Here is a 115,343-nt window from a genome sequence, read left to right on the forward strand (position 1 = left end):
GGCCTAACTCCCAATGAATCAGAACGGTTATATTGGGAAAACTCTAAAACCGTGGCCAATTTTAGTTGACCACTACAGGTATACGAGCAGCCTTCTTTATTAGGTTAGAGATTTGCTCTTGAGTTATAGCTAAGGCTTTAATAAGTTGCTCAATCAAGATTCGACACTGGTGGCAGCTATATTGTTTGTCGGTTCTAGTGACAAAGGCGCCGTGCGTAAGCATTCGTATTGTGTGCCTTACACATTTGCAAGGCGTTATGTGCTTTCTAGAAAAGTCTCAAAATAGAGTACAATTAGCGTTTTGACACAGCGGAAATCATCATGGCCAAAACTGTTCAGCAGCAAATCGGAAACATTGCTCTAGTCGTTGAAAATTACGACGATGCTATCGAATTCTATACTCAAAAACTTCAATTCACTCTGGTTGAAGATACCAACCTAGGTGGTGGTAAACGCTGGGTTCAAGTTTCTCCTCCAAACTCCAATGGTACAAACCTACTTTTAGCTCAAGCGAGTACACCGGAGCAAACGCATGCAGTAGGAAATCAAACAGGTGGTCGTGTTTTCCTGTTTCTGCAAACTAATGATTTTTGGCGTGACTACGAGTTGATGAAGAAAAATGGTGTTGTATTTAATGAAGAGCCTCGTGTGGAAGAATACGGGACAGTGGTGGTGTTCCAAGATCTCTATGGTAATAAGTGGGACTTACTGCAACTGAACTGAGAAACTACACAGCACCTGCATAACATAGTGTTCATGAGGAGTTTCCAACAAGCTTTTAAGGCTCTGAGATATTAGTGCTAATTCAAAGGTTCTCAGAAGTCACTGTATTTCTAAATCACTTTTGTGCAAACAATAACTAGCCATCATTCCTTCTCGATGTATCAACAAATGTTACGGCGGCACACCAAAAACAAAGGCGAACCAATCGGTTCGCCTTTGTTTATTTAGATTCTACAAAAATTAATCTTCGTAGTTATCGATGCTTGGGCATGAACAGATTAGGTTACGGTCACCGTATACGTTATCTACGCGATTTACCGTTGGCCAGTACTTCCAAGATTTGGTCGCTTTAGACGGGAAGCAGCCAATCTCGCGAGAGTAAGGGCGGTCCCAATCTTCAGCTGAAAGATCAACTTGTGTGTGTGGCGCGTTAACAAGTGGGTTGTTATCCAGTGGCCATTCACCGTTTTTCACTTTCTCCATTTCTTCGCGGATAGCGATCATCGCATCACAGAAGCGGTCTAGCTCTTCTAGATCTTCCGATTCCGTTGGCTCAACCATTAGCGTGCCCGCTACAGGGAACGACATAGTTGGTGCGTGGAAACCGTAGTCCATTAGACGCTTCGCGATGTCTTCTTCGCTGATACCTGTTTCTTCTTTCAGCGGACGAATGTCGATAATACATTCGTGCGCTACGCGGCCATTTTTGCCACGGTAAAGAACAGGGTAGTGTTGGCGAAGTGTTTCCATCACGTAGTTTGCGTTCAGAATTGCTACTTTTGTAGCATCTGTTAGGCCAGCTTCGCCCATCATTGCGATGTAAGCCCAAGAGATAGGCAGGATAGAAGCGCTACCCATATCTGCTGCTGATACTGCGAAATCTGCGCCTTCTACACCGTCTTCAATATGCCCTGGTAAGAAAGGAGCTAGGTGAGATTTCACACCGATAGGACCCATACCCGGACCGCCACCACCGTGCGGGATGCAGAAGGTTTTGTGTAGGTTTAGGTGAGAAACGTCTGAACCGATGAAGCCTGGTGATGTTAGACCAACCTGCGCGTTCATGTTAGCGCCGTCTAGGTAAACCTGACCACCAGCGGCATGAACCATTTCACACACTTCTTTCACTTTCTCTTCGTAAACGCCGTGCGTAGAAGGGTAAGTGATCATAATGCTTGATAGGTTGTCTTTGTGTTTCTCGATTTTCGCTGCTAGGTCGTCGATGTCGATGTTGCCTTCTTCATCACACTTAACCACAACCACTTTCATTGACACCATAGATGCTGTCGCAGGGTTAGTACCGTGCGCAGAGCTTGGGATCAAACATACGTTGCGGTGACCTTCGCCACGGCTTTCGTGGTAGCGCTGAATCGCGATAAGGCCTGCGTACTCACCCGATGCACCAGAGTTTGGTTGTAGTGAGAATGCGTCATAGCCAGTGATTTCACATAGCTTTTCTTTAAGGTCTTTTGCGAGTGCTGCGTAACCAGCTGCTTGTTCTGCTGGTGCGAACGGGTGGATCGAACCAAACTCAGGCCAAGTAACTGGGATCATCTCTGCTGCTGCGTTCAGCTTCATCGTACAGCTGCCCAGTGGGATCATGCCGTGCGTGAGTGAGAAGTCTTTGTTCTCTAGCTGTTTTAGGTAACGCATCATCTGTGTTTCGCTGTGGTGCGTGTTAAACACAGGGTGTGTTAGATATTCTGTTGTGCGGCGCAATGCTTCTGGAATGGCTGCAAACTCGTTGCCTGCGATTTCAGTTGATAGTGCTGCGACTTCTTCTTTCACACCGAATACTGCGAATAGGGCTTCTACATCTGCCACGGTTGTGGTTTCGTCGAAGCTCACACCTAGCTGAGTACCCAACTTACGTAGGTTGATGTCTGCGGCTAGTGCTTTCGCGTATAGGTCTTCAGTTTGTGCACCTGTGTTGATAGTGATGGTGTCGAAGAAGCTGTTGTGAGCAAGCTCGAAGCCGCCTTTAGTTAGGCCAGCGGCTAGGATGGCTGTCATGTGGTGCGTACGACGAGCAATCGTGCGTAGACCTTCTGCGCCGTGGTAAACCGCGTAGAAAGACGCCATGTTCGCTAGCAGTGCTTGAGCAGTACAGATGTTTGATGTCGCTTTTTCACGACGGATGTGCTGTTCACGCGTTTGCATTGCCATGCGCAGTGCTTGGTTGCCGTTAGTATCGATAGAAACACCGATAACACGACCTGGCATAGTACGCTTGTGCTTGTCACGTGTTGCCATGAAGGCAGCGTGTGGACCGCCGTAACCCATCGGCACGCCAAAACGTTGTGCTGAACCGATTGCTACGTCTGCGCCCATTTCACCAGCAGGTTTAAGTAGGGTAGAAGCAAGAAGGTCCGTTGCTACAGTCACTAGTGTTTTGTTTGCTTGCGCTTTAGCGATGATGTCCGTTAGGTCACGAACTTCACCTGTTGTACTTGGGTATTGAACTAGTGCGCCGAACACGTCTTGCTCTGGTAGTGATTCTAAAGAACCAACCAAGACTTCAAAGCCGATGAATTTCGCACGAGTTTTTACCACTTCGATGGTTTGTGGGTGAACGTCGTCAGCAACGAAGAATACGTTGCTCTTGCTTTTACCCGCACGCTTACAAAGTGTCATCGCTTCTGCTGCTGCCGTTGCTTCATCGAGCAATGACGCGTTCGCGATTTCCATACCAGTAAGATCCATCACCATTTGTTGGTAGTTTAGAAGTGCTTCTAAACGACCTTGTGAGATTTCTGGTTGGTAAGGGGTGTAAGCAGTGTACCAGCCCGGGTTTTCCATCACGTTGCGTAGAATCACGTTCGGCGTGAAGGTGTTGTAGTAACCCTGACCAATGAATGTACGTTTAACTTGGTTCTGATCGGCGAACTTACGCATGGCTGCCAGCATGTCTGCTTCGCTTTTCGCTTCTGCCAAGCTCATTGGTTGCTCTAGGCGAATTTGTGCTGGTACGGTTTCGTCGATAAGCGAATCTAGGCTAACTGCGTTGATCGCTTCCAACATTTTCTGTTGGTCAGATTTGTTTGGTCCATTGTGGCGAGCAACGAACTCGTTTTGTGTGCTGAGGCTTTGAAGTAATTCAGTCATTGTCCTTTACCTACTCCTTGGTTCGGGTAACGGATTTGCGTTACTGATAAATTAAATTATACGTCCGAATCTAGAAAAAAAGCTGTTCTCTAAACAGGCTAGGGAACAGCTTTCGTCACATCCTAATTACTCTTCTTCGATAGAGTTTAGGTATTCGTCTGCGTCTTTCAGGTTATCTAGTTCAGATACATCAGACATCTTCACTTTTACGATCCAGCCACCTTCGTACGGCTCTTCGTTAATTAGCTCTGGGCTGTCTTCTAGTTCTTCATTGATTTCTACGATTTCACCAGTGATTGGTGCGTAGATGTCTGACGCTGCTTTTACAGATTCAACGAGAGAGAAGCTTTCACCTGCTTCAACTTCGTCTTCTACGTCTGGTAGGTCAACGAATACCACGTCACCTAGCATTTCTTGTGCATGCTCAGAAATACCAATTGTTACTGTGCCGTCACCGTTGTCACGTACCCACTCGTGGCTATCTGCAAACTTCAGTGTTTTGTCCATTGCTTAATCTCCGAATAACTTGTCAGGAATTATTATGATTTTAAAAAAATCGTTTACTGGTATAGAGGAAAGCGACTGCAAAGTTCTTTTACTTCTTTGCGAACGCGTTTTTCAACTTCTGCGTCACCTTCAGGGTTGTTCACTAAACCGTCCAGTACGTCACCAATCCAATTACCGATGAGTTTGAATTCTTCAGCGCCAAAGCCGCGGCTTGTACCCGCAGGCGTTCCTAAACGGATGCCCGATGTAATCATAGGCTTCTCTGTATCGAATGGGATGCCATTTTTGTTACATGTGATCCCAGCACGCTCTAGAGCTTCTTCTGCTTTATTGCCTTTCAACCCTTTCGGACGAAGGTCAACCAGCATTAGGTGCGTGTCTGTGCCACCAGTTACGATGTCGCAACCGCGAGTTTGCAATACTTCCGCTAGGACTTTTGCGTTATTGATCACCGAATCAATATAAGTTTTAAATTCAGGGCCAAGCGCTTCACCAAATGCGACCGCTTTGGCTGCGATAACGTGCATCAGTGGGCCACCTTGTAGGCCAGGGAATACGGCTGAGTTGATTTTCTTAATGATGTCTTCGTGGTTAGTAAGAATCATACCGCCGCGAGGGCCACGCAATGTTTTGTGTGTTGTAGTCGTAACAACGTGTGCGTGTGGCAGTGGGCTAGGGTGCGCGCCTGTTGCGATAAGACCGGCGATGTGTGCCATGTCGACCATAAGAATTGCATTTACTTCGTCTGCGATTTCACGGAATTTTGCAAAGTCGATAGTACGTGGAATAGCGCTACCACCTGCGATGATCATTTTAGGTTGGTGCTCAAGTGCTAGCTCACGAACATCTTCGTAGTTGATTTCCAGTGTTTCGCGATCAACACCGTATTGAACTGCATTAAACCATTTACCAGAAAGTGCAGGGCGTGCACCGTGCGTCAGGTGACCACCTGCGTCTAAAGACATACCAAGAATGGTGTCACCAGGTTGAAGCAGTGCTAGTTTTACTGCGCCGTTTGCTTGTGCGCCTGAGTGTGGTTGAACGTTTGCGTATTCACAATTGAAAAGTTTTTTTGCGCGTTCGATAGCAATGGCTTCCACTGTATCTACGTGCTCACAACCACCATAGTAACGACGACCTGGGTAGCCTTCAGCGTATTTGTTTGTTAGGCATGTGCCTTGAGCTTGCATTACCGCTTTAGAAACAATGTTCTCAGAAGCGATAAGTTCGATTTGTTCGTTTTGGCGAGCGGATTCCGCTTGAATTCCAGCAAAGACAGCATCATCTGTCGCAGAGAGGTTGGTAGAGAAAAAGTTTTCCAAGCTGTGGTTAGGGTAACTCTTATTCATGGTAGTTGACCTTCCAAATCTGAAAATGAACCCGCAATAGATGAGTTATGATTTGCGGTTATGGTTCATTTGTCCTCAAAAACAGCTGAACTGCGTAGCAGAACAGAGTGAACATCCGGCCCTAAATTTGGGCAAAAACTCCGTTGGATTGCGTGTTTCCTTTACCAATCTCTTACGGAAATATGCATCTCTACATCTAACAAGTTGGTAACATAGCGCCTGTGACGGGAACAATCAACCAAAAATTTCCTATAGGAAACAAGATTTCAAAATTTGTTAACAAGAGCACGGTTTAATTCACTTGGTGGACTTCTATCCACTATGTGCTTCATGCACAATGCGAGTAAGACAAAAAATATGGATATCTATAGAGGGATTTATGGCAGAAAGTATTTACGATGAATACCCATCGATGACGTTGGCAAAAGAGCAACATGACCAAAATATCGAGCCGTTAAAACTGGGCCAGCGTATTAAGGATATCCGCTCGAAACTCGGTATCACATTAGAAGAGGCCAGTCAGCGAACCGGGCTTGCTCGATCTACACTGAGCAAAATAGAAAATGAGCAGATCTCCCCGACGTTTCAAGCGATGCAAAAATTGGCACTAGGCTTACAAATTGACATGCCACAACTCTTTGAACCACCTAGAAAAAAGGTAGCGACAGGGCGCAGGGATGTTACCAAGAAGAATGAAGGTAAACCACACCCAACACAAACTTATGAACATGAACTGCTCGCTACTCAACTTTCCAATAAGAAAATGATGCCGTTTAAGAGCCAAATTCGAGCTCGTAGTTTTGATGAATATAAAGACTGGGTTCGTCATGACGGCGAAGAATTTTTACTTATCTTATCTGGTGAGGTCATGTTCTATTCTGAGTTTTACGAACCTGTTGTTTTAAGCGAGGGAGACAGCGTTTATTACGATGCAAATATGGGACATATGTTGACCAGTGTTAGCGAGGAAGATGCGCTCATTTTGTGGGTGACAGCCAAATAGTGATAAATACTTGTAAATTTCCTATAGTGAAAGCAAACGATTGCTGTTGGTGGTCGTTATGATGAAAAAGCGCTTTTTTGATGAGAACTTGCTCATTAAAGCGCTTTTTTTGTACGATTTGTTGTGATTAAAATGTTAAGAGTCACACTTTTGCAAGTCGATCTACGTCTTGTTCGTGCAAAATAGAATGAGCCATGTTTATTATTGGAAACACATCGAATGCCGATAGCATTCTCGGGTCTATCTAAATGGAGACGAAAATGACTCAAGAACTACTGAAAACACCACTACACGCACTTCACGTTGAAGTTGGTGCCAAAATGGTCCCGTTCGCGGGTTACGATATGCCTGTTCAGTATCCTCTAGGCGTAAAGAAGGAACACTTACATACTCGTGATGCGGCAGGTCTGTTTGATGTTTCTCACATGGGACAGCTTCGCCTAATTGGTGACGGTGCAGCTGCGTTCCTAGAAACATTAGTCCCAGTGGATATTGTGGATCTTGAGTCTGGTAAACAGCGTTACGCTTTTTTCACTAATGAAGAGGGCGGCATCATGGACGACTTGATGGTGGCTAACCTAGGCGATCATCTGTTTGTGGTTGTGAACGCAGCATGTAAAGCGCAAGATATCGCACACCTACAAGCGCATTTACCATCTGGTGTTGAGCTAGAAATTATCGAAGACCGAGCTCTACTTGCAATCCAAGGCCCTAAAGCGGCGGCTGTATTGGTGCGTTTTGCACCAGAAGTTTCTGAAATGCTGTTCATGGATATTCGTAAAGTCGATATTTTAGGCGCCGAGTGCATTGTTTCTCGTAGTGGTTATACAGGCGAAGACGGTTACGAAATCTCGGTTCCTGCTGACAAAGCGGAAGAGCTAGCACGTAAACTGACTGCGGAAAATGAAGTTGAATGGATTGGCCTTGGTGCTCGTGATTCACTTCGTCTTGAGTGTGGCCTTTGTCTATACGGTCATGACCTAGACACAACAACAACACCCGTTGAAGCGAGCTTGCTATGGGGTATCCAAAAAGTTCGTCGTATTGGTGGTGAACGTGAAGGTGGTTTCCCTGGCGCAGACATTATTCTTAAGCAGATTGAGACTAAAGATGTGGCGCGTAAGCGTGTGGGTCTAGTAGGTCAAACCAAAGCGCCAGTGCGTGAAGGTGTTGAACTGTTTGATGCTGACGGCGTTAAAATTGGCGTTGTAACCAGCGGTACGGCGGGTCCGAATGCAGGTAAGCCAGTCTCAATGGGTTATGTTCGTGCGGATTTGGCGGCGATTGGTACTGAAGTGTTCGCTGAAGTGCGTGGTAAAATGCTACCAATGACAGTTGAAAAAATGCCGTTCGTACCACAACGTTACTACCGTGGTTAAAACGAATTGAAACAAAAATGCCGAGCTTTGTAGCTCGGCATTTTTTATGTCTTCTTTTCGCTTGTTTACTTTTAGTTTACTGCTTCATCAATAGTACAGCACATATCAATAACGATATCTTCAAGCTTTTCCGGATGAATCATCTCTTCTTTTGGGATCCCAAATTGAGAGGCCATAATGGTATTAAACAATTCCCAATGCTTGATCAGCAGTTTTTCGCGATTATCTGCAATATCCGGCCATGTTTCTTGCATCATTGGCGCGAGACTGACAGCACCATGTGCGAAGATCAACATTTGCCACTTTGATTCCCACTGATCAAATTGTGCATTAGGGTTTTCGCTGTTGTACTGCTCGAAAATTCCGGTAAATATTGCAGCGAACTCATCTTTTGACTTTAAGAAATACTGCAGCAGAGCACCGTCATCGCCTTGTCGAATGGCATCGGCGATCATCTGTACTGGATGAGGATTGACGAGAGCAAATGCTAGCATGCGAACCATAAACAGATAAATTTTTCTATTCGAAGGTGTGTTCTCCGGCATTTCATTGATGAGTTCAGCCATATAGCACTGCATGAACTCGTCCATTGCATCGCTAACCGCTTGCCAGATTTTCTCTTTGCTGCCGAAGTGGTGACGGATCAAACTATGTGAAACACCAGCCTTTTCACTGATATTGCGCAGCGAGACACGCTCGTAACCAAGTTCACAAAACATATCTGCTGCCACTTTAAGGATCAGACACTTAGTTTGTTCTGCTGCTTCAGCACTTCTACGCCCCTGCTTTCTTTCATTCATAGTTCGAATTTTCCCGAATATTAATCACGCGCTTACTTTTACCAGAAACCGAACGCTTTGACTAATTAATTTGCTATCCACCTGGAAAATATGTTGATCAATTTCAAATTCTGCTTATACTGCACGGCTGTGTAATATATAAAACCTACGGAGAAAGCGGGTGCGAAAACAATATTTAAAGCGCACTTTAGTTGGCGCAGTGGTGACATTAAGTCTTTCTGGGATGCTAACTGGGTGTAATAAAGCCATTTCTGAGCCGTCTGAACCTTTAATCAAACCTGTAAAATTACTGGCGGTGAAAGACCTAGAACTTGAAGACTCGCACGCCTTTTTAGCGCGTATTGATGCAACACATCGCGCGCAGCTTTCTTTTCAGGTTGGTGGAGAGGTAGATGAATTACGTGTACGCATGGGTCAAAAGGTCCAAAAAGGTGAAGTGCTCGCAACGTTAGACCCTAAAGATCTTCAGCTTGCGTTAGATGCCGCTCAAGCGCAGTACGCGTTAGCGAAAACACAATGGGACCGCGCGAAAAACCTTTACGGAAAAAAACTCATTAGTACTGATGAGTACGATCAGAAAGAAACTCAATATAAAGCGGCATTGGCGAACTACGAACAAGCTAAAACCGATTTGAGCTATACCAAAATTCATGCACCGTTTGATGGCATTGTGTCATATACCTATGTCAACCCGTTTCAGGTAGTAGCAGAGAAGCAGGAGATCTTGAATCTCATTGATAACACGACGTTGGATGTGTCGTTCACCTTGCCAGTAAGTTATGCGGAATCTGTATCACTTGAGTCACTGCAAAACTCCGATATGTGGGTGACGATGGATAGCGAGCCAAGAAAACGTATTCCTGGGCAATTTAAAGAAATTTCGACGCAGCCAAACATCGATACCAATAGTTATGAGGCGATCGTGACCATCACTCGACCAGAAGATCGCAATTTGCTGACAGGTATGACAGGGCAGGTACACATTGCTAAACAACATGTATCGGACGCGATGACGTTACCTCAGTCTGCTTGGGTCAACAAAAATGGGACGCAAGGTGAAGTTTGGGTAATGGACAGAAGCACGCAGCAGGTCAATAAAGTCACTGTGTCACTTGACGCAGCAGGTGGTGTGAAAGCCGGGCTTGATAACAATGATTACGTTGTTATTGCTGGTGTTGAGAGACTGGTTGAAGGACAAGTGGTGAAAGCTTGGGTTCGTGAGGGAGGCATTTAATGAAACGTTCTCTACTTACGATCTCTGCGATTGCACTTGCAGTTTTAACAGGGTGCAAAAATGAAAACCAAGCTATCGTCGAGCAGCCACTTTTTGTGTCGACTATCTCGGTGGATGCACCAGTACAAAGTCAACATCGCGCGTTCAAAGGCATAGTAGTGCCTGCAGAGCAAACGCCAATGGCATTTCGCCGCGCTGGGGAAGTTCAGCACGTATTGGTTAAAGCGGGTGACGTTGTGAAGCAGGGGCAAATGATCGCAAAGCTAGATGATAGCAAAGAGAAGCAAGCCGTGAATGACGCAGAAGCACAATACACACTCGCAATTCGTCAGCTTAAACGCGGTGAAGACTTGCATGCACGTCAAATGATTTCAAAAGCGGAACTTGATGAGCTAACCGCCAATAAAGAGCTAGCTGAGGCTACTTTCTATAACGCGACCAATCAATTGAATTACACCCGTTTATTCGCCCCGTTCGCCGGTAAAGTATCTGATGTTTTCAAAGAACGTTTTGAGCGTGTGGCAATTGGTGAACCCGTGTTAAACCTATACCAAAACGATTTGGTTTACGTGCGTATTGAGCTTTCCGACAATGTTTTAGCGATGGTAGACCCAAACTCAGACAGCATGAGCTACAAGCCTAGAGCAACCTTCTCCGGCATCGATGGCAGATTTGCTTTGGACTATTTAGAGCACACAAGTGAACCCAACGCTGAAACTCAAACCTACGAAATGTACTTGACGATGCCACAGCCAAAAACAGAGATATTGCCGGGAACCAGCGTAAGCGTTTTGGTCGATATGGTGAAGGCGGGCATTACCTCTATTGATGGTTACAGTGTTCCTGTCACGGCGCTTCAAGCAGGCAGTGAAGGGAATGAGTTCTTTGTGTGGAAAAAAGAAGGTGACATTGTCACACGAGTGCCTGTCATGATTTCTCAAGTGAATGGCAATGGAGCCATTGTGTCGTCAGGTGTTAGCCAGGGCGATATTCTGATTAATTCAAATCTGCGTAAATTACGCGAAGGTAAACATGTGGATGTTGTGGAGAATAACCAATAATGAACATTGCTGAGTATTCAATAAAAAACAAAGTCATCAGCTGGTTGTTCATTATTATCCTTGCTGTTGGTGGTTTAACGTCATTTTTGGAGCTTGGACGATTAGAAGACCCGGCATTTACGATCAAAGATGCCATGATCATCTCAACATACCCTGGCGCGACGTCAAAAGAAGTTGAAGAAGAGCTGACGTATCCTCTAGAAAAAGAGATTCGAAAACTCCCTTATATCGACAAAATTACCTCTACGTCTTCTAATGGTATGTCTCAAATAACGGTGAGCATGGAAATGGACTATGGTCCTGATGAACTGCCGCAAATTTGGGATGAAATGCGCCGTAAAATTAATGATTTACGACCATCATTGCCTCAAGGTGTTCAGTCTTTACAGATCATTGATGATTTCGGTGACGTTTATGGCGTGATGTTAATGCTCACTGGTGACGATTACGACTATGTAGAGCTGAAACGTTATGCGGATTACCTGACCCGTGAAATCGAGCTTGTTGATGGTGTTGGTAAGGTAGACATCACGGGCGATCAGCAAGAAATGCTATTCGTTGAGATCTCACTTGATCGCCTTGCTGCACTGAACTTAGACATGAATGTGGTTTCGAGCTTGTTGAACCAGCAAAACAATGTGGTTTCAGCAGGGGAAGTGATGGTCAATGGCGAAAGCCTTGTTATTCGCCCAAGCGGCACCTTAAACACTGTAGAAGCACTAGAAAATCTGATCATTCATGGCCGTGACACAGGAAATCTAATTCGTCTAAAAGACGTAGCAACGATTTCTCGCGGTATTCAAGAGAAGCCAGGCAACGTCGTACTCTTTAACGGTCAAAAAGCGATTAATATCGGTATCTCGTTTGCATCGGGTGTGAACGTGGTTGAGGTTGGTGAACGTTTGGATGCGGAGCTCGCGAGCCTTGAGTCTATCAAGCCTGCTGGCATCGATATGAACTACTTTTACAACCAAGCCAATGAGGTGGATGAATCTGTTAAAGCGTTTGTAATTAGTCTAGCGGAGGCAGTGGCGATCGTAATCATTGTGTTGCTGTTTACTATGGGTTTACGCAGTGGTGTCATCATTGGAGTTGTGTTGTTATTGACGGTATTTGGTACCTTCATTTTGATGAATTACAACAACATCGAACTGCATCGTATTTCTCTTGGCGCGTTAATTATTGCCTTAGGTATGCTGGTTGATAACGCGATTGTTGTCGTGGAAGGCATATTGGTTGGCCTAAAGAAAGGGCGTACCAAAGTTCAAGCGGCTGTCGATATTGTAAAGCAAACACAATGGCCTTTGCTGGGCGCGACTGTTATTGCAATTACGGCTTTTGCACCTATCGGCTTGTCGCAAGATGCGACAGGTGAGTTCATGGGCTCTCTATTCTGGGTGCTGTGTTTCTCACTATTTTTAAGCTGGATTACCGCTATTACACTGACGCCTTTCCTTGCCGATCTTTTGTTGAAAGAGGAAAACAAAGAGCAAGGTACTAGCGAAGATGATCCTTATAAAGGCTGGTTGTTTGTCGTATTTGGGGCATCGCTGAAATTTGCATTGCGATTCCGCTGGCTTACCGTTGCTGGCATGGTGGCGCTATTAGTGGGTGCTGTCGTGGCATTTGGTAATGTAAAACAGCAGTTCTTCCCACCATCGAATACGCCGATGTTCTACGTGGATATGTGGATGCCAGAAGGTACTGACATCCGTGAAACGATCAAAAAAGCTGAAGAGGTCGAAAGCTACATTCGTCAGCAAGATGATATTGACTTTGTTTCTGCTTCGATTGGGCAGGGCCTACAGCGTTTTGCTTTAACCTATCAACCAGAAAAAAGTTACGAAGCGTACGCTCAGTTCCAAGTTCGCGCGACTGATCGTGAGAAAATGTTTGGTTTACTGCATAAGTTAGATGAGAATCTGGCGAAAACATTTGATGCGCCTACGTTCCAGTTTAAATTGATGGAATTTGGTCCATCACCAGCGTCTAAGATCGAAGCGCGTATTACTGGCCCTGATCCACAAGTTTTACGTGACTTGGCGGTGCAAGTTGAAGACATCCTTCATACCGATCCTGGTGCCCGAAACATTCGTCACGATTGGCGAGAGCGCACCAAGGAACTTGTACCCGTTTTCAATGAGTCTAAAGCTCGTCGCTTAGGTATTTCGAAAGAAGATCTTTCAAGCACACTGCAAATGGCGTTTGGTGGTAGCACCTTAGGTTACTTGCGTGATGGTACACATACGTTGCCAATTATGACACGCCTTCCTGAAGAAGAACGCGTAGATTTTGAATCACTACAAAACGTGACCATTTGGAGTCCTTCGTTGCAAACGTATATTCCGGTTGATCAAGTGATTGATGGCGTTCAACTGGATTGGAGTGAGCCGCTAATTCAGCGTCGTGACCGTAAGCGTACGTTAACCGTTCTCGCGGACCATGATGTGTTGAGTGACGACACGGCAGCAAGCTTATTTGCTCGTGTACAGCCTAAAGTGATGGCATTGCATGTTCCAGAAGGGTACGAAATCACATGGGGTGGTGAGTACGAATCATCCAAAGATGCACAAGAAGGCCTATTCGGTTCATTGCCGATGGGTTACTTGTTGATGTTCATCATTACTATTTTACTGTTTAACTCAATCAAAAAGCCGTTGGTCATTTGGTTCACCGTTCCGTTAGCGATCATTGGCGTTGCTTTTGGTTTGCTTACCACGAACATGCCGTTCAGTTTTACAGCATTCCTTGGTTTGTTAAGCCTAAGTGGCATGATTTTGAAAAACGGTATTGTGTTGCTTGACCAAATTAACCTTGAGTTGGAGTCAGGTAAAGATCCTTACCTCGCGATTGTCGATAGTGCGATAAGCCGCGTTCGTCCGGTAAGTATGGCTGCGCTAACGACTATCTTGGGGATGATTCCACTGGTCTTCGATGCCTTCTTTGGCTCGATGGCAATAACGATTATGGCAGGTCTTGGTTTTGCTACTGTACTGACACTGATAGTGGTGCCAGTGATGTTTGCAATTCTATTTAGGGTAAAACCGACCACTGCATAGGGACTCCTGGCTATTTGCCAGCTTCCTGCCTAGCCCTGAAGGTTTTCTTCGGGGCTTTTTTGATCTTACTAATATATACCAAACCATTCATTTGCTTGATTTTAATGATTTTCTTACGATTACAATGCAAATCATGCGTATACTGATGTAACGACACATCAAAGATTGAGATTACATGAATAAGCGCATATTAAACGGACTCTTCTTCGTTGGTTCTTTCACCTTGGTTGGCTGCACCGCGACGGATAGCATGCCGACAGAAACCAAACAACCTGCCCCTAAAGTCAACAGTGTTAGTGCTGAAGTCATTTCCAGTTGGATTGATAGTAAGGTTTTAGCCCCTGAAGGGCTGTCGCTCGAGCAAGACAATCTACGTTATCTATCGGGTAGCGCCGACCTAAACAGCGACGGCAAGGCAGAACACATAGTGTTGCTTCAAGATCGCTATTTCTGTGGTAGTGGTGGCTGCTCTGCATATATGTTTGATAATGAGGGAAACGTTATTAATCGAATGTCGGTAACTCGCACGCCTATTGTACTAGCCGACAGTTACAGTAATGGTTGGCAGGACTTTATCGTTTGGAGTAATGGCTCATATCGACTCATGAGTTACAACGGTGAGTCTTATCCAAGTAACCCGTCACTAGAGCCAAAGGTGGATCGAGACGCTAACCAGCAGGCGGCAATCGCAAATGTAATGGCGACAGAGCTTTATCAGCAAAACGGCTATGACATTCTGCCCGCAGAGTCAAAAACCTTGTGGACGCCAGCTAACGTTTACCACTTTACCTTCAAGCACTACGGTGATCCGCATAGCGCTTATCAAGCAACGGTGGATATGAGCAGTGGGGAAGTAGACATTGTAGCCGTTCCGGCTGCGGAATAAAAAACACCTCCCTTAACCGGAATTAAAGGGAGGTGCTAAATGCCAAATTCGAGGGTGGCATTGTTAACCGGAGTCGCTCTAATTAAGCTGCGACTTCTTGCTTCGCTTCTGCTTTGCTTTTTAAGAATGCGTAAGTAAAGCCAGTTACCGCTGTACCCGCTGCAATAGCCACTAAATACATTAATACTGGTGAAATTGCGTTAGGAATTAGCAGCACGAATAGACCGCCGTGTGGTGCCATTAATTTCGCACCGAATAGCATCGATAGGGCACCAGTAAGCGCGCCACCTGCCATACAAGATGGAATCACGCGCATTGGATCTTTCGCAGCAAATGGAATTGCGCCTTCAGAGATGAAACACAGACCCAAGACAAATGATGCTTTACCAGCCTCACGTTCATTTTGTTCAAATTTGTTCTTCGCAATGAAGGTCGCTAAACCCATACCTAGCGCAGGAACCATACCTGCGGCCATGATTGCCGCCATTGGTGCGTAAGTTTGTGAAGCCAAAAGGCCAACACCAAATGCGTAAGCGGCTTTGTTTACCGGGCCTCCTAGGTCGAAACACATCATTGCGCCAAGGATAATACCCAGTAGTACTGCACTGTCAGATCCCATGTTGTTTAGGAAGTCAGTCAGGCCGTTCATGATGCCTGAAACTGGGCCGCCTACGATGTAGATCATGACAAGTCCGGTGAACAATGTTGCCACAAATGGAATGATCAGAATCGGTTTAAGCGCCTCCATCGATTGTGGCAGTTTCACCTTATCTGCGAGGAGTTTCGCTGCGTAACCGGCAATGAAGCCAGCTGCGATACCACCTAGGAAACCAGCACCCGTTGAACTTGCTAGCATACCACCAACAAGACCAGGAGCCAGACCAGGACGGTCTGCGATTGAAAACGCAATATAGCCAGCAAGTACAGGAATCATCAATGCGAATGCAGAGCCACCACCAATGTTCATCAAGGCTGCTGCTAGTGTGCCTTCTTCTTTAAATGCTTCAATACCGAACACGAAAGATAGAGCGATGATCAAACCACCTGCAACGACGACAGGAAGCATGTGCGAAACACCGGTCATCAGGTGCTTGTAAGCGCCTTTTTTCTCTTCGGTGGTAGCTGAAGAGCTAGCTGAACCAGAATGCTGATACACAGTGGCTTGCTCGAATGCTTTGTCCATCTCTTCGGCTGTTTTTTTCAGAGCTGGACCTGTTTTCGTGCGGTACATCTTTTTGCCGTTAAAGCGATCAAGTGGCACTTCAATATCCGCAGCAATGATCACCAGATCGGCGTCTGCAATTTCTTGCTCAGTCAGTTGGTTTTTAGCGCCAACTGAACCACGAGTTTCCACCTTGATTTGATGGCCACGACGCTTGCCTTCTTCTTCTAAAGCTTCTGCCGCCATAAAGGTATGCGCAACGCCAGTAGGGCATGCCGTGATTGCAATAATCTTCTTTGATGCTGATGTTGTATCTGTAGTGATAGGGGCTGCAAGTGTGGTTGCTTTTTCAAGTAAAGTGGCGTTTTCAACCGCTTGCTGGAGAAACGCAGTTGCGTCTTTTGCTACTTCGCTAATTTCCGCTTGGTAAACCTTTTTTCCTACAAAACGAGAAGTGTCGACGTTAGTATTTGCCGCAATGACAATGACTTCGGCTTGTTCAACGTCAGCTTCCGTCAATAGTGTTGGTTCAACCACACTTGATTGACATTCTATTTTGGCATTCCAGTTTAATTTTGCGGCGGCTTGTTCTAGTAATCCTGCCGCAAGGATGCTATTTGCTACACCGCTCGGACAGGCAGTAATAATGGCAATATTCATACGATAACCTTCTGTTCCTTAGTTTTGTTCTAAGTTTGTAATAGGGTAAAGCGCGCTAACTTCAGTTTGTCGCTTGATATTTTCCAGTTCTTCCTGACTGGTTAGCCCTACGCCAACTTGACTAACTGCCAAAGCAGAAAGTGCCGTAGCGAAGCGCAATAAATCGTTTTTAGGCATCAGTTGCATGTGGCCCCAACACAAGCCAGCGACCAGCGTATCGCCTGCGCCAACGGTGCTCACGACATTCATTCGAGGCGGTTTTGCACTAAGCCATTCGCCTTGGTTGAGCCACATAACACCGTCAGGTCCCATAGAAACCACGATGTTTTCTATGCCTTTGTCGCTCAGTGTTTGCGCAGCAGCTTGGCATTGTTCTGGCGTTGAAAGGTGCTCGCCGACAAAGTCACTTAGCTCTTCGTCGTTTGGTTTGATCAACCAAGGATGAGCGTCGATGCCTGCGCGTAGTGCTGCTTTGCTGCTATCGAACAACACTTTCTTGCCTTGCTGATGCAGCTTCTCAATCCATGCTGCGCATTGCTCTGCAGTAACACCGACCGGTAGGCTGCCTGCCAATACAAAGTAATCATGCGTCTCCGCTAGACGAAATAGTGTCTCCTCAAAGCGAGTAATTTCGTTGGTCGTTACTTGAACGCCAGGGAAGTTGATATCACTGACGTTGCCATTGGCCTCAACCAGCTTAACGTTGATACGAGTGGCACCCTCTACTTCCACAAATTCATTCTTAACGTTGATGTCATTGAAAAGCTGATGGAATAGCTCAGGGTTATCTTTACCGAGAAAGCCGGTAACCGTGACGTCTGCGCCTAAATCGCTCAATACTTTTGCTACGTTGACACCTTTACCAGCAGCGTGGAGATTGCTTTGCTGTACTAAGCTCACGGAACCAACGTTTAGTTCATTTACTGAACCTGTTAAATCCAATGCTGGGTTGAGCGTAATAGTGACAACCTTATTTGTTTTGTTTGTCATATCGGATCCTTAACCTTCACCAAGGCCAGAAGCGATTGCATTTCCGATAGACTCCAAGGCTTGCGGCGCATCAGGGCCTTCTGCTGTAAATTGAAGTTGGTGACCGTGCTTAACGCCCAGCGCGATGACTTTCATTAGGCTCTTCGCGTTTACTGCTTTTCCATCTCCGTCTAGGTTGGAAACACGTATAGTGGATTCAAACTTTTTCGCTTCTGCGACTAACATTGCCCCCGGACGAGCATGTAGGCCGTGAGAGTTTTTGATTTTAAATACAGCGGTATTGCCTTCTTCTGAAGATGCAGCTGTGACTTCTTCACCTTTGAACAAAGCAAGAATCTGTTCTACTGATGCATCTAAAAGCTTGCCGTGTTCATTGTTAAACACAATATTAGAAAGCGTTTTTAGGATAGGTTGGTGAGCATTGTTACATGCTGCGAACGCGAAAAGTGCACGCACTTTTTGACCTTCATATTCGCAGTCGTTTGCCGTCGAGACAAATGACACACCTGTGCGAGTGACATGTTTGTCACTGCCAATTAACCACAGGCCATTACCTAAGTGAGTTGGTTGTTTGGTAACGAGATCGGCAACGAATTCGTTATCAGCACATCCCGTATTTTTCAACAGACCACCTGCAACAGCACTAATCTGTAGCATGTCACTCGCAGGGAACATCAGTTGAATTAAAGAAGCGTCAAAGTCTGCTTCAAGCTGAACATCACCGTGCAGTAGGGCGATGATTTCGTCTTCATTTTTTGCATTACGCAGACGCTCTTCTACGCCATCTGCGCCTAGCACTTTGGTGAGCTGTTTAAGAATGCCAAGGTGTTCATCAGATTTAGCTGCGATACCGATAGCGACGAACACAGTATTGCCATCACCCCAGTCGACACCTTGTGGGAAGTGATGCACAGCAACACCCGTTGTTTTCACCATTGCACGAGTGTCGGTTGTACCGTGCGGGATGGCGATACCGTTCCCCAAAAACGTAGAGTTTTGGTTTTCACGGTTTAGCATGCCTTCAACGTAACCGCGTTCAACTAGGCCTTTATCAGTAAGGCTATGAGCAATACTCTTTATTGCTTCAAACTTATCTGTCGCTGATTGCGAGAGGGTAATGTCGTTCTTATTTAGCTTAAGCATGGTGCTTCTCCAGCCTTAAGGTATCAATTTAAAAATGTATTCTGTGTGAGAAGTTGAACGCCGCTTCTTCTGAGCGCTTATCACTCCTCAAACCTTTTATCTTTCAAGCTAAATCGATTCAGCTTGTTGGTAAATTTTTTAAAAGACTCAGAAAAACTGTTTTAAAAACTGACGTTAACAAACGAGCCTTTGCCGCTGTCCTATAGCCTAGCTCACAAATTGGTTTGTTGCGTGTTCGGGTGATTTACGTCAATTTTTAAGTTTTGCTGAATCCTTTCAGCTTTTATACTGAATCGGTTCAGCTTATAATTCAACTTATCGAAAGATCGTTGATGTATTAATATGATCGCGCGCACAGAATAAGGTTTAGAATATGACACTGGATGAAATAGCCAAATTAGCGGGTGTTTCTAAGACAACTGCAAGCTATGTGATTAACGGAAAAGCGCAGAAATACCGCATCAGCGAGAAGACTCAGAAAAAGGTGATGGCCGTTGTAGATGAGTACAATTATAAGCCAGATCATGCGGCGTCTTCCTTGCGGGCAGGTAATTCACGCTCATTTGGGCTTATCATCCCAGACTTAGAGAACACCAGTTATGCGCGTCTTGCAAAGCTGATAGAGCAGAACTCTCGGAAAGCGGGGTACCAAATTTTGATTGGCTGCTCTGATGATGATCCTGATACAGAGCAAAAGGTGGCGGAAGCATTAGTCAGTCGTCGCATTGATGCGTTGTTTGTGGCAAGTGGTATGCCCACTGCAAACGAGTATTACCTTAAGTTGCAAAATTCTGGTACGCCAGTTATCGCGCTAGACCGTCCAATGGATGATGAGCACTTTTGTTGTGTCATCAGCGAAGATTTTGATGCCGCACTTGAACTCACTCAGTCAGTACTGTCAGAGGATATTAAGTCCATTGGCTTAATCGGTGCATTGCAAGATCTTCAAGTCTCAAAAGAGCGTGAGCTCGGTTTTCTATCTGCTTCTCAACAAGGTGGCAAAACGGCAACAGTGGGTTATGGACAACACTTCTCCCGGGAAGAAGGCAAGAAAGTCTTAGAGAGATGGTTAATAGAGAACGCATTGCCAGATGCCATTGTTACAACGTCATACACACTGTTAGAAGGTGTGTTGGATGTAATGCTAGAAAAACCAGAACTGATGGGAAAGGTGCGTTTAGCGACATTTGGTGATAATCGACTGCTGGACTTCTTGCCTGTGAAAATCAACTCTTTGCCTCAACAGTTTGAGTTGATCGCGGACAGCGCAATGGAGTTAGCACTCAACGCTTCCGCCAAGCGTTACAAGCCTGGCGTAGAACTTATCCCGCGTAAAATTGTGAAACGTCACTAAGTAACTAAATAGGTTGCTCAAAGCTTTACTTCAGCCGTCAGCGCCACAAATGCGTGGTCGCTGGCGTTTTTATCTCTGTCATAAATCGGGTTGATCAGATGTTGGTTAGACACCTGATAGTCAACAACCTCGGCAACCGATATATCTGATAAGGTGTCAAACTCTTGTGAGAGCAAGATATAGTCGAGTACATTCCCAGTGGAAAAATGATAGTGCGTGGCTGGGCGTTCATCCTTCAGGGTGTCACTTTGCAATAACCAACCATCTTTGAGTTGTAATTCAGTGACGCAGTCACCAGTGTTGGATACCAATGAGCTGTTAACGCTGATAGGAGTGATAGGTTGATTCATATCGCCCATTAACACTGTCGGCATTGGTTCTTTTCGATACCTCTTTTGCATCGCGTCTCTTAACATCGCTGCTTCCCAGCCTCTTTGCTGGGTGGATAACCAGCGCCCAATAATCGTGCTAGACGTTTCTGGTTGTTCTGAGTCGGCTGGGCGTTGAGATTTCAGGTGCGTTACGTAAACGGCGATATGACCAAGTACAGGATGTATTACTTGGGCATAGATAGGTTTGCGACTGAACTCTGGAACAACACTTACTCCAAAAGGCTCAAGCGTTGCTAAGTCAAACTCTACCGCTTGTACTTTTTCTATTGGAAACCGAGATGCGATTGCCACAACAGGGCTTGAGTAAATGTACTCATCCTCAACATGTGGGGTGTCAACGGTCGCAAAGTAGGGGTAGCCGATGGTTGAAAAAAATGTCTGGGTCTTCTCGATACTGAACACTTCTTGTAAACCAATCACGTCGCCTTCCAGTTTTTCAACTTGACGTTGCGTCCACGAAAGTTTGTCTCGCCATTGCTCTAACGAGTATATGTTCTCGAAATCATAGTAGGCGTTAGGCGGTGCGACAAAATTAAACAAGTTCGCAGTGACAAAGGTAATTCTACTTGGTTGAGACAAAGTATTCGCTCTTTTCAACAATAACTTAGAGAGTATATACCTTCAGGTTGCGTAATTGCAGCTTCGTTTGAGCTACGCATCGGTATACAAGCTAACGAGCGACAAGTTAAATGGGTTAAGAGGTGCTCAAATGCCAAGGCGAATCGGTGATTGAACATCGCCAGAGGTTTCTATTTTTAAGCATTGCGTTTAAACTTCAGGGCATCAAATAGTAAGAGTAAGTAACATGACCCAAGATTACGACCACGAAGAGTATTTAGAAGGCGAAGAGATTGAGATCGAAGCGATTGGCATCGATGTTGATGCGCATCCAATCGAACTGTACAAGCTTTTTAAAATCGCAAACTTGGTCAGCGGTGGCGGCGAAGCAAAACATATCATCGAGGAAGGCTACGTCGCGGTGAATGGTGAACTAGAAACACGTAAGCGCCGCAAGATGTATGATGGTGACTTTTTCGAGTTTAACCAGGAATATTATGTTGTGGTTTGCGATGCGCCAGTAACCGAACCTGAAACGGCAGAGCAAAAAGCAGAAAAGAAAGCGAAAAAAGAAGCGCAGTCTTCTCGTAAAGATAAGTCTCGTCAAAGTAAGTCACCTAAAGCCTCTGGGCCTAAATCAACAGGCCGCAAAGCGGCACATAAAGAGCGTAAAGCGCAGAAAGAAGCGTTGTCTCAGTCTGCTAAGAAAGGCAAAAAAGAAGACAAACCACAAGCCACTCGTGATCCGAAGAGCGGTCGTAATTCTATTGATTTTTTCTAGGGAAATGAACGCTTAACTAAATAAGTGACATCTGAGTAAAACTAAAAAGCGCCGAGCATATTATATCGGCGCTTTTTTGGTTTCACTGTGCTGTAAGTGGGCAGTGTTAATGCACTGTCGTCTCGATGTTTAGGCTATCTGTCCAGTGATGAATGGCGCAAGGCTTTCCTAAGTAAAAGCCTTGGTAATAATCCAAATTAAGTTGATACATAGCTTGTAGCTGCACGTCTTCTTCAACCCCTTCTATAATGACTTTTGCTCCCATATGATCCGCTAGATCAACGGCGCTATGTATGGAAAAGGTTTCTCCGGCGCAGTAGTCTAGCAAATAGGAACGATCGATTTTGATGATGTCAGGGCAGAGCTGCTGAACACGTGCGATATCAGAATGTTGGGCGCCAAAATCATCGATAGCAAAGATAAAACCATTCGCTTTCATTAACTGTACGGCTTTGATTAATAAATCCGTATTTCCGCATGACTCTTCGACTACTTCAAAAACTACGTCTGATGGGCTCATACCAAGTTCGGAAAGGCGTTTGTAAAGCAGGCCGTTATCTTTAAAGCCCATGTCTTTGGTTAGCGTGAGTAGCGTTTGAGGCATGACGTTAAGAAACAGTTTGATCGGTGTCCCTGCGAAATAGCGTGCAAAATTTCGAATGTGCATTGCTCTGGATAAAAACTCTACACATAAGCGAAAGTAGGGATCAAGAGCATTATTGGCCAGAAACACGTCAGGACGAATTAGGGAACCATCAATGCCACGAATACGCAGTAAGGCTTCCATACCAATAATACGTTGGCGTCTATCAAAAATTGGCTGATAAACACTGTGAAAAGTGAATTGATTGAGAACTACGTAATATTCACCAAGATTATCTTGTTTTATGTATCGCTCGTAGTCGGATTGATTCTTTAACTCCATGAAAAACGCCGAAAATTTAGCATCTTGCCAATGTAACAGGGTGCAATTCTGATTTGAAGAATCAAATGTGCCTAATTACATATGCGGTTGAGTTAATTTGAAATGGCTTCCGATTTTGCTTCAATATGGCGGAAAATAAGTGACAGACCAAAACAGATTAAGAAGTAAGCAAGGCCGACAATCAACCAGATTTCAAATATATACCCTGATGAATTTGCCATCTCTGTCCCAACAAACGTCATTTCTTGTATCGAAATCAGTGAAACAATAGAGGTGTCTTTCACCAAAGAGATTGTTTGACCGGCAAGTGCAGGTGTTATTGATTTAAGCACCTGTGGCGCGATAACAAATCGGTATTTCACCCATCGAGACAAGCCCAATGAGTCAGCCGCTTCCCACTGACCTTGGTCGATACTTTGTAAACCACCGCGCACAACTTCTGCAATGTAGGCAGAAGAGAGTAAGCCGACGCATAATACGCCAGAGGCAAGGTTTTCCCAAAGGTTTGAAGGCCCAAACAGAAAGCGCTGTAGTGCATTTGGTTCGCCGTTGTAGTTTCGTAGAAGATCTTCCAAACCGAGTAACGGGATCAATTGGTTAGAAATGAAAAAGTAGAAAATAAAAACAAACACCAACGGAGGGATGTTTCTCACTAACTGGATAAACGCATTGGCAGGTGTGCGCAACCAAACGGAACGAGAGAAGCGTGCTAAGCCTAACAAAGTGCCAAACACTAATGCGAAGCTGATGCCCCAAATACTGAGCCTTAACGTCGAAATCAAACCTTGGAAGAAGTAGGGCAAACCACCATCTGCTCTAGGCGTGAAAAGTAATTCAAGCGCCTCTTTCCACTGCCACAAATAATGCACACCAACAGCGGACCGATGGTACAGCCAAACACCACTGATACCGCACATAACAAGTAGTACCCAGTCTAGTGTGTTTAATTGCGGTAAAAGGTAGCCTGTGCTGGATTTCGCGGGTGCTGTGCGAGTGGTAGTGTGTTCGCCCAAAAATTTGACTCCGATAAGTTATGGAAAAGTAAAATGGATGATTGGAGAGTATAGGCTCGCGGCGTCCACGAGCCATTTAGATTACTGGCCTTGCGCGACTTGATCTTGCCAATCTAATGTCGAGAACCAGTATTCATAACGTTGTTTTAACCATCCATCTTGGGTTCTTGTTTCAATCCATTTATTGAAAAAGGCCTTTTTATCTTCTTCCCCCAAGCGAACTGCAAAGGCTTCGTTACCTTGTGATAGTCGCTCAGAGAATGGAAGGAATAGTTTGTCGCTGTGTTTCACTGTCTCATGTTCTGGTTTTGGGCTAGAAGCAATGACCGCGTGGGCGTTACCATTCAGCACCTCTTGGAACGCTTGCGCGTCGTCATCAAATTGCAGGATCTTCGCTTTCGGGAAGGTTTCTCTGGCTACTTGAACGGTGAATGCGCCGCGACGAGCCGCAATTTTTACGCGTCGTGAGTCAAAATCCGAAAATTCGCTAAAACCAGAGGCGAGTTCTTTGTTTGCTGCTACTTGAACGCCTGAGTGCGAGTAGGGCTCAGTAAACAAGACGCTTCTGGAACGCTCAGGCGTAACCGACATGCCACCGATGATCACGTCGAACTTTTTCGCCAGTAGTGCGGGAATAATGCCATCCCACGCAGTCGGTACGAATTCCACTTTCAAACCTGAATCTTCTGCTAAGCGTTTGGCAACATCGATTTCAAAACCGATTAACTCGCCTTGCTTGTTACGCATTGCCCAAGGTACAAATGTTGACATACCAACGCGCAAAGTGCCTCGTTCTTTGATTTGATCTACATTGGGTGTGGCGACATCTTCTTTCGCGATTGTAGGCATAGCTATGGCTAGCCCTAATAATGCAGTAATGGTCGCTTTGAATAACTTCATGTTATCTCCTTATAATTTGCGCCAACTGGCTCCGAGTTTGTGTTCTAGCCATGCAGACAAGCCAGAAAGTGACAGAGTGAGAGCAAGATAAATTGCTGCCACGGTAAACCAAATTTCGAACGGCATCGCCGTCTCTGAGACGATGTTGCGTGCCTGTGTCGTTAGATCAAAAATCGCCATCACGCTTACAATGGAAGAGTTTTTGATCAAAGAAACCACTTCATTGGTTAATGGCGGTAATGTGCGCTGTAAAACCTGAGGCAAAATCACGTCTTTGTAGGTGTAAAACGGTGATAGTCCGAGAGTTTGTGCTGCTTCGAATTGCCCTTTAGGAATACTGTTTAAACCTGCACGGAATATTTCCGCGGTGTAGGCACCTTGGAAAAGGGATAATGCCAAAACGGCGGTGCTGAATCGGTCCAAACCAATCACGGGGCCAAACACGAAGTAGAGTAAATAGATTTGCACCAACAACGGCGTGTTACGTATTACTTCGACATAAGTGGTACCAATAACATTGCCGACTTTCGAATCGCTAAGCCTTAGTAACGCGGTGACCAACCCCAACACTAAGGTAAAAAATAGACTAATAGCAGAGGTGTTAAGCGTGACCAATAGCCCATCAATAAGTTCTGCCGGCCACCATTCGCCATCTTCATAAAAAGCGATGTAATCAGGTACGCGCTCCCATTGCCATTGATAGCCCATAGCGTCGGCACCAGAGTCCAACACCCACACAATCGCTATGAAGAGGAGCGTCATTTGCAGTAAAGCTTGAAGGACAGGTTTGATTACGCGAACTATCATCAGTAACTTAAAATTTGGTTCAAAAATGCTTGGGTGCGTGGATGCTGTGGTGTCTCAAATAAGGCGACTGGAGAGTTCATTTCCAAGATTTGGCCTTCATCCATAAATACCACGCGGTTCGCTACTTTTTTGGCAAATCCCATTTCATGCGTGACGCAAATCATCGTCATTCCGCTTTGAGCCAGCTCAACCATGACATCCAACACTTCGTTGATCATTTCCGGATCAAGCGCTGAAGTTGGCTCGTCAAACAGGAGTAAATCCGGTTCCATACACAAGGAGCGGGCAATCGCGACGCGTTGCTGCTGACCGCCAGAAAGCTGGATAGGATACTTACTCGCTTGCTCTTCAATATTGACTCGCTTTAGGTAATGTTTTGCGCGTTTTTCAGCTTCTTGTTTTGATAATTTGAGTGTGCGAATCGGCGCTAAGGTGAGGTTTTCCAGTACAGTCAAGTGAGGAAAAAGGTGAAAGTGTTGGAACACCATGCCGATTTTACCGGGCTTGAGAGATTTTGCGTGAGAAGGCTGGTCGAACACATGAAGCTGGCCTTCTTGAATCGATTCAAGATGGTTGATGCAACGAATGAGCGTTGATTTTCCGGAACCTGAAGGGCCACACACCACGACGATCTCGCCAGAATGCACGGAGAAGTTGATGTCTTTTAGAGCGTGGTAATCGCCATACCACTTATTTACGTCGCTAAACTCAACGACGGGAGTATTCTCTTTCAAAGGGGCACGCTATAACGGAAAAATATCCTTTTACAATAGCAAGTTGTGCGCGTAATTTCATTAAGAATAAGCTAATGTTTAGGCGATGATTTTAAGACTCTATTCAGATCGCTTACAAGATACATCCATGTTTCTTTAATGTTGGTGCAGTCTAGAGTCTAGAGTATGACTAACTCAGTTCAACGAGATACGGATAACGAACAACAATCGCAACAACAGACATAACCATTAGTGTCTGTGCAGAATAGTAGGTCACCATGACAACTTGTCGTGAAAATATTGACCGTCCTCCAAAGCGTTCGAAAGCCAATACGATGCCAGAGATAATAAAGATAAAGCTTCCGAGCACTGCAAAAGAGGAGGATTGTGTTTTCCCACTCAAATAATACTCGATCGAAGCCCAGCACATAGTCATCAGTACCAATATATAACTAGCAACTGGCCGTTTTTCTTTACCGAGATCCGGTCGGAACAACCAGTAGACGCATATACCGAGTCCGAACAAGGCAATTGGGAGCCAAGGTGTAAAATGCCACGCTGACATGATGGCAAAACCATAACTATAGGAGAGATGGGCAGAGCAAAAGAGCACTAATCCTGTAATGAACTTGTCTCTAGGGAGCATTAATAACACGTCACCAAGCAACGAGAGCGATAAGCCAATCAAAATCCAATGCGCATATGGCATTGGGTAAGCCGGGGACTGAATTAAAATACCAAGCATACAGAGCACTGGTAATGGTTTAGAAACGTAAAAGAGCCATTTAGAGCCTTTACGGATACTGATGATATGTATGAATGCTAATACGACAACAACTAGCCACATAAAGTGTTTTCTCGAACAGACAAAATTATGTAGTACATCACTACAACAAATCAAAACTTAATTAACGAGTTAACTCGTTCTTTGATCTCAATTATTTTTATTTGTGTAAAGCTGGACAGTTGTCTCTTTACTAACCAACACGGCCGATTTTTTGTCTGGAGGGAATCGTTGTTTTTAGAAGCCTCCTCGTTTTGAACGTGATGTGGCTTACAAAATAGCATAAAAAAACGGTATTGTGACTGTTAAGTCACAATACCGTTAAACCCTAGGAAGGGCAGTGAAGAATTGTTGCAGTTATGAGACAGCTAACTCTAAGATTTCTCGGCTACGTTCAAGTGTGATCGCCTGGTTTTCACCTAAAACAGTCATGCCGTGTTTGTTTAGTTGATCAATGATGGCATCGATAGCTTGTTCACGGCTCTCACCATAGTTTTCGAGCTTAGTTGCGACATCAAGTTGATGATAAAACGCTTCGATAGCTTCGATTGTGCGCTCTGCTAAATCCTCACCTGCTTCAAGAGCAAATACGTTGCGACCCATTTGTTCTAACTTAGGGCGCTTAAACTGCATTTGGTTACGAAGTAACGATGGTTGGACAATTGCAAGAGAACGCGCATGATCAACGCCCCATAGAGCGGTTAATTCATGGCCGATCATATGTGTCGCCCAGTCTTGTGGAACGCCACTACCAATTAACCCATTCAATGCTTGGTTAGCAGACCACATTAAGTTTGCGCGCCACATATCGTCGTCTCGTTCCGCAAACTGTTCTCCGAGTGTTTTTAAAGTTTTCAGCAGTGTTTCTGCGTAACCATCTTGAACCATTGCACCGGTAGGAAGCGTCAAGTATTGCTCACATACGTGCACCCATGCGTCAACAATGCCGTTGATAAGCTGGCGTTCTGGCAGTGTTTTCATTACATCTGGGTCTAACACGGCAAATTTTGGCTGCACTGCTGGAGACATGAACGGAAGTTTGTCTTGAGTTTCTTTTTTAGTGATAACTGCGCCCATGTTTGACTCTGAGCCTGTTGCTGGCAATGTCAAAATTGCAGCTAGAGGCGTCGCTTCAGTGACTTGGTGCTTACCAATCATGATATCCCAACCATCACCATCATACATTGATGCTGCTGCTACGTATTTGGAGCCATCGATGACTGAACCACCACCTACCGCTAAAATAAAGTCAACGCCATGCTCTTTTACCATTGCGACTGCTTTATCGAGTGTTTCTTTGGTTGGGTTTGGTTCAACACCTGAAAACTCTAGCCATTCATGTCCCTCAAGAGCTTCTGCTACTTGGTCGTACACGCCATTTTTTTTGATGGAGCCACCACCGTATACCACTAAAACTTTTTGGTCGGATGGGATAGCTTCTTTGATTGCTGCGATTTGTTTTTGACCAAAGAAAATCTTGGTTGGGTTTACATAAGAAAAGTTCATTATTAGCCCTCTTGCTTCCAGTGAAGGAGATTGAATACATGCATATTAGTCCTGATTAACGATGGTTAACAGGTCGATTTCTGCAAATAATTTGCCTATTTCTACAAAATTGATGCTCTTGAGCTAGAAAGTTAAAGTCGAGAGGAAGTATAGTGCTCGAAACGATAATAGAGACCAAACTCGTTGGTCATTGATGGAGCGCTCTAATGCACACTCTCGCAGATATCATGCAGCAATATGTTGAAAAGCAGGGGCTGCATGACCTAGAAGGTATGAAGAAAACAGCGATAGATGGCGTATGGTTTTATCGCAGTAGCAAAGGGAATCATCGCCAGCCGTTTGTCTATCAGTCCGGCATCATCGTCTTGGGTCAAGGGCATAAGAACATTCATATTGGTGATACACCAGTGCAATATGGGCCCGATGATTACCTTGTTGTCGGGGTTCCCATGCCACTAGAGTGCGAAGCGTTTGCGACAAACAATGAGCCTTTACTTGGCATTTCGATAGATATTTCGCCAACGCTTCTTCATAAACTCGTTAAAAAATTAGAGGCTGAGAAATTCAGTAATAAGTGTCTGGATGCTACCCGCTGCGGCCTTAAGTCGGTACGTATGAATGAAGGTATGTTGGATGCGTGCAAGCGGTTAATGAAAGCAATGTGTGACGAGCTTGATGTTATCATGCTTGGCGAGCTGCTTCTTGAGGAAATTGTGTATCGTACTTTGGTGAGCAAAGAGGGGTATGTTTTATTTGACCTAGCACATCAAGAAGGTTCTTACGCGAGGGTCGCTAAAGCACTAAATCGCGTGCATCAAGCGTATCACGAACAGTTGAACGTACAAGCATTGGCTGAAGAAGCCAACATGAGTGTGTCTGCTTTCCATCAAGCATTTCGCAATGTCACGCTTGAATCTCCGCTGCAATATATTAAGAAAGTTCGACTTAACAAAGCGCGCGAATTGATCAAGTTAGAGGGGCGACGTGTTAATGATGCAGCGAGAATGGTTGGGTACACGAGCCCATCACAGTTTAGTCGCGAGTACAAGCGGCATTTTAATGAAACGCCAAGGTCAACAAAGGCTTAGTGATCTTTATTTCAAAATGGCGACTTTTTTTACCTTTTTTATTAATTTGCGAGTGACATATTTATTTAAGTTATAAAATTAGTTACTGGTGCCAAATAATAGGTACGTTGTTGCAATCATTTAGTGGATTGTTGCGAGGCGGTGTGGAAAACTCGTAAATAGATAGTGTGAAATCACCAACTTGTACTTAAGTTATTTTACGTCGAAATAAAAGTATAGATGCGCTTCGTTTAGCGCATTTAGTATTGTTTTAACAATAACTTAAGGAAGAGCGATTATGCACCTTAAAAACGGCAACGCAGTGAAAAACGTGTTCACACTAAGCACACTCACCGCTTCTTGTCTTATGGCCTTCAATAGCTACGCAGCAGTTGACTGTGCCCCTCTAGAAACTTGGCAATCATCAAAAGTTTATAACGGTGGCGACCAAGTTCAGCATGAAGGTAATGCTTATAAAGCGCGTTACTGGACGCAAAACAATAATCCAGCGCAATCTGGTGAGTGGGGCGAGTGGGAAACACTTGGCGCTTGTGATGGCACTGGACCGGTTGATCCACCTCAGAATGAAGTCCCGACGGTTACTCTGACATCGCCTTCTGCGTCGGCTTCTGTGACTGCGGGTGATGTTGTTAACCTAGCTGCAGATGCGGCAGATACTGATGGGACTGTTAGCAAAGTAGAGTTCTTTGTTGATGGTGTATTAGTTGGTCAGGCAACGTCTGCGCCGTATGCTGCATCGTGGACAGCAACTGAAGGACAGCACGAGTTCTCTACCAAGGCCTATGACGATGCAGGTGCCGTTAGTACGGCAAGTGTTGTGACGTTAACTGTGGCATCAGCGCAACCTGGTAATGAAGCGCCGACAGTGGATGTCGTGCTTTCTGCGAACTCTATTGACCTGGGTGGTTCCGTAACACTGACTGCAAATGCTACGGATGCGGATGGTACCGTTGCTAAAGTTGATTTTTATGTTGCAGGTGTGCTTGCTGGCACTGCTACAACAGCGCCATACACGCTGGATGTAACCCCTTCACAAGCTGGCTCATTAAGTGTTTATGCGAAAGCAACCGATGATGCTGGAGCAACAGCAGATTCTGCACTTGCAACGTTAACGGTAAACGGCGGCGCAGTGACATCTAATTGTCGTCCTGATGGTCTTTATCAAACAACGGGTGTAGATGTTCCTTACTGTTCTATTTATGACGAAGAAGGCCGTGAGAAAATGGGGGCTGATCACCCACGTCGTGTAATCGGCTACTTCACCAGTTGGCGAGCAGGTGACGACCCACAATCGACTTACCTTGTTAAAGACATTCCTTGGGAACAACTTACTCACATTAACTACGCGTTTGTGAGCATTGGTTCTGACGGCAAAGTAAACGTTGGCGACGTTAATGATCCTAACAACCCTGCTACAGGTAAAACTTGGCCAGGCGTTGAGGTAGATCCTGCTCTTGGTTTTAAAGGTCATTTTGGTGCACTAGCAACTTACAAGCAAAAACATGATGTTAAAACGCTAATCTCGATTGGTGGTTGGGCTGAAACGGGCGGTCACTTCGATACGAACGGCGATCGTGTAGCTGATGGTGGCTTCTACACCATGACGACGAATGCGGACGGTTCTATTAATCATGCTGGTATTGAGAAATTCGCAACTTCAGCCGTTGAAATGATGCGTCAGTACAAGTTCGATGGCCTGGATATCGACTATGAATACCCGACGTCAATGGCTGGTGCTGGTAACCCTTACGACAAAGACTTCATGGAACCACGTCGTCAGTATTTATGGGCGTCTTACCAAGAGCTGATGAAAGTATTGCGTGAGAAACTTGATGTGGCATCCGCGCAAGATGGTATTCATTATATGCTGACTATCGCAGCACCATCTTCAGGTTACTTGCTACGTGGGATGGAAACCTTCGATGTAACTAAGTACCTAGACTACGTAAACATCATGTCTTACGACTTGCATGGGGCTTGGAATGATCACGTTGGTCATAACGCGGCTTTATTCGATACAGGTAAAGACTCTGAGCTAGCGCAGTGGAACGTATACGGCACTGCTGCATACGGTGGTATCGGTTACTTGAACACAGACTGGGCTTACCATTACTTCCGTGGTTCTATGCCAGCAGGTCGTATCAACATTGGTGTTCCTTACTACACCCGTGGTTGGCAAGGTGTTACTGGTGGCGAAAATGGCCTTTGGGGCCGAGCGGCACTACCAAACCAAGCAGAGTGCCAACCGGGCACAGGTGAAGGTGAGAAGAACAACTGTGGTCACGGTGCTATTGGTATCGACAACATGTGGCATGATACCGACCCTAAAGGAAACGAAATGGGCGCTGGTTCTAACCCAATGTGGCATGCTAAGAACCTAGAAAACGGTATTTGGGGCTCTTACGCAGCTGCTTACGGTCTCGACCCTGTCAACGATCCTTCAGATAAGTTTGTTGGTACTTATACCCGTCATTACGATAGCGTTGCTGTGGCACCTTGGTTGTGGAACGCAGAGAAGAGCGTATTCCTATCTACGGAAGATAAAGCTTCTATCGAGGTGAAAGCCGATTACGTTATCGATAAAGAGATCGGCGGTATCATGTTCTGGGAACTAGCCGGTGATTACAACTGTTACGTACTGGATGCAAATGGTAATCGTACGGCAGTAGATGCAACTGAACAAGCTTGTGCGGCGGGTAATGGTGAATACCACATGGGTAACACTATGACCAAAGCTATCTACGACAAGTTTAAGTCTGCGACGCCTTACGGCAACAAAGTAGCGACTGGCCCAACACCAACTGAAGCAGTAGACATTACTGTTAGTGTTGGCGGCTTCAAAGTTGGCGACCAAAACTACCCAATTAACCCGAAAATCACGTTTACGAACAACACTGGTCAAGCGATCCCTGGCGGTACTGAATTCCAATTCGATATCCCAGTATCTGCACCGGACAACGCGAAAGACCAATCAGGTGGTGGTTTGAAAGTGATTGCTTCTGGACATACTCGAGCAAACAACATTGGTGGCTTAGATGGCGTAATGCACCGTGTGTCGTTCTCTCTACCAGCATGGAAAGACTTGCCAGCGGGCGGCACTTACGAGCTTGATATGGTTTACTACCTACCAATCTCTGGTCCGGCTAACTACTCAGTGATTTCTGGTGGTAAAGAGTTTGCGTTTAAGTTTGAACAGCCAGATCTACCAATTGGTGACCTAAATGCGGGCACGGGTGGTGGTACCACTGAACCAGGTACGTGTGATACGACAGGTTTAGTGACATACCCAGCTCTGCCACAAACGGATTGGGCAGGTAATCCAAGCCACGCTAACCAAGGTGATAAGATCATCCACAACGGTGTGGTTTACCAAGCGAACTGGTGGACAGCGGCTGAACCGGGTACAGATGGTAGCTGGTCAACGGTATGTAACATCTAATTATTATGGATTATTTGTTATAGCCTAATGTTTACAGGCACTTAAACAAAAGCGCACGATGACTATCGTGCGCTTTTTTGTTGTGATAGTTTGTCGTTTAATCGAATTGGTAACTTTCGGGTATGACGACAATACCTTTGTCTGAGATTTTAAATCGCTTCGCATCTTCAAGTTTGTTGATGCCAATTTGAGTATGTGGCGGAATACGAACATGTTTATCAACTATGCAGTTGACCAACTGACTTCCTTCACCAACTTCTACGTCATCAAAAATGATGGAATCGACTACCGTTGCACTATCTTGAATGCGTACATTAGAGGAAATAATGGAGTGCTGTACCGAGCCTCCGGAATTGATGACACCGGTAGCAATGATGGAGTTAATAAAAATGCCTTCATTACCCGTGGCCGACGATACAGTACGAGCTGGTGGAAACTGCGGCTCGTAAGTACGAATCGCCCAATTAGACTGATAAAGGTTCATTGGCGGCACAGGTTCTAGTAGATCCATATTCGCTTCATAGAAGGAATCAATGGTACCCACGTCGCGCCAATAGCAATCTTTATCGACGCGCCCTTTACTTCCACAGAATTGATAAGCGTAAACGGATTCGGTATCAATTAGCTTAGGTATGATGTCTTTTCCGAAGTCATGGCTTGATGAATTGAGTTTTGAGTCGTCTTCGAGTGCTTCTTTTAAAACATCCATATCAAAGATATAGATTCCCATGGAAACGAGGCTTCTGGTTTTGCTTCCTGGAAGGGTAGGTGGGCATTCTGGTTTTTCTATAAATGAAGTAACTAGCCCGTTTTCTGCGGTGCCCATTACACCGAATGCTGAAGCATCCTCTACGGGAACATCCATACAGGCAACGGTGAGCTTAGCACCTTTCTCTTTATGCTCTTCAAGCATTGCGGCGTAGTCCATTCGATAGATATGATCGCCGGATAACACAACCACATACTTTGCATCATTTCGCGATAGCAACCACATGTTGTGATAAATCGCATCGGCGGTTCCTTCATACCATGCACCACCTTTGCGCATTTGTGGTGGAACAGCAGTAATGTACTCGCCTAGCTCTGGATTGAATATCGACCAGCCGTCTCGTAAGTGTTTTTGAAGTGAATGAGATTTATATTGGGTTAAAACAAGGATCTTGCGTAAACCCGAATGTAAACAATTGGTTAGTGTGAAATCTATAATTCTATATTTTCCGCCAAAAGGTACGGCTGGCTTGGTTCTGTCATCGGTGAGTGGGCTGAGTCTAGACCCCATCCCTCCTGCTAAAATTACGGCGAGTGCGTCTTCCATAGTATTCCCTTTCCCTTTTCTGACATGCATCAAAACGGTGCTAACCTGAAGGAGGTGGTATGCAACGCAGAGGTTTTGAAAAGCATGTGCTAATGTGCTTATTAGTGAATAAGTCTACTACAAGAATCGAGCCATAGAATATCTCCTTAAAAATCAAGGAGGTTAAAATTTCACTGTAAGACAACTGCACCATATTAGTGAAGCGCTAAATAGCCCGTGCATCAAATTGGCGCAAAATTGTAGAAAGGAGAAGTCAACAAGTATGGATTTACAATGTAAAGTGGCGACAAAACAAGAAGATAAATAGGTTTTTCTAGCTTAATAACTATGGCTAAACAAGGCTTAGGGTTAGCGTCTTAACTCTAAAGGTCTAAAACAGGCGCGTTGATGTAAGGCAGGAGAGCTTTGTATCAACAATTCAAGAGTAGAAGGCCTGAGACAACTCTTTTCACAGTTGTTGAGAGTGAGTGGATAGGTAAGTAGACCACTCACTCAATGAATATGCTCACTTCACTGATAGCGATACGTTATCACTGCACTAAGAGAGACCGACGATATTTCCTTCATCATCAAGATCTAAGTTCATAAATGCGGGTTTATCAGGTAAGCCTGGCATCGTCATCACGGTACCAGATAATGCATAAACGAATCCTGCGCCCGCACACAAGCGCAGCTCGCGGATTGGGACGGTAAAACCAGTTGGTGCGCCTTTGACTGCGGAGTCTGTGGTTATCGATAGTGGTGTCTTCGCGATGCAAACCGCTAAGTTGTTAAAGCCTAATTGCTCAAAATGTTTGAGCTGTTCAGTCGCGATAGGAGTCATTTCTATATTGGTTGCTCCATAGCCCGCTTCACATACTGCCATGAGCTTTTCGAGTAATGATTGCTCTTTGTTGTATAACGGACAAAACTCTACAGGCGTGGTACACGCATCAATAACATGTTGAGCTAGTTCCGTTGCGCCTTGTCCGCCTTGCGAAAAAGCGGTGCTGATGGCTACTTTAACTTCGGGATTAAATTGGTGAATCAGCTCTTCAAGAGCTTTAAGCTCTTTCACACAATCTTGTGGAAACTGGTTAATGGCAACGACAGCAGGTAAACTGTATTTATGAACGTTATTTATGTGCCATTTTAAATTTTCAAACCCAGCCTCCAATGCTGCTTGGTCCGGATTAAAAATGGAATCTGGAATAGCCATACCTGGGCGTAAATCGTAGTGTCCAGAATTCGCTTTGAGGCCGCGTAATGTTGCTACGATCACTACACAGTCCGGGGCTTTGTTGGCGGCAGCAGCTTTAATGTTACACGCTTTCTCAAATCCCATATCCGAACCAAAACCGGCTTCAGTTACCGTGTAACCTGACAGTTTTAGCGCAATATCGTCCGCGATAATGGATGAATTTCCATGGGCGATGTTTGCAAATGGACCTGCATGGATCAACGTAGGAACACCTTCTAGAGTTTGCATCAGTGTTGGTGCAATCGCCTCTTTTAGTGTTACTGCCATTGCTCCTGCAACTTGTAGATCTTCCGTAGTGACGGGGTTTCCGTTCAAATCGTACGCTACGACAATTTTCCCAATACGTTGACGTAAATCTTTTAAATCTTTGGCTAGTGCAATGATAGCCATCAACTCGGAAGCCGCTGAAATATCGAACCCTTCGTCACGCTCGAAACCATTGATGGTTTTTCCTGCATCATTGAGGCCAATTTTGACTTTACGTAGTGCACGATCATTATGGTCCATCACTCGTTTCCAAGTAATACTTGCCGTGTCGATTTTAAGTGCTCTTAACCCGGTGCGTGATTCAAAGGCATCATAACCCTCGCGTTGCTCATGGAACAAGCGAGCGTCAAGAGCGGCTGAAGCAAGGTTGTGCGCCGCTGTCACTGCGTGAATGTCACCAGTAAGGTGTAAGTTTAACTCTTCCATTGGAGCTACTTGAGAATAACCACCGCCCGCTGCGCCACCTTTAATACCGAAGACGGGTCCCATCGAAGGTTGCCTTATACATGCAATAACAGATTGATTAAGCTTTGCTAAACCTTGCGCCAGTCCTATCGTCGTAACGGTTTTTCCTTCGCCAAGAGGAGTCGGCGTGATCGCAGTGACGAGTACAAGTTTACCGTCATCATTTGCTTTGAGTCGTTCCAAACATTTTGGGTGGACTTTGGCTTTGTGCTTCCCGTGAGTGTCATACTCTTCGGGCAATAGTCCTACTTTTTCCGCGATAACATCAATAGAAGAAAGTGGTGTGTTTCGGCAAATTTCGATATCTGACTGCATGGAGAATCCCCAAAGTGGCACAGGTAGCGTTGAAAAACTACCTGAGTTATAACGAGTATTATTGTGAGGCAAAGGTCTGCTTGGTGATGGTACTGTTTCGGTTAGGCTTGTAAAGAGTTTACTGCTTCGTATTGTGCGACATACTAACGAAATCTACTCGTTATAGTGCTAGATAAAAACAAAAAGGCCACCAAATGGTGACCTTGATATATTTTTAGCTTTAAAGTTGTCGTTTTAACGATCCCAATAAGTCTCTTCTAAGCTATCTTCTCGTTCAGGAAGCGCTCGCGATAGGCGAGGAGAGTGCTGCGTCAACACTTCATAGCTTACTCGGTTTGCGTATTTACAAATCTGAGAAAGTGAGGAGTAGGTTAAGCATCGTACTTCGTGCTTTTCTGAGTTAGGCACTTCTTTTTGGTGAAAAGAGTTTGCTGCCATGTCATGCAGTAAGGCTGAAAGGGCTGCATCACCTGCACCGTTAGTGTTCTTAATCTCTAGTGGTCCACCAAGGTAAGGGCCGATGTGAGAGTAGACCTTCATTGGGTTTTGACAGTCTTCTTTACGCATCGCACGACTAAACTCGTACTGGTTAAAGGCTTCGAGGGAGCTTTCAAGGATGTCGTGTGTGGTTTCTCGTTTTACTTTCTCGTCGGTGTAACCAGCCATGTACAGACCATTTGGTCCTGCTGTACAAAGTACGAGATCAACCCACTCAAGTGCTTTATCAGCAGCAGCTAGCGGCTCTGTTTCACCTGTTAGCGCCGCACCTTCTTCTTCATTCATAGCGACAACAGAAATGTTTTCGCGAATGTATTCTTGCCACCACTGTGCGTTACCTTCGATAACGTACTTTGTCCCTAGCGTAAGTACAACAGGGACATCGTGCTTCTTAGCAAAGTCGATCGCTCTTTGTACCGCTTTAGGCATTGGATCTTCTTCTTTACCACGCATTAGGTAAGAAGAAACAACCAGGGCTGATGCTTTCTCAAAGATCTCTTCAGGAATGCTTTCCGGAAGTAGTTGATTCATATGACCTTCGTTGATAGCAAATGTACGCTCACCGTCTTGAGAAATTAGGGTGTAGCAGCGACCAATAGGGCCATCTACCGTTTGTAAATGGTTAAGGTTCATGCGTGAAGACGTACGGCAAAGGTAGCGGTAAGCAAAAGAACCGACTTGAATGTTCTTAGACATCACACCGAGCAAAACGGATTTGCTATCGGCTAAAACCGAGTAGTTGTGAAGAGTATTGCCAATCGTGTCACCTGGGTATTGGTGTGTGATCAGGCCTTGCTCAACCAGTTCTTCGTAAAGTGCATCTGCTTTGCTTTCTTCAAGAACGAGCGAATGTCCTTTACTCAGGTTGTATTTCTCTAAAAACGCGTCATCTACACGTGCTTCGATATCTACAATGGTTTGACCGACACCAACAATAGTTGGGCGATATAGCTTAGGTGCCTGTCGGATTTGGTTTACTAATGGATCTCGAGCGTGAGTTGGGAAGTAGTGTTTAGATTTACGCTGACCAGGAAACTTCATGCTTGTTCTTGAGTGAGAAAAAAAAGAGGCGGGATTGTATCACAAAAAAATGAAAATCGTGGTGATTTATTACAAAGAAGTCTGCTCGCTGAAAAAATCAGCGAGCTGAGTAAATAGCAACCAAAGCAGCTGCAATTTATGGCGCTTGTCGTATTGCAATGGGTTGTTTTTTAAACTTGTTGCTCAGCAGCGCCCGGAAAGAGCCTGCTCCGCGCTAACTAAATTTACCCGCGTTACTTTTTCACTTCAGTTGGCTCAACGTAAGCCTTGGTACCCCAAAGTGGGACTGTCGAAAGGCTATGCTTAAAACTACCATCGGTCTCTTTTGTTGTATAAGACAAGTAGAGTAAGGTTTGGTTATCGGCATCATAAATACGGCGAACCTTCATTGTTTTGAAGAAAATGCTTTTTGACTTCTTAAATACAATTTCACCGGACTTACTCTTATCTATTTTTGCAATCATTTCCGGTGTGATTTCGCCAGTCTGACGACATGATATTGAGCTATCACTTGGATCTGCTAAGCTGAAATCCGCTTCGATAGAGGCGATGTGACATGTGACACCTGTTACCACCTCGTCTTTCAACTCACCGACTTTGATGTCTTTCAAAGTAAACCAACCGAGCCCCACGTCAGCAACATCGTTATCTGAACAACCAACTAGAGTAGTAGCAAGCAATGCACTTAACAGCATCTTTTTCATTATTTTTGTCCTTAACTAGGAAAGATATTGATGAAATCTATCAGAGGTTTGCACCTAAAACAAAATTTAGCCACGGAAAGGTCTATGTGCGCTAGGTTTGTTGCGGGCTTCATGCTAATGTACTGCTCTAAACGAAGGTATCAAGATGAATGAACAACAGTTAGCCAGTATCGAGCGTAAAAATACATGGCTGTATGATCTGGTCGAAGTTGAATTTCCGACACCAGAGAGTTTGAAAGGGCGCGATGTCTATTTCAAAACGCTAGAAAAAGCAACGTATCAAGTAGTCGACAAAGACACACTACTGGAAAGTGACTCTGAATTTAACCCCGACGATATTTTTCTGGTCGATTTTCATCGACTGACCATTATGTTCTCTATCTTGCAATCTCAGCGCTGGGAACAGCAGTATGATAAAGATATGATCATTGAATATCTGACACAGATTATCCTCACGCCAGATTTTGAATTATATGTTGGTTTTAAATCAGGAGTCCCAATTGGTGCTGCTATTGTTAGCCATCTCGAAGGAAATACACTCATCTCTGATGTTGCTGTTTCTGAATCAAAATACAAAAGCTCGTTTGTGGCTGATCTGGCTAAAAGACTAAGCACCGAGCAAAAACTGTTAGACTCAGTGGTTATCGAAGACTAACTTACACATCAATGTGCATAAAAAGTAAAGCAAGATGACGTTGGGTGATCTTGCTTAGAAAAACTGTAATTGCTCCCTTCTATTTCCATGAAATGCCAAGCTCGTCGTTTCAACAATCCCAAACTCAAATAAGATTAATCCAAACATTCTTAAAATCAGCTTGGGCTTAAGCCTTTAAGACGTCTGGAGATGGCTATGGCAATTACCAATATTAAGTGCGTGATATTTGACTGTGATGGTACGTTGGTCGACAGCGAAAGACTGTGTTGCCAAGCGCTCGTCAATGTATTTAACCAGCATGGGGCTGAGTTAACGATGGAAGAGTGCGTTTCTCACTTTAAAGGAGGAAAGCTCGCTGACATCCTTTTAGATACTAAAGAATTGAAAGATATCAAAGTTCCAATTGATGTTTTAGAGCCGCAATACCGAGAAGAAGTCCAGTCCCTTTTTGTGCGTCACTTACAGCCGATGGATGGCGCAAAACGATTAATTCAGTTTTTAGATTCGCATAATATCGAATATTGTGTGGCGTCTAATGGACCTAAAGATAAAATTGAATACGCTTTGGAGTTAACCGGTTTACTCGATGCTTTCCGAGGCAAAGTGTTCTCAGCATTCGATGCGAATAGTTGGAAGCCTGAGCCCGATTTAATCATGTACAGTGCTATGAGCATGGGCTTTTTACCAAGTGACTGTCTTTATATTGATGACACGCCTAAAGGAGTTGAGGCGGGATTAAACGCCGGTATCAAAACGGTACAGTTATTTAATGGTGAAGCTATCAATCGTGTTGATGACGAGCGTGTAATTCGCATCCATCATTTAGATGAATTAAAAGAGCAGCTGTGTGGCTGCTCTGTTTGACCTACTAATGGCAAACCGGACTTAAGCTGTGGATGTGCTTAAGTTTAGACTGTAGGTAAGGCGTTTGATGTAGACATTGGATAGATGAGAAGTTTTTTGTATGAAATCCGCAAGCAGCGCATGTGAATTTCTCGCCATCCGATGAAATGAGATATTCATCTCCTTGGCAGAGTGGGCAATTCAGGTTCTCTATGTCTTTTGTGTCTTTGTAATTATTCATATTGTTTTCCAGCAGCAAATTGGAATTGGCAAGATCAAGCATAGCGGAACGCTTTGTTTAAGAACATTATTTCATCCGGTACAGCGAGAACTTGAGATTCACTTCAAATATCCACTTGGATGTCGTAGAAAATATCGAAGGTAATAGTTGAACACGGTTTAAAGAAAAGGGCTCCTTAAGGAGCCCTTGTTGATCATAAGTTCCACAACGTTATGCGGTGCGGTAGCGTTGTAATATCTCACCAAGAGAAACGGAGGCTTGCGTGAGATTAGCGACGCCAGCGGTAGATTGCTCCGCCACTTCTCTGATTGTGCTTGATTGACTACGAATTTCTGAAAGTTCCGATGCAATATCGTTAGCAACTGCGCTTTGTTCTTCAGCAGATGTGGAAATCTGAATGCTCATGTCCATTAATGAGCGTGCTGACTCGGCAATAGAGGTAACATCATGGCCGATTTCATCAATAAGCTGGCTGCTGGTTTGAGCTTGCTGAACGGTTCGGTTGGTGATTGAAGCAATGTTCTGGCTCTCAATTTGAAGCTTCTCAATCATGGCTTGGATCTCTACTGTTGCCTGTTGAGTTCTGCTTGCTAATGTACGTACTTCATCGGCAACCACTGCAAATCCACGACCTTGTTCACCAGCACGGGCTGCTTCGATTGCTGCGTTTAGTGCCAACAGATTAGTTTGTTCTGAAATGGCGTTAATCGTTGTGATTACGTCATTAATCTGCGTCGTATTCTCGTTTAAATTGGTTACTGACGTAGAGGCTTGTTCAATATAGCTAGATAACGTCTCTATCTCGCCAATCACGTTTTGTACACGGCTTCTGCTTAGTTCGATCTTCTGGGCATCTTGGTCTGACTGCGTCGTTGCTTGTTGAGAAATACTTGATACCTCCTTTGCAGAGGCTGTCATTTCTTCCATTGCCGTCGCGACTGAATCAAGCGTTTGATATTGATGAGATATCTGGGTTTCACTCAACTGCATATCTTTTTCGAATGCAGAAGATGTCTCGCTCAACATCGTTGCATTATTTTTAACACTATTAACCAGTTCACTTAAGGTATCCATAGACTTGTCTAGCGCACAGCCGATGGTACCGAATTCATCTCGACCTGGATGAAAACCAAGACGAGAGGTTAAGTCACCGTCACCAATTTTTTCGGTTGTTGTATATAAAACCCACAGAGCTCCTCCGATAAACGTTGCCACCCAGTAAGAGAATAGGGCAAAAGGAATAACCCATAAGAAGCTAAGTAATAGTGACGATAGAGCTGATGATTTTAACGATTCGTATTGTGTGGACACATTTTGAGTCAGCTTAATCACTTCTCCAGAATGCAACTTGGCATAAGCGGTCACAGACCCATCGACAAAAGAACTCTCGCTTACGCGGTTCGATTTCGATACGCCGTCAATTTCTGTAGCGCGGTTTGATTGAGCATCAACGATACCAGAAAGCTTCGCTTCGCTCGCCGAGATGGCTTGCTGCTCAAATTGTTGTATTTCATTGAAGTAGCGGCTTCCAGCCACTGAAGTGAGGGCTACTAAAAATAGTAGGAATATAACCCACATTTTGTCGTTGATAGACATCTTGATAAACAGCCTGTCTATCGTTCTAAACTCAACTTCTCTCATTTAAAGCTCCATTAGAGATAAAAGATATTGACCAAATCTATTGCTATATCGAAACAAAATATGCGAAGTTAATCAGCAAAATATGTAACGAATACTAAATTTAGTTTAAGAAATGAGATCTAAGGACGCCTATAACAGTATGTTATATCTTTAAATTGACATGAATGTTGATAAAAGAGTCATTTCTCTAAAGTGTTAAGTGGATATGAAACCTAATTGCAATCGTTTACTTTTGATTATGCTCATAGGTTTTTAAATCTTTACTTCTCGCTGTCATGAATGTGTCATATAAAGACTATAAAAAGGAGTTGCTGATGTGGATATGGCAAGAGCCAGGCCGTCAGCAAGTAAAAGCAAGAGAGCTTAAAATAAAGGAGGTCACAATGAGCGACCAATACCAAAACGATGAGAGCCTAGAGCTGCTAGATGCGCTTGAAATTGGCATTATCTTGTCGGAATACGTTGGCTCAGACAACGAAGCCGAATAGCGGAACACTCTCATCTCGTCGTAATTGACGTTATACTAGGTTCATGTCACACCAAGCCCTAGAGGCCAAAACTGGCGTCGAATGAACTTTCTAGCCCACCTGCATATCGCAGAACACAGTAACAGCCATTTATTGGGAAACTTGCTTGGAGACTTCGTAAAAGGAGATCCAAGCAAGCTGTATGATCGCGATATCTCAAATGGCATCAGATTACATAGATTTGTTGACCGTATTACTGACCATCATCCAATCGTCAACGAATGTAAGCCTCATTTCACTGGTGTTGCGAGACGTTTTGCACCTATCGCTTTAGATATGTTTTGGGATCATTGCCTCGCAAAACACTGGAACGACTTTCACTCCGTGTCTCTCGAACACTTTGTAAAAACGGCATACGAGAGAGTAAACCGAGAGGTTCATGAACATTTGCCGCCACGTTTTTTGGTGCTCCACAGCAGAATGTGGCATGGCCGATGGCTTCAATCCTATCAAGATCTAGACAATATAGAATTTGCACTACATCGGATGTCGCAAAGAAGTCCTAGGATGGCAGACTTAACCACAACATTTAAAGTGATTGAAAGTGATTACACCGAATTAGAAGAGAAGTTCTCGTCACTTTATCGAGATGTTTTGCGCCAGTCGTATGATTTTCAGCAACAGCTTAATGACTCAACTCAATGAGATAGAAAAGTAGTATGGCTTTAGGGGCTCTGGTAAACTCTGCGCTCCAAAAATAATGAGGTTACACATGTCTGTTAATTTTGCTGATTTAGGCATCGAACAAAAGCTAATCGAGACGCTAGGCAATCTAAATATCGTGACGCCAACACCAGTGCAAGAAAAGTCAATTCCACACGTCCTTGCAGGAAAAAACTTACTTGCTGCTGCACAAACTGGTACGGGAAAAACGGCTGCGTTTGGTTTACCTATCATACAAACCGTTCAGCAAAAGAAACTTAACGGCACACCTCAAGCATTGATTTTGGTTCCAACACGCGAGCTTGCACAGCAGGTATTTGATAATTTGAATCAGTACTCGGCAGAAACAGAACTTCGCATCGTGTGTGTTTATGGTGGTACAAGCATTGGCGTACAAAAGAGAAAGTTAGAAGAGGGCGCTGATATTTTGATTGCCACGCCAGGCCGCCTTTTGGATCACCTGTTTAATGGTAACGTAAACATCTCTAAAACCGGTATGCTCGTGTTAGACGAAGCCGACCGTATGTTAGATATGGGATTTTGGCCTGACTTGCAGCGCATCTTCCGACGTTTACCTGCAGAGAAACAGATCCTATTGTTCTCTGCGACATTTGAGAAGCGAATCAAAACTATTGCGTATAAACTCATGGAATCGCCAGTTGAAGTCGAAGTTTCACCAGCAAATACGACTGCTGAAACGGTAACACAAATGGTTTATCCAGTGGATAAAAAACGGAAACGTGAATTGCTAGCGTACTTAATTGGCTCGCGGAATTGGCAGCAAGTGCTTGTATTTACAAAAACGAAGCAAGGCAGTGATGAGTTAGCGAAAGAGCTCAAGTTAGATGGCATCAAAGCGGTTTCTATCAACGGCGATAAATCACAAGGCGCCCGCCAAAGAGCTTTGGATGAATTTAAACAAGGTAAGGTGCGTGCTTTGATTGCAACCGATGTGGCAGCACGAGGGTTAGATATTCAAGAGCTAGAACAAGTCGTGAACTTTGATATGCCATTCAAAGCAGAAGATTATGTCCATCGAATTGGCCGCACTGGAAGAGCAGGAAAGTCAGGTTTGGCGGTTTCTCTGATGAGTAGAGATGAGGAGTACTTGTTGCAAGCTATCGAGAACCTGCTTGATCAACGCTTACCCCAAGAATGGCTGGCAGGTTTCGAACCAAGTCTTGTAGAAGAAGTTGAGCCTGAACAAAATGGGGGTGGGCGTCGTCGTAGTCGTTCATCTGAGAAGCGTAAGCTAAAAGCAAAATTGGCGATTCATAAGAATCGTGGTAAATCACGTAGCTCTCGCTAAACCGCGCAAACTTTTGTTCTTACATAGTCAGGCTGTTTTTGCCTCTTCATAGACGTCTAACGTTTGGGGGATAGCAAGTAGGTACCCTTGATACATATCGAAACCGAGCTTTTTCATTAAGCGAAGTTGATGCTCGGTTTCAATTCCTTCGATAACGGTTTTAGAGCATAACGCTTTTGCGAGTGATAATGCATCGTTAAGCGCTTTAAAATCACCGTTTTCATACCTTAGCAATAAAGAGCGATCCATCTTGATTATATCTGGGCAAACGCTTCTCACTCGCTCAGTTGTCGATGCATTGACGCCATAATCGTCGATCGCCAATTTAAACCCGCCTTGGCTTAATTCACGAGCTGCTTGCGACAAAGAGAGTTCATCCTCCACCTTCAATTCAAGTAACTCCATGACGATTTGTTCATTCATCAAATGCGATTCATAAATGGTTTGTTTTAGCAGTCGGTTATACGTGATGTCTTTGACTAGTATCTCTGCCGCTACCGGTAATACATTGAGAAACAATTGTTTTGTGTGAAAGCGAGACTGAGAGAAATTTTTGATATGGATTAGGCGACTTAAGCGTTCAACATTGAGCAAATCTTGAGTGGGAGTCGCTTTGGATTGGAAAAACTGATCTGGCCTAACCATGGTGCCATTGGCATTGCTAATTCTTACCAGTGCTTCAAGGCCAACGATAGAAATATCGTTCTTATATATGGGTTGAAAGACACTGCGGAGAGTGAAGTTCGCGTATTTCGCAATATACTGCCCGTCGGCTTGTTTCCGGATGCAACTAAGTAGTTGCGAGATGCTCATCATTGTTACCACAACCTAAATCAATGTCTCAACATCAGCGTTATCGCGCTAATTTTTCTATTTCATTGGCAATGAATCTAAGTGTGCTCATTAACTCAAGCAAGAACGATGGTAATGGATGGGTAGTTTTGTCGAGTGATATCAAACAAATTGATGAAATAATTGATAATCTCAGCACTTCAATTTGATGCTACCATTGCAGTACGGCATACAACTGCAAATATTTTCTGACTAACTGCTGTTTGTTCGAACGCCGTAAAGGATGCCCAAACTTAATGTAACAAGGGCTAATACCGAATCGAGTGTCCAAAGATTGCGTGAGTTGCGACTCGCTGGTGTACAGTGTGATTCCTTGTTCTGTGTATTCGTTGATCTGATCGGGTAGTTCACCCATCCACCAATGAAGTAATTCTCGGCTCGTTTTGCTGCGACTTATCCAATGATCGCAAACCAAAAAGAGTAGGTCATTAGGCTGTAAGGCATAGCCATATTCACTCTGCCATTCCGTAATTGATGAGAGTAAGTTTTCCCGGCAAGATTTTCCGGCACTGACCATATGGTGACTCAGAACCCAGACAGTGCCAATGTCGGATGAAATTCGATAGTGATGGGGAAGGTCTGGAGAATCCAACACTTCGATTGGCTTTATCACGCAGTTGTATCCAAAGTGACGAAAAGTATGTTCCATCCTTCTTGAAAACGCGAGACCAAGATGATGCTCACTCATGCCTTGGTTATGCACCGCAGGGTAATGCTTTTCACACAGCTTAAGACAGTCGTCTTGAAAATCATTAACACTTTGAATAACTAGGTCGAGTAGCAAAGAATATCCCTTAATAATTACAAAACGAACTGCAAAAGGTTAGCATAGTCTTTTGAGAATAGACTAATTTACTTCGGCAACTTCTTGATCTAAACACCAAATTTCTCACAAATGACCGTGTCTAATCTTTAATAGAACAACACGAAAGAAGCAGAAGTTGAACAAAAATTTGAAAGGGAAAAAATGATAAAGCTAGAACGCGCACAAAAAGAGGCGCTGGCCACCGCTATTCAAGATTACATGCAAGACGAGCTAGATGTTGAAATTGGCCAGTTCGATAGTGAGTTTCTAATTGATTTTATTACAGAAAAACTAGGGCCAATTTACTATAACAAGGGTGTTGAAGATGCTAAGTTACTGGTTGAACGCAGAATGTTAGAAGTTTCCGAAGAGCTGTATGAGATAGAACAAGAAGTTAAGCTGTAAGTTTCAGTTTTACAAACGATTTAAAGTTCCTTCAAAAAATTCGAACAACTTGATAGATACGGTACCATTGGCTGGATGTAAATGATGGTAAATAATCTGTTTCATATGACGTAAATAGGTTAATGTAGTGTTTCTTGCTCAGCATTAACTTAGGAATATATCTAGGAACTTGAGATGGATACACTGGTAAAGAATTACAACCTTACTGCACGCGTGATGCATTGGTTATCAGCGCTGTGCATTATTGGTCTATTTGCAGTGGGTTTGTGGATGGTCGACCTTAGCTATTACAGCGAATGGTATCGAACTGCGCCGCATTACCATCGCTCTGTCGGTATTTTACTCGCTATTTTAACTTTGGCACGCATCGTATGGAAACATGTGACGGCGTCACCAAAGGTAGAAGGCAAACGTTACGAAGTGCTTGCTGCTAAAGCAGCGCATGATGTCATGTACCTACTATTGGTCACCATCTTTGTTTCAGGTTACCTCATTTCAACGTCTGATGGACGCGGCATCGAAGTGTTTAATTGGTTCACCGTGCCAGGAGCGGGAGAGTTATTCCCAGGCCAATCAGATATTGCAGGTGAGATTCACTTCTATGCAGCTTGGGCAGTCATCCTGATTGCAGGTTTGCATGCTATTGCTGCACTAAAACACCACTTTATCGATAAAGACAACACATTAAGAAAAATGTTAGGAGCTTCAAAATGAAAAAGTCACTTTTCGCTACAGGATTAGCTATCGCTATGGCACTGCCATTTGGTGCGCAAGCTGCAGATTATGTCATCGATACCAAAGGTGCTCACGCTTCAATCAACTTTAAAGTTAGCCACTTGGGTTACAGTTTCATCAAAGGTCGTTTCAATACATTTTCTGGTGACTTTTCTTTTGATGAAAACAACATTGCTGACTCAAAAGTAAATGTTGTTGTTGATACAACCAGCCTAGATTCAAACCATGCTGAACGTGACAAACACATTCGTAGTGGTGACTTCATCGATGCTGGTAAATACAGTGAAGCAACCTTTACGAGCACAAAAGTGGTTGATAAAGGCAATGGCAAACTAGATGTAACTGGTGATCTAACGCTACACGGTGTTACTAAGCCTATTACTATTGAGGCTGAATTCGTTGGTGCTGGCAGTGACCCATGGGGCGGCGAGCGCGCTGGCTTTGTTGGCAACACTCGCCTAGAGCTTGCTGACTTTGACATCCCAGTAATGGGTGCTTCAAGCTACGTCGATATGGAACTTCATATCGAAGGTATTAAGAAGTAATTAGTTCCTTTTAGATACACTAAAAGCGCTCTTCACTTGAAGAGCGCTTTTTTATTATCTTAATCACATCACTAACATCGATAAACCAGTCAGTGATTGCGATTGAAAGCCAATAGACGTTGTAAATGTTTAGCGAATTACGCTGTTTCTAACTCACTTTTTTCCACCAAGTTTAAACGCTCACCAAAAATCGGGCGTAGTGCTTTTAATACTTCAGTACGAGTAACCACCCCGACCATCTGCCCATTTTCAAGCACAGGAAGCACTTGTGGCTTACTTACTTTGATACTTTTAGCGCGTTCTTCGAGAGACAAAGACGTCAAGCGAGTGGCGATACCCATACTGCTCGCTGGGTACAACTGCTCTTTATCGATACATAGGAATTCCACAACATCAACGAGGCGATCATCAGCGTCAATTGCGACCACATCTCTGCTCATGATGTCGACGACTTTTTGGTCTTTCACCGGAATGTAGTCCTCACACCATAGTTCTACCATCACATCGTGAGCAGAGAAGAAGCCAACTAATCGATTTTGTACGTCTACAACAGGTGCGCTAGTTACGTTGTTATCAAGTAACACATCCAGCGCGGCTGCAATTGGCGTTTCTGCACGAATGGTGACTGGTTTTGGGTTCATAATGTCTTTAACAAAAGAGGCATTTTTCATGGTGAAATCCTTAACTGACGACAGTGTTGTAGTTGTAGTGATAGAAGAAATATTCGCTGCTTTTAGTTCTGGTCGGCGAAAAATACACCAGTTTGAAAGGCCAACTAATACCGCTCCGCCGACGATGTTGCCAAGCGTGACAGGAATTAAGTTAGCGGTAATAAAGTGGCTAATGTTTAGGTCTGTGTATTGTGACGCGGGCACACCGACAGATGCCCAAAAAGATTCAGGTGCAAAATTCGCGATAACAATACCAAGTGGAACCATAAACATGTTCGCAACACAGTGCTCAAAACCGCTGCTGACAAACATTGCCACAGGCAAAATTGTCATTGCTGCTTTTGTCATTGCATTTGCAGAACTAAATGTCAGCCAAATCGCTAGGCAGACCAACAGGTTACAGAGAATACCGAGTGCAAACGCTTGAATGAGAGTGTGGTGAAGTTTGTGTTGTGCGATGTTAAGCGCATTTAATCCCCATTGACCGCCATCCATCTGATAAAGACCAGCAGCAGTAACCAGCGCAAGTAGGAACATCGCACCAATAAAGTTACCAACGTAAACTTTGCCCCAGATCGAAAGCATCTTACCGAACGATATTTGCTTATTGGCCCAAGAAATACTGGATAGGACGGAGCTGGTAAATAATTCACCACCGCAGATCACGATGAGGATCAATCCCATGCTAAATGAGAGTCCACCAGCTAGGCGGCTCAAGCCCCAACCAGCGCCCGTACTGCCGGTGGTCACCGTGATGTAAAACAAGAATGCTAACCCGATGAACGCGCCGGCCATAATCGCGAGGCTTAATGTCATACTGCTGGTTTTGTTTGCCTTACTTAACGCAAATTTTTCCGCTTCAACCATCATCTCTTTTGGAGAAAAATACTGGTGATTTTGAGAACTGGTCACCGCCATATTGACTCCTTAATTTGTAATCGCATAAAAAATCCTTGGTTATTAACTCAAAAATGAACTTGTTGTTTTTATTAAGAGCCTCAACGACTTCGGTTTCAAAACCATTGAGGCTTGCGGTGTTCCCGAACCGCGTACTCAGAATAGGGAGAACGGTTAGTAAGGTAAAATTGATAATATTTAGAAACCTCATCAAATTAATTGATAACTTTACGGGGCTAGGTAAAATGAACTCTATTGCTTATTGGGGCATGCTTTAACAATTGTGGGGATTGGGAAATACCCACTAATAATGGAGGACACTTTGCGCTACTCACTTAAGCAATTAGCGGTTTTCGACGCAGTTGCAGATACCGGCAGTGTAAGCCAAGCCGCAGAAAAATTGGCTTTGACACAATCAGCGACAAGCATGTCGCTTGCGCAATTAGAGAAGATGCTTGGCAGGCCGTTGTTTGAGAGGCAAGGCAAGCAAATGGCGTTAACCCATTGGGGGATGTGGTTACGACCAAAAGCAAAACGCTTGCTACAAGATGCATTGCAGATTGAAATGGGCTTCTATGAGCAACATTTATTGAGTGGTGAGATTCGTATGGGAGCGAGTCAAACTCCAGCAGAGCACTTAGTTCCCGACCTTATCAGTATCATTGATAATGACTTTCCAGAAATGCGTATTTCCCTCGGTGTACAAAGTACAAAAGGGGTGATTGATGGGGTATTAGATTACAAGTATGACTTAGGGATTATTGAAGGGCGCTGTGATGATAACCGTTTACACCAAGAAGTATGGTGTCGTGATCATCTTACTGTTGTCGCAGCTTCTCATCATCCTTTTGCGCGTAATCAGTCTGTTAGCCTTGCGCAGTTAGAGCAAGCGAAGTGGGTACTAAGAGAGCATGGCTCTGGCACACGAAAAACATTTGATAGTTCTATTCACCACCTTATTGAAGATTTGGATGTGTGGCGCGAGTACGAACACGTTCCGGTGTTACGTAGTTTAGTTGCTAATGGTCAGTACCTTACTTGCTTACCGTATTTAGATGTAGAGCGATATATAGAAGCAGGTCATCTTGTGGCATTAAATGTACCTGAGTTAAAAATGGAAAGGACGCTTTCATTTATATGGCGTTCAGATATGGCAGAAAACCCATTAGTCGACTGCATTAAAAGAGAGGGACTACGAATGATGAAAGGGAAGCCTTCAGTTCTTTAAAGGTTGATTAAACATGCCTACGAGATGAGTTGGGTTTATTCCCTAAATCTGTTGATTTATCGGTTGCGTCAAACTTTTAATGTAAATTGTGAAAATAATAATATTTTATTGTGATCAATATCACCGATAAGCTGAGCTGATGTATCTAACATGTCTCCTTGATTTCAATGTATGAAGGCAGTTATTGAACCATATAGGTACGATAATAGCCGAGTAGGTATGACTACCATGACGACACTTTTAGCTATTTCTATCACTACTGGAATTTTATCTGGCGTATGGGGTTGGATCGCCATCTCTTTAGGTTTGCTTTCTTGGGCTGGTTTTTTAGGTTGCACGAGCTACTTTGCAGCGCCAACTAGCGGATTGAAAGGACTAGGTATCAGCTTAATCACTAATATGACAGGCGTATTCTGGGCAATGGTAATTATTCACGGTTCCACTTACGTGGGGTTGGAAATTATTGGCTATGTGATTACCGCTATTGTGGCATTCTTCATGTGTATTCAAGCTAAACAAGCTTGGCTCGCGTACATCCCTGGTACTTTTATTGGTTCATGCGCAACATTTGCGGCTGACGGAAACTGGCAACTTGTCATTCCATCGTTGTTGCTAGGTGGTGTGTTTGGCTATCTAATGAAAGCGACAGGGCTATGGTTGCATACGAAATCAACCGCTACTTCTTCTTCGCTTGCTGAGCAAGCACAGTAGTGAACCCCCGATCTTATTGGTATCCACTGTGTATTGAGTTTTATCCCTCTCAATACCCTTAATCAAAATTAATGATGTTTGATACAAGCACACCAAATTGGTGTGCTTTTTTTGTATTACAAGACAATACGCTGAGTGTGAAATACGCCTAACTCATGTATTGCCGTTGGCCATGGTAACAACGCGTTTAAGTGTCCAGCGCAGAAGTACAGGAATACACTCCATGCCTTTCTCTTCACAATGAGAAACAATGGCCAAAGCTAAGTCCGGTTTTGCATGTTTTTTCAAAACACGATTTACGACTTTTTTAGCAGGGATAGGGTGGTCATGAGGAACTTTGATGATGTCCTTAAAGAAAAGTTCAAAACCATTGTTGTACAGAAAGTGCTCGATGTCTCGGTCGGGTAACTCCGTAAGTCGATGCCTTTCCTGATCATGGTCGAGCTGTGCTCGCACTGCATGCGCGTACTTTTTCCCTGCTGGGTCGCCATCGGTAACGACATGCCAATCAATACCAAACTCTTTTGCTACTTTGATGAGTGATTTTAGACCTGATTGAGCAAACTCAACGATTTGAACCCCTTCGGCAGCCAAGTCATACCCGCATTGACGAGCCAGTTCATGAAAAAGCCAAACTTCGGTTTCGCCCTCAACAAGTAACCAGCACCGCGCAAATAATGCTCCTGAACGATGAAAACGAATATGGAAACCAATTCGGCGCAACTCATCTCGACCAAACTTTGTTGAGTTTAAACTCTTAGCGATGGTTCTGTCTGATAGCCGAATTAAACGTCGAATTGAATACAGTGGAACAGAACCGAGTAACGTGCCACTGTTGGTGGTTAATATCTTTTGCATTGGCAACAATTGCAATAAGGACCACGCTCTCGCTAGATGAGTTGGATGCAGTCGACCTTCTGGATCTTCAATGATCAGTATTGGTCTCGCACAGCGCCTTAAATCGGTGGGACCCTTAGCTTGAAGATAGGCATTGAGTAACCCCATTAAAAGCAAGCGGCTTTGTTTGTCATTGGTTTCTTTCAAGAACTGACTCAAGCCTTTATCAGAGGAAGGGCTTGTATAGAAAAGACCATCACGAGGTTTGCGTGGGTTGCCTTTACTGACACTTCTGAACGCGAAATAGTGTTCAACAAGCGTTTGCATTGAGTCGAGGCTACTACGAATCTCACCTTTATTCACATGGCCAGGCATAGCCAATAAGCGTCGACAGGTGTTGTTGATTCGTTTTTCAATCCGAGCATTTTTACCATCGCCGTTGACATGGTTTAAATCTGGGAAGCGTCGGGAGTCACGTAGTCGGATTACAGGATGAAGTGTCATTAACTCAATAGCGAGTTTCTCTGAGTGGTGAAGTTTTTTGGGTTTGCCGTTATGATCCAAAAACGCGTACTTTGTATTAATGCCGTGCTCATCGCGAGACGCACTAATACGATAGTAAATGACTTGCTCACCATCTTCGTTGGTGCACCATGTAGGCTTTATGCGTCTGTAGCGTCCCGCTTTTACTTCGTTTTTATCCTGTGCTTTAAAACAAACAATGATCTGTAAGTGTTGTGTTTGTGGATGAGAAATTGAGTAGTCAACGTGAAAATCTTTCAGTTTGAATTGATACAATGAGCCATTGGCAGGTAGTGCGATGGAAAGGGCATCGAGCAATGATGATTTGCCCCACGTGTTTTCACCGATAAGCGTGGTGAGTTCGTCAAAAGAGAGTGAAAGGCGTTTGATGCCTCTAAACCCGGAGATTTCGATGCGTTCTAGTCTCATCTCAATCCTCCTTGCAATTATTTGAATTATCGAGAGTTATTTTGCTACTCCTAAGCATATATGAATTCGAAATTTTTGAGTTAAGCTCAGTTCACAAAATTACGAGAGCCTCTTACTGAATAGAGACCGTTACAAGCGAGGCTTGCTTTCAAAGCTGGGGGACAGCATCGTGATCACTTAAACATGAAATCCTAAATCGCAGTTTCATAAAATTCATGATTCTGTCATGATTCACTTCTTATTATTATAAGGAATGAAAAAAGAGAAGATGAAGATGAATAACAATCATAAGCCAGTGAGAATCAAACTGGCACACATCAATGACACACATTCCTACTTTGAACCAACGTCATTACAGTTAAAGCTTAAGATAAACAATGAACTCACGCTAGAACCCTATGTCAGTGCTGGCGGCTTTTCTCGTATCGCAACCAGAGTCGAGCAGTTAAGAGATGATGCTCAGCGCCAAGGTCATGGGATGTTGTTCCTCCATGCCGGAGATTGCTTCCAAGGCACGCTGTATTTCTCACTATTTAAAGGCAAAGCCAATGCCGACTTATTGAACGCATTAAAGATTGATGCAATGGCGTTAGGCAATCATGAATTTGATATGGGGAATGAGCCAGTTGCATTGTTTTGCCAACGTACTCAGTTCCCATTGCTTGCTGGCAACTGGGATTTATCCAATGAATCACTTAAAAAAATTCACCGTATCAGTGATTGCAAGGATGTATATAGTTACCAACCGGATACACAGAGCGCTCAATACATTGTTAAAGAATTCCATGGTGAGCGGGTCGCGATTTTCGGATTATCCATAGATAAAATGAGCGACATCGCAAACCCTGATGCAGACACGCCTTTTCACTCAGCAATTGAAACCGCCAAGGCGACCGTAAAACAAATCCATTCATCAGGTATAAAAAATATTATTCTTCTGAGCCACTTAGGTTATGAAGGTGATTTAGAGTTAGCTGAGCAAGTCTCAGGTATTGGTATAATTGTTGGTGGACACAGCCACCGGTTGCAAGGTGATTTTTCATCAATAGGGTTAGGACAAGACGATCCCTACGGTATCAAAATTAATGATACCTATGTGGTGCAAGCGGGTTTCCATGCTTTGACAATGGGGCACTGCGTCATTGAGTTTGATGAACACGGTAAAGCAACGATGTTGAGTGGACAAAATGAACTGTTGCTTGGTCGACGTATTTTTTGGGACTCGACGCTAAACCAACAGCTCGACCAAGGTGTATTCGAAACCGCGTGCGACTTCATCCATGGTCAACCGAATGTCGTGGTTTGTAAGAAACACCCGGAAACTCAAGCGATCCTGAGCGATAAATATATTCCTCAGGTCAGGCAGTTACAGTCACAAGTCATTGCTAGTGTTGACACCAAAAAGCGTCATGTGAGAATTCCCGATGAATTTGGTGAGAGTGAGTTAGCTTCCTCCGTTGCCCGATCATTTCTGCACTGTTTAAACAAACGTGGATATGACGTTCAATTTGCAATTCATAATGCGGGTGGCGTGCGAACCTCTTTGAACCCTGGCAACATCACAGTGGCAGACATTGCCGGACGGCTGTTGCCTTTTGCCGTTCCTATCGGCTTTTACGATGTAAAAGGCAGCGCTATTCGCCGTGCACTTGAAGGCGCGATAAATAATGCACTCAACAATGGCGTAGAAGGCACTGGATCTGGCAGTTATCCGTACACTTACAATTTAAACTTCGAGTACCACGCAGATGCCCCAAAAGGTGAAAGAGTTCAATCATTAGTGATTTTTGATGGTAAACAATGGGTAGGTGTTCAAGATGATGTTTGGTATCGAGGGACTTCTTCTGCCTATACGATGAAAGGGAAAGAGGGGTACGACGCATTGCAGGAGATGAAAGGAGAAGGGCGTGTGACCAGTTTGTCCATGGCTGATTGTTTTATTGAACTCCTGACCGATGAGCCAAACTGTTTGAATCAAAGTCACAAACTTTACACAAAGCGACGTCGATAATAGATACTGGTATTGATTTTGCTGTTCTCCACTTACTACATGGGTTGATGAGGATGGCAGTATGTGGAATAAAGATTGGGCAGATACGGCAGTCGTGGTTGCCTGGATCGCAATTTGGTCAACACTGGTCTACTTTGTGCCTCTAAGCGGCTTTTGAATTGCTAAGAATGTGGATGTTACAAAAGGGAGCAGTAATGCTCCTTTTTTGTATCTATCTTCCCCGTTAGGGCCCTAACTAATGAAGAGTTTGTCTTGAGCCATTTGCTGCTTTTTGTCTGTTTACTATAGTTCAGGTGGTTGAATCCATTTCTTTCTTTTTATAGTGCTTCCTGATTTTTGATAAGAATTTTATTTCGATAAGACAAGGTTTTTTTGTTGGAAAGCCTGACGCTCGGCGTTATTATGTCGGCGTTTGGGGAGTAGTTAGCGCAAGTTTACTTATCGTCATCTCGTTAAGCATCAGCTTATCCGGTAAGTAAAGGTGTTACGTGGTTTATTCACATCAACACTTCAACGAGACCAACGCATTCATTGACTAGCAGCACATAATCGTTATGTGGCTGTTGGTTGTTATTGTATGCGGAAGGTCACCAAACGAAGTCCTTCCGCCATGGGAGGAAATATGTCTCTTATCGAAAATACCACCCAATTGAGCCAATCGGTGCCTCTTCAAGAATCATTAGCGATGTATGGTGCTTTTGGTTTATTTACCCTTGTTCTTGTTACGCTTGATATCTATCAAACACGTGGTGGCGTTATCACGATGAAAAAAGCCATCGTTTGGAGTGTTTTTTGGTTCTTGCTTGCCTTTGTTTTTGCAGGTTCTATTTATTTATTCTGGGACTTTTACGCGCCACATAGCGCTTATACGAACGACAAAGCAACGATTTCATTCTTAACTGGTTACTTACTAGAGAAGTCGTTAAGCGTTGATAACTTGTTTGTGTTTGCCATCATCTTTGCACAATACGGTGTGCCGGAGCATTTGCGTCCGAGAGCATTGCTTTGGGGGGTGATAGGTGCGCTAGTTTTACGCGCTGTCATGATTGCGGTTGGTGCTCAGTTACTTGCACAGTATCACTGGGTATTGTACTTATTTGCTGCTTTCCTTATTTGGACAGGTGTTAAGCTAGCTCGCGACAAAGGCGAAGCAGAAGAGGTTAATCCATATCCGGAGCAGTTGATTCGAAAGGTATTGCCAGTTACAGATGACTACCAAGGAAATCACTTAATCTTAAAGCAAGCTAGTAAGTGGGTGGCAACACCGATGCTGATCGTTGTTGGTGTCATTGCAGTAATGGACGTTATGTTTGCGTTGGACTCTATACCAGCTATATTCGCGGTAACGCGAGAGCCATTTTTAGTCTTAGCCGCGAACGTATTTGCATTATTGGGTTTGCGATCGCTGTACTTTGTTCTTCAAGCGATGTTAGACAAGTTTGTGTACTTAAAACCAGCATTATCAGTAATCATGATGTTTATCGGGGTGAAAATGCTATTGGTTGGAACAGAATATGAGATTCCGACAACATGGTCTCTCACATTTTTAGTTGTTGTGATGACATCGGCAGTGGTGGCATCACTCCTAAAAAATAAAGCGAAGCGTCAAACTAGCGTTAATATTACTAATCAAAAAATATAAAGTAAGCACAAAAATCAAAAGAAATAACGAAAAATATTGTTAAACATATGTTGTGAGTTAAGGGTCGATTATGCAGGGAACGTTCAGTTATTCAATGTAATTACAGCAATTGTGATTATTTATGCCATTATTGTTCATTTGTATTTTTGAGTTTTGTAATGAGTTTGTTTTATTAGAAATTCTAATTTGAATGGGTAAAATTTGTCATTTCTTAAACAATAAGAAACTGACTAATATACAACCAACTAAACAGACTACTGCTTTTAAAGAGAGGCAATCATGGCACAAGCAATGCAGATGACAAATGTAGCTTTACCAACCTCTATGGATAAGAAAACCTACGCGGTTAACTTCAAAGGACTGATTGCTCACTTACTGGACATTCTATTTGTAGATAACACTGCGCCACGCAGTTACTACGCAGAAGACTTGTCAGCACATATTCAAAAAGACATCGGTATGTACCGTTAATATTGAAATAGTGTAAGAAATACCGGCCTATGAGCCGGTATTTTTTTTATTTGTAAAACATGCCTACTCAACCTACGCCCTAGAAAAGAAACACTCTAGAGGAGGTAGACATGATAGTAGATTAAGTGTTGTATAGAAAAACGGAGCACCATTGGTGCCCCGTTTTGACTTGACTGAAGTGAGATATTACTTCTTGCGGCAGTATTCTGCGATCACGTACATCGACTGACCACCATTTGCCTTACCCGAAACTAGCTTTGGATCATCGCCAAGGCTAATACCACGAATCACTGTACCTTGTTTGATTACTTGATTAGTGCCTTTTACTGGTAGGTCTTTAATTACTGTTACATCGTCACCTTTCTTAAGTTCAGTGCCGTTACAGTCAACCGTTTTATCGTCAGCAGACATTCCTTTCATCGCCCAGTTCATTTGCTCTTCTTCCATGTACATCATGTCAAGAGCATCTTGAGCCCAGCTTTCTGTGTTTAGGCGAGTGAGTTGGCGCCATGCGGTCACTTGTACAGCAGGAACCTGGCTCCACATGCTTTCGTTTAGACAACGCCAGTGGTTAATGTCTTTTGGCTCATCGATCTCACCCAGACACTTATCACAAACCATGATGGCAGTATCAACCGTCACATTACCGTGAGGTGGGACAGCGTATGCAGTTAGTTGAGATTCAGAAGAACACAGTTCACATTTTGACTCGCAGCGCGCAAGCAGAGTAGCTTCAATAGACATAAGGACTCACCTTAGTAATGTTATTTTGTGGCGGTATTATCCACTTTATCCTGAGAAATAAAAGGGTGTTAGCGAATTAAAGACTAGATTTTACAATACTCCAACCTGATTAAGGTGAAGATGTAAAATATTCGCTAAATAAATAATACGGAAGTATAAAAGACACTATTAATTGTTTTGGCTTATGAATTAGTTGTGTCAATTCTACAACGATTACAAGCCTAAAAGAGGTAAATTTAGAGAGAGGGTGGCTAGAACATAGCCCTCTAATTTACAGAGGGCCTGTCGTTAACGTTCGACAATCTGGACAATTTGCTCTTTTGAAATACTCATTTCTTTACCATCCATGTCTTCATATTCGTACATACCCGTTTCCTCGTTCAGGTCTGGTTTACCGTAAGAGGTAATAATTTTCCCTTCATTTGTCGACATCAGATATTGGCTACTTCCGCATGCAGAAAGAAGTAATACAGTGGCAATAACAGTCAATACGCGCATAGAGTTTTCCTTTTAAACAAGTGAGTTAGGCAAAGACATCGATTTAACTATAGCAGAGGAAATATGAGTGGGTTTGAATAGAATTGAAATGAAAAAGCCCAGTAGAAACTGGGCTTTGGTAGGAAGGGTGTTGCGATTACTTCAAAACAGAAGTGTTAGTGACACCTGTTAGTGCGTCATCCATTAAGAAGTCAGTGTTTTCCATCTGCATCTCTACATGATGATCAATATCAGACAGAGTGCCATTTGGCGAAGCAAAAGTACTGTGCGATGCAGTAGCATTAAACTGTACAAAGCTCGCAGTTGCATTCACATCAGTGTCCGTACTGTTCACAGTCTTCAACCCTAGCTTATTAGCAAGCGGTTCAGTACCCGCGAATGGTGCATTTGGAACGCTGTTTGGTACTGTGCTATCGCCATCCACTTCTGTCATAAAGAATGGTGTCGTTAGCGAACCAGATGCCACTAAATCTGAAGCGTTTGTGAACGGATCGACAGTGTCTAGTGTAGTCTGTGCTGCATAGATAAATTGTGAGAAACCTGCTTCTAGCGCTGCTACTTGAGCTTCCGTTGCCGCAGCCTCAAATGCTTCGTAACATGTTTTATCTTCTAGATCCGCACATGATGCATCAGCGTAAGTCGCATAGTCTTTAGATGCTGCATAAGCGAGGTTATGTTTGATCTGAGGGCCGTAATTGTCTGAACCCAGTAACAAATTACCAATTTGTCCACCAGAGTTCTGTACTGATGCAGAACTAAAGGTGTACAGTGCATCCGCAGTAGGGCTGCCCAATGTATTGTTTGCTGCTGCGACGGCAGATGTAGCGACAATACCGCCAAGTGAATGACCTAGCATTTTGACTTTTGAACCCGTCATTGGGTTGAAGCCTTGCAGAGGACCTCCAGCTAAAAGACCGCCTTGAGCAGATACTACCAAGCTAGCGCGCAAACCTAACACATCCAGAACACTTTGACGTAGGTTGTCACGCGCAACGGCTAAGTTGGAAAGATTTAGATAAGCCAGTACATTCGCATTTGCGGAACGTTGTTCATCTAAGCTGCGCGTACCATGAATAGGTAAGTCAATAGCGATAACTGCCACACCTGCTTTTACCATATTGAACGCGAACGCGTACGCATTCTCTTTCGCTGAGGTGATGCCGTGTTGATAAATCACAACGTCTGTCGCGACGCCAGATTTAGGTGTGAAGACCAGTACTTCGACATCTTCAACCGATTTCACTACGGGAACAGGCGAGTAGCGAGTAATAATACGCTCACTATCAAGCTGGGTACCATCGGTAAGAGTAAGCTTAGCTCCAACAAGTTTTAGCTGCTCTGTAGGATCTGTAGCAAGCTTTGTCACATCAACAGGATCATTTGCAAAAACGCCTGTTGATAGCTGCTGAACCATGTTTGCTTGCTCGTTCGGATCCGCTAATGCTGCGCTTAGCTTCGCTAGGCTTGGCATCGCAGATACCATTGGTTGCATGTTCCAGCTTGCGCCTTTTTCCAAGTAATGAGGCAGTCTTACCACACCTTGTGTCACGCTTACATCGGCACCTGATTGCATGTAAAGGCCTTTAATTGCCGTTTTAGCTGCGTCTAGATCGCTAATGTATTTACTAAAGTCATCGTCAGAGTCTAGCGCAGTGCTAAAGTCTTGGGTTTCACCGAGCGTTATTGTGTAGGCCGTTGATAAGTCTACTGAACCTTCGTTTGAGTCATTTTTGTAAACGGTATTTAGTGTGTTTGCGCCAGTAGAAAAACCAGTAGCGGTTACTCCTTTGACTGCCGCTAACGTATCACCTACAGACTGGGTACTGAACCATGAGGAGTAAACGATGTCGTTAGGATTAACTTGAGCTAGACCAAAAATGCCTTCAACCGCCTGAGTGACTGCTTGAACAGAAGCAAGGTCGCCAGTTTCATAAACGATTTCTTTCGATTTACCAGTCGCATAACTTGCTGATGTACCAATTGGCTCACCATTCACGTCAGTAACATCTTGTGTAACCGCAAAAATGTACTCGCTTGACTCATCAAGTGCAGCCAAGAACTGGATGTATAGAGAGCTACCTTTTGCTTGAACTACGTAGTCCTGATTCTGAACGAGTACCTCTTCGATTGGGTTAGATTTACCGTCCCACTCGGTTAAGCGTTGGTTAATCTTGATGACTTTAACACCAGACGACAGCATGCCCGTTGCAAAACCGTCGCCGTTGAAGTTAAGAACGATTGGCATAGACGTTGACCATCCATCCATCGTGTTCATTGAGGCTCTAGGGTTGGTTAAAGCATCATCGCCATCAGTTGGCAGACCAAGCGTACCATCGCTTGTGTCCATTAATAAGTAAGACGGTGCCGGTACATCTGCGTTCGCTCCTTGAAGCGTAAAACTGATGGATGTTTCGCGATCAAGCAATGCTTGGACTTCATCTTCAAATTGAACTTTGTCGGAAGTACCAGAGCTGGAGGTATCATCACCACAACCAGCAAGAAGGATTGCAGAACAAAGCATTGATAATTTAAACGTGTGTTTCATTGGTTTACTCCGTAATCCCATTATTTGAAGGTGTAGTTCATCTGTACCGCGCTGATGTAAGCAGTACCTTCTGAGTCAAACTTAATCTCTTCACCCAGAGCATTTGTCTCAGTGAAAGAGCCTGATTTACTCTTAACAAGTGCAAAGCCTGCATCGAAAGTTAAATTCTCACTCATTGCGTAAGTTAGGCCCGCGCTGTACCAAAAACGGTCACTGTCAGGGATACTCAATGTCGCTTCACCTGCTTGTTCGTCGTACGCAAAGCCTGCACGGAATGTCCAGTCTGTATTAAGTATGTAAGTTGCACCAATGGAGTAGCGATTGTTGTCTTCATATTTCTCAGGTTTAAAGAAACATACTCCGTCATTACATTCGTTACTGGTCGCTTTTAGTTCTTTAAATGTGCTCCAGTCGGTTTGTTGCCAGCCGTAATGTACAGCCCATTGTTCATTCAGTTGATGGAAAGCCGATAATTCGATAATTGAAGGGAGAGAGATTTTTAAACGGCCATCAACTTTTGGTGATGAAGCTCGACCAGAGTCGTAACTACTAAACTCACCGTCATCAAAATCTAGATCAACCTTAGAGCGGTAGCCAAAGCCAAAACGGTTGTTTTCATTTAGCTCAAATAAAGCGCCGACATTCCAACCCCAAGCGAAAGTTTCGCCTTCCATGCCGACAAGGTTATCGGACTTATTACCACCTAAAATACCGGCGAGTGCGCCTTTGTGACGAGTCAGCTCTGCTTCAGCGTATACGAGGTTGATACCACCACCGACACTGAAAGACTCGTTGATACGGTAAGCGACATTGGGGTTGATGTTTACTGAAAGTAGGGAAGTGTCACCCGCCATATCACCTGCGGAAATATCATTTGGATAGTCGGTAGCAACACCGTATGTTGTGAACATACCGATACCCCAAGCCCAGTTATCATTGATAGGGCTGATGTAATAACCTGCTGGCACGATCTGTAAAGGAGCGACATCTTTCGCGTGTTCATTGTTTACAGTGTCGTACACATCGACTTCAGGGTCGATGATAGATAACGCGCCCGAAAATTGAGCTTCTTTGAAAAGTGTCATTGCTGCAGGGTTACGGGCAAGGACGCTGGCATTATCTGCGACAGCCCCTTCACCTGAAAATGCTCGACCAAGACCAGATGCCGAATGTTCAGCTACCTGGAAGCCCGCTGAGTGGGCATTACACGCAAACAATATTGAAATTGTAAGCAGAGAGCAGTGCTTCTTGTTCATCCTTGACCCTCCTAGGGTGTCATAATGCTGGACCGAAGTCCTTGTAATTGTTGTGTGGTACTTACACCAATTGTTAATACGCGAAATACAACGGTGATGTAAATGTAATGTTAATTGTATGTTTAATAACTTGTCAAAGTTTGAGCGTATTTTGCGTTTTAAATATGATGCATAGGTCAAACGATGGCTTGTAAGGGCATGTATTATCGTTATATTTTTGAAGAGAATGGTACGACCAGAATTGTTTTGCGAGCTTTATAGTTAAATAACGATCAAATCAAGAGATAGCTCGCTTTGCGGTTTCTTCACTTCACAGGCATAATTCGCGCTCGCTATGTAGTTATTCAATAGACGCAATAGGAACCGCATTGGAATTACTGAATGTTGAATTTTTAGGTCGTTCGCTAAGGCTCGAAGGATCGATGGCTGGGTGGCAGCAGTTATATTGGGATAATACGTTGGTGTCTCAAATCGATGCCAGTGACAATACCGCAGAGACTTGTCTACACCAGTTTAAGCTCTCTGCGGGTGAGGAAATCCTGAACTGTCATTTGGAGTGTTCTTTAACATGGCAACCGTTTGAATTGAGTTACAAGGTCACAATTAACGGTGAGCTCATCAATGAAGGTTGTCGAAATGAAAAAGACATCGAGCGCCAAGTGCCAGAAGTTACGCCACCATCCGAAAAGCGTTTAAGTGTAATAGGCCTCGTATCTCTTGGGATGAAAGCACTTAAAAGTGCGAAAGTTATTAAAGTGGCGTTAGCGTCTGCAAGTCTCGCTGCATATTCTTGGCTATTTTCCATCGAGTTCGCGCTAGCGTTGATCGCTTGTTTGGTTTTCCATGAATATGGTCACATTAGAGCGATGAAGTATTTTGGAATGAAGACCAAAGGAATCTATTTGATTCCATTCCTAGGTGGTTTGGCGCTAAGTGACGAAAAGATAAACACGCGCTGGCAGGATGTGGTTATCTCAATCATGGGACCATTTTTCGGTTTAGTACTTAGTATTGTTTTTACTTTGCTTTATTGGATGACTGGTGAGGTGATCTTCGCTGGGCTTGCTGTGTTTAACGCCTTGCTAAACCTATTTAATCTGCTGCCTATTTTACCATTAGATGGTGGCCATGTGCTCAAAAGTATTACCTTCTCAATGAATACTTGGGTCGGGTTAGTTGGCAGTATTGCGACCGCTTTATTAGGCATTTTTATCAGTTACTATTTCGGTCTGACGTTGCTAGGGTTTTTATTGTTAATGGGAATGTTGGAAGTGGTGATGGAATGGAGAGCTCGACATCAAAGCCATTTATTGCCATTAACCCGTTATGGGCAGCTATTCTCACTGGCTTGGTACTTGGTCTCTGTCGGAGGTTTTGTTTCTATCATCTGGTATTTTGCCACTCTCGGAGATAGTTTGTTAAGTTTGCCGCTACAGATATTGGGCACTTGATTAGAATCATTAAAAGCTCCCTAGGGAGCTTTTTTATTTGGCAAGCTTAAGTATAGTAGACGATAGTAGCAATGAATTAGCCACATCTTGGTGCTTTCGCGTTATACGCAGGCAGCTTATTTATGGTTGCTTGTAAATCTTTAATGCGCGTACTGTGCGATGGGTGGGTTGAGAAGAATTCAGGTGGTTGAGAACCACCTGATGCAGCACTCATATTTTTCCATAAATCGACACTTTGACGTGGGTCGAAACCTGCTTTTGCCATGAATTCCAGCCCGACAATATCAGCCTCGGATTCCTGAGTACGACCGTATGGCAAGATAACACCGTATTGAACACCGACACCAAGTGCCGCCATCGTCATTTGTTGATACTGTTTGTACTCGGAAGCTCCAATGGCAACGTTTGCTAGAGACAACCCGGCATTTGCTAACTGACTTTGTGAGAGACGTTCATTACTGTGGTCAGCGAGGACGTGAGCGACTTCGTGACCAATGACTGTTGCCAACTGATCTTGGTTTTTCGCGACATCTAAAAGCCCGGTATACACGCCGATCTTCCCACCTGGTAGAGCAAACGCATTGACTTGTTCACTATCAAAAACAACGACTTCCCAGTCTTTAAATCCAGATTGAGCGGGAATGGTGTCAGTGATGTGTTTGGCAACGCATTGAACGTAGGCATTCGTTTTGCGATCTTTGCTGATTGGGATATCTTTCTTCATTTGTTCGAAAGATTTAGCGCCAAGCGATGACATTTCCTGATCTGAAAACATCAGGATCTGGTTGCGACCCGTCGGTGATGCGCTACACGCCGTTAAACCCGCGATAGTTAAAAGAGCAGAGGCTTTCATCCATACCTTCATAACAGGCTCCATTTAATTTTTTGTTTTGAAGCAATAGTATATACCCAAATAGTAACATGATGCATGGATCAAGTTATTCATCTGATTAATAAAGAAGGTGAGATGTTACGTCTTGAAGTTATGCCCAAGTAGCGTCTATGCTAGCTTCCTAGCACATCGTTACAACCTAACAAACCAGTTTGTGAAACTAAGAGTAAAACAATGAGTATATGGAAAAAGCCCGTAAGCATAGAGATTCTGAATGCCACGTCAAAAAATACCCTGATCGAGCACCTACAAATTAAATATACAGATTTCACTGACGACTCCCTTACAGCAACCATGCCCGTATGCAGCTTTACTCATCAACCTTTAGGAATGCTTCACGGTGGTGCATCAGTCGTGCTCGCAGAAACATTAGGCTCATTAGCTGCAAACTTCTCTGTCGATGAGGGCAGCTACTGCGTCGGTTTAGATATTAACGCGAACCATGTGCGAGCCATGCGAAGTGGTCATGTGATTGGTACGGCAAAACCGCTTCATCTGGGTATTTCAACGCAAGTGTGGCAAATCGATATCACTGATGAGCGAGGCCGTTTAGTGTGTACCAGTCGCTTGACCATCGCTGTGAAACAACACAAAACAAAGTCGGTATAAACTAAGATGGTGATTGAGTTTTCATTAGGAAAAATCATTGCAACCCAGCGTGAAATAGTGATTAAGCTCTCCGGCAGTGCAATGGTAACCTTGCAAGCGCAAACCGATGCAATTCAGTTGCTGGGTAGAGGAGCGAACGTTGTTTTATCTCATGGAGCAGAGTGTAAATGGTCTATCAAGCTAGACAACGAGGAACAACTGGCTGAACTTTCGCGAGAAATTGGTATCGATATTCAATAATTTATAGTGTGATGTTTGCACTTTTTGGTAAAAATGAGGAAACTTAGCTTATCGACAACAAGATAAGAATTTCCTCTTTATGAGTAGCCCTCGTTTACGTGTTCAGTTCGAAACACTGTTTGAAAAATTTTCCGGTCACGATACGGACGTTCAGCTCGAAGACATCACCGAAGCGTTGTTTTGTACACGTCGTAATGCTCGTATTGTTCTAAATAAACTTGAAGAAGAGGGCTGGATTGAGTGGCATCCGGCAGCGGGTCGAGGAAAACTTTCGAAACTCGTTTTTAAACGTAATCGAAGCGATGTCAGCGAAAACCTCGCCAGGCGTTATCTCGATGAAGGGAAAATCGGTCAGGCTCTAGATGCGCTTGATAACGATGCGGCACGATTGACGCAGGTTATCCAAGGTTATTTAGGGCTTCAACATCGGCAGGGCGAGCAGGTCGTGCGTTTGCCTTATTATCGACCATTGTCGATGTTAAACCCGCAGAAACCGATGCGGCGTTCTGAACAGCACATCGCCAGACAAATTTTTAGCGGACTCACTCGCCTTGATGAAAATGAACAACTTCAACCAGATTTAGCCCACACGTGGGAAGCAATTTCTGATACACATTGGCGTTTTTATCTTCGTCGTGGAGTACGCTTTCATAATGGTGAACCGTTAACAACCAGTTGTGTTCTTGAGAGTGTGCTTGCGTTAAATGGCTTGAACTTGTTTTCTCACATAAAGCGGGTGTCTTCACCACAAGAGTGGACCGTTGATATTGAGCTCGTCCGTCCTGATCGCTACCTTCCTCTGGCTCTGAGTGAGTCGCAAGCAAAAATTTTGCTACCGAGTGCTTTGCGTTCTGAAAGCTTCGATAGACAACCGATAGGGACAGGGCCGTTCCAAGTTAAAATGAATGATGATAAGCGTCTTATTTTGACTGCTTTTGATGGCTACTTTGGTTTTCGCCCTTTACTTGACCAAGTGGAGGTGTGGGTAATTGATGAAGCCTATTCTTCAATGGTTTATCCAAGCCTGTCAAAGCCGAAGATGGATAAACAAGGTTCATCCGATGAAGTCGAGCTGGACCCTGGCTGTACATTCCTATTACTAAACAAAAACACCGGGATTGCAAAAGATCCACGTTGGGCAGAGTTCCTCTCGCAAACCCTCAACAGTCACCAGATTTACTCGCATGTTCCACAAGATAAAGTGATGGAACTGGGAGTATTGCAAGCCTTTGGCCTTAAGCCTGGTTGGATTGATCTTAGGCCAGCAGAAGCGGGCAGCGTACCACAGGCTAATAAGGTAATTTCCGTAGCGTATCAGAAAAAGCATCCGATGTTTCCAGTAGTTGCCAAGGCCATCAAGACACTCTTAAAACCGCACGGTATAGAGGTTGAGTTTATTCGTTATGATTCTCAACCGCCCGCACCGGAGGAAGTGGATATCTGGGTGAAAGCTATGGGCATTGCAACGAACCGAAATGACGCGTTGGCGGGCTGGCTCCTGGATTACAGTGATATTGAGAAGTTCAGTTCAGGTTACGATTTTAGTGAATGGGCTAAACTTGTCGATCAATGGCGTGCCGGCATGCACACAGACTTTCCTGCGCGTGAGCTAGGACGACAGTTAGTAAAAAGCTGTCAGGTGATTCCTATGTTTCACTGCTGGCTAGGCGTGAATAAAGACCACAGCGGTGCGTTACAAAATGCAAAGTGTAATGCCTTAGGTTGGTTTGATTTTAATAATGTATGGGTCAAACCGGATATAGAAAGTAACCATGGCGAAACCGAATAAAAAACAACCGACGAAAACCGTCGATATCTTTTGCTCTAAATGTAAAACTCAACTATTTAAGTACCGTAAAGGCGGGAAAGGCGCACTGGTTAAATGCTTCAAAGAGCGCATTGTTGACGATTTCACACAAACCCCATGTATTTGCCCCGCTTGCGGACAAGAGTTTGCAAGAGATACTTTAGTAAGAGGAACCCCCGCTTACAAAATGATTGGCGGCAAAGTGACGATGAAATAATAAAGGGCTAGAAAATGAGTATTAAACATGACTATTGCATGGTTTTAAGTACAACCAGTAATGAAAAAAATCGAGATCAGATCATTAAAGGTTTGCTAGATGCACAATTAGCCGCGTGTATTCAAACAATGCCTATTGAAAGCCACTACGTTTGGAAAGGGGAGGTTTGTACTGACAACGAATGGTTGCTGGTGATCAAAACTCGTCGAGAGCTCTATGAATTGGTGGAAGAGAAAATAGAAAACCTGCACGAATACGAGGTCGCTCAAATCGTACAGGTTCCAATTGTTGATGGGTTTAACCCTTATTTAGAATGGTTGAGAGAATCGACGTTGAGCCGACATTAAGAATAACGACAACACTGCACCAACGGTATCGCACAACATATCTTTCTGGGCGTCCCATATGTCACCTTGCGAGCCCAGAAAGGCAATTCCCTCATCGCCACCAGCCAACTCCGCATACCACCATTCGATAATCTCATAGCCAGCAGCAAGTGACATGATAGCAAACAAAGCAAACCAGCAAGAGAACGCTTTGTTGAACCGTTTTTTGTTTATCAAGTATTCAGCGATCGGATATGCGTAAAGGCCAATTGAAAAGTGCGCAATGCGGTCAAAATTATTTCGCTCTGAACCAATCATGTCGTTAAACCAGTCAAACGGCACTTCGGAGAACGTATATTTCGCACCGATAGTGTGCAAACAGAGCCAGATGAACATTAAAAAGTAAGCCGTATTACTGAACTGATAGCGAATCGAAATCGCCCAAATAGCAACAAGAATACCAATCGCCGGGATAATCTCCGCAAACCAAACTGCACGTGAGTTAGGTTCCAACGCAGAAAATAAAAACACGATGGCATAAAAAATCGTTAATCCTAAGAGTGTCGAGGTGCTTTTCATAGAGTTATTTGATCCTTCAATTTATCTTACAGTGGGACTCCATAGATTGTGTTAATGATTGCACTTAATTGAACGGTGTGCAATTGATATTTTAATGGGTTTTTTGATCACTGAAAATGTTGATTTATTGGCAAACTGCTCAACATTAAAACGTTTGCGCGTGCACTTTTCATTAAAGTTTGATTTACAACATGCCCATCCATAGAATCCATGATTCAGTCTAATAAAAAAGAAGTAAAGCCATGAAACTGGAAACTGTCGATTATCTTGCTGACGATGCTGCTCAACAGTTCGTTACCTCTCTACGCGAAACGGGGTTCGGTGTGTTGAAAAACCACCCGATTCCACAAGAGCTTGTAGAGTCAATTTACAAAAACTGGCATGAGTTTTTCTGTTCAGAACAAAAGAATGATTTTCACTTTAACGTAGACACCCAAGATGGCTACTTCCCACCTTCTGTGTCTGAAGTGGCGAAAGGGCACAAAGTGAAAGACATCAAAGAGTACTTTCATGTTTACCCTTGGGGTCAGATCCCAGAGCAGCTTAAAGCTGAAATCTTAGAGTACTACGAGCGTGCCAATGCATTTGCTCAAGAGCTATTAGGTTGGGTTGAAGCGTACGCACCTAAGGACGTTCAAGAGAAGTTCTCTATCGCGTTGTCAGAAATGATCAATAACAGTGACAAAACATTACTACGCGTGCTTCACTATCCACCGATGACAGGCGAAGAAGAGCCAGGCGCTATTCGTGCTGCTGCGCATGAAGACATTAACCTGTTAACGGTTTTGCCTGCTGCTAATGAGCCTGGACTGCAAGTAAAGAGTAAAGAGGGTGATTGGATCGATGTACCATGTGACTTCGGAAACTTAATCATCAATATTGGTGATATGCTTCAAGAAGCGTCAGGTGGTTATTTCCCTTCAACGACTCACCGTGTAATCAACCCTACGGGTGGCCGTCAAGAAAAGTCACGTATTTCATTACCGTTGTTCCTGCATCCAAAGCCGGAAGTGGTGTTATCTGAACGCTACACTGCACATAGCTACCTTATGGAACGTTTACGTGAGCTAGGGGTTATTTAACCTTTACGTGATCTCCTTACAAAGGCCGATGGTGAATGACTATCGGCCTTTTTGCATTTATGCTACAAAGTGGAAATTATGTTTTTTGTGCCGTGAATGGGGCCCTAAACTCGTGTCAGAGAGGATGAATGGAAGGACAACGTACTGTCAATAGTATTGAGCCTCATGCAATAGAAAATCCGCTGCTTTGGCCAATGTTAGAAATTCTGAGAAAACAGCCCTCTAATTGGAAAGTGCACACCTTGGCAAGCTCGTTGGGTGAACAAGGTTATATTTCAAAGCTGGACGACTCTCCCGATAAGGATTTATTCAAAAGAAATTTCCTGATCATGAATGCATTATATCAACTGCAAGACACTCTGTATCCGGATAGCTGGCTTCAAGTCGAAGCCATGGATATTCAGCTCATGTCTTCGATGGAAGCTTTGAGGCATAAGATCGATATTCATGATCCTTTGCGTGAGTATTACTTAGATTGGCGCAATTACGAAGCGGACGAAGATGAAGTGCGTCGACTGTTGAATGAATTTTGGACAACTTATCAAAAGTTCATCGGTGGTTCGTCAGTAGCCAGCGTAGATAAGACAAAGGCACTGTCACTATTTGAACTTAACACTGACGCTACGCCTGCGGAAATTAGAAAACAATGGCGAAAACTCGCGCTTCGTTGGCATCCTGATCGAGAAAATGGCGATGCAGAAAGATTTAGAGTTCTTTGTGAAGCGTGGAATGTACTGAGAAACGAATGATTCGCTAAGAATAAAGATAAAGGAAGGCAGCTAACTATAGCTGCCTTTTGATTGAACTGTCTCTGTCAGCGTATCAAAACTAGCATGATGACTTAAACTGAGATTTTCGCATGCGGTTGAGGGCAGCCATAACGTCTAGTGTGCGTGGTTTGGCTAAGTCGCCTTGCTTAGGAAGAGCGGCATGCCACTCACCAGACAGCATTTCTTCAATCTCCTTCGCCGGATGATTACACCAACCTGGAAGTTGAGCAATTTGGAACCATAACCAGCCAATTGTGTTGACTTCATCGGCTGACTCTATCTGTTCCAAAGCGCTAAGATCAGTAAACTCTTTACCAAATCGAAGTGACTCTTTGCCTTTCGCATTCACACGGAACTTGCCGTCAGTAAGAATATTCATCAACGCAACGCGGTTCAGTGCTCGAGGTGGGAAGGTCTGTAAACGTTCTTCTGACTCGTTATGGCGTTGAGTAGGGTGCTGAGCGATAACTTCTTTCGCTTTTTCAGTCACGTCAACGGCTTGGTAGTCGTGCATTTGAATGACGGTATCGGCAACGTCTAAGTAGTCGCCCGACCCACCCATAACGATAATGGTAGAGATATCAAGATCATCTCGTAATTGACCAATGCGGTCGACGAGAGGAGTAATTGGCTCATCACCTTTTGCCACCAATGCCTGCATACGCTCATCTCTAATCATGAAGTTGGTAGCAGAAGTATCTTCATCAATCAATAATGTGCTTGCACCCGCTTCAATAGACTCTTGAAGCCAAGCGGCTTGCGACGTTGAGCCTGATGCGTCTTGAGTAGAAAAGTCCGCCGTATCTTTACCCATCGGTAAATGGTTGATGTAGTTCGACAGGTTCAAGTGGTGTACGCATCGGCCATCTTCGGCACGAATCTTCATAACCTTGTTATCGGCAACAATGTATTCGCGACCATCTCCTGGAATATGATCGTAAATTGAACGCTCTATTGCATTTAATAAGGTAGATTTGCCGTGGAAGCCGCCACCTACGATCAGTGTGATACCTTTTGGAATTCCTAATCCTGTGACATGGCCCTTGTTTGGCGCATGTAAAGTGACTTGTAGAGATTCAGGGGCTTTAAACTCAACGGCTTCTTTCATTGGAAGGTCGCAATTACCTGCAATTCGAGGAAGAATACTGCCGTTTGCGACAAACGCGACTAAGTTATTGGCCTCTAACTGTTCTCGCAGGGCATCTTGGTCTTCAACAACTTGGCAGTGCTTAATTAAAGCGGCTTTGTCGAGTTCACGCTCTAAAGTTGCTCGACGGATAAACTTAGGCAGGTGGAAAGTCAGTATGTTGTTGGCTTTTTTCCCCAATACTGAACGACCTTCGGCTGGTAAGTTAACTCGAAAACGCAGTTCAATACCTTCTTCAGTAAACAACACCGCGGTGCTATCCAGTACAGTTTGGCCTGTCAGTGAAATTGATACTGAGTTTTCTTGTTTAGCAAACTGTTCAAAACTACGCGCAATAAAATCACGTGCAGCTCTTTGAAATGCAGGAGACTCGTCTCTTAGCCACTCAAGACCAGTCAAAGACCATGCGCGAGTCGCACGAAAACGTGACGCCGATGCATAAGGGTCACCCTGTACATGATCGATAAACAAAGTGAAATCAGTGAAGTCGTATTGACCTTTGATTTGCTGATAAGCTCGGTAGTTCTGCTTTTCAATTTTCTTAAGCGTGGCAGTCAACTGATCCATGAAGATATTGGCCTTTTAATAGAAGCGGGCGGCGATTATAGAAACCACCGCCCTCATAGTAAAGAGAATGCTTAGGAAGAGTAGGCGTATTGCCCGCCAGAAAGGCGCTGATTAAACAAACTTTGCTCAAATTCATTACAAGGCATAGGTTTACCATAAAGAAAACCTTGTCCGATATCACAACCCTCACCAATAAGAAACTGCTCTTGTTGGTGGGATTCAATGCCCTCGATCACTACTTGGAGTTCCAGTTTTTTTGCAATGTGTATGATTGAACAAATGATCTCGCGATCATCATCTGACTTTTCCATTTGCTGGACGAAGCTTTTATCAATTTTGATGGCATCAAACGGATATTTCTTTAAATAGCTGAACGAAGCATATCCTGTACCAAAATCATCAAGTGACAATGTCACACCTAGTTTATGCAACTTATTTAACGTTGTGCGTGCTACTATTTCATCAGCAATTAGAGCGCTCTCGGTTACTTCGAGTTCGAGAAAGTGTGCTGGCAAATGGAAAGTGTCGAGTAGGTGTTGCACTTGTTCTGCAAAATTTACGTTTTGTAATTGAATGGGAGAAACGTTGACGGCAATTTTGAAGTTATCGATTAACTCAGACCATTGTTTCGCTTTGTCTATCGCGGTACGCAGAACAAAAGAGCCAACTTCAAAGATAAGCCCGTTTTGTTCGGCCATATGTATCAATGCTTCGTTGGAAACGTCGCCAAGTATTGGATGTCTCCAACGAAGCAAGGCTTCTGCGCCAATCCATTTACGTGTTTTGGAGTCTACTTGAGGTTGAAAGTACAACACTAAATCGTCGTTACGCACTGCTTGTAAAAGGTAACTTTCCAGTTCATTGTGACTATTGAGATCCGCCGAATGATTTTCTCTAAAATAACTAAAAGGTTCGCCGGATTCTTTACATAGAAGCATCGCGTAACATGCATGTTGAAGGATACGCTTAGCATTGCTGCAATCTTTGTAAGCTTGAACTATACCGATATACGTGTGCAAATGTATTTCTGTTTTGTTGAAGACAAATCCATCTACGCTAATTTTAGTGATATCATCTAATAGTTGATTTAACCGAGCTTCAATATCCTCTCCCCAAATCAATAAAACCATGTCATTCGAACTTGGTCTACCAGTGATAAATCCGCTAGCACCGTGTCTGGTTAATCTGGAGTGAAATTCTTTTAAAATGTTGTCAAAGACCTCGAACCCGTGCCTGGTCTGAATACTGCGAGCGTTACTAAAACCAATGTTGATGACCACAAGCGATTGCTGATCACTATCAAGGGACTGTAAGGTGTATTGGACAATGTTCTCAAGTGCAGAACGATTTAGAAATCCAGTTCCCTGATCATGTGTTTTTTGGTAGCTCACTTGTTTTTCCGCGGCTTTACGGCGATCAATTTCTTGTGTTAAGGAGTAACTTAACTGGGCTAAATCCGTGGTACGATTTTCAATTCGACTCTTTAGCTCGGTGTTAAGTCGCTGAAGTTTATGTTGTTGGTACACAACTGAAAGCTGTGCTTCGATTGAATCTTTGAAAGTTTCAAGCAACTGACGGTAACTATCGTTGTACTCGTTTCTCTCAGAGTCAAGCATACAGATTGTTCCAAATGACTCCCCATTTGGCCAGAATAGCGGTAAGCCGCAATAAGAAATCATGCCTAGTTTGATGTCTGGGTTATTTTGCCATTCTTCATCTTCAAGCGCATTGGGGATTACAAGCTCGCCTTTCTGTTCTATAACTTGCTCGCAATACAAACCGTTACCAAGCTGCTCTGCATCGCCAGTACGATAAGGATTACCTAGAGTTTCGCTAGATGTATTTACTTCTATGCGATCCGGATGGATACGCATAATTAATGTGGTGGGTACGTGTGTTATTTGAGCCAGTAAGTTGACGATTTCTTGCCAACTTCTTCGCATAGACTCAGGGATTTCGTAGTCTAATGTTTGCAATCTCCCCATATAGGTCATCCTTTACGTGGTTTCACTTCCTGTGAATTAAAAATGCAGACTGCTCTATTTTGTTCTCGCTTTTTAATTAAGTATAGGGTGGCTAGGGCTCGAAACAAAAAAAAGTCCTGAAAAGTGTTCAGGACTAGGAATAGTTGTCACATATCTCATCCTTGAAACAGGTAACAAGCATCAAGGCTTAAGCGACATTAACGATTCAATAGAAATGTCTTGCGAATAGTCGACATCTTCAAAGTTAAAGCCATTGAGCTTCATAAACTCATCTTTAAAACCTTGGTAATCACCAATCTCTCTAAAGTTATCAGCATTCATCTGTTCTAAAAGAGCGTGGACTTCTTGTTGAACTTGCGGTTCAAGTTCCAAGTCATCTATTCGAATCAAGCGTTCACCGTCAACTGGCACTTTCTCTTGATCGTATAACTTCGTAGTAAACAGTCGCTGCATTTGTTCAATACAGCGTTCGTGAGTACCTTTTTCCTTCATCACTCTATAAAGCGCTAACAGGTAGGGACTTAGCGCAGGGATGAATACACTGGCTTTCGTCACCAACGCCTTACACACGGTTGCGTAAGCACCGCCGTCAAAGTTGGCGAGTTTGAGGTTTAATGAATGACTGGTTTGGTGTAAATCGATTTTCGCTCGACCTAACGTACCATCGAGATAAATTGGGTGCGTAATGTCAGGGCCCATGTAAGAAAAGGCGATGGTTTTGCAGCCGTTTGCAATAGAGTCGTTATTGATGAGTGTGTCAATCCAGCTTTCCCAGTCTTCGCCGCCCATTACTTTAATGGTGGCATTGGCTTCCTCTTCTGTTGCAGGCGTTAAGGTGGTTTCTATCCACTTATCGTTCTCCAGCATGATAGAAGCGCCAGTGACAGGTTCACCAATCGGTTTAATGACACTGCGCCAAAACTCATCAGATTCAGGTTTAGGTCGAACACCAGTTGCCAAGCTATAGATGACTAAGTCAACTTCACCCTCAAAGTACGTTTCAATGGCTTCAATCACTTGATTGCGCACCGAACCAGAGAATGCATCGCCAACAATATTTATTGCGGTACGCCCGGCTTGATTTGCTTCCTTCTTAAAAAAGACGTTGTTATACCAACCCGCACTCCCAACCCCTTTCTCTGAAGGGCCACGCTCAAATGAGACGCCAATGGTATCGGCGTTAGCGCCACCGAACGTTAGGGCTATTCGGGCCGCTAGGCCGAAACCAGAGGAGGCACCAATAATCAAAACCCGTTTTGGGCCTTTTTTGATCTGTGGTGCGCGTTTTACGTATTCAATTTGCTCTTTAATAGATGCATGACACCCTTTGGGGTGCGCAGAGCGAGCAACAACACCTTGAATTAACGGTTCTATTCGCATGTTGTTATCTATCCTCGATGAGTGGAATTGAAAATAGATTAACGTAAAGTTACGTAAAACTTATTGAGCTAGACCATTAAAATTAGAGATGTTTAATTAATTCTTGAGCAACGAAATCAGCGATCCAAGGTTGTGCATCTGGTTTTGGGTGAAGGCCATCATCCATCATCCATTCTGGTTTGGTGACAACATGCTCTAAGAAGAATGGCATCAAGGCAACTTGTTGATGCTGTGCAAGCTTAGGGTAGATATCGTAAAACATATCGCTATAGCGCTTACCATAATTAGGTGGAACCCGAATTTGCATCATGACAACGTCCGCACCAGAATCTTTTACCATGGTAATCATTTTTGAAAGATTCGACGTAATAAGTTTAGGAGGGAAACCTCTTAGGCCATCGTTGGCACCTAACTCAATAAGTACCATGTCAGGGCTATGCTGACTTAGCAACTGAGGTAACCGTGCTAAGCCATTGCCGGTTGTATCGCCAGAAATGCTGGCATTAATAACTGTTACATCTTGACCATGTTCTGACAACGCATCAGGGAGTAAGCTAGGCCAACTCTCTTCGATCGGCATCTGATAGCCTGCACTCAAGCTATCACCCAAGACAAGTAGCTTTTCGCTCGCATGTGCAGTAGCGGAAAAACAAAAAAATAGAACTAAGGAAAGTATACGAATCATGCAAACACCTGTACTTAATGCACCTATTGTTCAAGCCAATTTGGTTTCTAAACAAGTCTCTACTAATCAAGAACAATTAACAATCCTCAAAGACGTAAATGTTGACATCCGAAAAGGAGAAAAAATCGCCATCGTCGGAACTTCCGGTGCAGGTAAGTCAACATTGATGACGTTGCTAGCTGGTCTTGATACGCCGACATCAGGCGAAATTACTTTATTAGGTCATGAATTATCAAAACTGGACGATGAAGCACGTGCGAAAATTCGGGCTGACTCTTTAGGTTTCGTTTTCCAAAGTTTCTTGTTAATCCCGAGTTTGAGTGCATTACGTAATGTCACGCTTCCTTGTCTTTTACGTGGTGAAGCCGAAGATGAAGCAAGAGCAGCGGAATTATTAGCTGCTGTTGGATTGGAAAAACGTGTCGACCATTTACCAAGCCAGTTATCTGGTGGTGAACAACAGCGAGTTGCGCTAGCGCGTGCATTTATGACACAGCCTGAGCTGTTGTTCGCAGACGAGCCTACCGGCAATCTTGACCATCAAACCGCAGACAAAGTGATTGAGCTGCTATTCGATCTTAATGAACAGCACGGGACAACTCTGATTTTAGTAACACACGATGGTCATCTAGCAAGCCGATGTGACCGTATCTATCGTATGGAGGCGGGTGAGCTTAAGGAGGAGATGTAATGTCTGCAGTATCATCAAGTGAAGCAACATCCACAGAGCAAAACAGTACAACACAGCACTCGTCGAATAAAAGTTTGATACGTTGGAGTTTCGGCGAAATAAGGCAGGGGAATCTTTGGCCTATTAGCGTTGCTCTTATTCTCGTGATTGCGAGTATCTTTGCGCTTTCTGCATTAGCAGAACGAATGGAGCAGGTGATCGTCAAGCAGGGGAAGGATGCATTAACGGCAGATGCGGTGTTTGTGTCTGCTAATCCCATTCCGGACACGTTGTTAACCTCGACTGAAAACCTTGAACGTTCGATGATGACGCGATTTGCCACTATGGCATTTAGCGATAATGGTATGCAGCTTATTTCTGTAAGGGCGGTGGATGATAATTACCCTTTAATGGGAGAGCTCGTTCTTGAAAATAATCCGGCCGGTCGCGTTAAAGAGAACCAACTCTGGCTTGATGAGCGGATTATGACTCAACTAAACGTAAACTCAGGTGACAGCGTCACGATAGGCGATGCCGAGTTTACTGTATCAGGCGCAGTATTGATGGAACCTGGCTTGAGCTTTAATCCATTTCAGCAAATGCCTTCTGCATACATTCATCAAAGTGACGTAGATAAAACAGGAGCAATTCAAGTTGGGAGCCGAGTTCAATACCGTCTGTTTTTACAAGCCGATGATAAAACACTAAAGAGCTTACAAGATGATACGCAGCTTTCTCCGAGCGATCGCTGGCGCACGCAAGATACTGCCAGTCGTAGTAATGAGGTTTTTGAACGCACGACGCAGTATCTGTCGTTGACCGTAGCGATTGTCATCATTATGGCAGCGACAACATTGGTTCTTACTTGTCAAAATTACGTGAACAGCCGGACACAAACTATCGCGATGTTGAAAAGTCTTGGTGCGAGCCGCCGATGGATTGAAAAGTGGTTATTTATTCAAGTCACAATCCTTCTCATTAGTGCCAGTGTCGTCGGTCTATTGTTAGGGAGCGGGCTGGAATATTTATTACGTATTCCACTCAAAGACTTATTACCCGACCCACTCCCTAGTTACGGCGTCACACCATTTTTGGTGGCATTTATCTCAGCAGTCTTGATTACGGTGCCTGCTCTCGGTATACCACTTTTAGGCTTGATTAAAACTCCCGCGTTAGAAGTGCTACAGCAGGGTAAAGCGCAACGTTCTTGGAAGCGAATGTTACTTGTTCTAGTGCCCGTTATTCCATTACTTTTACTGTATGCTGATAACACCTTAGTTTGGATCGTGCTCACTGGTATAGCGGTACTGTTTGTGGTACTCGCAGCAGTTAGCGTCACACTCACAAAGCTGTTTGCACGTATGTCAACCCATTCTGCAATGAAGCTTGCGTTGAGTCGTATCAACCGGACGCCAGTAACCAGCGGTCTACAGTTTGGTGCTTTGGCATTATCTTTGATGTTGCTGTCTATCATTTGGCTTGTGCGCAGCGATATTCTCGCTGATTGGGAGAGAACCTTACCTGCAGACGCGCCAAATGTGTTCGCTTTAAACATTGGTGATTATGAGCTCGATAACTACCTAGAAACCCTAGATAAAAATGGAGTTACGCGGTCCCAAGCTTATCCAATAATTCGTGGACGACTAACAGAGATCAACGGTCAAAACGTCAAAGAGGTTGAGTACGAAGGAGAAGGTTCTGACGCGATACGTCGAGAGCTAAACCTGACATGGGGAGACAGCCTACCAGAATATAATGATGTGCTTTCGGGTGAATGGACAAACAAAGGGAGTGTATCTGTAGAAGCGGATGTAGCAAATGACTTAGGCATCAAACTCGGTGATACGCTGCGCTTTGTAATAAACAGTCAGAATTACGATGCAGTAGTAGATACCATCCGTTATGTCGAATGGCGTGACATGAAGCCTAACTTTTATTTTATTTTCTCATCTGACGTGATGGCTAATTTACCTGGTTCTTACCTCATCAGTTATAGGATTGAAGAAGGAAATGAAGCGTTGTTGACGTCAATGTCACGTGCTCATCCAACGGTCTCTGTTTTAGATATCCGAACTATGGGCGAGAAAATTCAGGCTTTGATTCAGCAAATCGTATCAGCAATCACCATCCTTGCTCTTTTAGGCGTTGTTGCTGGTCTGCTGCTCATCTTTACTCTACTGAGGTTAAGCTTGTCCCAACGTCAACAAGAGATTCGTTTGTATCGCACATTAGGTTCAAGTAAGAAACGGATCAACACAACCCTGTGGGCCGAGTACGGAATTATGGCGTTGATTGCTAGTGGTGTTGCGGTATTCGCTGCGGAAGTTTGTGTGGCCGCAGTCATGACATATGGATTCGATCTCAATGTACAAATTCACCCCGAATTGTGGATAGCTTTACCGCTTGCAACATTTGTTACGTTGGCACTTGTAGTGATGAGTTTGTTGAAAAGATTGTTAACGCCAGTAAACACTTAATCGCAGCGAGTGTTATCAAGTTTGGAACACTCCATGACACTTTTATTTTAGTTATCCACAAAAACAGTGGATAACTTTTGGGATAACTAAATGGGGTAAAAGTGGGGTGTTTCTGCAGGCTTTGCGCCATGGGTCTTACAGTGAAATTCTTATTCACATAGACACAAAAAAGTGTCTTCTTAACCATGTAGTCAAGTACTTTTTCGCAAATTTTTTCCACTTTAATGCACTTTACAGGCGCTGTTGGATATTTCGCAAACCCATGAACTTTTTGTGATTTTAATCAAGTCCAAACACGAGTAGAATCCACCGTTAGTAAAGAATTTTCCTTATAAAATTTTTAGTGAAGCAATGAAGTCTGAGTTTCCAAGTTATAAAGATAAGCATATCGCTGTTGTTGGTGGCGGTGTAGCAGGTGCAACAGCAGCAATTCATTTTGCGGAGCTGGGTTTTAAAGTTTCCGTAATAGAGAAGGGCGTATCACTAGTAAATGGTCCACCCATTTGTCATTTGCATGCTGGTGGTAATTTATATCGAGAGATTTCCGAGCAACAATGCTTAGACTTGTTAGCACAATCTATTGATACTGTTCGCCTGTATCCGCTTTCACTGAATATTCGTCCGACAATCATCGCGGTTCCTCATTCCGATGGTGGAGACCCATCCACACTAATTCCGCGATTAGAGGTTGTGAAAAGTGCTTATCAGACGCTCGTTGATAAAGATCAGAGTAATAAAGTGCTCGGCGAACCAAGCGAATACTACAAACTGTATTCAAAAGCGGAGCTAGAAGCTCTCGCGCAACGTACTCAACCAAGTCATCCTACAAACTTCGATGAGTGGTGTATTCCTTTTGCTCAACATGCTGATCTTGAAGCGCTAAAGTATCCTGTTGTCGCAGTTCAAGAATATGGTTGGAGTGTTTTTCGCCTCGCTGCAATTGCCAACTTAACACTAGATACGCTTCCTAATGCTTCAGTCTTCACACAAGCAACGTTCAAGCAAGCCGATTGGATGGGGGAACACTGGCAACTTGGCTATGAACGTGAAGGTATCGATTACCTGATGACATGCGACTACTTGGTTAACGCGTGTGGCTTTGAAACAGGCTCAATTGACAACACAGTTGGTGCCAAGCGTGACAGGTTGGTGGAGTTTAAAGCCGCTTACGTTACGAGGTGGGCAGACTGTCAACAACAATGGCCAGAAGTTATTTTTCATGGCCCGCGTGGAACCGATAAAGGAATGGCTCAATTGACGCCTTATGGCGATGGTTACTTTCAACTTCATGGTATGACAAAAGGAATCACGCTGTTTGAAGATGGTTTAGTGGAGAGCACGAACTCATCTGCTCAACCTGAACTGCCTATGCCTTTACTCTCGAAGATCCGTAACGGCTGGAGAGAAGAAGTGTTAGAAGAGCGAACGAACAACGCCATCAAACACATGGCACAGTTCATTCCCGACTATCACTCTGCTGTAAAAGGAGGAAAAGCATTATTTGGCGCTCAGCAAATTCCCGGCACAGATCCAGTACTCAGAGCGGCAGATGTGACTTTTGAAGATAACCACTACGCGAGAATAGAGGTGGTAAAAGCGTCATCGACACTACTCGCAGCGCAAAAAATGCTTCAATTCTGGTTTGACATCGATCCTAACCAAAATGTGGAAACACAGCATCCGGTCGCTGTAAAGTGGTCTGAACAAGAGGTCGAGCAGTACGCGATTAAACTCACTCAAGAGCGAGGCTATCCACAAGCTTTAGCAGTGCGTTATGGTATGCCTGCATAATCGGCTGTATTTGGGCTCAGTGGTTGTATTAATACCCAAAAAACTGAGCCCATTGGCACCATACTTCTTGCAAGCCTAGTCTATCTCCTTTCACAAAATTGACTTTTTGTCCGGGTTTCGCCTGTGCCAGTCTAGGTAAGTCAATACGAGCTACGCAGCCAAATTTAGGATACCCGCCAATAGTCTGGTGATCGTTGAGCAGCACAATAGGGTTACCATCGCTAGGTACTTGAATTGAACCTAATGCAATTCCCTCTGATAGGACGCCTTCGTAAGGTGGACGAATGTTATTGCCCTCAAGACGGTAGCCCATGCGATTCGAATTGGGGGAGATGATGAATGCTTTGTTGTAAAATGCTTGGCGAGTGTCTTCATCAAAGTCCTCGTTCTGATAGCCTTCAATCACTCTCAACTTAATGGGTAAGTTGTAATCTGGCTTAAAGCGAAACGTCATTTGCCTTGGTTTACGTTTCGGTAAGTTATGAGGGACAAAGGGAAGAATATCGCCAGCTTTCAAAGCGCCACCATTTGAATCATAACCACCTAGAGATTCTCGCAAGACGGTCGATGCGCTTCCTAAGTGCTGAGCAACATTGAACCCACCTTTAACCGCTAGGTAGGAGCGAAGTCCATTCCTTGCGACTCCGAACTGAAGCTTCTGTCCTTTTTTCAACGTAAAGTCAGACCAATTTGAAATAGGTTCACCATCTATTTTTGCATTTAAATCACCGCCACATATAGCAAGGTGGCAGTTATGCAATGCAATAAAACAAGCGTTACCCAGAGTAATTTCAATTGCAACGCAATTGACTACGTTACCAAGCAAATGGTTGGCCCAACTGTAAGCATAGTCGTCGACCGGGCCACCTTGAGTCACACCGACATGCGCTAAGCCAAAACGACCAAAGTCTTGAACTAAAGAGAGCGGTCCTGGCTTTTCCACCAGTAATCCACCGTAACTCATAGTACGCCTCCTAAATCGATAAACTCTTGTTTTGAAATAGCATTAAAGGTGACCTTGTCACCCACTTCAAACGGTATAAAAGGAGGAGAGTCGGAGAAGAGCGCAAGCGGGCTTTTACCAATAATGTTCCATCCGCCAGGACTATCTGATGGATAGACGGCCGTTTTAGAGTCTGCGATTCCTACACTTCCGGCCGGCACTTGAGTTCTTGGTGTGGCAAGCCTTGCCATGTGCAATTGAGTATCAACGTCAGAGAGAAATGCAAAGCCTGGAGCAAAGCCAATTGCAGAAACCGCGTACTCGGTTTTCGTATGCAGGGTAATAAGATCGTCTAATGACAGACCTCGCTTTTGAAAACGAGATAGATCTAACGCGGTTTCTTCAGAGTAATATACAGGGATAGTAATGTGATTCGGCTGGGAAAGCTTAAGTGATTGAGTATCAAACTGGCTCACGATTTGTTGCAGCTCATTGACTAAGTTCTTTTCGTTGATTCGAAAAGGTAAGTAATCAATGAGAATAGTTTGATAGGAGGGGACAACGTTCATAACAATTGAAGCGAAAGTTTCTCTTATGCTGCGAGCAAGCTCTCCGACTGCATTTTCAGAAATACTCTCATCAAACTTAATGAAAATACTGCACTCGGAGATCAAAGAGATATTAAATTTCTCTTTATGCATTAATTTCCTCCAGCGTATAGGCTTTGGCGGATCTTTTGGATCAGCGCGATCGACTCTTCATTGTCACCATGAACACAAATTGTGTCGGCTTCCAATAATATGTAACCGCCTGAAGCGGTTTTGACACGCCCAGAGTCAGCTAAGGTCCGGACTTGCTCAAGTATCGCGTGCTCGCTTTTTAACACGGCATTGGGCTGTGTTCTAGGAGTCAGTAAGCCGTCATCTTGGTATAAACGATCTGCAAATGCTTCAAATAGCAAGGGAACATCATAATCGTCTGCGATTTCTAAGTATTTTTCGTTTTCCTGTGAAGCTAGGATCATTAACGGTACTTTGAACAGTGCTGCCGCCTTTACTACCGCTCTAAATATCGCATCACTTTTCATCATGTCGTTGTATAGAGCGCCATGAGGTTTTATGTAACTGATGTCTGTGTATTGCGCCCGGCATAATGCTTGTAAAGCACCAACCTGATATATAACCATGTTCGTAATTTCATCACCCGTCATGCTTATGCTTCGTCTGCCAAAGCCTTGTAGGTCGGCGTAACCTGGATGTGCGCCAATATCAACATCGTTGTCATTCGCTAGGGTGATAGTGTCGTGCATGACATTAGGGTCGGAGGCATGAAAACCACACGCGATGTTCGCCATATCAACATGGGGCATCACGTCTTCATCTGCGCCCATACTCCAAGAGCCAAAGCTCTCGCCCATATCACAGTTCAATGTAAGTTGCTGTTTATTCAATGTCATACGTTTTATTTCTACACAAGCAATGGGTTTACGATGCAGGAAAATGCATCTAGGTTCAGTGACTCACTTCATTCTTCTATCATGAAAACGAAGCTTTTTGAGCAGATAGCTGACGAAAAAGATCACGTTAGTCCATAAAGATGTTGCCGTTATTTGAGTTGATCCGAATTTTAAGGTATTTCGTTTCTTTTCCATCCAATTTTTGAGAATTTAAGGTTATTTTGCATTAGCATCGTGTTAATCTTGTCGCCCTTCATGGGTGATAGATTGCATAATGGTTCTTCTGTCATTTTTGTGGTTGTCTGCGACAGGAATATATATGTCATTACGAGCGAAGCTTATTTGGCCTCTTCTGGTCTTTTTAACGGCTATCTTTGTTATCTCAAAAGGTTACACCTCGTATACTGTATACCAATCGTCTAAGCATGAACTGGTCGAGCAGACAAGAAAGCTGATTAACAATGTTTCTTTCTCAATTAAAGATGCGCTGACAACAAAGGACAAGCAAAAAGCTCAAACTATTCTCGCCAACTTTTTAAACCAGCCAAATGTAACGCGGGTCAAACTTTATGACCAAGATGACCAACCATTCGCTGTTATGGAGATAAGTGGGGCACTAGCACCCGTTCCAAGTCAAACCGAAAGAAGTAGGTTGCACGCTCTAGGGTATGCCTTATCAACCAAATTTCTTTATGTTCTAGAGCCGATTATCCATGATGGCTATGTCATTGGTAGCATGAGAGTTACGCTTTCTCATCGCCCAATTGTAGAAGCCATACAATCTTTACTTCAAGATGGCGCTTTACTTCTTCTGTTTCTGATCGCTGGTGGCACTGTTTTTTACATAAGTATCGAGAGGCTTGTTCTCAAGCCCGTTATGGAGCTTAGCCGCGTAATAGAGAATGTGACACACGGACGAAACACGGAAAATCAAGCTCGCTATTACGCCAAGGATGAAATTGGAGACCTCGCGAGCTCTTTCAATCAAATGATGAATAGGTTAACAGTACGTGAGAAGCAGCGGCAACATTCGCTAGACACACTAGAACAAAAGCGCGCATTTTCAGAAGAGGTTATCGAATCTGTTCAGCATGCATTAGTTATTACCGACAATTCCGGACGTGTTATTCATTGTAATACGGCGACCCAGCAAATATTTCAAAAAAAATTAGATGAGCTTAAATACGCCAATATTCGTGATCTAATTAAAACCAAAACACCGAATGAGCTGAGTCAGATCCTGAGTCGAGGCCTAGAGTGCGATGATATTCACCTCAAAAATGCAGATAACGAACAGCAGTTGAGCCTAACCAGTCGTCGCCTCTCGACACATGAATACTTACTGTTTTCGATTCAAGATATCACCGAAATTGAAGAAGCCATAAACCGGCAACGTGTTGCGGGACGCGTTTTTGAAAGCAGCCAAGATGGTCTCATTGTTCTTAATCATCGCGGTGTCATTACGATGGCAAACCCTGCCGTCACTAAGTTAGTCGGCTTAGAGGTGGATCAGCTTATTGGGAAGTCATTCATCCAAACGCTAAAGTGGCGCAAGTTACAGGAAATGATGCCTAGTATCATCGAGTCGATAGAAAATTATGGCGTTTGGCAAGGTGAAGTTATCGAGAAGAACCATATTGGTCAGTTTGTACCGATGTTTGCTCGAGTCAATCGTATCGTTAAGTGTGAAGACTATGGTTTCTATGATCTGGTTATTGTTCTTACCGACCTTTCCGGCGCAAAAGAGATGGAACGATTGGAGCATTTAGCTCATCACGATGCTTTAACGGGGTTAGCAAATCGATCTAAGTTCCATTTAGAGTTGGAACAACTAGTACAACGCTCTGGATACTTGCGTGACGAATTTGCAGTTTTGTACCTCGATCTGGATGGATTTAAAGAAGTTAACGATACCTACGGTCATGATGCAGGTGATGAAGTTTTGAAAAAAGTTTCCGAGCGTCTAACATCTGCGACGAGACATAGTGATTTAATCGCAAGACTTTCTGGTGATGAATTTGTCATGTTGGTTAATCCCGCCAATCAAAAAGTGGTCACCCGAATAGCAGAACAGTTGCTCGAGAGCATATGTGCTCCAATTGAGTACAAAGGTCACTTACTCAAAGTTGGCGTTAGTATCGGCGTAAAATTAGTCGGCGTAAATGAGCGCGATGCTACTCGAGTTTTAAAAAGTGCGGATACGGCAATGTATCAAGCAAAGAAAGCCGGGAAAGGCCAAGCAATATTAATGGGATGCGAATTACAAGAGACAGTTTAAATCGTAACGTCAAAGCTTTAAACTAACCCGATTCGCGTCAGAAGGAATAATAAAATGAAAGTACTCGTTACGGGTGGTATGGGTTATATCGGTAGTCATACGTGTATTCAAATGATCGAAGCTGGCATGACGCCAGTAATTCTAGACAACCTGTACAACAGTAAATCTACGGTATTAGATCGAATTGAAAAGGTATGTGGTGTAAAGCCAACCTTCATTCAAGCCGATATCAGAGACAAATTAGCGATGGTAGAAGCACTAAAGTCGCACAATATTGAAGCTGTTATCCATTTTGCAGGTTTAAAGGCCGTCGGTGAGTCTGTAGCAAAACCTCTAGAGTATTACGACAACAACGTTAATGGCACGTTAGTATTGGTTGATGCAATGCGTGAAGCCGGAGTTAAATCGTTGGTATTTAGTTCATCAGCGACTGTATACGGTGATCCTGCATCTGTACCCATCACTGAGGACTTTCCAACTAGCGCAACTAACCCATATGGGCGCAGCAAATTAATGGTAGAAGAGTGTTTAACCGACTTCCAAAATGCGAACCCTGACTGGAGCATTACACTTCTTCGTTACTTTAACCCGGTAGGTTCACATCCAACAGGCGAGCTAGGTGAAGATCCTCAAGGTATTCCCAACAACTTAATGCCGTTTGTTTCTCAAGTTGCGGTAGGGCGCAGAGAGTTCCTTTCTGTGTTTGGTAGTGATTATCCGACCAAAGATGGCACAGGCGTACGTGATTATATTCATGTAATGGACTTATCCGATGGTCACGTTGCTGCATTAGAAAAAGTAGGTAGCAAAGCTGGCCTTCATATCTATAACCTCGGTACTGGTAACGGCTACAGTGTACTGGACATGGTGAAAGCATTTGAAGCCGCAAGTGGTAAAGATGTCCCATACCAACTTGTTGAGCGTCGTCCAGGTGATATTGCAGAGTGTTGGGCGGATCCATCAAAAGCGATGAATGAGTTAGGTTGGAAAGCAACTCGTACTCTAGAAGAAATGACTGGCGATACATGGCGCTGGCAGTCTACTAACCCTCAAGGTTATCCAGATGCCTAATCTTTAATTTACATAATAGTAACAAAAAGGCGCATAATTGCGTCTTTTTTGATCCAAATCGGAAAAAATCGTAAATTACTGGTTAAAAGGTAGCAAGTATATATAGAGCTGTTAAACTATGCCCGACTCTTAATTTGGGTTATAAATTTTCTCGTAGCTATTGGGGTAGTTCATGGAACTCGGTCTGATCATCACTTTCATCATTGCAGCAGCAGTAATGGTGAAAAAAGAGATGGCAAAACAGTAAACTTTCATTTTTCATACTTTTCTTTACATTTTTGAAATGAAAGCCATAAAAAAGCCAGCATTACGCTGGCTTTTGTGTTTTTAAGGTTTAGAACTCGTATTTAACACTAATGTTGTAATTACGCTCAGCTTGCGTTTTGTCTCGACTTAACTCAGTCTTACCGCGAACATCGTTCCAAAGATGGTATTCTTCATTCGTTAGATTCATAACACCAGCACGAATGGTTATATCTTTCATTGGTTTGTAGTACGCCGTTAAGTCAACGACTGTCGCAGACGGCAAAGCAACTTGGTCTTTGATTCCGCCTTTATCACCATCAGAGTTGATATCACTGTTCGATTTCTTAGCCGTGTAGTTTACTTTTAGGCTTGTCCCCCAAAGTGCATTTGGTGAATCGTAATTTACAGCAGCTACGGCATTCCATGGGTTTACACTGTTCAAAGGATTACCTTCACCATCTTCACCTTCTGTGTATGCTGCAACAAAGCGAGTTGTCACGCCTGATGGAAGACCAGCAATGGCATGCCAATCAAGACGGTTAGAGAGCTCAACCCCTTTAATGTTTGCTTCACTAATATTGATATTTGTGAATTCAGTTAAACCACCATTGTTTGATGACGTTTGCTCAATAAAGTCACTGTAATCACTGTAGTAGAACGCTACTTCAGTTGCAGACGCTGCAGTGTTATGACGGTAACCAAGTTCATAAGACAAACTCTTTTCAGATCCCAAATTTGGGTTAGGGCGGTTGGTATAGCCATGAGCCGGATTATCGTAGGTGTAGTAAAGCTCGTCGAACGATGGCGCTCGGAACCCTTGGCTCACTTGCGCGAAGATCGTGCCAGGTTGCGATACAGAGTAAGTTGCTCCTAAACGACCAGTTAATGCAGAGTCGCTAAACTTCTCGAATGACTCTTCAGAAGTATTTGAAGGATTAGTAGAGAAGTAATCGTAACGCACACCTGGAGTCAGAATTAGCTTGTCATTAAGAAGCGAAATTTCATCTTGCAAGAATAAACCAAAGCTTTCTTCTTTTGCATCCGGTGTGTAAACGTAAACAGTATCTGGCGTGCCAGGATCGGAATTAAACTCGCGATTGGTATTACTGATGTCACTATGTTTGTACGATATTCCGTAAACAATATAGTGATTTTGAATCTCTTTATCTAACTGAGTTTCGAATTCAAATTTGTCTTCAGTATATTCGTAATCTTTTTTCTGTTGGTTGTCACCACTAGGCGGTACGTAAGGTGGGTAACCTGGGCTGGCTTCGATAAAGCGATTAGACACGCCGTTTTCTTCTTTACCAATCCATGTAAGCTTGGACGTGATCGTATCCGAGATAGCTGCATCTGCAAACCAAATGTGCTTGAGCCCAATGCGATTTTGCTTGGTTGTGTCTTCAGCGTTGAAGTTTTTGTAACTTTTATGTGCGATCTCTGAGTCAGTCTCGTTGTAAATAACTTCTCCCAAGAACTCCAAGCGATGAGCGTCATTCAATTGAGATTGAAGTTTTACCAATAGATCGTTTTTGTAATAATCTTGGTTGTCCACAGAATAGTTATCGTAAGGCGCCTTAGAGAAATTTTGTAGCTCTGCACCATCACGGCGTGTAAAGGCTATAAGTGCTTCTGTATTACCGAAACGCTTTGCTAAAGCTACATGCTCACTAAAAGAGTTATCTTCCGATGAATAAGAGAGTTTAGCTTGACCACCAAAGTCTTTACCATCTTTGAGGAAATCCTTCGGATCTTTTGTTTCGAATGCGACAACACCGCCAATTGCATCACTACCATGTAGGCTAGAAGCTGCTCCTTTAACAATTTCGACACTCTTTAGCATATCGGGGTCGACAGTAACGGCACTAGAATTGATAAACGAATATGGTCCACCGCTGAATACACCTGGTTGAGATGCACCGTCTACTAAGATTTTAACTCGTTTACCTTCCATCCCGCGAATGTTAATACTTTGGACGCCTTGGCGTTGAGTGCCATTAACAGTAACACCTGGCGTATACTCGAATAGATCATTCAAGTCCTTTACCATGTTTTCTTCGATGTCTTTCTCTGATACAACAGCAACAGAAGCAGCAACAGTGTTTATGGTTTGGTTGGTACGGGTGGCCGACACAACGACTTCTTCAAACTTAGAAGCTTCTTCCGCATAAGCAGTATGGGAAAGGGCAACTAAAATGGAGGCTGACAAAATTGATTTTTTATACATTGGCTTCAATACCTTAGATCCATAATAGGTAACAACACGCGGATATTAATGGATCTAAATGGTAATTACTATCATTACCATTGTCATTTATTGATTTGTATTGAATCTTCTTCTTAGGCTATGAGCATTCCTAGTCTTTAGTTATCAATATGTTATATTATTTGTCGTTAGTTCTTGATAAGTTCATCCAAATACAACGAATGTGATGAATATCACATTAAGAGAGGCCATGTGCAGAGTCCAATTACGTTAGAAGCACTCCATATTCTAGATGCTATTGATCGAAGAGGGAGTTTTGCTGCTGCTGCGAATGAGTTAGACAGAGCCCCGTCATCGCTGAGCTATCAAATCCAGAAACTCGAGCAAGACTTAGACATTATTATCTTCGATCGCTCTGGTCACAAAGCCCATTTTACTGAAGCAGGTAAGCTTATTCTTGAAAGAGGAAGGGCCATTTTACAAGCCAGTGAAAAGTTAGTGAACGATGCAACGTTATTGGCGAATGGCTGGGAACTGGATATTACCATTGCCTTCGATGGCATTATTCCTATATCCAACTTTTTCCCGATGGTTGATGCGCTGGCCGAGGTCAGCTCAACTCGAGTCAGGCTGCAAGAGGAGATTCTGGCTGGTAGCTGGGAGTCGTTGAATACGGGGAGAGCTGATTTACTGATTTGCCCATCACTGGATACGCTTCCTCAAGAAGTTAAGTCAGAAAAAATTGGTAAAATGAGTATGTATTGGGTAGCTTCCGCTGATCACTATGTTCACAAGCGTAGTGGTAAGTTTGATGAAGCAGCGCGAGAAAAGTATCGGATTATTGCTATTGCAGATACCGCACGTGAGCAACCAGCGCTCTCAATTAATATCATTCAAAAACAGCCTCGCTTGACCGTCACCAACTTTACGGCAAAAGTAGAAGCGCTAACTGCAGGTTTAGGCATTGGTACATTACCAAGCCAAATTGCACAACCTCTTATTGATAGTGGTGTATTGAAACGAATCGAAGGCACTGAAGAACAGCCGATGGATATTATTTTGGCATGGCGCCGGAACACTATGGGTGAGGCAAAATCCTGGTGTATTCAGTACTTAAAAAAGAATTGGAAACTAAAGTAACAACGTAACTTTTACTTCTTAGATTCCCATTGATTATCGAATGTAAGAAGTAAAAGTCATCGCTAATGCTGCGCTTTTCAATTTAAAGGGAGCACCATATCTGCCGTACCGTCTGCAAACTGGACATCGATCTCAAACCCCAAGTTCTGAGCCAACATCAACATTCCTCTGTTTGTTGGCATGGTCATTCCAGACATTTGCTTTGTGCCTTTAATTTTGCAATAGCTGATTATTTTCTGCATCAGCACTTTGCCTAAACCTTTTCCTTTCAAATCTGAACGAACCAAAATAGCAAACTCAGCGTCACTATTGTCTGGTGTAATCAATGCGCGGGCTACCCCTATGATAGACGGTCCGTCAGTATTAAACGCTACCGCAACAAACGCCATTTCGCGGTCGTAGTCTATTTGAGTAAAGTTTGCCAAAGCCTCATGGTTGAACTCTCCAACTTCAGAAAAGAATCGCTTATAGAGATCTTCTTTCGATACGCTATTAATGAATTGAGCATGCAGCGGCTCATCCTCAGGCAAGATAGGGCGAAGCAGGATAGGTTGGCCATCTCGAAGCGTCACCGTTTCGACAAACTCTGCCGGGAAAGGGCGAATCGCTAGCCGTTTTTGGGCGTCTCCTTCGTACTTACACAGTGTGACATCTGCATCAAGGATAGTTAAATCGCTTCCGGACACTAGCACTGGATGGATATCCAGTTTTTGTATTTCTGGTAACTCAACTGCCATTTGGGAGATACGAACCAAGAACTTCGACAACTCAGTAATATCGAGCGCATCTTTGTGTTTCTGCAGGCGAATCTTTCCAGACTTTAGGGCAACAACGACAAGGTAGCGCGCAAGCGTCATGTTCAAAGGAGGAAGTGCAGCGACGGCATCTTGGGCGATATTCCACTCAGAGCCGCCTTGACCAAGCAAGATCACTGGTCCAAAGACTTTATCTACTGCAATACTAACCCGTAGCTCTTCAGCGCTGCCGAGCTTTGCCATCCCTTGTACCAACAGCCCATGTACATTGGCGGAAGGGTAACTGAGCTTTACGGTATCTAAAATGGATAGCGCTGCGTTGGAAACTTCTCGACTGTTTCTTAAATTTAGAGCGACACCGTGAACATCCGATTTATGAGGAATGTCTGGAGAACGTAATTTAACCGCAACAGGGTATCCAATATTTTCTGCCATATGAACAGCTTCAATGTCGTCAGATGCAATCCACGTAGGCAAAACGTTAAACCCGAACAGCTTAAATAATGGGCTGGTTTGATGCGTATCCAAGGTGACTGTGTTTTTATCCAGTAGTCGTTCGTTTACCCATTCTTTTGCTGAACTCACACTTCCAGAATGTAATGGCTCTGCCGTCGTTGGCGTTTCCATTAGTTGTTTCTGGTTTCGTCTGTATTCGACCAAGTGCATGTATGCTACAACCGAACTTTCAGGTGTTCTATAGGTTGGAATGCCTGCTTGAGTAAAGGCCAGTCGCGCTTCTCTCGACGTTTGTTCTCCTGACCAGTTGGTCAAGATATTAAAATGCTTATGCCGAGGGTGAGATTTGATGGCATTAATAACGACTTGAGCAGTTTCAAGAGGATCAGAAACAGCAGAAGGACTATGCATAATCAATATCGCATCTGCACAGTCGTTATTCATCAGCGCGTTAATGGTATCAATATAGCGTTTTTGGGTTGCGTCACCAGACAGATCAATTGGATTTCGAGCACGCCAGTTGGATGGAAGTACTGCTTGTAATTGCCCAATGGAAGCGTCATCAAGCGTTGCGAGTTGGCCACCACGTTCAATCAAAGTATCAACGGACATAACAGCAGGGCCGCCGCCATTGGTGATGATCGCTAAACGCTCTCCACGAAGTGGCACAGAATGCGTGAGTGTTTCTACCGCGGCAAAAAGCTCATGCGTATTGCTGACTCGTAACATACCAGTTCTGCGAATAGCAGAATCGTAAATTACGTCAAGTGTATCTCCGTCTTGCTGCTCAAAAGTATTCATCTCTTTAGAGCGGCCCGCTTTTAGCACCAATATACGTCGGTTACGTGAAGCGGCGCGCGCAGCAGACATAAATCGGCGAGCGTCTTGGATATTATCAACATAAAGCAGAATAGCTTCAGTGTTTCCATCCATACTCAAATAGTCGAGCAAATCTGCAAAATCGATATCTTGTCCGCGCCCAATCGAAATGAACGAAGAAAAACCAATGTTCTTATCATTTGCCCAGTCTAAAACCGTGGTACAAACCGCCGCGGATTGTGAGATGAAAGCAATTTTTCCGGGTTTAGCTGCAACAGGGGAAAACGTGCAGTTAAAATTGTGCCAAGGAAGGATGATACCTAAGCTGTTTGGGCCTAAGACTCGAATGTTCAATGATGAGATATCTAAAGGATTAGGGTCATCAGAGATAACAATCGCAAACGGTGTGCCTCTCTCATCTAGCTCTTTAAGCAATTGCTCGTTACGTGAAACGTTCGTACACAAAATTGCAATATCTGGCGTATAGGGCAGGGAAGCTACATCAGGGTAAGCGATCACGCCAGATACGGCTTTATATCGCGGCGTTACTGGCATAATCGCGCCACCAAATCCACTTTGTAGAAGGTTGCGCATCACAACATGTCCTGCTCGCAATGCTTTTTGAGATGCCCCAATAACGGCCACAGAGTTGGGTTTAAAGAGTTTATGTAGTTTATTCATGCTGACTCCTGGCCGTTTGTAAGTCACGTTGGCTTCTCGGTTTCATATCAATCATAAACGAATAATTTACTGATAAAACATCTTCAGACCAGACATTGCAGAAAATGTGTACGATGCTTATGGAGTTTGTGTTATTCATCACATCAAAATCACAGATTATTGTATTTGATGCTTGATAAACGGCCCTGCTATCGGCATGATTTATCGTAATATTTATCCAGAGCATTTGTTACTTCATGAAAAAAATCGCAATCATCGGCTTGTCAGTTCTGCTTTCTGCTTGTGCATCTGAAACTTACATCACGGATGTGACCTCAGAAAGTTACCGAGAGGACTACAAATCAGATCGTATCTCTAAACCAATTATGGCGTCTGAAAACGCTGTAGTAGAAAAAGACGTACAACCAACTGTTGTGAAAATGACGGCAAAGCCTGAAGAAAAGAAAGTAGTCAAGCTAACGCCAAAAGAGCAGGCGAAGCCAGTTAAGATCGTACCACCAAGTAAAAAGCAAGCTGGCATTCAACGATTCGGCTATACCATTCAAGTCGCAGCTGTGGGTAGCCAAGCTAAAGTCGATCAGTTTGCAAATAAGCTGCCACAGAACGGTCAGCCAATTTGGGAAAACTACAAAGTTGTAAACGGTACTAAGTGGTTCTCAGTTTTATACGGAGACTACGCAACAAGCGCAGAAGCCAAGCAAGCGATTTCGACTTTGCCAGCTCAATTTCAGCAGTTAAGACCATTTGTTAAAAGCATTGATGCAATCAAAAACTCAGCTTACCCAACGCTTAACAAATTAAATTAACACATCAAATAAGGGAGCGAATAGCTCCCTTATTTATTTGCTCAAATCCTATTCGAACAACATTCCTCACATTAAAATTACTGTACGTCACACTTCAAAGGTTTATCATAATAAATAGTATCTTTTGTAGGTCACGGAAAGATGGATTCATGATTAAAAATATTCTTTTACTATGCGGCGGTGGCTCTTCTGAGCACGAGATTTCATTATTGTCTGCAAACTTTGTCGAACAACAACTAAATCTTATTGAAGACGTTCACGTTACACGCGTAGAAATAAAAAACGAAGGTTGGATGACCAACCAAGGTGAGTTGGTTTACTTGGATCTCAATACCAAGCAGTTGTGCTCAAGTGAATCTAATCAAACCATTGATTTCATCGTGCCTTGTATACATGGTTTTCCTGGCGAAACAGGCGACATTCAATCTCTGTTTGAAATCGCAGGTATTCCTTATCTTGGCTGCGGGCCAGAAGCGAGTAGCAATAGTTTCAATAAAATCACATCTAAGCTTTGGTACGACGCTATCGGCATACCCAATACGCCATACTTATTCTTAACGCGAAACGATGAAGAAGCTCACGTTCAAGCTCATAAAGCCTTTGAAAAGTGGGGAAAAGTTTTTGTTAAAGCCGCTCGCCAAGGCTCTTCCGTTGGCTGTTACAGTGTCACAGAAAAAGACAAGCTTTCTAATGCAGTAAATGATGCTTTTGGGTTTTCTGACCAAGTGTTGGTTGAGAAAGCAGTAAAACCTCGAGAACTTGAAGTTGCTGCATATGAGATGAATGGCCAACTACATATCACTAAACCAGGCGAGGTCATCGCGCCTGATGGTGCTTTTTACTCGTACGATGAAAAGTACAGCAGTTCAAGTCACTCGCTCACAGAAGTTGAGGCGAAGAATCTAACTCAAATACAATTAGATTCCATCCAACACGCGTCTGAGACGGTATTTAAACAAATGAATCTTCGTCATTTATCTCGTATCGACTTTTTCCTAACGGAAGATGATGAGATTTACTTAAACGAAGTAAACACATTTCCAGGAATGACTCCGATCTCAATGTTCCCTAAAATGCTTCAAAACAACGGGCACAAATTTCATGAGTTCTTGGAAGATTGTATAAACAGTGCAAAGTGATTAACGTTATCGAGACGCGTTTTATGATACAAGTTGTTTTCTAGAGCAAGGTTTATTCAAGCCGTATTTGAATATTGCTCAGTAGCAATTATGATTATATCAACGCATTAAACAGATGACTCAGTGGTATGGCGATTTCAAATTATAGAGGTTTTAACCTGCAGTCAGTCGGATCAGATGGCAGTGTTTGGAAGGTTAAAATCAAGAACCACGTCTTACAGGGAAGTTTGACGGCGGTAAAGAAAAGCATTGATTGGTGGTGTGACACCGCATCGATTATTGATCCCAAAGAGTTTGCTTCACTCGGACAGAGAGTGCAGCAAACAGGTGTTGCAAAATCAGAGGTCTTTAACGGCTATACTATTCAAAATGATACAGGCCAACCTAACTCTTGGTACTGCATGTTTAATGGTAAACTGATTAAGGGCAGTAAAGCCGCTATTCAACGCCATATCGAAGCTTATTTGGTTGCAAAGCAAAAAGCGATGCAAGCTCAACAACAAAAGAAACAATAGAATGACTCTGGTATATTCAACAGAAACCGGTCGAATTAAACCGGAAGAAGAAAAAGTATCTCGCCCTAAAGGCGATGGTGTTGTTCGGATTCAGCGCCAAACGAAAGGCCGTAAAGGTAAAGGCGTATGCATTGTTACAGGTTTAGACTTGGATGATGCACCTTTAAAGTTATTAGCGGCAGAACTCAAAAAAGTCTGTGGCTGTGGTGGCTCTGTAAAAGATGGCAATATCGAGATTCAAGGTGATGCTAGAGACAAGATCAAGGCACATCTTGAAAAGAAAGGCATGACAGTCAAATTAGCCGGTGGCTAATTTAATATTTCCAGTAAACAAAAATGGCGTCTAAAGAAATAGACGCCAGTTTTTATAAGTTGCTAATTGAAGAGCAAGCAATCGTAGATTGATAGATCGATATTAGCTATTTTATGGTAAATAACCATTATGTTTAATGCTCACCGTAAGGCCCTTAAATTTAAAATCTGCAGGGGAATAGGAGCATACTCAGACAACATTTAGCGTACGGCTATATGTGATTTAACATAATATACATAATGCGAACTTAAGAGTTAGAAGATTAGCATTGGTAAAGTCAGTTTAGTTACACTGTATTTGGCTTTTGCTTCCTTGCAAATTTCATCAGCTGTCTTGTATGGGCCATGAACTTCGATTCCACCACAGCGACCACTTGAACTGTATCTTTGGTTACGTCCGACACCATGCACGTTGGTTTTGCATCTTGCTCATTCGATATGAGTCAACATGGACACGCATTTGCTTAACCCAAACGTGTAAGTACTAGATTATCTTTATAGGAACAAGGAATCTAACAGGTGTAAACTCTCTACTTTTCAATCTATACCTAGATCTTTCTTCATATGCTCACTCAACTCGTTAGTGGTTCTTACATTAATCTTATGTTTGCAATGATGGATTCTCAACTCTTCACCAAATAATTTTACTAGTGATTTGGTATACAAAGCACTAATATTATTTATTATTCTATACAATGTATCTTTCTGATAAACAGATCTTTTCGAATTTTGTATTGCAGTCTTCATATTTAAATATCCTCACACGTTTAACTTTATAATTTAAAGTGTCAATTTCAACTTTTATTATTACTTTTTCCGATATGGAATGAGTCATTATCAATGATGCACAATCAAGAATTAAATCACCCGAATCCAACTTAGTAATTTCACGAGACAAATTTTTTATTTTTAAATCTTTATTTTTTATATTTAATCCGATTGATTTAATTTCTTCAGGATATCGGTTTAACTTAATATCCAATATGATTTTATTAAGATAGTAGTCTGCCTTTATTTCATGGCGGCTTTTAAATATCATTGTCCCCCTCCGATGAAGCAAGTTATACTTTCCCACCAGTTAAAAGACAACGTGACTCAGAGTTGCAAAAAGGTAACAATCATGGAATTGATGAACAATGAGTTGATCTGCTTTGCAGCCATTTGTAAACACCTCTCTCTTACAGAGGCATCAAAAGAACTTGGAAAGTCGAAAGCTCAAGTCAGCAGGCAGCTAGCAGCATTAGAAAAACAACTTGGTGTAACACTCGTCCACAGGACAACAAGGAAACTCGTTTTAACTGATCATGGCGAAAGCATTAGAGAGCTTGCTATCAAGACATTAGAGGGTTTGCACGAGTTAAATTACAGAGCTAGCTCGTTGAGTGAATGCATTGATGGAAAGTTTAAAATCACAATGCCCAACTCTATAGCCTCTTCTATTTTTGGTTCTGTTCTTAAAGACTTACAAGAACGATATCCAAAAGTTGATTTTGAAATATCGTCAAGTAACAATGTAGAAAATTTATTAGAAAGCAATGTAGATTTAGCGATTAGGCTTAATAATGTTATTGATGACACTCTTATTGCACATAAACTTGGTGATTATAGTGATGTTTTGATATCTAGGGTAAGTAATGCCAACCACAAAACACTATTAATCTACAAACATCATTCGAATAAGGAATCAATTAAAAGTCAATATACTGATGTTATCGAAGTTGATAACACCTCTATTTTAATAAACTTTGTTTCTGAGGGAGTTGGGGTTGGTGTCATTCCAAACTATCTTGTTAAAAGTAACTATATAGACAAAAACATCCGAATATCGCAAACTTTTGATATAGAACGTTCCATGTATATGGCCTACCCTTATCAAAACCCTTTGCCAAGAAAGCTAGCCGAGATATCTACTTTTATTAGGTCTGAGTTATCACAAGTATTGAAGAGTGAGTCATTTTAGGGCGGTTGTTCAGATTTAGAATTTTGCGTTGTCTACTCAACTAGGCCTAACGCTAATCTTTGTAACATATTGTTTCAGCGGTATTTATTAACTCCCCCATCTTTATGCTTGCTATCACAATGTGAGATGCTCTGCCGTCTTGTTATCAAGGTTTTGCGTGGAATAAATCACGTGGGGTAAACGATAGATTGACTTACATTAAAATTTTCATCAAAAGCAACTTTATATAAAATTGATTTCATACCAATCTGTGTGTATCTTCTACCCATATCCCCACAATAACCAAGGAGAATGCCATGGATAAGCTACTCGCGTCTGCATTAGAAATTAAGCAGCGAACTATGGTGACTGGCTTTTTTGCTAGAAATGGATTCAAAATCGCTATGACCGATTTTGATGATGTCACTTTTGAGCGAGAAGGCGTGCAAGTTAACGTACATTTTGATCTGCAGTCAAACGCGGAGTCTGCATCTGTTTTATCTCATGAGGCATCAATCATTCCTGGCTAAAAACTTTTATTATCACCGATACACCAAGCCGAACATAAAAGTTCGGCTTTTTAGTGACAAAAAATGATGAGTGCGAACAAGAGTTGTCGATCACTCGTCTAAATAGACGATTAATAAATCAGCTTCAACTTCGTTCACAACCTTTGGTATCGATGAAAAAAAGCGACTCAATAAGTTGTGATGATGACCACAGACAACTAAATCTATCCCCTCTTTTTTGACGATTCCCGATAGTTTTATATGAAGATCGCCGATTACTACCATGGTCTCGTTTACTGGGCATAAGCATTTATCAGCGAGCTCTTGCAGCCTTCTTTCCAATTCTTGCTCTTCCTTCGCTTCCATGACTATGCGATCAACATCTACGTAAACAAATGAGAGTTTGCTGCTTGAGTTATCCGCTTGCATTATTGCTTTTTCGATAACGGCTTGGCTAGATTTAGATAAGTCGACAGCAACCAAAACGTGCTTGTAACCCATCATTCCTCCCTTGGTTAGTTTTTGTTCTCATATTAAGTCTAGTCCACATAGAGCGAACACAACATCAAAACTACTGCTACATGATAGTTAAAGGAGTTTAGTGTAAAACAGGCAAATAGTTTTCATTACAACCTTGTTGCTTCCTCTCATCCAAAGATCAACGATGTTTTTCCAATTTCTTCTCTAATTATCGGACTATTTAACAGGAAGGACGTCAGGAAACGTTACGTTGTAATAGGCGTTACTGGTCTTGATTTCTACTACTCTTGAGGTTTCATATTACCCACTTCAACGTCGCCTAGTTTAGTAAAACTACTTTAGGTTAAGCGTGTTCAATATGTAACGCTCCGCTCAAATCCAGGAGACGTATTTCGGCTAAAAAAGCAGCTAAATAAGATGAATTTCGATTCATCTATTACATATGTCTGCGAGTGCTTACTGTTCTTATATCGCGTATTTAATAAGTCTAGTTTAATTACCATTATAAGTTACGGTGTATCTTTTTTCTTTTTTCAGCATAATCCTCTACCTGGGAACGAAGCTCTCTTGGGTTTTGTAATTAAATTACAAGATCAATCGCGACCAATATGGTTGGCAGATTAAAAGACCGAGGTAAACAATTGATATAATAGAGTTTAACTTATAAGTTCTTTAAAAAATGCCTAACTACCTGCACTGTGTAAGCCAAGGTTAATATGATGAGGTAAAATTTTACCAACCCGCTATTTAGTTTTAAAGGTAATTGAACAAGATTAAAATCATAGAGGTATAGTAAATTTTAGTTACAGCGTAACCAGGGTGGTGTTTGGGAGTGTAAAGGAATAGAAAATAGAAAGGCAAAAAAACAGGGCGTATGCCCTGTCCATGAATTGATTAGTTTTGTTGCTGTTGTTTTTCTGCGTACTCAGAACGAATCCGTTCGGCAACAATTTTGATAGCTTCTGCAGTACTTGTGCCCTTCGCCATCAATTCTTGAATTCTCTCTACAGCTTGTTGTTGTTCTTGGTGAGATAGAGGGGGTAAATCGTCAAACATAAAAAGATCCTCATTTTGAGGAGCTGACTATAACGATTCAATTAATAGGTAGCAAGGAAATTAATGGATGCACCCATAGCGTTCTCGTTTGTGTACTGAGCTGCGATATCCAATTCGAACAACTTAAGTGGAGACAACCCGATACCAGCAGTAATGGTTCCTTCGTCATTACTTCGAGCTAAGTTCTTCATATACCCTGCTCGTAATGCCATTTGACGCAAAATATCAAATTCAATACCAGCTCGAATCATTTGCGTATTATCATCAAAGGATGAAAAACGTTTTTCTTCGTTAAGATCGTAGTCAACACTCATCGTAAAGTAATCGGCAACAATCCCTGCCCCAACGGTGTATACAGGACGCATGCTATATTCGTATGATTTTATCGTATCGCTGCCATATTGGAATGATTTTGTTTTAACGTCTCTTCCGATCAAATTTTTCGCTGAAATACCGAGACGATATGGGCCAAAGAACCAAAGTGCGCCGGCGTCTAAGTTGAACATCGTTTCCGCGGTCTCATTTTCACGTAAGTCTTTAGTATAAAAATTCTGAAAACTCGTGGCGTATGAGTATGTGTATATACGCTGAAGTTTAGGAGTAACACCAAAAGAAAGGTGTTGGTTCATGAAATTAGTGTATTTAGCAAGTGAAATACCAGCTTCAGCCACGCCAATAGAAACACCTTGTACATAGCTATCATCTAATGGATTAGTACCTGAGGTATCAACATTTGGTTGTACGAATGATTCAGTGTATAACTTACCGTATGCAGTTGCAGATAAGAATTTGTTGGGAATACCAATGGCAACGACACCACCAAGATCAAAGTCTGTCTTTTTCCCATCGATAGCATCCATCGATTTTTTGATTTCATCGACGTCTGTCAATTTGCTGATGCGTTCGATCTCATCAACTAGATCATATTGATCATCGTAGCTGCCACCAAAACTTGGCACGATCATGCCTGCATCGTCATTTCGGCGATAAATCGCAGTAAGAGCGGGGTTGAAAAAAGACGCAGTTAGATAAGTTGCTGATACGGTACCAACGCCACCCATTGCATCACTACGAGCCTCTATCGCATAAGTAGCAGCAGAGGCAGCATTAGCGAAAAGAATAGTAGCAACAGAAGTGGCAAGAATTTTATATTTGTTTTTCATACTACACTTGTGATTTTAGTTCGTCCTGAACCTTTATCGGCACAAGTAGTATTTCTTTAACTATTCTTCCTGGGAAAGATCATAGGTTCGGCTAATAGTTTGAGCCTGCTCAACAATTATATCGCCCTGCCAACGGCGACTATTGATACTTACCGCCAATACGTATCTATCGTTTGGGACACCCGCTAGCTCCAATGAATTTGGATAATTAGACTCGTAAGTCTTTTTCCACATTTGCTCGTACTGGCCATCAATGTAGTCATACAAACCGACTTCAAGTTGCGGTAATGGACAATGGGGATTACGAAGTGCGCTCTTTTCTACTTTCCAATTCTCTTTAGATGTCCAACGAACATATTGAGAAGAGTTTGAATCTCCAAGTATTACCCAAGTTCGATACTCTTGTTTATCAGTAGAAACAACGGTTAAGTGATATAAACCAGCTTCAAGCTTACCTGTTAAGTTATAGCGTTTCGAGTAACTACGCTCGTTGGCAAGTTCTGTCCCGTTCGGCTGTTGTTCATAGCTGAATGAACTGTCCGCGGATATAGAATCATCCACCCATCGATTAAATGAAATATTTTCGATGTCAGTTGTAGCTCTTAGCTTGATCACCAATCTAAATGTATCTCGCCCAGGGCTTTGAATAGTCTGACGAATAACGTTCACACCACTTATCCAATCAGGCAGCGTTACACCAGTGAGAGCCTTGCCACAGTTTTTAGATAGTGACTGACCAAGAAGATCATTAAGGTGAGGAGTCAAATCTTTACTTGGTTCCGTTTGCCAGAGTTCAACAAGAGAGTTGAACATACCCGCAAGATCATCTTCAAGTAAGTGTTGATGTGCCTGTGTTAAAGGCGTGTTAGTTTGAAACCAGTCCATCGCATGGACTGGTTTCACTAACGCTAATGAGACAACTACAGGGAGTAGTATTTTCATTACGACTTATGCTTTCATCTTGTAGCCAACACCACGAAGTGTTTCAATTTCCAGTCCTGGCAGTTTTTGACGAAGCTGTAATACATGTGTATCAACCGTACGTGTTGTCGGGAAGTGATTGTAACCCCAAACGTGGTCAAGTAGCTCATCACGAGTAAACACGCGACCTAAGTTTGACGCCAAAAATAGCAGCAAATCAAACTCTGTTCGAGTAAGCGTAATTAGCTCGTCTTTATAAGTCACTTCACGAGTCGAGCGGTCAATCTCTAAGTCTTTTGTAATCACTTTATCAGCGTTGCTTTGTTCTGCTGAATCCGGTGCTCGTAGCTGTGCACGGATTCTCGCAAAAAGCTCCGCTTCAGCAAAAGGCTTTGTTAAGTAGTCGTTCGCGCCGGAATCAAGGCCTGCAACTTTATCTTTTACGGTAACAAGTGCCGTTAACAAGATAACTGGTACGTCTTTAATCTGTTTCCATTCTGGGAGACATTGTACAGAGTCACCATCTGGGAGTTGGCGATCGAGAATTACCAAGTCAGCTTTTTTCCATTGTGGCTCTACGTCTGCAATACGCTCCACATGTAAACACTCATATCCTGCTTGTTCCAGGCTTACTAACAGGCCGTCAGCCAAGTTTTTATCGTCCTCAACGAGAAGCAGTGTCTGTTTCACAAGGTATCTCCAATATAAAAGTTGTAGGTGGTCCCATTAAGGACATTTTTCCGCCCATGCGGCCTACCATAGATTCAACGATTGTTAATCCAAGTCCTAACCCGCTCTTACTTACGAACGGTTTCTTCAAATTTGCCCAATCTTTAGCCGTTAGGCCTCCTGCATCTCGGACTTGGAATACTATTTTTTCTTCACTAGTTGAGACATCTAATTCAACCGGTGCGACACCGTACTTAAGCGCATTACGAAGCAAGTTATCGATACAAGTTCCTAACCAGTACACATTAACTTTAGCAGCCACATCTTCATTGATGTTAAAAAGCACGGCACTATCAAATTCTTCTTCGATCTTAAATTCTAACCAATCTGCAACGGATGGTACCCAGTCTGTTGCAAGCATTTGGTTATCAGATTGCAAATAATCTTTACTCGCTTCTGCCAATTGACGCAGGCGGCGCGTATCTTCACACAATCTGCGGAATTCGTCATACACACTTTCAGGCAAATGCTCGAACTCTCGACGAAAGCCCTCAACCGTTAGTGACAGAGATGCAATCGGTGTTCTGAGCTCATGCGTTAAAATTTGCAACACGAGCATTCTACTACGTAGTTCTTCTCGCTTGCTATTCCAACGGTACACCGCCCAACCAATCACCAAAAGAATATTGGCGATTACCAGTATGATCATACTGATCCGCAAAACTTGCGAGTGATCTTCTACATCCCAACAAATATTGCCTCGTTTAACAAAGCAACTTTTGCTTTGAGAGGCTAGAGCGTATGACAGACCCGCATTCGCTACGTTCTCTTGCCAGATATCTTTCTCGAAAACAAAGTAACGGTCACCACGTCTTAGCCAAAGTTCGTTACCTTCAATAAACATGCTCGCGCCCGCAATCAAAGCATTAATGGCGTCGTCATCCATGTTTTTCAAGCTTTCTAGCAACTCATCCCCTTCCTCGTTATCACGCTCTTTTATATGCATGTACTGAGATAGTTTGGGTTTGAGTTCTGGATACTTATCCACATAACGTGCCGCGTACGTCCCACCACCAGGGTGAATGAGACCACTACGCGAGAACCAACGAGGTGTCAGCTGCGTCCCTTTACAAATCGCTCTTGTAAATACCAAAGGCTCAGTAATTAAAGGACTTAATGGTAATTTGCCACGACAAGTATTCGCCAAGCTGTAAAGCTGTTGGATATCTTTTAACGGATAGTCAGACGTTTGCGGCAGAAGCGAATCTGGCGCAAGTAACTTGGTAGGATAATTTGATTGCAGAATACGAATATCGTACGACTTAAGAGCTACTTCATAGTTAAATAGCTCTGTAAACGTATCTATTCTTTCTGGTAGTGAATCGGAAAATGCAGGTGCCGAAAAAAGCGGCAATACAGTTGCAAAACCGAGCAAAAACTTTTTAATCAAACTGTTACCGTCACTTGTTACATTAGCCAAAACTATACATCAATCTACAAGCAATTGACATCTGCTAACAGAAGGATTTGCATTACTATAACATTGAAACGGAACAAAAAAGGGCCAGCGATTGCTGACCCTGTATAGTTTTAAATCAAGAATGGTTAAAGTGCTTTAAAAATAGACTCAACACTTTCTTTCGCATCACCAAATAGCATTGATGTATTTTCTTTGAAGAACAGTGGGTTCTGTACTCCTGCGTAACCAGTATTCATTGAGCGCTTGAATACCACTACGTTTTTCGCGTTCCATACCTCCAATACGGGCATACCAGCGATTGGGCTGTTCGGATCTTCCAGTGCGGCTGGGTTGACCGTATCGTTAGCACCGATAACCAATACGGTATCGGTTTCTGCAAAGTCATCATTGATTTCATCCATTTCAAGAACGATATCATACGGTACTTTTGCTTCTGCGAGTAACACATTCATATGCCCCGGTAGACGACCCGCTACTGGGTGAATCCCAAAGCGAACTTCAATACCTTGTGAACGAAGTACATCAGTAATTTCATGAACAGGGTATTGTGCCTGAGCTACTGCCATGCCATATCCTGGAGTGATGATTACTGATTTTGAGTTCTTCAACATCTCTGCAACTTCTTCAGCCGTTGTTTCACGATATTCGCCCTGCTCTTCGTCACCTGAAATCACTATCTCTTGACCAAAACCACCGGCAATAACACTGATAAACGAACGGTTCATTGCTTTACACATGATGTAAGAAAGAATCGCACCTGATGAACCTACCAAAGCACCTGTTACAATCAATAGATCATTTGCTAGCATGAAACCTGCTGCCGCTGCTGCCCAACCTGAGTATGAGTTCAACATAGAGACAACAACTGGCATATCTGCACCACCGATTGAAGCGACTAAATGGTAGCCGAATGCGAACGCGATCAAAGTCATCACAATAAGAGCGAACATGCTGCCATCTGCTTTTACGAAGTAGATCATAAGAAGCGTAGAAATAACAACCGCTGCGAGGTTCATTTTGTGCTTATGAGGCAGGTTAAGTGGCGACGAAGAAATCACACCACACAGCTTACCAAATGCGACAATTGAACCGGTGAAAGTTACGGCACCGATGAACACACCCAAGAATACTTCTACAAGGTGGATAACATGCTCAGCATGTGTTGCTGCTTCTGGCGCATCTAAGTAGCTGTTGTAGCCAACTAAAACCGCAGCTAAACCTACAAAGCTGTGTAGAATCGCAACCAGTTCTGGCATCTCGGTCATTTCTACTTTCTTCGCATAGAAAATACCGATCGCACCACCTATCGCCATCGCGATAATGATCCAACCAAAACCTTGCGCATCTGGGCTAAAGATCGTCGCTATCAGCGCGATCGTCATACCAGCGATACCGTAGTAGTTACCATTACGAGCAGACTCTTGCTTTGAAAGCCCCGCCAAACTCATGATGAAAAATAATGCAGCAACAATGTAAGCTGCTTGTACTAATCCTGCAGACATTGTGACTCCTATTTATCTTTGCGGAACATTTCAAGCATACGCTTGGTGACGGTGAAACCACCGAAGATATTGATACTCGCGATCAATACGGCAATAAAAGATAGGAATGAAACGACGCCATTACCTTGCCCAATTTGCAGTAATGCACCAACGACAATAATGCCAGAGATAGCATTCGTTACTGACATTAGTGGAGTATGAAGTGCATGGGTAACATTCCATACTACGTAGTATCCGACAACACACGCTAGAACAAATACAGTAAAGTGAGAAAGAAACGCTGCTGGAGCAACCGATGCTACCCATGCAAAGGCTCCAACAGCCGCTGCCACACCAATAATTTTCTTCGTTGGAGACGTAGGTTCTTCTACTTTAGGCTCTGGCTTCACAGGCTGTTCTTGTTTCACTTGCGGCTGAGCTGAAACCTGAATTGGTGGCGCTGGCCAAGTAACTTCACCTTCTTTCACCACGGTAACGCCACGGATAACAACATCTTCAAAATCAATATTGATGTTGCCATCTTTCTCTTTACACAGCAGTTTTAGAAGATTGACAAGGTTTGTCGCGTAAAGCTGAGAAGATTGTGTTGGCAAACGACCAACCATGTCAGTGTAACCAACAATTTTTACGCCGTTATCCGTCATGATAACTTGGTCTTTCACTGTATATTCACAGTTACCGCCATTAGCAGCTGCCAAGTCGACAACTACACTGCCCGCTTTCATGCTGTCGACCATTTCTTTGGTGATCAACTTCGGCGCAGGTTTACCAGGGATGAGCGCGGTCGTAATAATGATATCAACATCTTTAGCTTGCTCTGCGTATAACTCTGCCGCTTTTTTGTTGAAGTCATCAGACATTTCTTTTGCGTAGCCATCCTCAGAGCCTGACTCTTCTTGAAAGTCAACGGTCAGGAACTCAGCGCCCATCGATTCAACTTGCTCTTTTACTTCTGGGCGGACGTCAAACGCACGGACAATGGCACCTAAGCTACCTGCAGCACCGATAGCCGCCAAGCCAGCGACGCCAGCACCCGCAACCAATACTTTCGCTGGAGGTACTTTACCGGCAGCCGTAATTTGACCTGTAAAGAAACGACCAAACTCATGAGCTGCCTCAACCACTGCACGATAACCAGCGATATTAGCCATCGAAGATAGCGCGTCTAAGGCTTGTGCACGTGAGATACGAGGAACGGAATCCATGGCAAGAACGTTAATGTTCTTACTGGAAAGTTGTTCCATCAACTCAGCATTTTGAGCCGGCCAAATAAAGCTAACCAGTGTTGCTCCATCTTGCAGTAACGCAATTTCGTCAATGCCTTGCTCATCATCCACAATTGGCGCATTAACTTTTAAAATAAGGCCAGATGCCCAAACTTCTTCACTAGAAACGATTTTCGCACCAGCTGCTTCATAAGCGGCATCATCGAAACTCGCTAGCACCCCCGCTTGGGATTCAATCGCGACATCGAATCCCAATTTTATTAACTGCTCAACCGACTTCGGCGATGCAGCCACTCGCGATTCACCCGCGAGTATCTCTTTAGGTACACCGATTTGCAAAACGCATACTCCTTGTATACATATCAATAAATTAGTCCCAAAACAGAGCGTCGCTCTACTCTAATTCTTTTTTATTTCTATCTGTTTACCACGCAAGACAATTGCAAACGAAAGATGATGTTTGGGGACACCCATTTGCACAATAACACCTTGACTAACAGCCCTGTTATTATTCTGTTTGTATCGAACGCGTCTCATTACTTCAAGTGTTTTGTAATTTAAATACTAAATTTCATTACATATAACGCTAAGTAATGAATGATTGTCGCTCTGTGCACGAAAAATAACAACGCAACACCGTACTAGACTGAGGTCTAACCAGGTAACGATTAAATACTGACTTAACAGAGATTTAAGCGTTAAAAAGAAAGAGCCACTAGCATATACACTAACGGCTCTTTTTAAGATGACTGGAATCAAATTGCAGTAAATTGCTAGTCGAAGATTTTATCGCCCATTTGATCAATAAACATTTGAGATTTCTTCAACATAAGGTCATTGGCATCTTGCTCTGAGCCAAGTAAATCGGAGCGAATAAACCGATGTGTTTTCACTTCATCATTGTCATGCTTTTCTATTCGACCAGCGATGCGATATTGTCCGCCCTCTGAAAGGCTCTCTGGGTAAATAAAGAAACCTTTATACTCAACTGGCTCGATAGTTTTAGCTTCAGCGGTTTTCTCACTACCACCAAACAAACGCGAAAAAAATCCCACGATTCCTCCTTGGGTCAGCTCACTAGTCAACTGAGCGACTCTTACTTAATATTAACGTTAAGGATCGGTTTTTCATACCAATCCAACTCTTTGTCATCATCATAACTAGTATGGGAAAAAATTACAGGCACATCATACTCTCGGTTTTTACGCCTGTCTTCTTTCACCATTTCTGCGGCGTTTTTCACCGCTATATCCGCGCTTTGCTTAAACTGGCTTAATTTTTGTTCAGGAAGTGAAGACAAAAAATCAATATCATGACGGATATAGACAGGCTTGAGCTGGATAAGCGCAAGGCAAGCAATATCGGCTAACTGTTCGTTGTCATACTGTTCTAAAAATTCGGGCAAACTGAGAACCTGGCCTACTAATGTTTCCATGTAATTGTGCACATCTGAGCTTATCTGCATCTGTAAATCTCCTTTTTCCTATGAAATGAGTATAGCAACGACTTGTTTATAACAACTTATTGATTGCTCTTAATTTAATCAATCTCTCTCTTTTTGCCGTAATGTCTTCCAAAATACTTGGGAAAAGGAACAAATAGACGTATTCTTGCTAGTTCTCAAAGTTCGAAATTCAATAACGGATAAATATCCATATTGATAAAACGATTTACCTAACCAATTATATAGTCAACTATTTTCAGGCAGTTTGTAATAGATGTCCTCATCGTCAATGACTTCATCAGGCTTCAGATTCTTATCCCCTTTTTTGCTACTGGGCATAGTGAGTTCGGGCATGGACAGCATTATTCAGATGACTCAGGCAAACTGGGGCATTGCCGCAAACTTGCCGTACATACTATTAGGTTGTGCGCTACTCCTTTGTTATTCATTTAAGCAAGGCAGAGAGTCCATGGTGTGCTTGGCAATGTTGCTAGCCTACTTCGTGATACAGCACCGCCTACAAGTCCCGCTTCAAAGTGGTACCGCTTTACTTGAGCTAACCATTTTAGCCACGTTACTTCCTGTCTCGTTTCTTACGGTATTTTTGTTTAGTAAAGAAGGTTTTGACTCTAGAGCCATGTTGACTTACATCTTGATGTTAGCAATGTTCGTTCTTTGGTCTTATCTAACGCTAGCATATTACGTTGAAGGAGGGTTTGAACAATGGACAAGCGGTATTTTATTTATTGTACCTACGGTCTCTAAACTGCCTTTAATTCTTGTTTTATATTGCGTGGGTATTGTCTGTTTTCTTGGAATCCTTGTTTTAAAGAAGAATGAAATTATCCATGCGATGACCTACTCTGCCATGGTATTGGCGTCTGCGACGTTCATTTTCTTTGATGTGCAGTACATATCAAGCACCATGTTTACGCTAACAGGGCTGCTTATCATTATTTATGCCGCTTCCGCTAGCCATCAACTGGCTTTCACCGATAGCCTAACGCTGATTCCGAGCAGACGTGCACTTGATCTCGATCTAAAACACATGGGTAAGAAGTTCACGATCGCAATGCTTGATGTTGACCATTTTAAAAAGTTTAACGACACCTACGGTCACGATACTGGTGATGACGTTCTAAAAATGGTCGCTTCGCGCCTCACTAAAACCCCAGGCGGCGCAAAAGTTTATCGATTTGGCGGAGAAGAATTTACCATCGTTTTTAAAGGCAAATACGCTGACGAATGTAAGAACTTTTTGGAAGAAGCTCGCAAATCGATTGCAGAATACGAGATGATATTACGCGATGAAGAATCTCGCCCTGAGAACCATAAACAAGGACAAAAACGTCGTGGTAGCAACAGTTCGAAAAGAAAGTCGGTTTTTGTTACCGCAAGTTTCGGAGTTGCTGATAGCCGGAATGGGCAAGCTCCTCTGGACGTCATTAAATCAGCGGACGAAGCACTTTACAAAGCGAAAAAGGCCGGACGTAACTGCATAAAGCTTCGTTAGACTCTCACCAATCGTGAAAGTTAACAAGCTTGTCTGGGTTTACAACAAAACCGAACTTCCCCATCAGCATAATAACTGCACCCATCGTTGCCACTATCCCGATGTTATCTATCTAATCAAAGGTATAAGGTATACGCCCGATTGCGACATTCCGTTCGCACTGTTTGCCTATCTTACTTTGAGTGAGCTTTAAAATAACCACCAAAAAGTGACAACGCAACAAAAAGAGTGGCGTTCATAAGATTTTGTTTTTAAAGAGAATTAACTAAAGTATGTGTGTTTCTTCCCAAAGACTTCGAGGTATATAGCGCTTTATCAACGGTTGCATACAAGTCTGATTGCACTTCTTTCCCTGTCGGTTGAAAAACAAAAACACCCTGTGACACTGTCACTCTATTTGACACACTAGAATACTCATGTGGGTAATCGAGAAAATACATAGCCTCTTGTATACGCTCGGCTTCTCTTTCTGCTGTTTGAGTGTCGGTACACCCTAGCAACACGACAAACTCTTCTCCACCATATCGACCTACATATTCCCCAGAGCGACAAAAAGTAGCCTTGAGTTGATTCGCAATCGCTTGCAAGCAACGATCGCCTTCAATATGACCGTAATTATCATTAAACGGTTTAAAAAAATCGACGTCCAATAGAATCAAAGCCATTGGCATGTTGTGACGGCCATGCCATGCAACCATCGATTCCAACTTATGGTCGATATAACGGCGGTTATAGAGTTTGGTTAGGCCATCTTCATTCGCTTGCTGAGTCAAAAGTTGATTAACCTGCTCCAATTGAGCTGTCGCTTGCTTAAGCTCTCGTCTCATATGAGCAATACGCTGCATTGCGATAAGTTTAGAGTTCAGTACCAGTTTATCTACCGGCTTAATTAAATAGTCATCACCGCCCGCATCTATGGCTTTAGCAATCATTTCTGGCTCTTCGTGACTACTCAAGAAAATAATTGGGATCCAATCCGGAAACGTTTCTCTTATATGAAGAGAGACTTCAAAACCGTTCATATCTGGCATTGATATATCGAGTAACACCAGTTCCGGGTCAAAACTCTCGTAGGTATTTAACGCCTCTAGTCCACTACCTACGGCTTTTACAATATGTCCAAGTTGCTTTAGACGAATAGCCAACTGCATCCTGTCTAGCTGAACATCGTCAACCAGAAGGATTCGCATCGATGTCCCTGTCGGTTGCATAACGCGTTCCATTTTTAATTATGTCTTTATTAAACATATACCATACTCATAGAGTTGTTGCATTCGACTCATAATTAAGTGCTATATTTTTGTTTGAATATCACGGAATCCATTGCATAAAGCAGTTAGACTGGACGTTACCCTATCTAATCATGGCCTGTGAGCAGAAGTTCAACAAACTCATTCACTTTGGTCATCTTGCGGACTAATGGGTATAGCTATTTGATGCATTTGGTATTAATATTCCCGCCTTTTTGTAATGAGAGACACACCATGTCAGAAGCAACTAACAGCGAAAGCAAAAAAATCGATCTAGCCAGCATTTCTCCAGAGCTACGTAAAGTTATCGAATTTGACGAAGTTCCAGAGCAAATGTTCGAAATGGTTACCTCTATCCATGAAGTGTCTGAAGAAGCGGTACGTGAATCATGGGACGAAATGCCAGCAAGTGCACAGAACATTCTAGACAACTTTGAACAGTTTCATGCTCTAGTTTCTGTAGGCCAAGCATTCGCTGGTATTAATGTGATGGAAGAGTTTCCGACTCTTAATCTGCCAGAAAACATGACAGATGAAGATAAAGAAGAATACCGTGCTCAACTACTTGATAATGTGCTTCACAACTGTGTGAAAGACATGGTTAAGCAACTTAAGAAAGCACGTCGTGACCCACTTCTTAAGCGTGAATTCAAAGAAGTATTCGCGAAGTAATTCCGACATTCTTCTAGTAACAAAGGCCGCACTTTGCGGCCTTTTTTGATCATGAAGCGTAAATCAGTCTAAACGGTTAATGAGGCGCTAGTGCCATATCTTTTTGTGTCACACTGACACCTTTAATTTGAGCAAAAACACGGCTACCAACTTTTAGGTTGAGATCATCAAGGGCCCACGGTGTGATCGTTGCCCACAAATAACATTTCTCGTCTAGCTTGAGTGATACATTAATACTCTGCTTGTCATCGGCTGCGTTAAACGCCTCGAGGGAATCGACAATAGCAGGCAAAATATTTCGAATCGACGTCGCCTTGGGTTGCTCGAGCGTGATAGAAACGTCGTTGGCACGCACTTGCAAGCGTATTGGCGTGTCTGGTGTTCCGTCGATCTTTTGCACCCACAGGAATACATTAGGTGCAAGGCTGATACAAGTCAGTGCATAACGTTCATGATGTTCAGCAATCCGGCCTTCAAATAAGCTGCTTTGATCTGAGAAAGATTGCCATGGACGCATAGCATGAGAAGCCCACACTTCCTCAAGCTTACCTGAACTCGAAATTTTACCTTGGTCAATAATTGCAAGGTGCTGAGCAAGCCTTAAAATTTCCTGGAGACTGTGTGTGACATAGATAATAGGGATATTTACCTTCTCCGACAACTCCTCGAGAAAAGGCATTACCTCACGCTTTCTTGGCATATCGAGTGAGGCAAGTGGCTCATCCATCAAAAGCAAATTGGGTTTAGATAGCAATGCGCGCGCAATCGCAACACGTTGCTTTTCACCACCAGAAAGTGATACCGGAAAGCGCTTTAGTAACGGTTTGATAGACAAGAGTTCGGTGACTGCATCAAAATACTCGTCATCTTTTTCTTTAACGCCATATAACAAATTGCCTTGAACCGAATAGTGAGGAAACAAACGTGAATCCTGAAACACATAACCAATACCACGCTTGTGCGTTGGTAGGTTGATTCCCTGTTCACTGTCAAACAAAACATGCTCACCAACCGCAACATACCCTTGCCTTGGAGTGACCAATCCGCTGATGATGTTAATCAACGTCGTTTTACCTGCACCAGATCGTCCAAACAAGGCACTAATTCCATTACAGGGTAACTTAAGTTTGATGTCGAAGTCAGTCTCACCAAGCATTTGTTTAAATTGGACTTTAATCGTCATTGCTTCGCACCCAATCTGCTTGCCGCTTTACGATTTAGCCATTCAGAGATCATTAATGTAGACAAGGCTAACGCGATAGAAATGATACACAGACGAGCCGCCTGCATTTCTGCACCTGGCGTTTCAATAAAGTTGTACATTGCCAGCGGAATCGTTTGGGTCTCACCCGGAATGTTAGAGACGAAACTGATCGTCGCCCCGAATTCGCCAAGACTACGAGCAAATGACAGCATCGTGCCCGTAATAATTCCGGGAATGGTCAGTGGTAACGTGACGGTGAGAAACACTTTTAAAGGAGAAGCGCCTAACGTAGAGGCTGCGTGCTCCAATTTAGGGTCGACGCTATCTAAGCTTAAGCGTACTGAACGAACCATCAAAGGCAAAGCCACGACAATACAAGCGACTACTGCCCCTTTCCAATTAAAGCTAAATACTACCCCTAAGTTTTCATAGAGCCACTTTCCAAGGAACCCTTGTCGTCCTAAAGAAATCAACAATAAATAGCCGATTACCACTGGCGGCAATACCAGTGGTAAATGAATTAAGCTATCGAGAATCGATTTACCAAAGAACGTTTTTCGAGAAAGTAGCCAAGCAAGAAAAACGCCGAGAGGAATCAGCCAAAGTACTGCGTACGCGCCTACTTTGAGGCTTAACATTAAGGCTTGGTATTCCAGTTCTGTCACGCTTCGTTCCTATAATTGAAGGCCGGTTTATTGCTGAAAGCCATATTGAGCAAAAACGCGTGCGGCTTCGTCCGATTTTAGGTACTGGAAGAACTGCTCCGACTCAGTAGAATCATTCACAATTGCAGCCGGGTAAACAATAGCCGCATGCGTATCACTCGCAAATTCGCCGAGAATTTTGACTTTATCAGTTAACTGAGCATCGGTTTTGTAGACCACACCTAAAGGCGCTTCTCCACGTTCAACCAACGCCAAAGCTAAGCGCACATTCTTTGCTGGTGCGACGTGAGTTTGAACCGCTTTCCATACACCCAGTGTAGTCAATGACTCTTTCGCGTACATACCAGCAGGTACTGACGTCGGATTGCCTAAAGCAAGACGATTTCCATGCAATGCCTTCTCCCATGCCTTTGCATCAGAAAAGTTAAATGAGGTTAATTCTGAAGACTGAGGAGCAATCAACACTAAGCTATTGCGCACTAGATTTGTGACATTGTCACGATAAATGACGTCTTTATCGACCAAATAATCCATCCATTTCGTGTTCGCAGAAATGAATACATCCGCTGGTGCGCCATTGATAATTTGTCGAGCGATAGAAGAAGAACCACCATAAACGGGAGTGATAGAAACGTCATACTTTTCTTCAAAGTTTTGCGCGATCTCGTTAATCGCATTCGTCATAGAAGAGGCTGCATACACTTTTAGGTTCGTTGCTGCGTTTGCTGAAAATGAAATGCTTAATACTACCGTAAGGCAAGCATACTGTTTCCATGCTTTCATAGAGATACTCCAATACAAGGCAAGCGAAAGAACAGGTTATTTAAATATAAAGTTCAATCAGTTAATGGGCTATTTAAACAAAAAATCAAGGCGCATATGTTGTTCTATCGCATCTGCGATGCGATTAATGCCTTGCTCCTTTAACTCTTCAAAGTCTTGTTGTTTGATTTGGGTGCCGTTTACCCATTCTGATACCAGGCTTAAGACATCTTCCTCGTCAAAGAACCCGTGAAGGTAGGTTCCCATGATTTGGCCACACTCGCTGATCGCCCCTTCCGCTTCACCGGAACTGAATGTAAGAGGTTGCAGGCCCCGTACTTCACTTCGCCCTACGTGGATTTCATAACCCTTTACATTGGCTGTTTTGCCGTTAAGAGAAAGCTGTGCTTGTGTGTTTGTAAGCTGTTTGCTGTTAGTTAGCGTCGTAGTGATATCAAGCAAGCCAAGTCCTTCGCTTTGACCTGGTTGGCCTTCGACGCCGTTTGGATCATCAATCAAGTTTCCAAGCATCTGGTAGCCG

Annotated in this window: 101 protein-coding genes (1 of these 101 running past the window's edge); 46 read left to right on the plus strand and 55 right to left on the minus strand. The window is 43.4% G+C overall.

Annotated features, from left to right (window positions below; translation table 11 throughout):
* Positions 1–321 precede the first annotated feature (321 nt).
* Complete coding sequence (locus tag R7035_RS16710; RefSeq protein ID WP_005388788.1) at positions 322–723, plus strand: VOC family protein; 402 nt, start codon at positions 322–324, stop codon at positions 721–723.
* Between the two features lie 240 nt (positions 724–963).
* Here the strand turns inward: R7035_RS16710 and gcvP are convergent, their stop codons facing one another.
* The 3 genes from gcvP to R7035_RS16725 form a co-directional block, all read right to left on the minus strand.
* On the minus strand, positions 964–3,828 hold the full coding sequence (gene gcvP, locus R7035_RS16715; protein ID WP_017820968.1) for an aminomethyl-transferring glycine dehydrogenase: 2,865 nt from the start codon (positions 3,826–3,828) through the stop codon (positions 964–966).
* Between the two features lie 126 nt (positions 3,829–3,954).
* A complete protein-coding gene (gcvH, locus tag R7035_RS16720) occupies positions 3,955–4,335 on the minus strand; it encodes a glycine cleavage system protein GcvH (RefSeq protein ID WP_005376432.1) in 381 nt (126 codons plus the stop codon).
* A 53-nt stretch (positions 4,336–4,388) separates the two neighbouring features.
* Positions 4,389–5,684, minus strand: a complete 1,296-nt coding sequence (locus tag R7035_RS16725; protein ID WP_005376430.1) for a serine hydroxymethyltransferase — start codon at positions 5,682–5,684, stop codon at positions 4,389–4,391.
* A gap of 379 nt (positions 5,685–6,063) precedes the next feature.
* Here R7035_RS16725 and R7035_RS16730 point away from each other — a divergent pair, with 379 nt between their 5' ends.
* Entirely contained in the window at positions 6,064–6,687 is a 624-nt protein-coding gene (locus R7035_RS16730) for a helix-turn-helix domain-containing protein (RefSeq protein WP_005376429.1), read from the plus strand.
* A gap of 260 nt (positions 6,688–6,947) precedes the next feature.
* The gene (gene gcvT / locus R7035_RS16735; protein ID WP_137282664.1) at positions 6,948–8,066 is read left to right on the plus strand and encodes a glycine cleavage system aminomethyltransferase GcvT; all 1,119 of its coding nucleotides are present in this window, start codon (positions 6,948–6,950) and stop codon (positions 8,064–8,066) included.
* A 71-nt stretch (positions 8,067–8,137) separates the two neighbouring features.
* Here the strand turns inward: gcvT and vdeR are convergent, their stop codons facing one another.
* Positions 8,138–8,866 (minus strand): efflux transporter transcriptional repressor VdeR, encoded by a 729-nt coding sequence (gene vdeR, locus R7035_RS16740; protein ID WP_005376423.1) that lies wholly within the window; start codon positions 8,864–8,866, stop codon positions 8,138–8,140.
* Positions 8,867–9,026: 160 nt separating this feature from the next.
* On the opposite strand from vdeR, the gene R7035_RS16745 reads away from it, so the two are divergent.
* From R7035_RS16745 to R7035_RS16760, 4 genes are all read left to right on the plus strand, one after another.
* Complete coding sequence (locus R7035_RS16745; protein WP_104976115.1) at positions 9,027–10,100, plus strand: efflux RND transporter periplasmic adaptor subunit; 1,074 nt, start codon at positions 9,027–9,029, stop codon at positions 10,098–10,100.
* Entirely contained in the window at positions 10,100–11,161 is a 1,062-nt protein-coding gene (locus tag R7035_RS16750; RefSeq protein ID WP_005376420.1) for an efflux RND transporter periplasmic adaptor subunit, read from the plus strand. The genes R7035_RS16745 and R7035_RS16750 overlap by 1 nt, the downstream gene beginning before the upstream one ends.
* Positions 11,161–14,220, plus strand: a complete 3,060-nt coding sequence (locus R7035_RS16755; RefSeq protein WP_005376413.1) for an efflux RND transporter permease subunit — start codon at positions 11,161–11,163, stop codon at positions 14,218–14,220. Before R7035_RS16750 ends, R7035_RS16755 begins: the two co-directional genes overlap by 1 nt.
* A gap of 175 nt (positions 14,221–14,395) precedes the next feature.
* Positions 14,396–15,106: a hypothetical protein gene (locus R7035_RS16760; protein WP_213971524.1), complete on the plus strand. Its 711-nt coding sequence runs from the start codon at positions 14,396–14,398 to the stop codon at positions 15,104–15,106.
* Positions 15,107–15,188: 82 nt separating this feature from the next.
* Here R7035_RS16760 and fruA read toward each other — a convergent pair whose 3' ends face one another.
* From fruA to fruB, 3 genes are read right to left on the minus strand one after another with little or no spacing between them, the layout of a single operon-like run.
* Positions 15,189–16,928: a PTS fructose transporter subunit IIBC gene (gene fruA, locus R7035_RS16765; RefSeq protein WP_318146199.1), complete on the minus strand. Its 1,740-nt coding sequence runs from the start codon at positions 16,926–16,928 to the stop codon at positions 15,189–15,191.
* An 18-nt stretch (positions 16,929–16,946) separates the two neighbouring features.
* Positions 16,947–17,918: a 1-phosphofructokinase gene (gene pfkB, locus R7035_RS16770; RefSeq protein WP_213967984.1), complete on the minus strand. Its 972-nt coding sequence runs from the start codon at positions 17,916–17,918 to the stop codon at positions 16,947–16,949.
* 9 nt (positions 17,919–17,927) lie between these two features.
* Positions 17,928–19,061 carry a fused PTS fructose transporter subunit IIA/HPr protein gene (gene fruB, locus R7035_RS16775; protein ID WP_213967985.1) on the minus strand — a complete coding sequence of 378 codons (1,134 nt, stop codon included), beginning with the start codon at positions 19,059–19,061 and terminating at the stop codon, positions 17,928–17,930.
* Between the two features lie 373 nt (positions 19,062–19,434).
* Between fruB and cra the strand changes: the two genes are divergently transcribed.
* On the plus strand, positions 19,435–20,415 hold the full coding sequence (gene cra / locus R7035_RS16780) for a catabolite repressor/activator (protein WP_005376402.1): 981 nt from the start codon (positions 19,435–19,437) through the stop codon (positions 20,413–20,415).
* A gap of 17 nt (positions 20,416–20,432) precedes the next feature.
* Here the strand turns inward: cra and R7035_RS16785 are convergent, their stop codons facing one another.
* Positions 20,433–21,386 carry an endonuclease/exonuclease/phosphatase family protein gene (locus R7035_RS16785; RefSeq protein ID WP_175413493.1) on the minus strand — a complete coding sequence of 318 codons (954 nt, stop codon included), beginning with the start codon at positions 21,384–21,386 and terminating at the stop codon, positions 20,433–20,435.
* A 226-nt stretch (positions 21,387–21,612) separates the two neighbouring features.
* On the opposite strand from R7035_RS16785, the gene R7035_RS16790 reads away from it, so the two are divergent.
* Positions 21,613–22,146: an RNA-binding S4 domain-containing protein gene (locus R7035_RS16790; RefSeq protein WP_005376400.1), complete on the plus strand. Its 534-nt coding sequence runs from the start codon at positions 21,613–21,615 to the stop codon at positions 22,144–22,146.
* Between the two features lie 106 nt (positions 22,147–22,252).
* Here R7035_RS16790 and R7035_RS16795 read toward each other — a convergent pair whose 3' ends face one another.
* The 7 genes from R7035_RS16795 to R7035_RS16825 form a co-directional block, all read right to left on the minus strand.
* Positions 22,253–23,071 (minus strand): EAL domain-containing protein, encoded by an 819-nt coding sequence (locus R7035_RS16795; protein ID WP_005376399.1) that lies wholly within the window; start codon positions 23,069–23,071, stop codon positions 22,253–22,255.
* A gap of 92 nt (positions 23,072–23,163) precedes the next feature.
* On the minus strand, positions 23,164–24,084 hold the full coding sequence (locus R7035_RS16800; RefSeq protein ID WP_104980647.1) for an amino acid ABC transporter permease: 921 nt from the start codon (positions 24,082–24,084) through the stop codon (positions 23,164–23,166).
* Between the two features lie 81 nt (positions 24,085–24,165).
* Entirely contained in the window at positions 24,166–24,984 is an 819-nt protein-coding gene (locus tag R7035_RS16805; RefSeq protein WP_213893433.1) for a transporter substrate-binding domain-containing protein, read from the minus strand.
* 9 nt (positions 24,985–24,993) lie between these two features.
* On the minus strand, positions 24,994–25,791 hold the full coding sequence (locus tag R7035_RS16810) for an amino acid ABC transporter permease (protein ID WP_256900949.1): 798 nt from the start codon (positions 25,789–25,791) through the stop codon (positions 24,994–24,996).
* On the minus strand, positions 25,791–26,525 hold the full coding sequence (locus tag R7035_RS16815) for an amino acid ABC transporter ATP-binding protein (protein WP_005376395.1): 735 nt from the start codon (positions 26,523–26,525) through the stop codon (positions 25,791–25,793). The genes R7035_RS16810 and R7035_RS16815 overlap by 1 nt, the downstream gene beginning before the upstream one ends.
* A gap of 169 nt (positions 26,526–26,694) precedes the next feature.
* A complete protein-coding gene (locus tag R7035_RS16820) occupies positions 26,695–27,351 on the minus strand; it encodes a lysoplasmalogenase (RefSeq protein WP_005376394.1) in 657 nt (218 codons plus the stop codon).
* A 294-nt stretch (positions 27,352–27,645) separates the two neighbouring features.
* On the minus strand, positions 27,646–28,794 hold the full coding sequence (locus R7035_RS16825) for an iron-containing alcohol dehydrogenase (protein ID WP_005376393.1): 1,149 nt from the start codon (positions 28,792–28,794) through the stop codon (positions 27,646–27,648).
* Between the two features lie 206 nt (positions 28,795–29,000).
* Here R7035_RS16825 and R7035_RS16830 point away from each other — a divergent pair, with 206 nt between their 5' ends.
* Complete coding sequence (locus R7035_RS16830) at positions 29,001–29,882, plus strand: AraC family transcriptional regulator (protein WP_136977118.1); 882 nt, start codon at positions 29,001–29,003, stop codon at positions 29,880–29,882.
* A gap of 277 nt (positions 29,883–30,159) precedes the next feature.
* Positions 30,160–33,321: a chitinase C-terminal domain-containing protein gene (locus R7035_RS16835; RefSeq protein ID WP_262651255.1), complete on the plus strand. Its 3,162-nt coding sequence runs from the start codon at positions 30,160–30,162 to the stop codon at positions 33,319–33,321.
* A 97-nt stretch (positions 33,322–33,418) separates the two neighbouring features.
* Here the strand turns inward: R7035_RS16835 and glgC are convergent, their stop codons facing one another.
* From glgC to R7035_RS16855, 4 genes are all read right to left on the minus strand, one after another.
* Entirely contained in the window at positions 33,419–34,636 is a 1,218-nt protein-coding gene (gene glgC / locus R7035_RS16840; RefSeq protein ID WP_262651257.1) for a glucose-1-phosphate adenylyltransferase, read from the minus strand.
* A gap of 538 nt (positions 34,637–35,174) precedes the next feature.
* A complete protein-coding gene (locus R7035_RS16845) occupies positions 35,175–36,923 on the minus strand; it encodes a formate--tetrahydrofolate ligase (protein WP_262651259.1) in 1,749 nt (582 codons plus the stop codon).
* A 234-nt stretch (positions 36,924–37,157) separates the two neighbouring features.
* Complete coding sequence (locus R7035_RS16850; RefSeq protein WP_005376376.1) at positions 37,158–38,462, minus strand: inosine/guanosine kinase; 1,305 nt, start codon at positions 38,460–38,462, stop codon at positions 37,158–37,160.
* A 233-nt stretch (positions 38,463–38,695) separates the two neighbouring features.
* A complete protein-coding gene (locus R7035_RS16855) occupies positions 38,696–39,166 on the minus strand; it encodes a CreA family protein (RefSeq protein WP_005397614.1) in 471 nt (156 codons plus the stop codon).
* 145 nt (positions 39,167–39,311) lie between these two features.
* On the opposite strand from R7035_RS16855, the gene R7035_RS16860 reads away from it, so the two are divergent.
* Both R7035_RS16860 and R7035_RS16865 read left to right on the plus strand, forming a co-directional pair.
* Positions 39,312–39,821: a hypothetical protein gene (locus tag R7035_RS16860; RefSeq protein ID WP_005386088.1), complete on the plus strand. Its 510-nt coding sequence runs from the start codon at positions 39,312–39,314 to the stop codon at positions 39,819–39,821.
* A 195-nt stretch (positions 39,822–40,016) separates the two neighbouring features.
* A complete protein-coding gene (locus R7035_RS16865; protein WP_047103569.1) occupies positions 40,017–40,685 on the plus strand; it encodes an HAD-IA family hydrolase in 669 nt (222 codons plus the stop codon).
* Positions 40,686–41,115: 430 nt separating this feature from the next.
* Here the strand turns inward: R7035_RS16865 and R7035_RS16870 are convergent, their stop codons facing one another.
* On the minus strand, positions 41,116–42,546 hold the full coding sequence (locus R7035_RS16870; RefSeq protein ID WP_005376380.1) for a methyl-accepting chemotaxis protein: 1,431 nt from the start codon (positions 42,544–42,546) through the stop codon (positions 41,116–41,118).
* 314 nt (positions 42,547–42,860) lie between these two features.
* Between R7035_RS16870 and R7035_RS16875 the strand changes: the two genes are divergently transcribed.
* From R7035_RS16875 to R7035_RS16885, 3 genes are all read left to right on the plus strand, one after another.
* The gene (locus tag R7035_RS16875) at positions 42,861–43,034 is read left to right on the plus strand and encodes a hypothetical protein (RefSeq protein ID WP_017820948.1); all 174 of its coding nucleotides are present in this window, start codon (positions 42,861–42,863) and stop codon (positions 43,032–43,034) included.
* An 81-nt stretch (positions 43,035–43,115) separates the two neighbouring features.
* Entirely contained in the window at positions 43,116–43,718 is a 603-nt protein-coding gene (locus R7035_RS16880; protein ID WP_053303599.1) for an ACP phosphodiesterase, read from the plus strand.
* A 67-nt stretch (positions 43,719–43,785) separates the two neighbouring features.
* Positions 43,786–45,045, plus strand: a complete 1,260-nt coding sequence (locus R7035_RS16885) for a DEAD/DEAH box helicase (RefSeq protein WP_005376383.1) — start codon at positions 43,786–43,788, stop codon at positions 45,043–45,045.
* 27 nt (positions 45,046–45,072) lie between these two features.
* On the opposite strand, the gene R7035_RS16890 is transcribed toward R7035_RS16885, so the two are convergent.
* Both R7035_RS16890 and R7035_RS16895 read right to left on the minus strand, forming a co-directional pair.
* Positions 45,073–45,861, minus strand: a complete 789-nt coding sequence (locus tag R7035_RS16890; protein WP_017820946.1) for an EAL domain-containing protein — start codon at positions 45,859–45,861, stop codon at positions 45,073–45,075.
* Positions 45,862–46,048: 187 nt separating this feature from the next.
* Positions 46,049–46,681 carry a hypothetical protein gene (locus tag R7035_RS16895; protein WP_005376385.1) on the minus strand — a complete coding sequence of 211 codons (633 nt, stop codon included), beginning with the start codon at positions 46,679–46,681 and terminating at the stop codon, positions 46,049–46,051.
* 183 nt (positions 46,682–46,864) lie between these two features.
* Between R7035_RS16895 and R7035_RS16900 the strand changes: the two genes are divergently transcribed.
* From R7035_RS16900 to R7035_RS16910, 3 genes are all read left to right on the plus strand, one after another.
* The gene (locus R7035_RS16900) at positions 46,865–47,107 is read left to right on the plus strand and encodes a DUF2164 domain-containing protein (RefSeq protein ID WP_005390155.1); all 243 of its coding nucleotides are present in this window, start codon (positions 46,865–46,867) and stop codon (positions 47,105–47,107) included.
* A 174-nt stretch (positions 47,108–47,281) separates the two neighbouring features.
* Complete coding sequence (locus R7035_RS16905) at positions 47,282–47,821, plus strand: cytochrome b (RefSeq protein WP_262651261.1); 540 nt, start codon at positions 47,282–47,284, stop codon at positions 47,819–47,821.
* Positions 47,818–48,387 (plus strand): YceI family protein, encoded by a 570-nt coding sequence (locus R7035_RS16910; protein WP_017634178.1) that lies wholly within the window; start codon positions 47,818–47,820, stop codon positions 48,385–48,387. Before R7035_RS16905 ends, R7035_RS16910 begins: the two co-directional genes overlap by 4 nt.
* A 137-nt stretch (positions 48,388–48,524) precedes the next feature.
* Here R7035_RS16910 and focA read toward each other — a convergent pair whose 3' ends face one another.
* Positions 48,525–49,976: a formate transporter FocA gene (gene focA, locus R7035_RS16915; RefSeq protein WP_262651263.1), complete on the minus strand. Its 1,452-nt coding sequence runs from the start codon at positions 49,974–49,976 to the stop codon at positions 48,525–48,527.
* 301 nt (positions 49,977–50,277) lie between these two features.
* Here focA and R7035_RS16920 point away from each other — a divergent pair, with 301 nt between their 5' ends.
* Complete coding sequence (locus tag R7035_RS16920) at positions 50,278–51,183, plus strand: LysR substrate-binding domain-containing protein (protein ID WP_005376369.1); 906 nt, start codon at positions 50,278–50,280, stop codon at positions 51,181–51,183.
* Positions 51,184–51,411: 228 nt separating this feature from the next.
* Positions 51,412–51,894 (plus strand): DUF1097 domain-containing protein, encoded by a 483-nt coding sequence (locus R7035_RS16925; RefSeq protein WP_017634175.1) that lies wholly within the window; start codon positions 51,412–51,414, stop codon positions 51,892–51,894.
* Between the two features lie 153 nt (positions 51,895–52,047).
* Here R7035_RS16925 and R7035_RS16930 read toward each other — a convergent pair whose 3' ends face one another.
* The gene (locus R7035_RS16930) at positions 52,048–53,682 is read right to left on the minus strand and encodes an ATP-dependent endonuclease (protein ID WP_017634174.1); all 1,635 of its coding nucleotides are present in this window, start codon (positions 53,680–53,682) and stop codon (positions 52,048–52,050) included.
* 268 nt (positions 53,683–53,950) lie between these two features.
* Here R7035_RS16930 and R7035_RS16935 point away from each other — a divergent pair, with 268 nt between their 5' ends.
* The 3 genes from R7035_RS16935 (at position 53,951) to R7035_RS16945 (ending at position 57,806) form a co-directional block, all read left to right on the plus strand.
* Complete coding sequence (locus R7035_RS16935) at positions 53,951–55,693, plus strand: bifunctional UDP-sugar hydrolase/5'-nucleotidase (RefSeq protein WP_318146200.1); 1,743 nt, start codon at positions 53,951–53,953, stop codon at positions 55,691–55,693.
* A gap of 622 nt (positions 55,694–56,315) precedes the next feature.
* Positions 56,316–57,335 (plus strand): TerC/Alx family metal homeostasis membrane protein, encoded by a 1,020-nt coding sequence (locus R7035_RS16940; protein WP_262651267.1) that lies wholly within the window; start codon positions 56,316–56,318, stop codon positions 57,333–57,335.
* Positions 57,336–57,614: 279 nt separating this feature from the next.
* Positions 57,615–57,806, plus strand: coding sequence for a hypothetical protein (locus tag R7035_RS16945; protein ID WP_005376351.1), 192 nt, complete (start codon positions 57,615–57,617; stop codon positions 57,804–57,806).
* A 186-nt stretch (positions 57,807–57,992) separates the two neighbouring features.
* On the opposite strand, the gene R7035_RS16950 is transcribed toward R7035_RS16945, so the two are convergent.
* From R7035_RS16950 to R7035_RS16965, 4 genes are all read right to left on the minus strand, one after another.
* Positions 57,993–58,550, minus strand: coding sequence for a PhnA domain-containing protein (locus tag R7035_RS16950; protein ID WP_005376350.1), 558 nt, complete (start codon positions 58,548–58,550; stop codon positions 57,993–57,995).
* 288 nt (positions 58,551–58,838) lie between these two features.
* Complete coding sequence (locus R7035_RS16955) at positions 58,839–59,048, minus strand: YgdI/YgdR family lipoprotein (protein ID WP_017634171.1); 210 nt, start codon at positions 59,046–59,048, stop codon at positions 58,839–58,841.
* Between the two features lie 136 nt (positions 59,049–59,184).
* Positions 59,185–61,593 carry a VolA/Pla-1 family phospholipase gene (locus R7035_RS16960; RefSeq protein ID WP_262651270.1) on the minus strand — a complete coding sequence of 803 codons (2,409 nt, stop codon included), beginning with the start codon at positions 61,591–61,593 and terminating at the stop codon, positions 59,185–59,187.
* Positions 61,594–61,613: 20 nt separating this feature from the next.
* Positions 61,614–62,849 carry an outer membrane protein transport protein gene (locus R7035_RS16965; protein WP_005376347.1) on the minus strand — a complete coding sequence of 412 codons (1,236 nt, stop codon included), beginning with the start codon at positions 62,847–62,849 and terminating at the stop codon, positions 61,614–61,616.
* 422 nt (positions 62,850–63,271) lie between these two features.
* Here R7035_RS16965 and R7035_RS16970 point away from each other — a divergent pair, with 422 nt between their 5' ends.
* Positions 63,272–64,300, plus strand: coding sequence for a site-2 protease family protein (locus R7035_RS16970; protein ID WP_005376346.1), 1,029 nt, complete (start codon positions 63,272–63,274; stop codon positions 64,298–64,300).
* Between the two features lie 76 nt (positions 64,301–64,376).
* Here R7035_RS16970 and R7035_RS16975 read toward each other — a convergent pair whose 3' ends face one another.
* Complete coding sequence (locus tag R7035_RS16975; protein ID WP_017634168.1) at positions 64,377–65,165, minus strand: M48 family metallopeptidase; 789 nt, start codon at positions 65,163–65,165, stop codon at positions 64,377–64,379.
* Between the two features lie 201 nt (positions 65,166–65,366).
* On the opposite strand from R7035_RS16975, the gene R7035_RS16980 reads away from it, so the two are divergent.
* The 5 genes from R7035_RS16980 (at position 65,367) to cutA (ending at position 68,412) form a co-directional block, all read left to right on the plus strand.
* Entirely contained in the window at positions 65,367–65,801 is a 435-nt protein-coding gene (locus R7035_RS16980; protein ID WP_005376340.1) for a hotdog fold thioesterase, read from the plus strand.
* Positions 65,802–65,807: 6 nt separating this feature from the next.
* Complete coding sequence (locus tag R7035_RS16985) at positions 65,808–66,041, plus strand: DUF3389 domain-containing protein (RefSeq protein WP_005376338.1); 234 nt, start codon at positions 65,808–65,810, stop codon at positions 66,039–66,041.
* Between the two features lie 79 nt (positions 66,042–66,120).
* Positions 66,121–67,830 (plus strand): SgrR family transcriptional regulator, encoded by a 1,710-nt coding sequence (locus R7035_RS16990; RefSeq protein ID WP_017821931.1) that lies wholly within the window; start codon positions 66,121–66,123, stop codon positions 67,828–67,830.
* The gene (locus tag R7035_RS16995; protein WP_005376334.1) at positions 67,814–68,065 is read left to right on the plus strand and encodes a hypothetical protein; all 252 of its coding nucleotides are present in this window, start codon (positions 67,814–67,816) and stop codon (positions 68,063–68,065) included. Before R7035_RS16990 ends, R7035_RS16995 begins: the two co-directional genes overlap by 17 nt.
* Positions 68,066–68,079: 14 nt before the next feature.
* The gene (gene cutA / locus R7035_RS17000) at positions 68,080–68,412 is read left to right on the plus strand and encodes a divalent-cation tolerance protein CutA (protein ID WP_054575994.1); all 333 of its coding nucleotides are present in this window, start codon (positions 68,080–68,082) and stop codon (positions 68,410–68,412) included.
* Here the strand turns inward: cutA and R7035_RS17005 are convergent.
* Positions 68,374–68,970 carry a DUF2238 domain-containing protein gene (locus R7035_RS17005; protein ID WP_017821932.1) on the minus strand — a complete coding sequence of 199 codons (597 nt, stop codon included), beginning with the start codon at positions 68,968–68,970 and terminating at the stop codon, positions 68,374–68,376. The two genes, cutA and R7035_RS17005, sit on opposite strands and share 39 nt — an antisense overlap.
* Before the next feature lie 242 nt (positions 68,971–69,212).
* Here R7035_RS17005 and R7035_RS17010 point away from each other — a divergent pair, with 242 nt between their 5' ends.
* Entirely contained in the window at positions 69,213–70,052 is an 840-nt protein-coding gene (locus R7035_RS17010; RefSeq protein ID WP_005386285.1) for an isopenicillin N synthase family dioxygenase, read from the plus strand.
* A gap of 128 nt (positions 70,053–70,180) precedes the next feature.
* Positions 70,181–70,801 carry a DNA-J related domain-containing protein gene (locus R7035_RS17015; RefSeq protein WP_005376328.1) on the plus strand — a complete coding sequence of 207 codons (621 nt, stop codon included), beginning with the start codon at positions 70,181–70,183 and terminating at the stop codon, positions 70,799–70,801.
* A gap of 79 nt (positions 70,802–70,880) precedes the next feature.
* Here R7035_RS17015 and R7035_RS17020 read toward each other — a convergent pair whose 3' ends face one another.
* From R7035_RS17020 to tesA, 4 genes are all read right to left on the minus strand, one after another.
* Entirely contained in the window at positions 70,881–72,536 is a 1,656-nt protein-coding gene (locus tag R7035_RS17020; RefSeq protein WP_262651276.1) for an ABC-ATPase domain-containing protein, read from the minus strand.
* Between the two features lie 71 nt (positions 72,537–72,607).
* Positions 72,608–74,521 (minus strand): sensor domain-containing phosphodiesterase, encoded by a 1,914-nt coding sequence (locus R7035_RS17025; RefSeq protein ID WP_017821934.1) that lies wholly within the window; start codon positions 74,519–74,521, stop codon positions 72,608–72,610.
* A 180-nt stretch (positions 74,522–74,701) separates the two neighbouring features.
* Positions 74,702–75,901, minus strand: a complete 1,200-nt coding sequence (gene fabV, locus R7035_RS17030; protein ID WP_171342934.1) for an enoyl-ACP reductase FabV — start codon at positions 75,899–75,901, stop codon at positions 74,702–74,704.
* Positions 75,902–75,983: 82 nt separating this feature from the next.
* Positions 75,984–76,586: a multifunctional acyl-CoA thioesterase I/protease I/lysophospholipase L1 gene (tesA, locus tag R7035_RS17035; protein ID WP_318146201.1), complete on the minus strand. Its 603-nt coding sequence runs from the start codon at positions 76,584–76,586 to the stop codon at positions 75,984–75,986.
* Between tesA and R7035_RS17040 the strand changes: the two genes are divergently transcribed.
* The 3 genes from R7035_RS17040 to R7035_RS17050 all read left to right on the plus strand — a co-directional run bounded on the left by R7035_RS17040 (position 76,585) and on the right by R7035_RS17050 (position 81,524).
* Complete coding sequence (locus tag R7035_RS17040; protein ID WP_047101137.1) at positions 76,585–77,277, plus strand: ABC transporter ATP-binding protein; 693 nt, start codon at positions 76,585–76,587, stop codon at positions 77,275–77,277. The two genes, tesA and R7035_RS17040, sit on opposite strands and share 2 nt — an antisense overlap.
* Positions 77,277–79,733 (plus strand): ABC transporter permease, encoded by a 2,457-nt coding sequence (locus R7035_RS17045; RefSeq protein WP_258509111.1) that lies wholly within the window; start codon positions 77,277–77,279, stop codon positions 79,731–79,733. Before R7035_RS17040 ends, R7035_RS17045 begins: the two co-directional genes overlap by 1 nt.
* Before the next feature lie 351 nt (positions 79,734–80,084).
* Positions 80,085–81,524, plus strand: a complete 1,440-nt coding sequence (locus tag R7035_RS17050) for an FAD-dependent oxidoreductase (RefSeq protein WP_138940264.1) — start codon at positions 80,085–80,087, stop codon at positions 81,522–81,524.
* 28 nt (positions 81,525–81,552) lie between these two features.
* Here the strand turns inward: R7035_RS17050 and R7035_RS17055 are convergent, their stop codons facing one another.
* From R7035_RS17055 to R7035_RS17065, 3 genes are read right to left on the minus strand one after another with little or no spacing between them, the layout of a single operon-like run.
* Entirely contained in the window at positions 81,553–82,488 is a 936-nt protein-coding gene (locus tag R7035_RS17055; RefSeq protein WP_017821900.1) for a biotin-dependent carboxyltransferase family protein, read from the minus strand.
* Positions 82,485–83,168, minus strand: a complete 684-nt coding sequence (locus R7035_RS17060) for a 5-oxoprolinase subunit B family protein (protein ID WP_005386313.1) — start codon at positions 83,166–83,168, stop codon at positions 82,485–82,487. The genes R7035_RS17055 and R7035_RS17060 overlap by 4 nt, the downstream gene beginning before the upstream one ends.
* Entirely contained in the window at positions 83,168–83,923 is a 756-nt protein-coding gene (locus R7035_RS17065; RefSeq protein ID WP_005386314.1) for a 5-oxoprolinase subunit PxpA, read from the minus strand. The genes R7035_RS17060 and R7035_RS17065 overlap by 1 nt, the downstream gene beginning before the upstream one ends.
* A gap of 319 nt (positions 83,924–84,242) precedes the next feature.
* Here R7035_RS17065 and R7035_RS17070 point away from each other — a divergent pair, with 319 nt between their 5' ends.
* Positions 84,243–86,201: a diguanylate cyclase domain-containing protein gene (locus R7035_RS17070; RefSeq protein ID WP_318146202.1), complete on the plus strand. Its 1,959-nt coding sequence runs from the start codon at positions 84,243–84,245 to the stop codon at positions 86,199–86,201.
* Between the two features lie 54 nt (positions 86,202–86,255).
* On the plus strand, positions 86,256–87,272 hold the full coding sequence (gene galE, locus R7035_RS17075; protein ID WP_005386320.1) for a UDP-glucose 4-epimerase GalE: 1,017 nt from the start codon (positions 86,256–86,258) through the stop codon (positions 87,270–87,272).
* Between the two features lie 334 nt (positions 87,273–87,606).
* On the opposite strand, the gene R7035_RS17080 is transcribed toward galE, so the two are convergent.
* A complete protein-coding gene (locus tag R7035_RS17080) occupies positions 87,607–89,745 on the minus strand; it encodes a TonB-dependent hemoglobin/transferrin/lactoferrin family receptor (RefSeq protein WP_318146203.1) in 2,139 nt (712 codons plus the stop codon).
* A gap of 231 nt (positions 89,746–89,976) precedes the next feature.
* On the opposite strand from R7035_RS17080, the gene R7035_RS17085 reads away from it, so the two are divergent.
* Entirely contained in the window at positions 89,977–90,864 is an 888-nt protein-coding gene (locus R7035_RS17085; protein WP_017634152.1) for a LysR family transcriptional regulator, read from the plus strand.
* A gap of 77 nt (positions 90,865–90,941) precedes the next feature.
* Here the strand turns inward: R7035_RS17085 and R7035_RS17090 are convergent, their stop codons facing one another.
* A complete protein-coding gene (locus R7035_RS17090; RefSeq protein ID WP_318146204.1) occupies positions 90,942–93,575 on the minus strand; it encodes a bifunctional acetate--CoA ligase family protein/GNAT family N-acetyltransferase in 2,634 nt (877 codons plus the stop codon).
* A gap of 236 nt (positions 93,576–93,811) precedes the next feature.
* Here R7035_RS17090 and R7035_RS17095 point away from each other — a divergent pair, with 236 nt between their 5' ends.
* The 4 genes from R7035_RS17095 to yciH all read left to right on the plus strand — a co-directional run bounded on the left by R7035_RS17095 (position 93,812) and on the right by yciH (position 96,348).
* The gene (locus tag R7035_RS17095) at positions 93,812–94,381 is read left to right on the plus strand and encodes an SPOR domain-containing protein (RefSeq protein ID WP_005390018.1); all 570 of its coding nucleotides are present in this window, start codon (positions 93,812–93,814) and stop codon (positions 94,379–94,381) included.
* Positions 94,382–94,530: 149 nt separating this feature from the next.
* Entirely contained in the window at positions 94,531–95,520 is a 990-nt protein-coding gene (locus R7035_RS17100) for a D-alanine--D-alanine ligase (RefSeq protein WP_033907069.1), read from the plus strand.
* 128 nt (positions 95,521–95,648) lie between these two features.
* Positions 95,649–96,035, plus strand: coding sequence for a DUF3319 domain-containing protein (locus tag R7035_RS17105; protein ID WP_005376294.1), 387 nt, complete (start codon positions 95,649–95,651; stop codon positions 96,033–96,035).
* A 1-nt stretch (position 96,036) separates the two neighbouring features.
* The gene (gene yciH, locus R7035_RS17110; protein WP_005376292.1) at positions 96,037–96,348 is read left to right on the plus strand and encodes a stress response translation initiation inhibitor YciH; all 312 of its coding nucleotides are present in this window, start codon (positions 96,037–96,039) and stop codon (positions 96,346–96,348) included.
* A gap of 687 nt (positions 96,349–97,035) precedes the next feature.
* Here yciH and R7035_RS17115 read toward each other — a convergent pair.
* Positions 97,036–97,386 (minus strand): hypothetical protein, encoded by a 351-nt coding sequence (locus R7035_RS17115; RefSeq protein ID WP_132936447.1) that lies wholly within the window; start codon positions 97,384–97,386, stop codon positions 97,036–97,038.
* 81 nt (positions 97,387–97,467) lie between these two features.
* Here R7035_RS17115 and R7035_RS17120 point away from each other — a divergent pair, with 81 nt between their 5' ends.
* Positions 97,468–98,307, plus strand: a complete 840-nt coding sequence (locus R7035_RS17120) for a LysR family transcriptional regulator (protein WP_132936446.1) — start codon at positions 97,468–97,470, stop codon at positions 98,305–98,307.
* 296 nt (positions 98,308–98,603) lie between these two features.
* The gene (locus R7035_RS17125; protein WP_005376260.1) at positions 98,604–98,816 is read left to right on the plus strand and encodes a hypothetical protein; all 213 of its coding nucleotides are present in this window, start codon (positions 98,604–98,606) and stop codon (positions 98,814–98,816) included.
* A 90-nt stretch (positions 98,817–98,906) separates the two neighbouring features.
* On the opposite strand, the gene R7035_RS17130 is transcribed toward R7035_RS17125, so the two are convergent.
* The 10 genes from R7035_RS17130 to R7035_RS17175 all read right to left on the minus strand — a co-directional run bounded on the left by R7035_RS17130 (position 98,907) and on the right by R7035_RS17175 (position 108,757).
* The gene (locus R7035_RS17130; RefSeq protein ID WP_005376258.1) at positions 98,907–99,296 is read right to left on the minus strand and encodes a universal stress protein; all 390 of its coding nucleotides are present in this window, start codon (positions 99,294–99,296) and stop codon (positions 98,907–98,909) included.
* 873 nt (positions 99,297–100,169) lie between these two features.
* On the minus strand, positions 100,170–100,331 hold the full coding sequence (locus tag R7035_RS17135; protein ID WP_005376257.1) for a YoaH family protein: 162 nt from the start codon (positions 100,329–100,331) through the stop codon (positions 100,170–100,172).
* A 41-nt stretch (positions 100,332–100,372) separates the two neighbouring features.
* Positions 100,373–101,494 (minus strand): conjugal transfer protein TraF, encoded by a 1,122-nt coding sequence (locus tag R7035_RS17140; RefSeq protein ID WP_318146205.1) that lies wholly within the window; start codon positions 101,492–101,494, stop codon positions 100,373–100,375.
* A 60-nt stretch (positions 101,495–101,554) separates the two neighbouring features.
* A complete protein-coding gene (locus R7035_RS17145; protein ID WP_005388048.1) occupies positions 101,555–102,436 on the minus strand; it encodes a DUF2861 family protein in 882 nt (293 codons plus the stop codon).
* A 6-nt stretch (positions 102,437–102,442) separates the two neighbouring features.
* A complete protein-coding gene (gene vxrB, locus R7035_RS17150; RefSeq protein WP_005376251.1) occupies positions 102,443–103,105 on the minus strand; it encodes a response regulator transcription factor VxrB in 663 nt (220 codons plus the stop codon).
* Complete coding sequence (gene vxrA / locus R7035_RS17155) at positions 103,080–104,534, minus strand: sensor histidine kinase VxrA (RefSeq protein ID WP_025767766.1); 1,455 nt, start codon at positions 104,532–104,534, stop codon at positions 103,080–103,082. Before vxrA ends, vxrB begins: the two co-directional genes overlap by 26 nt.
* Before the next feature lie 155 nt (positions 104,535–104,689).
* Complete coding sequence (gene pntB / locus R7035_RS17160) at positions 104,690–106,066, minus strand: Re/Si-specific NAD(P)(+) transhydrogenase subunit beta (RefSeq protein ID WP_262651285.1); 1,377 nt, start codon at positions 106,064–106,066, stop codon at positions 104,690–104,692.
* Positions 106,067–106,074: 8 nt separating this feature from the next.
* Positions 106,075–107,631, minus strand: a complete 1,557-nt coding sequence (locus R7035_RS17165) for a Re/Si-specific NAD(P)(+) transhydrogenase subunit alpha (RefSeq protein ID WP_132936444.1) — start codon at positions 107,629–107,631, stop codon at positions 106,075–106,077.
* A gap of 434 nt (positions 107,632–108,065) precedes the next feature.
* The gene (locus R7035_RS17170; RefSeq protein WP_017634616.1) at positions 108,066–108,347 is read right to left on the minus strand and encodes an HlyU family transcriptional regulator; all 282 of its coding nucleotides are present in this window, start codon (positions 108,345–108,347) and stop codon (positions 108,066–108,068) included.
* A 41-nt stretch (positions 108,348–108,388) separates the two neighbouring features.
* Positions 108,389–108,757 (minus strand): late competence development ComFB family protein, encoded by a 369-nt coding sequence (locus tag R7035_RS17175; RefSeq protein ID WP_005376241.1) that lies wholly within the window; start codon positions 108,755–108,757, stop codon positions 108,389–108,391.
* Between the two features lie 253 nt (positions 108,758–109,010).
* Here R7035_RS17175 and R7035_RS17180 point away from each other — a divergent pair, with 253 nt between their 5' ends.
* Complete coding sequence (locus R7035_RS17180) at positions 109,011–110,249, plus strand: sensor domain-containing diguanylate cyclase (protein ID WP_047101089.1); 1,239 nt, start codon at positions 109,011–109,013, stop codon at positions 110,247–110,249.
* 251 nt (positions 110,250–110,500) lie between these two features.
* Here the strand turns inward: R7035_RS17180 and R7035_RS17185 are convergent, their stop codons facing one another.
* Positions 110,501–111,460 (minus strand): diguanylate cyclase, encoded by a 960-nt coding sequence (locus R7035_RS17185; protein ID WP_005376234.1) that lies wholly within the window; start codon positions 111,458–111,460, stop codon positions 110,501–110,503.
* A gap of 273 nt (positions 111,461–111,733) precedes the next feature.
* On the opposite strand from R7035_RS17185, the gene R7035_RS17190 reads away from it, so the two are divergent.
* The gene (locus tag R7035_RS17190; RefSeq protein WP_005376232.1) at positions 111,734–112,171 is read left to right on the plus strand and encodes a DUF3069 domain-containing protein; all 438 of its coding nucleotides are present in this window, start codon (positions 111,734–111,736) and stop codon (positions 112,169–112,171) included.
* A 76-nt stretch (positions 112,172–112,247) separates the two neighbouring features.
* Here R7035_RS17190 and modC read toward each other — a convergent pair whose 3' ends face one another.
* From modC to R7035_RS17210, 4 genes are all read right to left on the minus strand, one after another.
* The gene (gene modC / locus R7035_RS17195) at positions 112,248–113,354 is read right to left on the minus strand and encodes a molybdenum ABC transporter ATP-binding protein ModC (protein ID WP_086047388.1); all 1,107 of its coding nucleotides are present in this window, start codon (positions 113,352–113,354) and stop codon (positions 112,248–112,250) included.
* Positions 113,351–114,040 (minus strand): molybdate ABC transporter permease subunit, encoded by a 690-nt coding sequence (modB, locus tag R7035_RS17200; RefSeq protein WP_064376841.1) that lies wholly within the window; start codon positions 114,038–114,040, stop codon positions 113,351–113,353. Before modB ends, modC begins: the two co-directional genes overlap by 4 nt.
* Positions 114,041–114,067: 27 nt before the next feature.
* Positions 114,068–114,823 carry a molybdate ABC transporter substrate-binding protein gene (gene modA / locus R7035_RS17205; protein WP_053349904.1) on the minus strand — a complete coding sequence of 252 codons (756 nt, stop codon included), beginning with the start codon at positions 114,821–114,823 and terminating at the stop codon, positions 114,068–114,070.
* A gap of 69 nt (positions 114,824–114,892) precedes the next feature.
* Positions 114,893–115,343, minus strand: partial view of a cobyric acid synthase gene (locus R7035_RS17210; RefSeq protein WP_054576201.1) — the 3' portion only. Its footprint extends 1,001 nt past the window's final position; only the last 451 of its 1,452 coding nucleotides appear in the window; the start codon falls outside the window, past its right edge — the gene reads right to left on this strand; it ends in the stop codon at positions 114,893–114,895.

The organism is Vibrio sp. 1731 (genome assembly GCF_033339955.1).
Classification (GTDB): domain Bacteria; phylum Pseudomonadota; class Gammaproteobacteria; order Enterobacterales; family Vibrionaceae; genus Vibrio; species Vibrio alginolyticus.

Excerpts from the sequence above, each read along its gene's own strand:
- R7035_RS17045 (WP_258509111.1), top strand. The coding sequence starts at position 77,277 with ATGTCTGCAGTATCATCAAGTGAAGCAACATCCACAGAGCAAAACAGT.
- R7035_RS16820 (WP_005376394.1), bottom strand. The coding sequence starts at position 27,351 with ATGTGGCTAGTTGTTGTCGTATTAGCATTCATACATATCATCAGTATC.
- R7035_RS17185 (WP_005376234.1), bottom strand. The coding sequence starts at position 111,460 with ATGCAACCGACAGGGACATCGATGCGAATCCTTCTGGTTGACGATGTT.
- R7035_RS16890 (WP_017820946.1), bottom strand. The coding sequence starts at position 45,861 with ATGATGAGCATCTCGCAACTACTTAGTTGCATCCGGAAACAAGCCGAC.
- pfkB (WP_213967984.1), bottom strand. The coding sequence starts at position 17,918 with ATGACAAACAAAACAAATAAGGTTGTCACTATTACGCTCAACCCAGCA.
- R7035_RS17100 (WP_033907069.1), top strand. The coding sequence starts at position 94,531 with ATGATTAAAAATATTCTTTTACTATGCGGCGGTGGCTCTTCTGAGCAC.
- gcvH (WP_005376432.1), bottom strand. The coding sequence starts at position 4,335 with ATGGACAAAACACTGAAGTTTGCAGATAGCCACGAGTGGGTACGTGAC.
- R7035_RS16855 (WP_005397614.1), bottom strand. The coding sequence starts at position 39,166 with ATGAAAAAGATGCTGTTAAGTGCATTGCTTGCTACTACTCTAGTTGGT.
- modC (WP_086047388.1), bottom strand. The coding sequence starts at position 113,354 with ATGACGATTAAAGTCCAATTTAAACAAATGCTTGGTGAGACTGACTTC.
- galE (WP_005386320.1), top strand. The coding sequence starts at position 86,256 with ATGAAAGTACTCGTTACGGGTGGTATGGGTTATATCGGTAGTCATACG.
- pntB (WP_262651285.1), bottom strand. The coding sequence starts at position 106,066 with ATGTCTGCAGGATTAGTACAAGCAGCTTACATTGTTGCTGCATTATTT.
- R7035_RS16940 (WP_262651267.1), top strand. The coding sequence starts at position 56,316 with ATGTCTCTTATCGAAAATACCACCCAATTGAGCCAATCGGTGCCTCTT.
- R7035_RS16725 (WP_005376430.1), bottom strand. The coding sequence starts at position 5,684 with ATGAATAAGAGTTACCCTAACCACAGCTTGGAAAACTTTTTCTCTACC.
- R7035_RS16760 (WP_213971524.1), top strand. The coding sequence starts at position 14,396 with ATGAATAAGCGCATATTAAACGGACTCTTCTTCGTTGGTTCTTTCACC.
- R7035_RS17020 (WP_262651276.1), bottom strand. The coding sequence starts at position 72,536 with ATGGATCAGTTGACTGCCACGCTTAAGAAAATTGAAAAGCAGAACTAC.
- R7035_RS17005 (WP_017821932.1), bottom strand. The coding sequence starts at position 68,970 with ATGAAAAGCACCTCGACACTCTTAGGATTAACGATTTTTTATGCCATC.
- R7035_RS16750 (WP_005376420.1), top strand. The coding sequence starts at position 10,100 with ATGAAACGTTCTCTACTTACGATCTCTGCGATTGCACTTGCAGTTTTA.
- R7035_RS17180 (WP_047101089.1), top strand. The coding sequence starts at position 109,011 with ATGTCCTCATCGTCAATGACTTCATCAGGCTTCAGATTCTTATCCCCT.
- R7035_RS16875 (WP_017820948.1), top strand. The coding sequence starts at position 42,861 with ATGTGGATATGGCAAGAGCCAGGCCGTCAGCAAGTAAAAGCAAGAGAG.
- R7035_RS16830 (WP_136977118.1), top strand. The coding sequence starts at position 29,001 with ATGCACACTCTCGCAGATATCATGCAGCAATATGTTGAAAAGCAGGGG.
- R7035_RS17040 (WP_047101137.1), top strand. The coding sequence starts at position 76,585 with ATGCAAACACCTGTACTTAATGCACCTATTGTTCAAGCCAATTTGGTT.
- R7035_RS16730 (WP_005376429.1), top strand. The coding sequence starts at position 6,064 with ATGGCAGAAAGTATTTACGATGAATACCCATCGATGACGTTGGCAAAA.
- R7035_RS17145 (WP_005388048.1), bottom strand. The coding sequence starts at position 102,436 with ATGAAAATACTACTCCCTGTAGTTGTCTCATTAGCGTTAGTGAAACCA.
- R7035_RS16975 (WP_017634168.1), bottom strand. The coding sequence starts at position 65,165 with ATGAAGGTATGGATGAAAGCCTCTGCTCTTTTAACTATCGCGGGTTTA.
- R7035_RS17060 (WP_005386313.1), bottom strand. The coding sequence starts at position 83,168 with ATGCATAAAGAGAAATTTAATATCTCTTTGATCTCCGAGTGCAGTATT.
- R7035_RS17095 (WP_005390018.1), top strand. The coding sequence starts at position 93,812 with ATGAAAAAAATCGCAATCATCGGCTTGTCAGTTCTGCTTTCTGCTTGT.
- R7035_RS17050 (WP_138940264.1), top strand. The coding sequence starts at position 80,085 with ATGAAGTCTGAGTTTCCAAGTTATAAAGATAAGCATATCGCTGTTGTT.
- R7035_RS17025 (WP_017821934.1), bottom strand. The coding sequence starts at position 74,521 with ATGGGGAGATTGCAAACATTAGACTACGAAATCCCTGAGTCTATGCGA.
- tesA (WP_318146201.1), bottom strand. The coding sequence starts at position 76,586 with ATGATTCGTATACTTTCCTTAGTTCTATTTTTTTGTTTTTCCGCTACT.
- R7035_RS16905 (WP_262651261.1), top strand. The coding sequence starts at position 47,282 with ATGGATACACTGGTAAAGAATTACAACCTTACTGCACGCGTGATGCAT.
- yciH (WP_005376292.1), top strand. The coding sequence starts at position 96,037 with ATGACTCTGGTATATTCAACAGAAACCGGTCGAATTAAACCGGAAGAA.
- focA (WP_262651263.1), bottom strand. The coding sequence starts at position 49,976 with ATGGCGGTGACCAGTTCTCAAAATCACCAGTATTTTTCTCCAAAAGAG.
- R7035_RS16945 (WP_005376351.1), top strand. The coding sequence starts at position 57,615 with ATGGCACAAGCAATGCAGATGACAAATGTAGCTTTACCAACCTCTATG.
- R7035_RS16985 (WP_005376338.1), top strand. The coding sequence starts at position 65,808 with ATGGTGATTGAGTTTTCATTAGGAAAAATCATTGCAACCCAGCGTGAA.
- R7035_RS16995 (WP_005376334.1), top strand. The coding sequence starts at position 67,814 with ATGGCGAAACCGAATAAAAAACAACCGACGAAAACCGTCGATATCTTT.
- R7035_RS16925 (WP_017634175.1), top strand. The coding sequence starts at position 51,412 with ATGACGACACTTTTAGCTATTTCTATCACTACTGGAATTTTATCTGGC.
- R7035_RS16795 (WP_005376399.1), bottom strand. The coding sequence starts at position 23,071 with ATGGAGTTAAAGAATCAATCCGACTACGAGCGATACATAAAACAAGAT.
- R7035_RS16910 (WP_017634178.1), top strand. The coding sequence starts at position 47,818 with ATGAAAAAGTCACTTTTCGCTACAGGATTAGCTATCGCTATGGCACTG.
- R7035_RS17055 (WP_017821900.1), bottom strand. The coding sequence starts at position 82,488 with ATGAGTTACGGTGGATTACTGGTGGAAAAGCCAGGACCGCTCTCTTTA.
- R7035_RS17010 (WP_005386285.1), top strand. The coding sequence starts at position 69,213 with ATGAAACTGGAAACTGTCGATTATCTTGCTGACGATGCTGCTCAACAG.
- cra (WP_005376402.1), top strand. The coding sequence starts at position 19,435 with ATGACACTGGATGAAATAGCCAAATTAGCGGGTGTTTCTAAGACAACT.
- R7035_RS17175 (WP_005376241.1), bottom strand. The coding sequence starts at position 108,757 with ATGCAGATAAGCTCAGATGTGCACAATTACATGGAAACATTAGTAGGC.
- R7035_RS16810 (WP_256900949.1), bottom strand. The coding sequence starts at position 25,791 with ATGATAGTTCGCGTAATCAAACCTGTCCTTCAAGCTTTACTGCAAATG.
- R7035_RS17190 (WP_005376232.1), top strand. The coding sequence starts at position 111,734 with ATGTCAGAAGCAACTAACAGCGAAAGCAAAAAAATCGATCTAGCCAGC.
- R7035_RS17130 (WP_005376258.1), bottom strand. The coding sequence starts at position 99,296 with ATGGGTTACAAGCACGTTTTGGTTGCTGTCGACTTATCTAAATCTAGC.
- R7035_RS17080 (WP_318146203.1), bottom strand. The coding sequence starts at position 89,745 with ATGTATAAAAAATCAATTTTGTCAGCCTCCATTTTAGTTGCCCTTTCC.
- R7035_RS16955 (WP_017634171.1), bottom strand. The coding sequence starts at position 59,048 with ATGCGCGTATTGACTGTTATTGCCACTGTATTACTTCTTTCTGCATGC.
- R7035_RS16860 (WP_005386088.1), top strand. The coding sequence starts at position 39,312 with ATGAATGAACAACAGTTAGCCAGTATCGAGCGTAAAAATACATGGCTG.
- R7035_RS16960 (WP_262651270.1), bottom strand. The coding sequence starts at position 61,593 with ATGAAACACACGTTTAAATTATCAATGCTTTGTTCTGCAATCCTTCTT.
- R7035_RS16850 (WP_005376376.1), bottom strand. The coding sequence starts at position 38,462 with ATGAAGTTTCCTGGTCAGCGTAAATCTAAACACTACTTCCCAACTCAC.
- R7035_RS16845 (WP_262651259.1), bottom strand. The coding sequence starts at position 36,923 with ATGCAGTCAGATATCGAAATTTGCCGAAACACACCACTTTCTTCTATT.
- R7035_RS16965 (WP_005376347.1), bottom strand. The coding sequence starts at position 62,849 with ATGAACAAGAAGCACTGCTCTCTGCTTACAATTTCAATATTGTTTGCG.
- R7035_RS16755 (WP_005376413.1), top strand. The coding sequence starts at position 11,161 with ATGAACATTGCTGAGTATTCAATAAAAAACAAAGTCATCAGCTGGTTG.
- R7035_RS17125 (WP_005376260.1), top strand. The coding sequence starts at position 98,604 with ATGGATAAGCTACTCGCGTCTGCATTAGAAATTAAGCAGCGAACTATG.
- R7035_RS16870 (WP_005376380.1), bottom strand. The coding sequence starts at position 42,546 with ATGAGAGAAGTTGAGTTTAGAACGATAGACAGGCTGTTTATCAAGATG.
- R7035_RS17090 (WP_318146204.1), bottom strand. The coding sequence starts at position 93,575 with ATGAATAAACTACATAAACTCTTTAAACCCAACTCTGTGGCCGTTATT.
- fruB (WP_213967985.1), bottom strand. The coding sequence starts at position 19,061 with ATGCTTAAGCTAAATAAGAACGACATTACCCTCTCGCAATCAGCGACA.
- R7035_RS16880 (WP_053303599.1), top strand. The coding sequence starts at position 43,116 with ATGAACTTTCTAGCCCACCTGCATATCGCAGAACACAGTAACAGCCAT.
- R7035_RS17105 (WP_005376294.1), top strand. The coding sequence starts at position 95,649 with ATGGCGATTTCAAATTATAGAGGTTTTAACCTGCAGTCAGTCGGATCA.
- R7035_RS16885 (WP_005376383.1), top strand. The coding sequence starts at position 43,786 with ATGTCTGTTAATTTTGCTGATTTAGGCATCGAACAAAAGCTAATCGAG.
- glgC (WP_262651257.1), bottom strand. The coding sequence starts at position 34,636 with ATGGAAGACGCACTCGCCGTAATTTTAGCAGGAGGGATGGGGTCTAGA.
- modA (WP_053349904.1), bottom strand. The coding sequence starts at position 114,823 with ATGAAAGCATGGAAACAGTATGCTTGCCTTACGGTAGTATTAAGCATT.
- R7035_RS16990 (WP_017821931.1), top strand. The coding sequence starts at position 66,121 with ATGAGTAGCCCTCGTTTACGTGTTCAGTTCGAAACACTGTTTGAAAAA.
- vdeR (WP_005376423.1), bottom strand. The coding sequence starts at position 8,866 with ATGAATGAAAGAAAGCAGGGGCGTAGAAGTGCTGAAGCAGCAGAACAA.
- R7035_RS17065 (WP_005386314.1), bottom strand. The coding sequence starts at position 83,923 with ATGACATTGAATAAACAGCAACTTACATTGAACTGTGATATGGGCGAG.
- R7035_RS17115 (WP_132936447.1), bottom strand. The coding sequence starts at position 97,386 with ATGATATTTAAAAGCCGCCATGAAATAAAGGCAGACTACTATCTTAAT.
- R7035_RS17015 (WP_005376328.1), top strand. The coding sequence starts at position 70,181 with ATGGAAGGACAACGTACTGTCAATAGTATTGAGCCTCATGCAATAGAA.
- R7035_RS16825 (WP_005376393.1), bottom strand. The coding sequence starts at position 28,794 with ATGAACTTTTCTTATGTAAACCCAACCAAGATTTTCTTTGGTCAAAAA.
- gcvP (WP_017820968.1), bottom strand. The coding sequence starts at position 3,828 with ATGACTGAATTACTTCAAAGCCTCAGCACACAAAACGAGTTCGTTGCT.
- R7035_RS17135 (WP_005376257.1), bottom strand. The coding sequence starts at position 100,331 with ATGTTTGACGATTTACCCCCTCTATCTCACCAAGAACAACAACAAGCT.
- R7035_RS17070 (WP_318146202.1), top strand. The coding sequence starts at position 84,243 with ATGTCATTACGAGCGAAGCTTATTTGGCCTCTTCTGGTCTTTTTAACG.
- R7035_RS16980 (WP_005376340.1), top strand. The coding sequence starts at position 65,367 with ATGAGTATATGGAAAAAGCCCGTAAGCATAGAGATTCTGAATGCCACG.
- R7035_RS16935 (WP_318146200.1), top strand. The coding sequence starts at position 53,951 with ATGAAGATGAATAACAATCATAAGCCAGTGAGAATCAAACTGGCACAC.
- R7035_RS16900 (WP_005390155.1), top strand. The coding sequence starts at position 46,865 with ATGATAAAGCTAGAACGCGCACAAAAAGAGGCGCTGGCCACCGCTATT.
- R7035_RS16970 (WP_005376346.1), top strand. The coding sequence starts at position 63,272 with ATGGCTGGGTGGCAGCAGTTATATTGGGATAATACGTTGGTGTCTCAA.
- R7035_RS16790 (WP_005376400.1), top strand. The coding sequence starts at position 21,613 with ATGACCCAAGATTACGACCACGAAGAGTATTTAGAAGGCGAAGAGATT.
- R7035_RS17140 (WP_318146205.1), bottom strand. The coding sequence starts at position 101,494 with ATGAAAAACAAATATAAAATTCTTGCCACTTCTGTTGCTACTATTCTT.
- R7035_RS16805 (WP_213893433.1), bottom strand. The coding sequence starts at position 24,984 with ATGAAGTTATTCAAAGCGACCATTACTGCATTATTAGGGCTAGCCATA.
- R7035_RS16930 (WP_017634174.1), bottom strand. The coding sequence starts at position 53,682 with ATGAGACTAGAACGCATCGAAATCTCCGGGTTTAGAGGCATCAAACGC.
- R7035_RS16710 (WP_005388788.1), top strand. The coding sequence starts at position 322 with ATGGCCAAAACTGTTCAGCAGCAAATCGGAAACATTGCTCTAGTCGTT.
- R7035_RS17120 (WP_132936446.1), top strand. The coding sequence starts at position 97,468 with ATGGAATTGATGAACAATGAGTTGATCTGCTTTGCAGCCATTTGTAAA.
- R7035_RS16835 (WP_262651255.1), top strand. The coding sequence starts at position 30,160 with ATGCACCTTAAAAACGGCAACGCAGTGAAAAACGTGTTCACACTAAGC.
- fruA (WP_318146199.1), bottom strand. The coding sequence starts at position 16,928 with ATGAATATTGCCATTATTACTGCCTGTCCGAGCGGTGTAGCAAATAGC.
- cutA (WP_054575994.1), top strand. The coding sequence starts at position 68,080 with ATGAGTATTAAACATGACTATTGCATGGTTTTAAGTACAACCAGTAAT.
- fabV (WP_171342934.1), bottom strand. The coding sequence starts at position 75,901 with ATGCGAATAGAACCGTTAATTCAAGGTGTTGTTGCTCGCTCTGCGCAC.
- gcvT (WP_137282664.1), top strand. The coding sequence starts at position 6,948 with ATGACTCAAGAACTACTGAAAACACCACTACACGCACTTCACGTTGAA.
- R7035_RS16950 (WP_005376350.1), bottom strand. The coding sequence starts at position 58,550 with ATGTCTATTGAAGCTACTCTGCTTGCGCGCTGCGAGTCAAAATGTGAA.
- R7035_RS16865 (WP_047103569.1), top strand. The coding sequence starts at position 40,017 with ATGGCAATTACCAATATTAAGTGCGTGATATTTGACTGTGATGGTACG.